This window comes from Micromonospora sp. NPDC049301, assembly GCF_040678715.1.
Classification (GTDB): Bacteria; Actinomycetota; Actinomycetes; order Mycobacteriales; family Micromonosporaceae; genus Micromonospora.
This window is the reverse complement of record NZ_JBFAQO010000009.1, coordinates 112700-224702: the sequence shown is the minus strand read 5'-3', so window position 1 is coordinate 224702 and position 112003 is coordinate 112700. Positions and strand designations below refer to the sequence as shown.

Sequence of the window (112003 nt, the reverse complement as noted above, 5' to 3'; positions counted from 1 at the left end):
ATCAGGTCCAGCGCGTCCTGTTCGGTGGCGATCGGCGGGCCGGCCGGGTCGCACACCAGCACCTGCACTCCGGCGCGTTCCTGGAGTTCGTCAGGCATCGTGGACCTCCTGGTCGAGTAGGCCGTTGTCGGCGTTGAGTACGGCGTCGAGCAGGTGCAGCAGCTCGGCGGTGGCGGCGGGGTCGCCGAGGATGATGATCTTCATGCGGTGGCGGTCCTCGTCGTGCACGGTCTGCACCCGCAGCGGGTTGGCCGGGTCGTGGCCGGTGTTGGCGCTGGCGAGCACGAGCGTCCCGAGTCGGTCGGCGGCGGCCCGGTCGACGCCGTCGATCTGCACGATGCTCGACACCTCCGCCGCCGCGGTGGTGGTCGTGGCGGCTCGGGTCTGCCCGGTGAGCGCGTCGAGGTCGCCGGCGGCGATCCGGTACTGCTTGCCGATCCGCACCGCCCGCAGCCGGCCGGAGCGGATGTAGCCGCGCACGGTGCGCACGTGCAGCCCGAGCCGTTCGGCAACCTGCTCAACCGAGTACATGTCATCCTTCATCGCTCCCTATCTTACGTGCATAGGGAAGGTTAGGGAATGATGGGGTAGGTGCCTGGCGTGAGTCGTTGACGACATCAGCTCCAAAGGGCCTGCGACATACTCTCGGCGGCGCCGCCCGCGTCGTCACAAGGCTTGGGCTGCCGGCCCGGAGAGCAGCGCCAAGGAGCCCCCCGGTGTCAGATGGGTCCAGTACCGTCTGGAAACCATGGACGCGCGGCTCGGCGACGCCATCATCGGGCGGGATCATCCCGCGGGCCTGCTGCGCGCCGAGTTGGACCGGGCCGCCACCAGCCACGGCGGCCTCGTCCTGGTCACCGGTGAGCCGGGCATCGGCAAGACGACGCTGGTCACCGCCGCGGCCCGGGAAGCCCGACAGCGCGGAGCGCTGGTGCTCGGCGCCGCCTGCTGGGATTCCGACAGCGCCCCCGGCTACTGGCCATGGGTGCAGGTGCTGCGCGGCCTGCAGCGCTCCACCGACGACTGGTCGGTGGCGCGTTCGACCGCGGAGCCGGCTCTCGCGGCGCTGCTGGGCGAGACCGACACCAGCGGCGAGCAGGCCGGTCGCACCGCCAGCTGGGCCGGCGTCGACACAGGCGGGGACGTCGCCGACCGCGAGGCGTTCGCCCTGTACGACGCGGTGACCGCCGCGCTGGTCGCGGTCTCCCAGCACCGGCCCGTCGTGGTCGTCCTCGACGACCTGCACTGGGCCGACCCGGCCTCCCTGCGGTTGCTGGGCTTCGCCGCCCAGCACACCTGGTTCGAACGGCTGCTGCTGATCGGCACCTACCGCGACGCGGAGGTCGAGTCGGGCGAGCACCCGTTGCGCCCACTGCTGATGCCGCTGGTCACCAAGGCGACCACGGTCACCCTCACCGGCCTGTCCCGGGACGAGGTGGCCGCGCTGATGGCGCGTACCGCCGGGCGGGAGCCCGACTCCGGCCTGGTCGACGAGGTGCATCGGCGTACCGGCGGCAACCCGTTCTTCATCGAGCAGACCGCCCGGCTGTGGCACGCCGACGGCACGGGCGGCACGATCGCACCCGGCGTACGGGAGGCGGTGCGCCGCCGGTTGGCCCAGTTGCCCGCACCGGTGGTCGAGGCGCTCACCGTCGCCGCCGTGCTGGGCCGGGAGTTCCACCGGCAGGTCCTGGCGGCCAGCGCGGCGGCCCCGGCGGCGCAGGTCGACCGGTTGCTCGACCGGGCGGTGACCGCCCGACTGGTCGTCAGCCGGGGAGGCGGCCGGTTCGCCTTCGCCCATGACCTGGTCCGGGAGACGCTCTACGACGGGCTCACCGACGAGGATCGGCATGCCCGGCACGCCGCGGTCGTCCGGGCGGTCGACCCACCGGCGGAGCTCAGCGGCCTGCTCATCCCGGCCGACCTGGCCCGCCACGCCTACCTGGCCGGCCCCGCCCTCGACCGGGCCCGGGTCACCGAACTGCTGGTCGCCGCCGGGCGGGACGCACACGCCCGGCTCGCCACCGACGAGGCCGGCGTGCACTTTCACCGGGCGCTGGAGGTCGTCGAGGACCAGGCGCAGCGGGTCCGGATCCTCGTCGAGTTCGGTGAGGTGCGCTACCACCACGCCGGCCGGGAAGAGGCGGGGCAGCTCCTCGCCGAGGCCGCGACGCTGGCCCGCACGCTCGACGACCCGGTGCTGCTGGCCCGCGTCGCGCTCACCGTCCACCGCTCCCGCCAGGTCGAGACCAGGCGCTCGGTGGAGCCGGCTGAGCTGGTACGGGAGGCGTACCGACGGCTGATCGGTGAGCCGGACGGCACCGCGTCGGTCGCCACGTTGATCGCCGACCTGATCACCGCCACCGAGACGATCGCCCGTCGGGGCCGCGACGACGAGACGCTGACCTTCAGCCTCTGGGCCCGCCATGACACCACCTGGGGTTTGGGGACGGCGGCGGCCCGGGCGGCGCTCACCTCCGAGATCCGGGACGTGGCCCGCCGCACCGGCGACCGGGAGACCGAGCTGTGGGCCACCTCGCTGCGCTGGGTGGCGCTGCTGGAGCTGGGCGACCCCCGCTTCATCGAGGAGTTCACCTCCTTCGTCACCGGCGGCGGGCAGGACGACCTCGCCCGACACCGGATGGCGGCCGCCGTCGACAGTGGGATCATCGCGGCGTTCCGGGGTGACTTCGCCGAGGCCGACGAGCGGTTCACCGTCCTTACCGACATCGCCGACCCGGGCCACGCCGAGTTCGCGTTCATGGGCCATCACCTGCTCTGGTCCCGGCTGCTGCTCCAGGGCCGGTTCGACGAGATCGACACGCTGCTCAACGGGTTGGCCCCGGCGGACTACCCCTACCGCGAGCTGCTGCGGGCGATCACGGCGGCGGAACGCGGCGACGACGAGACGGCGGTCCGGCTGACCGCCGGCATCGAGGCCACCGACATCCGGTACCCGCGCCCGGTGTCGCCGCTCTGGCTGCGGCTACGCGCGCAGGCCGCCGCGGCGTCCCGCGACCCGCAGCGCTGCGACAACGCACGAGCCGCACTGGCCCCCCACCGTGGAGAGTGGACGGTCGGGCTTTTCGGCTGCGACATCAGCGGTCCCGTCGACCACTGGCTGGCCGTGGTCGACGCCGCGCAGGAGCGCTGGGACGACGCCATCGCGGGCTTCGAGGCGGCCCGCGACGCCGCCCAGCGGATGGGCTCCCGACCCTGGTCACTCATCGCCTGCGCCGGACTGGCGAACGCCCTGGCCGGCCGTGGCCAGCCGGGCGACGCCGCGACGGCGGCCACGCTGCGCGCCGCCACCGCCCGGGAAGCCACCACCCTCGGCATGGCCCAGGTGCTCAACCGGCTGGCCAGCCCGGCACCCACGGCCGCCGTCGTGCCAAGCCAGGCCGTCGTGCCAGGCCACACCGCCGCGCCAGGCCAGGTCGCGCCGGCCGGAGCGCCGGTCGAGGAGTACGAGTTCCGTCGCGACGGGCCAGTCTGGCAACTCGCCTACGCCGGTGCCGTCGTCCACCTGCCCGACGCCAAGGGGCTGCACGACCTGCACCTGCTGCTCAGCCGGCCCGGCAGTGACATTCCGGCGGTGGAGCTGCTCGACCCGGCGGCCGGGCCGGAGCTGGTCGCCGCCCGCCGGATGGGTGGCGACCCGGTCCTCGACGACGAGGCCAGGGCTCGCTACCGGCGGCACCTGACGCGCCTGGACGAGGAGATCGACCGGGCTGCCGCGCGCGGCGACGATCGGAAGGTGGCCGCGCTGGACGTCGAGCGCGGTGCGCTGCTCGACGAGTTGCGTGCCGCGGCCGGGCTCGCCGGCCGGAGCCGCCGGCTGGGCGACGAGGCCGAGCGGGCCCGCAAGACGGTCACCGCGCGGATCCGGGACACGCTGCGCAAGCTCGACGGGCGGCACCCGGCGCTCGCCGGCCACCTGCGCGAGGCCGTCTCGACCGGCAGCACCTGCCGCTACCTGCCGCCCCAGCCGCTGCCCTGGCGGCTCTGAGACCAGCCGCGACCGGCAGGACCGCCACGACCGGCAAGGTCGCCGGGACCGGACAGCGCCGCCCCGCACGACGAACGGGCGCCGCCACGTCGGTGGCGGCGCCCGTTCGTCAGGGCAGGATCAGCGGCGGTTGTAGCGGTACATCGTGAGCGTGCCGAAGACGACCACGAACCCGGCGCTCCACACCAGCAACCACATCACGCTGGACGGATCCGACGAGCCGGACATCGCCGCCCGGACGGCGGCGACCAGCTGCGTCACCGGGTTGACGTTCACGAACGCCTGGAGCCAGCCGGGCATGGTGCTCGGCTCGACGAAGACGTTGCTCAGGAAGGTCAGCGGGAACAGCACCATCATGCTGACGCCCATCACCGACTTCTCGCTGCGCAGGATCAGCCCGAAGAACGTCCACACCCAGGAGAACGCGAACGAGAAGACCACCAGCAGCCCGATCCCGGCGGCGACGCCACCCACCCCGCCGTCGGGCCGGAACCCGAGCGCCAGCCCGACGCCGAGGATCACCAGGGCGGCGAGGATGTAGCGCAGCACGTCGCCGAAGATCATGCCGACCAGGGCGGCCGGCCGCCAGACCGGCAGCGTCCGGAAGCGGTCGAAGATGCCCTTCTCGATGTCGGTGTTCAGGCCGACGCCGGTGTACATGGTGATCATCACGACGCTGGTCACCATGATGCCGGGCAGGAAGAACTGCAGGTAGTCGCGCGGGCTGTCGGCGAGGGCGCCGCCGAACAGGTACGTGAACATCAGCACCATGATGATCGGGAACGCGGTCACGTCGAAGAGCTGCTCCGGCACGTGCTTGATCTTCAGCATGGCCCGCCAGCCGAACGTCAGCGAGGCGCCCAGCGCGCTGGGCCGGGGCGGTCGGGCACCGGGCGCGAGCACGGTCGCCAGCGCCTCGGCGGACGGGACGTAGACGGACGGGGCCCGTTCGGTCGTGGTGGTGGCGTTGCTCATCGGGCTGCCTCCAGCTGGTCGTCCCGCTCGTCGGCGGGTACGGCGGGGTGGTCGGTCAGGGCCAGGAAGACCTCGTCGAGGCTCGGCTGGCCGAGGGAGAAGTCGTCGACGACGATCCCGGCGCGGGCCAGGTCGCCGAGCGCGCGGGCGGCCTGGGCGCTGGCGTCGAGGTCGCTGCCCGCCTCGCCGACCCGGGCGAGCAGGGCGACCGGGTCCGGTTCGAGCTGCACCGGTACGCCCAGTGCCGCCTGGAGCACCTTCTCCGCCTCGGGTCGCTGCGCGGGGTCGCGCAGTCGCAGGTGCACGGTGCCGGAGCCGACCGACGACTTCAGCTCGCCCGGGGTGCCCTCCGCGATCACCCGGCCGTGGTCGACGACCGCGATCCGCCCGGCGAGCTGGTCGGCCTCGTCCAGGTACTGCGTGGTCAGCAGCACCGTCGTGCCGTGTGCCACCACGGCCCGGACGATCTCCCACACCTGGTTGCGGCTACGCGGGTCGAGACCCGTCGTCGGCTCGTCGAGGAAGAGCAGGTCGGGCGTGTTGAGGATGCTGGCCGCGATGTCGATGCGCCGCCGCATCCCGCCGGAGTACTTCTTCACCTGGCGGTCGCTCGCCTCGGTCAGGCCGAACGCGGCGAGCAGTGCCGCCGCGCGGTCGCGGGCGGCCGGCTTGCGCAGGCCGAGCAGGCGGGCCAGGAGCACCAGGTTCTCCGTACCGGTCAGGTCCTCGTCGACCGAGGCGTACTGGCCGGTGAGGCTCACCCGGGCGCGGACCGCGTCCGCCTCCCTGACCACGTCGTGCCCGAACACGCGCGCCGTGCCCCCGTCGGGCCGCAGCAGCGTCGCGAGCACCCGTACCGCGGTGGTCTTGCCCGCCCCGTTCGGGCCGAGCAGGCCGTAGACGGTGCCGGCGGGCACCTGCAGGTCGATGCCGGCCAGCGCCTTGGTGTCCCCGAACGAGCGGGTGAGCCCCTCGGCCTCGATGGCCAGGCCGGTGGTGCGTCTACTCATGATCCTTACCTTTCGTTGGTCGTGTTCAGGAGGCGTAGGGCCGGGCGGTGCGCCCGTCGCGCAACGCCAGCCCCCACCAGCGGAGCTGGTCGAGCAGGACGCAGGTGTCCCGGCGCAGCTCGTCGGTGCACTGCGGCGTCGGCTCGCCGGCGAGCAGGTCGATCCCGACGACGTCGCGCACCGTCATCGCGTGCAGTGCGGTGAAGACCGTGCGGAGCTGGTCGACCGCGTGCAGGCCGGTGGACCGGCAGCCGTACGACACGAAGCCGACCGGTTTGGCCTGCCACTCGTCGTACGCGTAGTCGATCGCCTGTTTCAACGGTGCCGGGAAGCTGTGGTTGTACTCGGGGGTGACCACGACGAACGCGTCCGCCCGGCCCACCTCGCGGACGAACGCCCGGATGGACGCGGTCGACTCGGCGGGGTAGCTGGACGGAAAGTCGTACTCGTTGAGGTCAACGACCGTCACGCTGAGGTCGTCGTGCCGCTCGGCCTGGTCGACGAACCAGCGGGCGACCCGGTCTCCGGCCCGCCCCTCCCGGGTGCTGCCGATGATCACGGCGATCCTGAGCGGCGTCATCGTTTCCCCCTCCCGGCGTCACGGTCTCACCCAGGAGGCGCGAGGGGGCGGCCGGAGGCCCGCTAGATCCGTCCTAGCGGGCGGTGTTTCGGGGACCGATGTCAGAGCCATCGGCTTGACTGGGGCCGAGGAACAGGGGGCGGGATGGCGCAGGTACGCATCGAGCCGTGGCGCGAGGACGACCTCGACCTGCTGCGGCAGCTCAACTCACCGGACACGCGCAGGCACACCGGCGGTCCGGAGACCGACGAGCAGGTCCTCGCCCGGCACGACCGGTACGTGCACTTCGCCGAGGGCGGGCAGGGCTGCATGTTCACCCTGGTGCTGCCCGACGGGGCTCGTGCAGGCAGCGTCGGCTACTGGGCCCGGGAGTGGCGCGACCAGCCGGTGTACGAGATGGGCTGGGCGGTGCTGCCCGCGTACCGGGGGCAGGGGCTGGCCACCGCCGCGGTGCTGGCGGTCGTCGACGTGGCCCGCGCCCGGCGGACCCGCCGCTACGCGCACGCCTACCCCTCGGTCGACAACCCCGCCTCGAACGCGGTCTGCCGCAAGGCCGGCTTCACACTGCTGGGCGAGACCGACTTCGAATACCCGCCGGGGCACATGATGCGCGCCAACGACTGGCAGCTCGACCTGACCGCCCCACCGGCGGGCTGACGCCGGCGGCGCGGTCAGCGCGCGGTCACCAGGTGGTGTCGAGGCGGTGCCGCTGCTCGGCGGTCAGCTCCAGGTCCACCGCCGCGAGGCTCTCGTCGAGTTGGGCCACCGAGGAGGCGCCCACCAGTGGGATCGACGGCAGGTCGCCGCCCAGCAACCAGGCGAGCACCACCTGGTTGACCGTCGCGCCGGTCTCCCCGGCCAGCTCGCGCAGCGCGGCCAGCCGGCGCGGCGCGCTCGGCAGGTCGTACGCCTCGCTGAGCGGCTTGTCCGCCCGGGTGAACGCCCCCTTGAGCAGCGGCGAGTACGCCACCAGGGTCAGCTCCGGCTCGGCGCGCAGGTAGCTGAGCAGATCCCCGCCCACGCCGCCCGGCTCGCCGTCCGGGTCCAGCGCGCTGGCCAGGTCGGTCCGATTCGGCAGGTAGCTGCGGTGGTACTGGAGCACCTCGTAGCCGGGCAGGCCGGCGGCGGCGGCCAGCGCGCGGGCCCGCTCGACCCGCCAGGCCCGGTGGTTGCTCGCCCCCAGCAGGCCCACCGTCCCCTCCGCGACCAGCTCGGCGAAGCCCTCCACGGTCTCCGACAGCGGCACCGTGCGGTCCTCAATGTGCGCGTAGAGCAGGTCCAGCCGCTCCACGCCGAGCCGGTCCCGGCTGCGCTCCGCGGACTCGCGGATCACCTTGGCGGACAGGCCCTCGGCGTTGTCCAGGTAGCTGGTCCCCGGGGCCAGCGGGCGCGCGCCCAGCTTGGTGGCGATGACGATCTCGGCGCCGACGCCCCGGCTGCGCCGCCACCGGCCGAGCAGCTCCTCGCTCTGCCCGCCCTGCCCGCCGTCCACCCAGAACGCGTAGTTGTCCGAGGTGTCGATGAACGTGCCGCCGGCCTCGACGTACCGGTCGAGGATCGCGTACGAGGTGGCCTCGTCGGTGGCGCTGCCGAACAGCATCGCGCCGAGGCTGAGCACGCTGACCTCGCGCCGGGTCGCCGGGTCGGTGCCGATGGTGCGGTACCGCATGGGGATCTCCTTTCGTGCGCCCGTACCGGTGGGCGCCCGCGTGTCACCCTGCCGGCTGGAGCGCACTCCAGGTCAAGCGAAGGGGCAGGCGCGGCAGCAGCGGCGCGCGCCCCGCGGCGGCGTTCAGACGGCCTTCTCGAAGGCGGCAACCGCCAGCGGCGCGATCTTCGCGATCAGCGCGGTGCCGGCCGCCAGGTCTCCGTTGCTCGCCGAGGCGTCCACCTCCATGACGAAGTTGCCGCGTACCAGGACCAGCGTGCACTGGTGCCGGGTGGTCTTCCCCTTCAGCCGCTCGCAGAAGGTGATCACGTCGGGGCCGTTCGGCACCGGCGGGGGCGACGGCCGCACGATCGTCGACGTGCGCCCGTCGTCGGGCACCTCGTACTCCTTGCACGTCGCGAGGACGGACCGCAGCTCGTCGGCGAGCTTGCGGCCGGGCACCTTCAGGTAGCCGACCACGTACTGCCGGATCCACACGTCCTCGCCGTCCCAGAGCCGCTCCCGGTAGGCGGTGCGTTTGATGTCCGACGGCAGGCTCGCCCTGCACAGGGAGATCAGTTTCCACGCCTCGGTGTTCTCGTCGGTGTACTGGGCGGTCTCCGGGTGGAACGTCGCGTCCAGGTTCAGCATCGCCCCGGTGACCCGGCTGCGGGCCTCGGCGGTGGAGGTCGGCGCCGGGCGCGGCTTCGGCGGGGTCGGGGAGGCCGACACCGTCGGCGCGGACCAGCGGGGAGCCTCGGCGGCCTTGCTCGGGGCGCAGGCCGACGAGCCGAGCAGGAGTAACGACAGCGGAACCAGGATGGTACGGCGGAGCGACATCGCCGGGGGCGGTCCTTTCGCGCGAAAAAGGGGGGCCCGACCGGGCCCCCCTTTTCGCTGGCGTCGTCGCCGGCCGTCGCGTTACGCCGGCAGGTAGGCGAAGGTGTCCGGGTTGGGGCCCTGCCGCCCGGCCTCGCCCTTGTCCAGGGCGGTGATCCGCTCCATCGCCGTGTCGTCCAGCTCGAAGTCGAAGATCCGGGTGTTCTCCTCGATCCGCTTCGGGGTGGTCGACTTCGGGAAGATGATGTCGCCGCGCTGCACGTGCCAGCGGAGCACCACCTGCGCCGGGGTCCGGCCGAGCTGCTCGGCGATGTCGATGACCGTCGGGTCGCCCAGCACGTTGCCCTGCGCGATCGGCGACCACGCCTCGGTGAGGATGTTGTGCTCCCGGCCGTAGGCGCGGACCTCCTCGTTACCGAAGTACGGGTGCACCTCGATCTGGTTCACCGCGGGCACCACGTCCGCCTCGGCGGCCAGGCGCTGCAGGTGCGACACCTGGAAGTTCGACACGCCGATCGAGCGGGCCCGGCCGTCGCGCTGGAACTCCTCCAGCACCTTCCAGGTGGAGACGAAGTCGCCGTCGTACAGGGTCGGCAGCGGCCAGTGGATCAGGAACAGGTCGATGTGGTCCATCTTCAGCGCCGCCAGGGTCGAGTCGAACGCCTTGCGGGCGTCGTCGGGGCGGTGGAAGGCGTTGTTCAGCTTGCTGGTCACGTAGACCGCGTCCCGGTCGAGGCCGGACACGCGTACGGCCTCACCGACCTCGGCCTCGTTGCCGTACATCTCCGCGGTGTCGATGTGCCGGTAGCCCACCTCCAGCGCCGTGGTCACCGCCTCGACGGTGTCCTTCGGCTCGATCTGGAACACCCCGAAGCCGAGCTGCGGGATGGTCGTGCCGTCGTTCAGGCTGATGTCGGGAATCGTGTTGGCCACTGCGGCTCCTTCGCGTCTTCGTCCGAGGCACCCGGGCGCGGAATCACGTCCACCGGTGCCACCTGTTATCCCTACCCGAGCGGGAGGTCGTTTCACCGCCGATCGCGAGGTGACGAGCGCAACGTGGCGTACGGGCGCTCACCCGGTCGTGTCGAAGAGCACCGGCCAGGGTCGCGCCGCCGGCACCGACGGCGGGGTGTTCGGTGCCGGCGTGGGCTCGGCGCCGGCCAGCACCGCGGCGGCGAGCTGCCCGAACATCGGCGCCGCCGGATGCGCGGACCGGTCCGGCCAGGCCGCCGAGGTCCGCTTCGCCAGCGGCGCGTCGGCGACCGGCCGCCAGGCGATCCGGGGTTCCCGGCGGGCCACCGTCGCCGGTTCCACGGCCACCGCGCCGCCGGCCAGCACCAGCCCGAAGAGGAACTCCGGGTTGCGCGCCGGCCGGACCCGCGCCGGCCGCCAGCCGTGCCGGCGGCACACCGCCAGCAGGTGGTCGTGCCAGCCGGGCGCGGTCGCCCGGGGCGCGGCCACCAGGTCCAGGCCGGCCAGGGCGGCGAGCGTCACCTCCCGGTCGCGGGCCAGCGGCGAGGTGCGCGGCAGCAGCACCCCGAGGGGTACGTCGACCGAGGCGCCGAAGCGCAGCCCGTCCGCCGCCACCGGGTGGTGCACCAGCCCCACGTCCAGGTTCCGCTCGGTGAGCATCCGCACCTGCTCGCTGCTGGTCAGCTCGTGCAACTCCACGTCCAGGTCGGGGGCCCGGTCGGTGAGCGCGTCCAGCAGCAGGCGCAGCGTCACCGCGGGCGTCTCCGGTGGTACCCCGGCCCGCAGGATGCCCAGCTCGCCGGCACGGACCTGCCCCATCAGGTTGCGCAGCCGTCCCTCGACGGCGAGCAGTTCCGCGGCCTCGCCGAGCAGCAGCTCACCGGCGGTGGTGAGCCGCACCTGGCGGCGGGACCGGTCGAACAGCTCGACCGTCAGTTCCCGCTCGAGCCGCTGGATCGACTGGCTCAGCGGCGGCTGGGCCATGCCGAGCAGCTCCGCCGCCCGCCCGAAGTGCAGCTCCTGGGCGACCACCACGAAGTGCCGCAGGTGTCGGAGCAGGTCCACGGCCCGGACCCTACGCCAGCGCCGGCAGCGTGCTGCTGGATACCGTGCCTGCGTGGACGTGGGGGAGCACATCGAGAGCATCTTCGCCGGTGCCGGGGCCACCGCCAGCCTGCACGCGGTCGACCTGGACGCCGTGGATCTGACCGTGGAGCCCGCCGACGACCCGGCGGGCGGCGGTCCGGGGGTCGGGGTGCGGGCCGACGAGCAGGTGGTGATCGCGTCGATCTTCAAGATCCTGCTGGTGCTGGAGTTCGCCCGGCAGGTCGTCGCCGGCCAGCTGGACCCGACCGAGCGGATCCTGGTCACCGCCGCCGACCGGCTGGGCGGGTGGGGGCTGGCCGGCTGCACCGACGATGCCGAGGTGTCGCTGCGCGACCTCGCGTACTTCGCCATGTCGGTCAGCGACAACACCGCCGCCGATCTGCTGCTGCGCCGGGTCGGCCCGGACCTGCTGCCGATGCTCGCCGCCGAGCTGGGGTTGACCCGCACCCGCGTCCTCGGCGGCCCCCGGGACCTGGTCGAGGCGATGCTCGCCGACGTGGGCGCGCGAACCGACGCGGAGTTCGCCCGGATCTTCCCCACCCTGCCGGCGGAGAGGGTCTGGGCCATGCGGGTCTTCGACCCGGCGCGCACCACGTCCAGCACGCCCCGGGAGATCACCCGGCTGCTCACGCTGATCTGGCGCGACGAGGCCGGGCCGCCCGAGGCGTGCGCCATGGTCCGCACCTGGATGGCCCGGCAGCTCTTCTGGACCCGGCTGGCCGCCGGGTTCCCGCCCGGCGTGCGGGTGTCCGGCAAGACCGGCACCCTGCCCGGCCTGCACCTGGAGGCCGGCGTCGCCGAGTACCCCGACGGCGGCCGGTACGCCATCGCCGTCTTCGCCCGTGCCGACCGGCTGGCGCCGCGCCGGATCGACGTGGACGTGGCGATGGGGCACGCGGCCCGGACGGCCGTGGAGGCGCTGCGCGGCGACTGATTTTCCGCCCCGCCGAGCCTCGTCACACCGTCGCTGGGCCGGCCCGATATGCGGGCGCGTATCGGAGCCGGCGGTGCTGGATCTTGGACCTGGGCCGGGTGGCGCTGATTGGCTTCTGTCGACCAGTCGCCCGACCACGGGGAGTAGATCCGTCATGCCCAGTCTCGACCGCCGGCGCTTCCTGCGCGACGCCGCCGCCACCACCGCCCTCGTCTCCGCCGGCGGCCTCGCCGCCACCTCCGCCACCCCAGCCCAGGCCGCGCCGTCGGCCGCCGCCCCCGCGCCGACCAGCCGCCGCAGCGGCGCGGTCAGCTTCCGCTGGTGGGGTACGGCCGGCTGGCGCATCGACATCGGGGACCGGACGGTGCTGGTCGACCCCTTCCTCAGCCGGATCGACACCGGGCTGTTCACCGGCCCGTTCAACACGGCCACCCCGTTGACCGTGCGCACCGACGTGATCGACCCGCGCGTCGACCGGGCCATGACCGTGCTGGTCACGCACACCCACTGGGACCACTTCATGGACGTGCCCTACATCGCCAAGCGCACCGGCGCGCGGGTGTTCGGCACGCTGACCGCCTACCACCTGGGGTTGGCCTACGGGGTGCCGTCGACGCAGCTCAGCGCCGTGAAGGGTGGTGAGGTGCTGGACTTCGGCGACCACAGCGTCGAGGTGGTCGGCTCGCTGCACAGCCGCAACGCGACGTACTCGGTGGCGTTTCCGGGGGTGCGGGTGAGCCAGCCGGCGCTGCCCGCGACCATCGGTGACCTGCCGGAGGGGGACACGCTGGGCTACCTGCTGCGGGTCGACGGCGGCCCGTCGGTCTACTTCACCGGGGCCAGCGACGTCGCCGAGCGGAACCTCACCGGCCTGGCACCGGACGTGGCCATGGTGGCCATGCAGAGCGCCACCACCACCGGCGACTACCTGCCCCGACTGCTGGCCGGCCTGGACTACCCGAAGGTCGTGGTGCCGGTGCACTGGGACAACTTCGAGACCCGGTTGCAGAACCCGCCGGTCGTCGCCCCGGCCGACCGCCTCCGGCTGGACGAGATGATCGCGGCGGTGCGCCGGATCTCGCCGCGCAGCCGGGTCCTGGTACCCGAGTACGAGACCGCGTACCACTTCTGACCGGTCCGGGTGGGGGTCGCGGCCCGGCCGGCGCGGCCCCCGCCGGCTCAGCCGGCGGCCAGCTCCGCGAGCGCGCGCACCGACTTCCAGTTCCGGGTGGTGGCCACCACGTCCAGCTTCTTCTCCAGGTACGCGTTGGTGAACTTCGACCGCCCGTAGCCACCCTCGGGGAAGTGCAGGTAGACCTCCCGGCCGGTCACCGTGAACGACACGTTCTCGCCGCCGGGCACGGTCAGCGCGTCCACCATGGACCGCTTCGGGGCGGTGGCGAGGAAGGCCACCAGCAACCTCGTCGGGTCGTCCTCCTGCTCGGCGTACGGATTGCCGCCGGCCACCGCCGCCAGCTCCCGGGCGCTGCGTACCAGCACCGGCACGCTCAGCCCCAACTCGTCGGCGAGCACCCGCTCGATCCCGCCGGCCAGCCGCTCGGCGTCCCGTACGGTGCTGCCGAACACCACGTTGCCGCTCTGCAGGTACGTCTTGACGTCCTCGTGCCCGAGGTCGGTGACGAGCCGACGCAGGTCGGCCATCGCGAGCCGGGTGGTGCCGACGTTGACCCCGCGCAGCAGGGCGACGTAACGGGTCATGGCTTCTCCTCGGGTGCGCGGCCGACTCGCTCAGCGTAGGTCGGTCGGCCTCGACCCGCCGAGACCTACCAGGCCCGTTTCGTAGGCGACGATGACCAGTTGCGCCCGGTCGCGCGCCGCCAGCTTCGTCAGCAACCGCCCGACGTGCGTCTTGACCGTTGCCGGGCTGAGACTGAGGTGCGCGGCCAACTCCGCATTGGACAGACCGCGGGCGATCAGCGCGGGCACTTCCCGTTCCCGATCGGTCACCCCGTCAAGGTGTCGGGGCAGCGGACGGGCCGGCTCTGGCCGGCGGGCGAACTCGTCGATCAGCCGGCGGGTCACCGTCGGCGCGAGCAGCCCCTCGCCCCCGGCGACCACCCGGATCCCGGCCAGCAGGTCCGCTGGTGGGGTGTCCTTGAGCAGGAACCCGCTGGCTCCGGCGCGCAGCGCCCCGTAGACGTACTCGTCCAGGTCGAACGTCGTCAGGATGATGACCCGGGTGCCGGCTGTCGCCGGGTCGACGCAGATTCGCCGGGTCGCCTCGATGCCGTCCATCTCCGGCATCCGTACGTCCATCAGCACCACATCCGGCCGGTGTTGTGCGGTCAACGCGACGGCCTCCACGCCGGTGCCCGCCTCGCCGACAGTGGTGAAGTCCGGAGTCAGATCGACCAGGAGTCGGAAGCTGCCGCGCAGCAGCGCCTGGTCGTCGGCGATCAGCACCCGGATCACGCGGCCACCCGGTAGGGCAGGTTGGCCGTCACCGCGAAGCCGCCGTCGGAGCGTGGTCCGGCGTGGAACTCTCCACCGTGCAACGCCACCCGTTCCCGCATGCCAATCAACCCGTGTCCCTCCCCGACCGCAGACACCGGTCGCCGGCCGTCGTCGGTCACCTCCACCCGCACCTCGGTGGGCAGGACGGTCACCGTCGCCCGGCAGGCGGCCGGGGCCGCATGCTTCACCACGTTGGTCACCGCCTCCTGCACGATCCGGTACACCGCGAGGCCCACGGATTCCGGCACCGCGCCGGCCTCCTCCCGCCGTACGTCGAGCCGTACGTCGACACCGCCGATCGCCGCCTGCTCGGCGAGCACCGGCAACTCGTCCAACCCGGGCGTCGGGGCGAACGGGGTGCCCTCCCGCAGTACGCCGAGCACCCGACGGACGTCGGTCAACGCGCTGCGGCCGGTCTCCTCGATCACCCGCAGGGCGGCGCCCGCCTCGCGCGGGTCGGCCTCGGCGACGTGGTTGGCGACGGCCGCCTTCACCACGATGAGGCTCAGCGTGTGCGCCACCACGTCGTGCAGCTCGCGCGCCACCCGCAGTCGCTCCTCGGTGGCGGCCTGACGGACCAGGTTCTCACTCTGACGGGCGGCCAGGGCGCGTCGCTCCCGGATCAGCCAGCCGATCAGCCAGGCTGGCGCGATCATGACGGCGGCGTAGGCGACCGCCCCGGTCCGCGACCAGAGGTCGCCCGCGGTCAGCACCAGCGCGACGCTCACCAGAGCGAGACAACCGGCGGCGCAGAGCATCGATCGGCGCGTGGTCGTCGACACGGCCACCGTGTAGAAGGACAGGCCGATGGCGAACGCCGGCGCGGCAGCCGCGAAGTTGGGAATCACGCCGGTGACCAGGGCAATGGTGCTGATCGAGCTGATCACGATGGCGACCGGAACCGGCCACCGTCGCCGGACGGCCAACGGCAGTCCGAGAGTCATTCCGACGAGCACGGACACCCAGAGCGGTTCGCGTACGCCACCGTGCAGCGGCGACTCGAGCGCCGCGTACGGGCAGAGCAGCCCGCCGACCGCCACGGCCAGGACGGCGTCCAGGATGTACAGATCCATCGGCCGCAGTCGCCGGGACAGCAGGAGAGCGATCACCCGACAAACGGTATCGGCCAGCCGCGGTGGGAACGTCCACCCATGGACCGTCATCCTCGGGTAGGACGCCTGGTCACTGGTCGCGCCCGGACTCCGCCCACGGGAGGGCAGGAAAGTGTCCGCGCTGGCACGACGCGCGACACCAGCCGGAGCCGGCACCGTGACGGCCATGACCACAGACACGGTGACCCTGACGGGGTTACGCGCGGTGTACGGCACCCCGAGTCGGCCGGTGACGGCGCTCGACGGTGTGACGACCAGCTTCGCGAGCCGCACGTTCACGGCGGTGATGGGCCCCTCCGGCTCGGGAAAGTCCACCCTGCTGCACTGCGCGGCCGGGCTGGACAGCCCGACCGAGGGGATCGTCACGATCGACGGCACCCGTTTGAACGACCTCGGCGAGGACGAGCTGACCCGACTGCGGCGTGACCGCATCGGCTTCGTGTTCCAGGCGTTCAACCTGGTGTCCACGCTGACCGCCGCGCAGAACGTCGAGTTGCCCTTGCGCCTGGCCGGCCGCCGCCCACCGGCCCGGGACGTCACCGCCGCGCTCGACGCCGTCGGACTGGCCGACCGGGCCGGACACCGGCCAAGTGAGCTGTCCGGTGGCGAGCAGCAGCGCGTCGCCGTGGCCCGAGCGTTGATCACCCGTCCGGTGGTGCTCTTCGCCGACGAGCCGACCGGGGCACTGGACAGCGCGGCGTCGCGGCAGGTGCTCCGGCTGCTGCGCGCGCTCGTCGACGACCACGGGCAGACCGTCGTGATGGTGACCCACGATCCCAGCGCCGCCGCGTACGCCGATCGGGTACTCCTGCTCGCCGACGGCCGCGTCGTCGACGAGTTGACCGGCGGGATCACCGCCGCTGCCGTCGCCGCCCGGATCGCCGAGCGTGAGGCGGATCCGGTGGGCGCGTCCCGGCACGCCGCGGAGACCGCCGGGGAGCTGTCTTGCTGAGCGTCCGGCGTTCGGCCAGCGCGTTCGTGGCCGTCGCCATCGGGGTCGCGCTGGTCGCGACGTCCACCCTGCTGCTCGCCTCCGGGCGTCCGCAGGTCCCGGCCCGGCTGGCACAGGCGGCGGTGGTGGTGCAGAGTCCGGAGGCGGGTGCGGAGGCTGACTCCTTCGTGCCGAGCCGACCCTGGTCCGCCACCGCGGCGGCGGAACTCACCACCAGGCTGGCCGGTCTGCCGGGCGTCGCGGCGGCAGTTCCGGACCGGACCTTCTACGCCCAGCCGCTCGTCGGCGGCCGCCCTTCGGCCGCTGATGCCCGGCGGGAGGACGCCCACCAGGGGCACGGCTGGTCCAGCGCCCGGCTGGGCGAACTGCGCCTCACGGCCGGCGAGCCGCCCCGCATGCCCGGCGAGGTGGTCGTCGACCGCGCGCTCGGGCTGCGGACCGGCGCGCCGGTCACCCTTCTCACGGCGGCGGGTCCGCAGCCATACACCGTCAGCGGCCTGGTCGACGCGCCCGGCGTCTACGTCGCGGACGAGGTCGCCGCCGCGCTCGCACCCGGTGTGCGGGCCATCGGGCTGGTGCTCGCGCCCGGCGCCGACCCGGAGCGGGTCGCGGCGGCCGCGAGCGGTGTCGTCGGTGGCGACGGACGGGTGCTGACCGGCGACGGGCGTAGCGCGCTGGAGCCGCGCGGTGACGCCCGTACCCGCTGGATCGGCATGCAGGTGCTCACCGCCACGGCGGCCCTCGCCGGCTTCGTCACGGTGTTCGTGGTCGCCTCCACCTTCGCGTTCACCATCGCGCAGCGCCGTCGCGAGCTGGGCCTGCTGCGCGCCGTGGGCGCCACCCCACGCCAGGTCCGCCGCATGGTGTACGCCGAGGCGCTCGCCGTCGGCGCCTCGGCCGGGCTCGTCGGCCTGTTGGTCGGCGCGGCACTCGCCCCGGCGTTGGGTCGACTGCTGGTCGACGTCGGCTTCGAGCCGGCGACCTTCGCGGTCCGCTACGCCTTCTGGCCGGTCGCGGTCTCGCTCGTCGCCGGGCCGGTGATCGCGCTGCTGGCCGTCTGGTCGGCGTCCCGCCGAGCGGCCCGGGTCCGCCCGTTGGAGGCGCTGCGCGAGGCCGCGGTGGAGCAGCGACCGATCGGGCGGCTGCGGGTCGCCACCGGGGCGTTTCTCGTCGCGGTGGGGGCCGCGCTCAGCGTCGGAACGGCGACCGCAGACGAAGCCCGGGTCGCCGCGCAGTACGCCCTCTACGCGGTGATGGCCCTGGTGGCCGGTGCCACCGTGCTCGCCCCGGCGGTGGTCGGGCCGGTCGTGCGGCTGCTGCGGTCTCCGGTGCGGGGGCCCGGTGGCGCGATCGGGATGCTGGTCCGGGGTGGAGCGTTGACCGCCACCCGGCGGACCGCGTCCATCGCCGCGCCGGTGCTGCTCACGGTCGCGTTCGCGGTGCTGGTGTCCGGGATGGTGCACACCACCACCGCCGCGTACGCGGCAGGTCGGGCGGACAATGTGAACGCCGGCTGGATCGTCGTGCCCGACGGGGGACCCGGTCTGTCGGACCAGGCCGTTGCCACGGCCGGTGGCACCGCCCTCCTGCCGACCACGGTCTTCCGCACCGACCCCGGAACGCTGCCGGAGAACCGGCCACTGACCGCGCTCGGTGTGGACCCGGCGGGCTTCGCCGCCGCGAACCGGGCGCTCACCGTCGTCGCCGGCTCCCTGAACGACCTACGTGGCGAGGACACGGTGGTGGTCACCGGCTCGACGAACCTGCTGCCATCCGAGGCGTACGAGCTGGTCTTCGCCGACGGGACGTTGGTGCCGCTGCGCGTCGTCGCCGTGGTCACCGACGACTCGCTCCCCGGCGACCTGCTCGTGCCCCGGGCCGTGGTGCGAACGCACGACCCGTCGGCGCTGACCTCCACGGTGTACGTCCGGGACCGGATCGATCCGCCGGTCGGCGCGCGGATCGTCGACGTCGCCACCTGGGCGGCCGAGGCGGACGCTGCCGAGGACCGCCTCGTCTGGCTGTTCACGCTGCTGTTGATCGGTGTGTCCGCCGGCTACGGGGCCATCGCGGTGGCCAACACGCTGTTGCTGGCTGCCGCCGGCCGGGCTGCGGACCTGCGGCTGATCCGGCTGGCCGGTGCGACCCGGCGCCAGGTCCTCTGGGTGGTCACGGCCGAGTCCGCCCTGGTGGTGCTGATCGGCGCACTGCTCGGCGGGACGGTCGCGTTCGTCGGTCTGCTGAGCATCCGCGCCGGTCTCGCCGAGCAGGTCGGCGCGCCGGTGGACCTCGTCGTGCCGTGGCCGGTGATCGGCGGGGTGGTGGGCCTCTGCCTGCTGCTCGCGGTGGTGGCGAGCGTGCTGCCGACGTGGCGGTTGCTGCGCCACCGTCCCGCCCGCTCGCCGGTCGGCGCCGTCGCCGGATGACCCCGCCCCGGCCCGGGGGCCGCCGAGGAGGCCTCCGGGCCGCTAACGTCCACGGATGCGATCCGCGCGCCCGGTCGGGCTGCTCCTCTCCGCCGCCGCCGTCGTGCTCTGGGCGATCGGCATGACGGTGCTGCAACCGCTCACCGAGCCGATCGGCCCGTGGTCCGAGCGGCTGCCTGGCAACAACGCCTACTGGGCACGGGACCTGCGGTTCACGGCGATCGTCGCCGTGGTGCTCGGGCTGGTGCTGGCCGGCCGCGGGCGCCCGCGGTGGGCCGGCCCGGCGGTGCTGCTCGGCGGTCTCTGGGTCGCCGCCGACGTCGCGATCGACCGGACCGACCCGATCGGCACCGGGTCGACGGTGCTGCTCGCCGCAGGCGGCTGCGCGGTGCTCGGTGCGGTGGCGGCGGTCCTGCGGTGGCGGGAGCGCGGCGCACCCCGCGCCGGTGCGGACCGGTGGACGCTGACCGGCGCCGCCTGCGTGACGGGAGTGCTGACGCTGGTGGCCGCCGGCATCGAGTCACCGACCGACCGGGAGCCCGAGCTGAACCCCTCGGCCTTCGCCACCGGCGTCCTGCTGGTCGCCCTGACCATCGGCGCCGCCCTGGCGGCGGCCCCGGCCCGGACCCGGGCCCGTTGCGTGCTGGCGGCCGGGCTCGGCGTGGCGGCCGTGTCCGGCGTCGGACTGATCCGGACGATTCCGCCCGGCCCGCGGGTCCTGCCGCTGGTCGCCCTCGGGGCGGTGCTGCTGACCGGGGTCACCCTGCTGGCCTGGGACTGGCCGGGCGGCCGGCCGGCCTGGCGGCACCACGCGGTGGCCGCCCTCGCCGCGCTGGTGGGTCCGATGGCGATGCTGCTGGTCACGGTGCTCGCCGGGATGGTGCTGCTGCCGATCGGCGCGATGTTCACGGCGCTGGCCGGCAACAGCCCGATCAACGCCGCCGACTCCGATGTGCTGCTCTCGCTGGCCGGGGTGCTCGCCGGGCTCGGGATGGGGCTGCTGCTGGCCTGGCCGCCCGCACTCGGTCACCGCGCCGATCCGCCGGCCCCGCCCGGGCCGGTCGGTCCGGAGGGCCCGGACGGGTCCGTCGGCGGGCGGCCGGCGAGCGCGGAGCGCCGGTAACCGTAGAAGGCGTAGATCATGATGCCGATCACGAACCAGACCGCGAAGCGCAGCCAGGTCTCCGGTGCGAGGTAGGTGATCAGCCAGACCGAGAAGAGCGCGCCGGCCGCCGGCACCACCGGCATCCCCGGCAGCCGGAAGGTACGCGGCGCGTCCGGGCGGCGGTAGCGCAGCACGATCACCGCGATGCAGACCACCACGAAGGCGAGCAGGATGCCGATGTTGGTCAGCTCCGCCGCCTCCCGGATCGGCAGGAAGCCGGCGATCAGCGCGGACGCCACCCCGACGATCCAGGTGACTCTGGTGGGCACCCGGCGGACCGGGTGCAGCTTGCCGAACCACGCCGGCAGCAGCCCGTCGCGGCTCATCGAGAACCAGACCCGGGTCACGCCCAGCATGAAGGTGAACATGACGGTCAGGATCCCGATGATGGCGCCGACCGCGATCACGCTGGCCAGCCCGGACAGGCCGACCGACCCGAACGCCGAGGAGAAGCCGCTCTCCGCGTCGATGTTCCGGTAGTTCTGCATCCCGGTCAGCACCAGGGTGGCCAGCACGTAGAGCACCATCGAGATGACCAGCGACCAGATGATGGCCTTCGGCATGTGCCGGCGGGCGTCCCGGGACTCCTCGGCGGCGGTGCTCATCGCGTCGTAGCCGAAGACGGCGAAGAAGACGGTGGCCGCGCCGGTGAACGCCCCGCTCAGCCCGAACGGGAAGAACGGTGAGTAGTTGGCCGTCCGGATGTGGAAGAAGCCGACCACGATCACCAGCAGGACGACGGCCACCTTCAGCCCGACCACGAAGGTCTCGAACCGGGCTGCGGTCTTGATGCCCTGGTTGAGCAGGAACGCGATGAGCAGGCAGAGCGCCACCGCGAAGAGGTCGACGACGTGGCCGTCCCCGGTGCCCGGGGCGCCGAGCATCCAGGCCGGCAGCTCCGCGCCCAGCTCGCCGACGAGGAAGCCGAAGTAGCCGGAGATGCCGATCGCCACCACCGCGACGATCGCGGTGTACTCCAGCAGCAGGTCCCAGCCGATGAACCAGCCGACCGCCTCGCCGAGCACCGCGTACCCGTAGGTGTAGGCCGAGCCGGCCTTGGGGATCATGCCGGCGAACTCGGCGTAGGACAGCGCGGCGGCGGCGCTGGCCAGGCCGGCGATCAGGAACGACACCAGCACCGCCGGGCCGGCCGTCTGGTTGGCCACCGCACCCGCCAGCGCGAAGATGCCGGCGCCGATGATGCCGCCCACCCCGATGGCGGTGAGCTGCCACAGCCCGAGCGAGCGGGACAGCCCCTCCCCGCTCTCGTCCGCGATCTCCTCGACCGGCTTGCGGCGGAACATCCCGCTGCCGCCGGGGCTGGCACCCGTGGAGGTCATCGTCGTCCCCGTTCCGACCGCGCCCCGCGCGCGGTGCCTGCCGCCACTGTCGTCCGCGCAGTGACAGAGGTCAATCCCTGTCGTCCGGCCCGCCTCACTCCACCACCGGTAGCACGACCTCGTTGCGGCGCAGGAACCACGGCTTCCACGGCGGGTCGAACCGGGCGTACCGGATGGCGCCGGTGGGTTGCAGCCCGGCGGCGGTGACCGACCGGCCGAGCATGGTGGCCCGCTGGCCGAACGCCCGCTCCGTCCAGCGTCCGGAGAAGCGCATCGCCGCCGCGAGCTGCGCCGGGATCTCCCGGGTCCGCACCCGGGGGTCCACCGGCTCGGGCAGGGTGGCGGTGGTGAAGCTGGCCGGCATGACGAACTGGATCAGGTACGCGCCCGGCTGCTCGCCCTCCTCCTGGACCACCGGAGCGGTCATCGCGATCTTCTCGGTCTCCGTGGCCTCCTGCACGACGGGCGCGGTCATCCCGATCGGGTGCCGGGCCCGGTTGGCGCCCCCGATGTAGGCGGCCAGCGGCCGGAACGCCTCGATCGGGGCCCGGGTGAACGAGGCCTGGATCTGCATCTCGGCGACCAGGTGGGCCGGGTACCGGCGCAGCTCGAAGCCGGGGTGTCGGGACACCACCCGGTACGGCTGCTGCTCGGTCATCGCGCGCTCCCAGGATCTCCTGGGACAGACGCTACCGCCCGTCCGGCCCCCGCTCGGCCGAAGTCGACTCCTCCGGCCCGGGGCTGACCGCCCGCCCGGTCAGCCGCCAGTACTGCCGTTTGCCCTCGTCGCGCAGCACCACCCCGATCCGGCCCAGCTCCCGCCGCAGTTCCCGGGCGTCGTCGCGGCGGTCGCGCTGCATCGCCCGGTCGCGGGCGCGCAGCAGGGCGTCCGCCCCGGCGGGCAGCCCGGGCAGGTCGGGCACCCACAGCCGGTACGCCGACCGGTGCGGATCGCCGTCCGCCCACGCCCAGCCGTGCGTGCGGAACGCCGCCGCCAGCCGGGTGGCCGGCAGATCCGTCGACTCCCGCACCAGCTCCGCGCCGTCGGCGTCGAGCAGCACCAGGTTCCCGTCGTCGAGGAAGACCACCCGGGTCTCGGCGCGCGCGACGTCCCGGTCCCGGCCGGCGCGGCGCAGCCGGACCTGCGCCGCGTCGACGGTGACGACCAGCCGTTCGACGGTGCCCACGCCGGCGATGACCAGACCGGCCACCGTGCCCACCGCCGCCGTGCCGGCGATGGCCTGCTGCTCGGGCAACCGGTCCAGCAGGTTGAACAGCCACTGCAGGGGCGCCCAGGGCAGCCCGGCGACCCAACCCGCCACCAGCGCGAGCAGACCGCCGGCGCCCGCACCGAGCAGCGGGAAGCCGGCCCACAGCACGACCAGCTCGACCGGTCCGCCGGTGACCACGCTGCGCGGGCCGTAGCCGTCGCCGGCCATGCTCAGGACACCTCGCGGCGCAGCGTCCGGACCAGGCCGGCGGCCAGCGGGACGACCATCCAGACCAGCAGGGACACCACCAGCCGCCCCCACTGCTCGCCTGTGACATGGCTGGTGAACAGCGGCTCCATCGTCCGGCCGGTGTCCAGCCAGCCGGCCGGGCCACGCAGCGGCCGGATCAGCTCGCCGAGCACCGACCAGAGGGTGGGCAGCAGCAGGTAGCCGACGATGGCCAGCGGCGGATTGAGCAGCAGCAGCCCGAAACCCGCGCCCAGCAGCACGTTGGCCACCTGGAAGATGACGGCGTGCCCGATCAGGGCCCCTTCGATCCGCCAGGTGCCCGCGCCGCCGGTAGCGCCGGCCACCAGCGTTCCGGCGGCGGCGATAGCCAGGCTGGCCAGCACCGAGGCGAGCGCGGTCAGCACCACGGCGATCAGCTTCGCGGCCACGACGCGTTCCCGGCGGGGCACCAGGGCGTACGTGCTGAGGGCGGTCCGTTGGGACCACTCGCTCGTGATCGACAGGATGCCGAGCACCGGCAGCAGCACCCCGAGCGGCAGCAGCGAGGGCATGAAGAAGTTCACGAAGGTCTGGTCGGCGTCCTTCGCGAAGATCAGCTGGGCGGTGACGATCACGGCGGTGATCAGGCCGATCGTGATCAGCAGCCAGCGGCCGGCCCGGGTGTCGACGAGCTTGCGCAGCTCCACGACGGTGAGCCGGAGCAGCGACGGGCGGCGTACCGGAGTGTGCTGCCGGGGCGCGACGGCGCCGGCGGCGGGCGCGGTGGTCGTGGTCATCGGACGGCCTCCTTGGTGGATTCGCCGGCAGTCAGGGTGAGGAAGAGCTGTTCCAGGCCACCGGCGCCGGCGGGGCGCAGCTCGGCGAGCGCGACACCGGCGTCCGCGGCGGCCTGGCCGACCGCCTCGGCGTCGGCCTGCACGAGCAGCCCGTCGGTGCCGTCGGCGGCGGTCAGGCCGGCCGCGTCCAGCGCCCGGCGCAACGCCGCGCCGTCGCGGGCCCGCACCAGCGTGCCGCCGCCGGCGAGCAACTCGCTCTTGTCGCCCTGGGCCACGATCCGGCCGCCCCCGATGACCACCAGCCGGTCCGCGACCGCCTCCACCTCGCGCAGCAGGTGCGAGGAGAGCAGCACGATGCCGCCCCGGTCGGCGAAGTCGCGCAGCAGGCCGCGCATCCAGAAGATCCCCTCCGGGTCCAGGCCGTTCGCCGGCTCGTCGAGGATCAGCACCCGGGGGTCGCCGAGCAGCGCCTGGGCCAGCCCGAGCCGCTGGCGCATTCCCAACGAGTACGCCCGTACCCGCCGCTTGGCGGCCACCGCGTTCAGCCCGACCAGGTCGAGCTTCGCGGCGACCTCCCGCCGGTCCAACCCCATGGTGTACGCGGACAGCGTCAGCGCCTCGCGGCCGGTCCGCCCGGCGTGCTGGGCGGAGGCGTCCAGCAGCACCCCGACCTCCCGCCCCGGGTTGGGCAGCTCCCGGTAGGGGCGCCCGGAGACGGTGGCGCGGCCGGCGGTCGGTGCGGTGAGCCCGCAGATCATCCGCATGGTGGTGGACTTGCCGGCGCCGTTGGGGCCGAGGAAGCCGGTGACCGTGCCCGGCTCGCACTGGAACGACACGTCGTCCACGGCCGGATGTGGCCCGTATCGTTTGGTGAGGTTCTCCACGGTGATCATGTCGTCGAGCCTGCCCGCGCCGCCCGGCCATCCGCTGCGGCCACCGGTCGGCGCCGCACCGACCTTGGTCGACTCCTGGGTCTCGACTTTGGTAGCTGGTCGCGGTGCCGGTCGGCTGCCTAGCATGGCGTCGTGACCAGCCTTGCCGTGCCGGAACACCCCTGGCTGCTGCCCGGGGCGCTGGCCGGCGCGGCCGACCCGGGCGCGGGGACCCGACGGCCGCGCCGCACCACCCGGGACTGGGCGGTCGACACGCTGGCCTTCCTGCTCTCCCTGCTGTGGGTGCTGTTCGTCACCGCGGACGCCCTCTCGCCCGACCCGGCGATCTCGACCCGGCTGCCGCACGACTGGATGATCGGCGTGGACGCGCTGCTCGGGCTGGCCTGCTGCGGGCTGCTCTGGCTGCGCCGGCGGTGGCCGCTGGGGCTGGCGGTGGCGACCGTGCCGCTGACGCTGTTCTCGATGGCCTCGGCCATCCCGCTGGTGATCCTCTATTTCACCGTGGTGGTGCACCGGCGGACCGCCGTCGCGCTGGCCCTGACCGGCGCGGGTCTGGTCACCAACATGGTCTTCAGTTGGCTGCGTCCGGACCCGAACATGTCGTACTGGGTCACCGCGTCCTGGGGCGTGGTGATCAGCTTCGCCGTGCTGGCCTGGGGCATGTTCGTGCGGGCCCGCCGGCAGTTGATCGTGTCGCTGCGGGACCGGGCCGAGCGGGCCGAGGCGGAGCAGCAGCTGCGGGTCGCCCAGGCACGTCACCTGGAACGCACCCGGATCGCTCGGGAGATGCACGACGTGCTGGCCCACCGGATCTCGCTGCTCAGCCTGCACGCGGGCGCGCTGGAGTTCCGCCCGGATGCGCCGGCGGACGAGGTGGCCCGGGCGGCCGGGGTGATCCGGGGCAGCGCGCACGCCGCCCTGCAGGACCTGCGCGAGGTGATCGGGGTGCTGCGGGCGGAGGGCGACGGCGACGCACCGGAACCCCCGCAGCCCACCCTCGCCGACCTGCCCGCCCTGATCGCCGAGTCGCGCTCGGCCGGGGTGCGGGTGAACGTGAGCGACAGCGTCGTCGCGGCGGGGGAGGTGCCGGCGGCGCTGGGACGGGCCGCGTACCGGATCGTGCAGGAGGGGCTGACCAACGCCCGCAAGCACGCGGCCGGCGCGGCGGTCACCGTGGATCTCGCCGGCGGACCGGGCACCGGGCTGAGCGTGGCGATCAGCAACCGGTGGCCGGTGGGCACAGCGACCGGAGGTGAGCTACCGGGCGCCGGCACCGGCCTGGTCGGCATCACCGAGCGGGTCACCCTGGCCGGCGGCCGGTTGGCGTACGGCCGCGACGACGCGGGCGACTTCCGGTTGGCCGCCTGGCTGCCGTGGCCGGCGTGACCGGGCCGTCCGGCGAGACCGGGGCGATCTCCCCGGTGCGGGTGCTGATCGTGGACGACGACGCCCTGGTCCGGGCCGGGCTCTCGATGATCCTCGGCGGCCTGCCGGACCTCATCGTGGTCGGTGAGGCGGCCGACGGCGGTGAGGTGCCGGCCGCGGTCGCCGCGCACGCCCCGGACGTGGTGCTGATGGACATCCGGATGCCACGGGTGGACGGGCTGACCGCCACCGAGACGCTGCGCGCCCAGCCGCACCCGCCGGAGGTGCTGGTGCTGACCACCTTCGACGCCGATGAACAGGTGCTGCGGGCACTGCGCGCCGGGGCGGCCGGTTTCCTGCTCAAGGACACCCCGCCGGCGGACATCGTGCACGCGGTGCGCCGGGTCGCGGCCGGCGAGGCAACGCTCTCCCCGACGGTGACCCGGACGCTGATCGCCCACGTGACCGCCGCCGCCCCGGGCCCGGCCGGCCCCGACCCGCGCCGGGAGCGGGCGCTGCGGCTGCTCTCCGGGCTCAGCGAGCGGGAGCGGCAGGTGGCGGTCGCCCTGGGTCGGGGCTGCACCAACGCGGAGATCGCGGGGGAGTTGTTCATGAGCGTGGCGACGGTGAAGGCGTACGTGTCCCGACTGCTGACCCGGCTCGACCTCAACAACCGGGTCCAGGTGGCCCTGCTGGTGCACGACGCCGGCCTGGTGTGAGCGCACCCCGTTAGGGGCACCGATTAGGGGCAAAGGGATTGAACCTTCGTCCGGTGCCGGCCGTACCACTGGCCGAGGATGTCGGTGCGGTGAGTCCGCCGTACCACTGCCGAGCTGCGGGAGGCCTGCCGTGCGAGTTGGTGAGCAGTCGACGGATCCCATCGATCAGGTACTGGGTGAGGTGCCAATGCCGGCACCGCTGACCCCCGAGGATGTCCGGCTCGCGGTCCGGGCGGTGGTCGTGCACACCGCCGAGGAGTGGCCCACCGGACCGCTGTGCCGCAACGACGGCGCCTCGTACCCGTGCCGGTTGCACCGCTGGGGCCGGCGGGTGCTTGAGACGCACGGGCTCAACGAGCGGCAGATCGAGGCGTTGATCCGGCACGGCAACCCGTTCGTGCACGTGCCCTTCCCGTTCACCGCGACCGGGCCGTCCTCCGCGCGTCCCGCCGGCTATTCGGCCCAGGTCGCGCGTACCAACGGGCTGTCGGCGCGACACCAGGCCGCGCGGGTCGCGCAGCCCGTACGGCCCACCGCTCCCGGCCGGCCGGTGACTCCCCCCGTCACCGCGCCGCGCTGGCCCCGGGCGAGCTGAGCGGCGCTACCCCCGCCCGCCCGTCCCGGGGCGACACGATGCCGGCCCGACGCGGAGATTCCCCATCCGCGCCGGGCCGGCGTCGTGCTGCCCGGACTCAGTCGTTGCCGGCCCCGATTCCGCAGTCCGGCGCGGACCAGCTCGTCGTGTTCGAGCTGTTGTCGCTGTTGTTCTCCCGCCGCGAGTCGACGTGCACGTGGTCGTCGTGGTCGGGGTAGCCCGGCCCGTAGAGGCCGCTGAAGCCGTTGTTGCGGGCGTTGCGGGCGACCTGGCACAGCGACGATGTCCGCGAGGTGACGTCGGCGGCGTTGCCGTACAGGTGCTGGCTGTCCGAGGCGCCGCCGACCTGGTCGTTGCAGGCGCGACTGCGGAATCCGCTGGACACGTAGAGCGGCTTGTCGCCGAGGCTGCGGCGCAGCGCCTCCAGCTTCCACATGGTGCGCAGCGCGTTCTGCTTGGTCTGGGCCGCCGACAGCGGGCCGCCGCTCCATCCGCTTCCGCCGCACCCGTTGTCCAGCTCGCTGTAGCTGAAGTGCGCGGGTGTGCAGTCGTTGTCCTGGAGTGCGTACAGCTTGGCGTAGGTCTGCGGGCCGGCTATTCCGTCGGCGTGCAGCCCGTACGCCTGCTGGAACCGCTTGACCGCGGCGGCGGTCTTCGGTCCGTAGCGGCCGTCGGTCTCCACGACGTCCCGGTTCCCGGCCCAGCCGGCGACCCGGATCTGCAACTGGCGGACGTCGTCGCCGGAGCGTCCCTGCGACAGCGTGCGGTTCCAGGTGTAGCAGGCGTCCGCGTGCGCCGCGGGCGCGGCGACCACCGCGGCGATCGCAGCCCCGGGCAGCGCCAGGGCGAATGCGACAGCAGCTCGCTTCAACGTGTTTACGCGCACAGAAGTCCTCCCGATAGGAGAGCGAATGGGGTGGCTTCAGGACATCGACCGAGACGTCCCGTGATTTCCACCCTCGCACTGATCAGTGCGGTTGGAGGCAATTAACGAGAATTGTCCTCACGATTGGCCGTCCCTGGGTCTTGGCTGTGAATTCGGCTGATTCACGAAAAGACCATTGACCGTCGATCGCCCCGTTGACGGCAATCCACACCGAACGTCGCAATCGACCACACCGAGGGTGATGTTCCTCGACCATTGGCGGCCGGTAACGTCAGCCTCGGGCGGCGGACTGGCGGAGGTGCACGTGGCACGCGGTGGCGTCTTCTGTGTCGAGGGCCAGTGGCACCGAGACCTCAACGAGCGGGGCTCCGTGCTGCCCACCCTCGAGTTGCTGGAACGGCTCGGCAAGATCCGGTTCATCCACAAGGACGCCGCCACCCGCGACGAACTCTTCTACTTCCTGGACCGCTGGCTGCTCAAGCAGTACGCCGACCACCGGGTCGGCTTTTTCGCCATGCACGGCGAGCCGAGCCGACTCTGCCTCACCGACTGGCAGTCGGTGGAGTTGAACGAGGTGGCCGACCTGATGGCCGGCCGCTGCGAGGGGCGGCGGCTCTATTTCGGCAGCTGCTCGGTGCTGCGCGCCTCGGACGCGGTGCTGCGCGAATTCCTGGAGGTCACCGGAGCCGCGCTGATCTGCGGTTTCACCCGGGAAGTCGACTGGGTGGAATCGGCCGCCTTCGAAACCGTCCTGCTCGACGTGCTGGCCAACGGCCAGCGGCACAATGCCGCCGAGCTGCGGATGGGCTCGGCGCACTGGGCGCCGCTCGCCTCGTACCTCGGCTTCCGGGTGATCTACGCCAACGGCCGGGCCTGGCGCCCCGCCGGGCGGCCCCGGGTGCCGGCCCAGGCCGTGCACCGCGCGGCCCGGCCGGGCTGACCCGCCGTCGCCGCGTCGCCGTCGCCCTGGTAGGAACGGATGATGGCGCGCAGCATCGCGAAGAACACCCGGGTCGACCGGGACACCCTGCTCGACTTTCTCCGGCCGCGACACCGCGTCGTGCTGATGACCACCCGTGCGGACGGTCGCCCGCAGTCCTCGCCGGTCTCCGCCGGCGTCGACGGCCAGGGCCGGCTGGTCGTCTCCACCTACCCCGAGCGGGCCAAGGTGACCAACATCCGCCGCGACCCCCGGGTCTCGGCCTGCGTGCTCTCCGAGGACTGGGACGGGCCCTGGGTGCAGCTCGACGGCACCGCCGAGGTGCTGGACCTGCCCGAGGCGCTGGAGCCGCTGGTCGAGTACTTCCGCAGCATCTCCGGCGAGCACCCGGACTGGGACGACTACCGGGCGGCGATGGTGAGCCAGGGCAAGTCGCTGATCCGGGTCACCATCGACGCCTGGGGCCCGATCGCCACCGGCGGCTTCCCGGCCCGGCTCGCCGACTGACGCGGCCGGCCCGCTCCCGGGTCAGTACGCGGCGGTGAAGCGGGTGTTCTGGTGCCGCGGCTGCTCGATCTCGTCGACGATCGCCACCGCCAGGTCCTCGTAGGTGAGCACGGAGCGTCCCTGGTCGTCGGTGACTGGCTGGTCGGTGCCGGTGCGGTAGTGCCCGGTGCGCTCGCCGGGGTGGAACTCCAGCGGGGGCGGCGAGACGTACGTCCAGCTCACCCCGTCGGCGGCGGTGCGGTAGTAGTCCAGGGCGTCCGCCTGGCCCAGCGCCGACTCCCGGTACTCCGCCGGGAAGTCCGGCTCGTCGAGGATGCGGGTGCCGCGCGGGGTGAGCAGGGTCGACCCGCCGCCCAGGTGGATGATCCGCGGTGCGGCCGGCATCTGACGCAGCGTGGTCACCAGGTTCTCCGCCGCGTTGCGCCACAGTTCGCGCCCGTCGCCGCCGATCGCGACGACCAGCGCGTCCGCGTCCGGCGCCAGCTCCCGGACGCTCCGTTCGCTGGTCGCGTCGCCGGTGACCGTCCGCACCCCGGCCGGCAGGTACGAGGTGGCCTCCGGGCGGCGGACCGCGGCGATCACCCGGTGCCCCCGGTCGACCGCCTCGGCGGTGACCCGCGAACCGGCGGTGCCGCCCGCGCCAAACACGACGATGGTGCTCACCAGCCCAGGCTAGGGACTGGGCCAGCCGCCCGTCGGTGGAACGGCGATCCCGTCAGTCGACCAGGGCGGCGTAGACGAGCTGGCGCAGCTGGGAGCGCAGCGGGTACGTGCTCGACGGCATCAGCTGGGTGAAGAGCAGTGCGGTGATCTCCTCGGCCGGGTCCACCCAGAAGGCGGTGCTGGCCACCCCGCCCCAGTAGTACTCGCCGACGCTGCTCGGCACCCGGCTGGGGATCGGGTCGTCGACGACCGCGAAGCCGAGGCCGAAGCCGATCCCGTCCAGGGTGGTCTCGGCGAAGCCGCCGGTGGACAGGGTGCCCAGGTCCTGACCCTCGGGCAGGTGGTTGCGGGTCATGAAACGCACCGTGCGCGGCCCGAGCAGGCGTACCCCGTCCAGCTCGCCACCGCGCAGCAGCAGCTGGGTGAAGCGGTGGTAGTCGGCGGCGCTGGAGATCAGGCCGCCGCCGCCGGAGAGCAGGGCGGGCTTGCGGTACGCGAGCGAGCCGAGGCTGTCGTAGCGGACCGCCCGGCCGCTGCGCGGCTCGGGGACGTAGAGCGCGGCCAGCCGCTCGGCCTCGTCGCCCTCGACCCACCACCGGGTGTCGGTCATGCCCAACGGGTCGAAGATCCGGTCGGCGAAGAACGCGTCGAGGCTCTGCCCGGCGACCACCTCGACCAGCCGGCCGAGCACGTCGGTGGCGACCGAGTAGCCCCAGGCGGAGCCGGGCTGGAACAGCAGCGGCAGCTCGCCGAAGGCCGCGCAGGCGCCGGCCAGGTCGACGTCCGCCGGCGGGTACAGGTCGTAGCCGGCCGCCCGGTAGAGCCCGTCGACCACCGAGGTCTGCATGAAGCCGTACGTCAGGCCGGCGGTGTGGGTGAGCAGGTGCCAGACGCGGATCGGTTCGATCGCCGGCACCGTGTACGGCTTGAGCGTCGATCCCTTCGAGTAGACCCGCAGGTCGGCGAACTCGGGCAGCCAGCGGCTGATCTCGTCGGTCAGCTCGAAGCGGCCCTCCTCCCACAGCATCATCGCCGCGACCGAGGTGACCGGCTTGGTCATCGAGTAGATCCGCCAGAGCGTGTCCGCCTCGACCGGGGCACCCGACTCCCGGTCCCGCAGGCCGTACGTCGAGGAGTGCGCCACCTCGCCGCGGCGGGTGACCACCACCTGCCAGCCGGCCAGCCGGCCGTCGTCGACGTACCGGCCGAAGTGCTCGTCGATCCGGGCCAGCCGCGCCGGGTCGAAGCCGATCTGATCCGGGTCCTTGCTCCGCGCCACACTCACGCCGCCGAACCTACTAGCCGGTACGCCACTACCGGAAGGGGTCGCCACCGGCCGGTCGGCCCCTTGTCGGTGGCCGGCACTAGCCTGGCCGGATGCCGGAGTTGACCGAGGACGTGACCTTCCGCCACGAGGACTGGTACGCCGAGGAGCTGACCGACCGGCATTTCGTGGGCTGCGAGTTCTTCCACGTGGACCTGACCGAGGCGGTGAGCCGTGGCGCGGTCTTCACCGGCTGCACGTTCGGCAACGTGCTGTTCAACGCCTCCCGGCACGTCGACTCCGCCTTCACCCGCTGCGTCTTCAAGCGGTGCAACTTCTTCGAGGCCGAGTTCGCCGGCTGCAAGCTGGTCGGCAGCACGTTCGCCCAGTGCGACCTGCGCCCGTTGACGGTGGCCGGCGGCGACTGGTCCTTCGCCGCGCTGCCCGGCGCGGACCTGCGCGGCGTCCGGCTGACCGACGTGCGGATGCGCGAGGTCGACCTGACCGGAGCCAACCTCACCGGCGCCACGGTGACCGGGGTCGACCTCTCCGGCGCGCAACTGCACAGCTCCCGGCTCGGCGGCGCCGACCTGCGCGGCAGCGACCTGACCGCGCTCGACCCGACGACCGTCGAGCGGGCCGGTGCCATCGTCGACGCCGAGCAGGCCGTGGTCATCGCGCAGGCGCTCGGCTTCCAGATCGGCTGACGCGAGGAGCGGCGGCGATTGACCGGAGTCTCCGTCCGAGGCGACGTGCCTGTCCGATACCGTCCGGTTCCGGACTGGACACGCGCGCCCGTCCGGATCTAGCGTGTCGTCCACGCCCGTGCTGGCGTGAAACGGCCCACAGTGGACGGTGCGATCCGCGACGCTCGATGGCGACCGGGCGGTGGAGTTGGAGGGGTCGGTGGCGGACGAGGACCGCACGCGGGCGGATTCGCTGGCCGGGGACGAGCCGCCCGACGGGCCGGCGCGGCACCGCTCGCGCGCCGGCATCACCGGGCACACCCGCAGCACACTTCGCCTGCTCACCAGCACCCGGAAGCGGCGCCGCCGGGCGGTGCAGGGGCTCGCCGTACTCGTCTGCCTGGCGGCGCTGGTCTCGTACCTGGGCACGCGGTCCGACCCGGAGCCCGGCGACGGCCAGGCGGGCCGGCCGGGAGGCGCGCCCGCCGGAGCCACCCGTCCCACCGGCTTACCGGGCGCGGAGGGGCGCACCGGCGAGGCCGGGCCGGCGACGCCCAATCTGCGTCCCCGGCAACGTCCGCCCTCGCCCGATCCGACGCCGTCGGTCAGTGCGCCCGCCCCGCCGCCGGCGTCCCCGGCGCCGCCGGTGCTGTCGGTCAGCCGGGCGGAGGTGCCCGCCGAGGTCGACCTCACCGCGGTGGGCACCCGGGACTGGATGCACTGGGGGCTGCACGGCGGCACGTCGACGGTCCGTAAGCGCGCCGGCTCCGGGGAGATCATCGACGGGGGAGGCGCCGGGAAACGGGTCGGTTGGGACGGCAACCAGGAGGTCGTCAGCTGGCGGGACGGCACGTCGGAGCGTTCGGTGAGCGGCAGCCCGAACGGCGTCTACACCTGCGGCGCCGGCAACGGGTTCCGCCTCTCCGTCGCCGGCAGCGGCGAGTCGCGCACCGTCCACCTCTACGTCGGGACGTGGATGGCCCGCGGCCGGCTGGACGCGCGGCTCTCCACCGGTGGGCCGGTGAGCACCATGCGGTTGGAAGACCCGTACACCAGCCAGAGTGCGCAGTTCACCATCCGGTTCCGGCTGCCGAAGGGTGCCCGGCTGGTGCTGGGCTGGACCGTCGAGAAGGTCTTCACCGAGCACTGCGGCAACGTCGGCCTCCAGGCCGTGGCCGTGCGCTGACCGGCCGCGCCGCCAACGGTGTTCGGTCTGCCCGCGACGGGTGGTGGCAGTAGCCTGGGCGCGAGGGCCGCCGATCTGTGAGGGGTGCCGATGACGTCCAGCGACCAGGTGGTGGACAGCCCCACGGGCTGGGTCGCCGAGCACATCCAGCGGTACGTCGAGACCGGCGGCGCCGACGGGCACGAGTGGCGGCCCGGGGTCTACACGCTCCTGCTGACCACGCGGGGGCGACGCAGCGGCAAGCGGCGGCGCACCGCGCTGATCTACGGCCGGGACGGCGACGACCACCTGGTGGTCGGCTCGGAGGGTGGCGCCCCGAAGCACCCGGCCTGGGTCCTCAACGTGCTGGCCGAGCCGGAGGTCGAGGTGCAGGTCGGGCCGGAGACGTTCACCGCGCGGGCGCGCATGGCGACGCCCGAGGAGAAGCCGCGGATGTGGGCCACGATGACCGCCATCTGGCCGGCGTACGACGACTACCAGGCCAGGACCGGCCGGGAGATCCCGGTGGTGGTGCTGGAGCGGATCTGACCCGGCGGCTGCCGTCGGGCCGCGGGACAGTTTGTCCGTCGCACGTCGTCGACGGCGACGTAACTTTCTGCTGTCCCCGTCTGACCGTCCAGTGTGGAGGCAGCGCAGATGAGCAGCAGTACCGCCCACCGCGTCCGTCCGGCCGTCTCGTCCGGTGCCGGTGAAGCCTCGGGGGAGGTGCTCCGCGACATCCCCCTGCCGCCGTACGTGACGGGGGAGGACGCCCAGTTCGCGGTGCGGGCGGTGGTGGTGCACGCGCCCCGCCGGTGGTCCGGTGGCGTGGTCTGCCGCAACGACGCCAGCCCGCACCCGTGCCGGCTGCATCGTTGGGGCACGCGGGTGCTGGCGCTGCGCGGGTTGCGGGCCGCCGAGATCGCCGCGCTCATCGAGCGCGGTGACCCGACCGCGGTGGTGCCCACACCGGACCGCCCGGCCTGATCCGGCCGGGGGCGCGCCGCACCCCCGGCCGTCGTGTCAGCAGGTAATCGGCTTGACCCAGGAGCACTCCACGCCCTCCGGCGTGCGCGGCATGTCCGGCACCGCCGGCGGTGCCATTCGCGCCGTGGCCGCGTCGCCCTCGCGGTAACCGGCCAGCGCCACGGCGATCTGGTCCTCCAGCGACTTGACCGACGCGGTCAGGTAGTTGTTCAGCAGGATGGAGAACGCCAGCAGGTGGCCGTCGGCGCTGGTGACGTAGCCGGACAGGCCGGAGACTCCGGTCAGGCTGCCGGTCTTGGCGTGCACGTTGCCCGCGGCCGGGGTGCCGGCCATCCGGCTGCGCAGGGTGCCGCCGACGAACCGCTCGGGTTGCCCGGCGATCGGCAGCGCCGCGTACCAGGTGGCGAACCACGGTTCGCCCCGGACGGTGGACAGCAGGTCGACGAACTCCGTGGCCGGGACCAGGTTGCGCCGGGACAGCCCGGAGCCGTCGCGCTGCCGCAGCGTGCCGGTGTCCATCCCGGTGTCGGCCACGTACTCGCTGATCGCGGTCAGCCCTGCCGACCAGGTGCCCGAACCCGAGAGCACGCGGCCGATCTCCTTGGTCAACACCTCGGCGTGCCCGTTGTTGGAGAGCTTGAGGAACGGCGTCATCAGCTCACCCAGGCTCATCGAGTCGTGCCGGGCCACCGGGTGGGCGGCCTCCGGGGTGGGCTGGCCGAGCACGGTCCGACCCAGCACCCGCACGCCGTGCCGGTGCAACGCCGCCCGGAACACGTCGGCCGCGTAGCCGGTGGGCTCCCAGACGGTCACCCAGTCGCTGGCCGGCTCGTCGCCGAGCGCGATCTGCCCGCTCACCACGATGGTGTTGCCGCCGTGCTCGCGTTCGATCGAGATCGAGGTCTCGCCCTCGGTGACCGTCTCGGCGCGGTTGTCGATCCGCACGTACCCGGTGGGTGGGGTGGTGGTGACCACCGGCGGGGCGCCGGCCCGGTTGCCCGGAGCGGCGTGCACGATCACGGTGCCGGCGTCGTAGTCGGTGTCCGGCGCGACGGTCAGCGCGGAGACCTGGGCGGCGTAGTAGTAGGGCTCGTCGTCCCAGGTCCAGTCGGGGCCGAGCCGGGTGCGGTCGAAACGGGTGTCGTCGGCGATCAGGTTGCCGGTCACCACCCGGATGCCGCCGGCTGCGACCTGCGCGGCGAGCGCGTCGTAGTCGGCCGCGAGCATGGTCGGGTCGCCGCCGCCCCGCAGGTAGAGATTGCCGGAGAGCAACCCGGCCCGACGCTTGCCGGTGGTGCGCACGTCGGTGCCGAAGCGGTGCCCCGCGCCGAGCAGTTCCAGGGCGGCGGTCGAGGTCAGCAGCTTCGTGTTGGAGGCCGGGATGAGCCGCCGGTCCCCGTTGCGGTCGTAGAGCGTCTGGCCCGTGCCGGTGTCGACCACGACGACCGACGCCTGCGCGCCGCTCAGCCGTGGGTCGGCGAGGATCGTGTCGATGGCGGCGCGCAGGCGGGTCGTCGCGGGGGTGGGCGACTCGGCGGTGGCGCCGGGCGCGCCGGCGGCGGCCGCGGTGGCGACCAGCGCGACCAACGCGAGGACCCGGGGAAAGAGACGGCGATGCATGCGCTGATGCTGCCACGAAGGTAATCGCCGGAGAAGACTCTCGGGCGAAAGTTATTGCCGAAACGTTCCGGCCTGTGATCGGCGCGACGGCCGGGACGGGCAGAGCGGCGGCACGTCCGGCGTTGCACCCCACGTGGACACCCACTCCGCCGACGTCGTGGTGATCGGGGCCGGCCAGGCCGGCCTGAGCGCCGGCTACCACCTGCGGCGCACCGGCTTCGCCCCGGGCACCGGGTTCGTCATCCTCGACGGCGACGACGGCCCGGGCGGAGCCTGGCAGCACCGCTGGCCGACGCTGCTGCTGGAGCGCGTGCACGGCTTCCACGACCTGCCCGGGCGACCCTTCCCTCCCGGCGACCCGCAGCGGCCCGCGGCCGAGCAGGTCAGCGCCTACTTCGCCGGGTACGAGCGGGCCTTCGACCTGCCGGTACGCCGACCGGTGCGGGTCCGCGCGGTGCACTCCCGCCCGGACGGCCGGCTGGACGTGCTCACCGACGGCGACCGGTGGACCGCGCGCGCCCTGATCAACGCGACCGGCACCTGGACCAGGCCGTTCTGGCCGCACTACCCGGGCCGGTCCTCCTTCCGCGGGCGGCAGCTGCACACCGCCGACTACCGGGGCCCGCAGGAGTTCGTCGGGCGCCGGGTGGTGGTGGTCGGCGGCGGCACCTCCGCGGTGCAACTGCTCGCCGAGGTCTCCACCGTCGCGGTCTCCACCACCTGGGTGACCCGCCGGCCGCCGGAGTTCCGCGACGAAGAGTTCGGCACCGAGCTGGGCCGCGCCGCGGTGGCCCGGGTGGACGAGGCGGTACGGGCCGGACGCCCGCCGGGCAGCGTGGTGGGCGTGACCGGCCTGCCGGTCACCCCGGAGATACGCCGGCTCCGTGAGCGTGGCGTCCTCGACCGGCTACCCGTCTTCGACCGGATCACGCCCGACGGGGTCGCCTGGACGGATGGGCCGTTCGTCCCGGCCGACGTGATTCTCTGGTGCACCGGCTTCCGCGCCGCGCTCGACCATCTCGCCCCGCTGGGGCTGCGCGGGCCGGGCGGCGGTATCACGATGGACGGCACCCGGGTGGTCGCCGACGAGCGGATTCACCTGATCGGGTACGGCCCGTCGGCGAGCACGATCGGAGCCAACCGGGCGGGCCGGGCGGCGGTCAACGAGATCCGTGCGTTGCTCGCCCCGGCCCATGCTCTCGACTGATCCGGCTCTATTTGACGGATGGCCCGGCAGCGGGCACCGTAGGCGATGACGGGGCCCGTCAGCTGCCCCGACGCGATGCGACGGCGACGACCGTTCGCCCCTCCTGTCGCCTCCCACGTGTGCTCGTACGCGGACCGACTGTCCGGTCTGTGCGGTAACCGACCGCGAGCCGAGAATCCACGAGGAGTTCCGCCAATGCTCACCATGACCGACAACGCCGTGCTCGTCATCCGTGACCTCGCCAATCAGCAGGACGTCGCCGAGGACGGCGGGGTGCGTATCGCCGCCGACGCCGAGGCCGGATCGCTCACCGTGGAACTGGTGCCCGAGCCGGCGCAGGGCGACCACGTGGTCGACAACCAGGGCGCCCGGATCTTCCTCGACGAGGACGCCGCCGAACTGCTCGGCGACGCCTCGGTGGACGCCACCGTCGACGACGAGGGCATCATCCAGTTCGGCTTCACCGAGAGGGCGTAGTCAGGCTCAGCCGGCCCGGTGGGTCTCGCCGGCGCGCGGCTGTCGTACCGGCCGCCCCCGCTGCGGCGGCTCCGGCCGGGGACGCCACCCCGTGGCGGCGTCGCTGCCCGGATGCAGCAGTGCGGTGAGCACGTGCGCCAGGTGGTGCGAGGTGCTCCACGCCGCCCAGTTGGCGGCCGAGCCCGCGCCGGCGCCCCTGCGGGCCCGGCGCAGCAGCTCGTGGTCGCCCCAGGAGAAGGCCGCGCCGGTGCTGGGCCAGTGCGGTGCCGAGACCAGGGTGCGGCACAGGTCGGCGAAGCGGTCGTCGCCCCGCCCGCCCCGCCGCGACCAGCGGTAGACCCACCAACCGCCGTCGGCCGTGTACCGCACCGTGGGCAACCGGTCACCGGGGTCACCGGTGCCGGGTACGGCCGGGCCGACGCCGTAGTCGCCGTAGTCGACCCCGGCGTCGGCCAACCGCTGCCAGAGCTGCCAGTCCCAGCGGTCCAGCCGGACCGGCTCGTCGGTGGGCAGCCGGGACAGCGTCGGTGGCATCCCGCCGGCCGCCACCGTCACCGAGCGCCAGGCATGTCGCCGGGCCCAGTCCAGCAGCCGGCGTACCCGCGGCTCGGCGAGCCGCACGTCCGCCGGGCAGCACACGTCCCCCGCGTCGACCAGCAGGTCGCACTCCTCGGGGGCGAGGCCGGTGAACCGCCAGATCCGCTCGACGGCGGCGGTGCTCGCGTCCGGTCCGGCCCGGTCCTGACCGGCCCGCAGCCGGACCAGCGCCCGCCGGGCGTACGCCCGGGCCGCCGCGCCGTGCGCGACCAGCCGGCGGTCGCTCTCCGCGAGCCCGATCACCGGCATCAGCGGTACGCCCCAGCGGGCCAGGTCCGTGTCGGGGGCATCGGGCAGGGCGGTGACGTCGACGGCCGGCAGCAGCTCGAACGGCAGTCGGCGCAGAACGTCCATTGTGGCGCGATCGACGACGCCGACCTCCAGGACCGGCGCGAGCATGCCGGCGGCCGCGGGATCGAGGTGGCTCAAGGCTTCCAGCTCACCGCGGCGGCTGGCGAGGATGGGGCGGTAGACCGGTTCCGCCGCCCGGCCTCCGTGGGCGGGCACCATACTTCAATCTAGTCAGGCATGCGCACTTATCCCAGGCCGTCGAGCCGGAATTCGGCTGCCCGGCTGTCGGCTCGGCGACTACGCTCGCCCGATGCCCGCGCCAGCTCACCGCTACCGGTCCGACGACGAGGACAGCGGCCGCTGGGCCGGTTTCCCGTTCCGGGACGGCGACATCGTGATCAGCACCCGGTCCAAGAGCGGCACCACCTGGATGCAGATGATCTGTGCGGTGCTGGTGCTGGGCACCCCGGAGCTGCCGGCGCCGCTGGCCGAGCTGTCACCGTGGCTGGACTGGCTGGTCGAGCCGCGCGACACGGTGTTCCGCCGGCTGGCCGCCCAGCCGCACCGGCGGTTCATCAAGACGCACACGCCGCTCGACGGCGTGCCGCTCGACCCCCGGGTGCACTACGTGGTGGTGGCCCGGCACCCGTTGGACATGGCGGTCTCCCTGTATCACCAGGCCGGCAACCTGGACCGGGCGCGGCTCCGCGAGCTGACCGGCCAGCCCGCCCCGGCGGGACCGCCGCGGGCCCGCACGCCGGTGGGGCAGTGGCTGGCGAGCTGGGTCGACCGGGAGGTGGACCCGCGGGCCGAACTGGACTCGCTGCCCGGGGTGCTCCTGCACCTGAACGACGCGTGGGCCCGCCGGCACGAGCCGAACGTCGAGCTGGTGCACTACGACGACCTCCGGGCCGACCTGGGCGGCCAGATGCGCCGGCTCGCCGACCGGTTTGGCCTCGCGGTGCCTCCCGGACGCTGGCCCGACCTGGTCGAGGCGGCGACCTTCGACCGGATGCGGGAGCGCGCCGACCGGCTCGCACCCGACACACTCGGCGTGCTGCGCGACCGCCGGGCGTTCTTCCGGCAGGGCGGCTCGGGGCAGGGACGGGACGTGTTGGACGCGGCGGCGCTCGCCCGCTACCGGGCGCGAACGGCCGCACTCGCGCCACCCGACCTGCTCGGCTGGCTGCACCGCGACGGCTGACCCGGGCGTGGGACGGCAGCGGGGTGCGCAGACGAGCGCACGGCGCCGCTTCGACCGTGGTCGGAACGTCGCCGCGCTCTGGCCGTCTCCCACCACCGCAGCCGTTCGGCGGTACGCCGGCAGGGACCTGGCTCGACCGGCCGTTGGCACCGGTCAGGCATGACGATCCCCGGCCTGCGCGGATCCAAACCCGCGGACCGTGGGGAATTCCACCATCTGCGAGTCCCGGCGTGACGCGCCGCCGAACGGGGTATGAGCCCGGCATGGAGCATTTCACTATCGCGACGGTCGCAGAGAAGAGCCCGGACTTCCGGCGGGTGCTGTGGACGGGTGAGCACACCCAACTGGTCATCATGACCATCCCGCCGGGCGGGGAGATCGGCGAAGAGGTGCACGAGGGCATCGACCAGATCCTGACCTTCGTCAGCGGCACCGGCGAGGCCCGGGTCGCGGGCGAGAAGCGGGAGGTCGTCTCGGGCGACCTGGTGGTGGTGCCGTCCGGCACCAGGCACAACTTCGTCAACACCGGGCCCAACCCGTTGGTGCTCTACACCGTCTACGGTCCGCCGGAGCACGCCGACCAGGCCGTACACCGGACCAAGGAGGAGGCCGACGCCGCCGAGGAGGCCGGCGAGGACGAGCCGCCCACCTCCTGACGCGGCCGGCCGCGGTCTGATCCGGCCCGATCGGGGTACCCGCGGCGGGTGGAGCAGCAGCCGGCGATCTCCGACTACGGATTCCTGTCCGACTCCCACTCCGGTGCGCTGGTCGGCAGGGACGGGTCGATTGACTGGTGGTGTCCGGACCGGTTCGACGGCGCTGCCGTGTTCGGACGGCTGCTCGACCCGCGCGGCGGGCACTTCCGGCTGGCGCCGGTCGGCGTGGGCGGGCAGGGGTACCGGGTGGAGCGCTCCTACCAGCCGGACACGCTGGTGCTGCGTACGGTGCACCACACCCCGCAGGGCAGCGTGGCGGTCACCGACGCGCTCGCCGCCGAATGCGGCGCCCGCGCCCACGAGCTCGGCCTGAACTCGCCCGCCGTGCTGCTGCGGGTGGTCGAGGGGCTGTCCGGGCGGGTCCGGATGGCGCTGGACTTCGCACCCCGGCCGGAGTACGGCCTGCTCACCCCGTACCTGCACGAACAGCCGGACGGTGGCGTCCTGGCCGGAGCGGGCCCGGTGACACTGGTGCTGCGCTCGGCGGAGCTTCCGCTGCGGGCCGGCCCGGACCGGGTGACCCACGAGTTCGAAATCTCGGCCGGCCAGGTGGTCGGGATGGACGTCGCGTACGGCGAGACGTACGGTCACCAGCCGGTCCGGCTGGACCCGGTGGCCGCGCTCGCCGAGACGGTACGGGCGTGGGAGGCGTACCGGGCGCCGCACCGGTACGCGGGCCGGTACCCCGAACTTGTCCGGCCCAGCGCCACCGTGCTGACCGGTCTCACGTACGCCCGCAGTGGCGCGATCACCGCCGCGCTGACCACGTCCCTGCCGGAGCAGATCGGCGGGGACCGCAACTACGACTACCGCTACGCCTGGCTGCGCGACTTCTCGATGACTGTGCGCGCGCTCTGGGTGGCGGCCTGCCCCCACGAGGCGTCCAAGCTGTTCGCCTGGGTGTCCCGGTCGATCGGCCGCATCGGCGACGAGCCGGTGCCGGTGCTGTTCGGGCTGGAGGGGGAGCGCGACCTCACCGAGCACGACTGCGGGCAGCTGAGCGGCTACGCCGGCGGCGGGCCGGTCCGGATCGGCAACGACGCCTGGCGGCAGCGGCAGCTCGACGTGCCGGGCGAGGTGATGTCGGCGGTCTGGCGGCTTCGCGATTATCTGGGAGTGACGTTCGACGCGGAGCTGCGCGACATGGTGCTCGGGCTGACCGAGCAGGTGGCGAGCACCTGGCACCTGCCCGACCGCGGCATGTGGGAGGCCCGCGACGGGGACAGGCACTACCTCTCCTCCAAGGTGCTCTGCTGGGTGACCATGGACCGGGCGGTGCGGCTCGCCGACCGGCTCGGCGAGCGGGCCGCCCCGGACCGCTGGGCCAGGATCCGCGACGAGATCCGCGGCGAGGTGCTCCGGCAGGGTTGGAACGACCGGATGGGCGCGTTCACGGGCGCGTTCGGCTCGGCCGAGCTGGACGCGTCGGCGCTCTTCCTGCCGGTGGTGCACTTCCTGCCGGCCACCGATCCGCGGATGCGCTCCACCATCGACGTGGTGGAGCGGGAGCTGGGCACCGATGAGGGGCTGGTCCGTCGCTGGTCGACGGACCCGGCCGGTTTCGTGCTCTGCTCGTTCTGGCTGGTGGAGTGCCTGGCGATGGCGGGCGAGCAGCGCCGGGCCGAGGAGCTGTTCGAGCGGGTGGTCGGGCAGGCCAACGACGTGGGCCTGTTCAGCGAGCAGATCGACCTGACCACCGGGGCGCAGCTCGGCAACACTCCGCAGGCGTTGTCGCACATCGGCCTGATCAACGCGGCCTGGCGACTGACCCAGCCGTACAGCTTCTGACCGTCGGCCGGGAAATCCTGCAACAGACCTGCAAGCGCCAGGCATTGACGCTGATGCGTACGCAGTCCTAGCCTCGAAGGAGCGGGAAAGCCCTTTCCCACGGCTTTGATCCCGCTTCACCCCGCTCCGGACACCGGGCATCCGACGGGGCGCACCGATCCCACCTCAGGGCAGCACGCCGTGCCCGCACGTCCCCGTACGGACGGCCGTGGGATCGCCACCACACGCGTCAAGGAGGACAACTGTGCAGAAGAGACGACTCCCCGGCCGACGACCACTGCTGCTGGCGGTGGGCGCCAGCGTGACCGTGGCGGCCCTCGCGGCCGGAATGACCTCGGCCTTCGCGGCCACCGTTTTCACCGACGACTTCAACGACGGCAACACCTCCGGCTGGTCCAAGTCCGGCGGCACCTGGACCGTCGACGGCTCGGGCGTGCTCAACCAGTCCAACGCCGGCAGCGAGCTGGCCCGGCAGTTCGCCGGCCAGACCAGCTGGACCAACTACTCGGTGCAGGCCCGGGTCAGGCCGGTCAGCTTCGGCTCGTCCAGCGCCCTGGTCGGGTTGGCGGCCCGGTCCAGCAGCAGCACCAAGATGTACCGGCTGGCCCTGCTCGGCAACGGCCGGGCCGAACTTCAGGCCGTCAACGGCAGCGCCATCACCGCGATCGGCTCCGCGTCGCTCGGCATCGACACCGGCAGCTGGTACACCGTGCGCATCGAGGCCAGCGGCAGCACCATCCGTGGCTTCGTCAACGGCACCCAGATCGCCTCCGGCAGCAACAGCCTGGTCGGTGCCGGCCGGATCGGCCTGGTCACCGCGTACGCCAGCGGCGGCTTCGACGACGTGATCGTGGACTCGTCCGGCGGCACCACGCCCCCGACGACTCCGCCGCCCACCACGCCGGGCCCGACCAATCCGCCGCCCGCGGGCTGGCCGACGCCCACCGGCAGCCAGAAGGTGGACGCGACGATCCCGGTGTCGGGCAGCTTCGACGGCGGGCTCAAGCGCTACTACGGCATCGGCGACGGCGGGCAGAGCGAGAGCCAGGACCCGATGTTCGAGCTGGCCGCCGGGGCCACCCTGCGCAATGTGATCATCGGTGCTCCGGCCGGCGACGGCGTGCACTGCGAGGGCAACTGCACCCTGATCAACGTCTGGTGGGAGGACGTGGGCGAGGACGCCGCCACCTTCCGCGGCGGCACCACGTACACCGTCGACGGTGGCGGCGCCCGGGCGGCCAGCGACAAGGTCTTCCAGCACAACGGCTCCGGCACCGTCCACATCAAGAACTTCCGGGTGGAGAACGCCGGCAAGCTTTACCGGGCCTGCGGCAACTGCTCCACCTCGTACCAGCGGCACGTCGTGATCGACAACGTGGTCGTCCGGGACACCGACGCGATCGCCGGCATCAACACCAACTGGGGCGACACCGCCCGGTTCAGCCGGATCACCATCCTGGGCGATCCCGACCGGGAGACCTCGATCTGCGTGAAGTACCAGGGTGTGCCGAAGGGCAGCGAGCCGGTCGAGATCGGGGAGGGCGCCGACGGCGTCAGCTGCCTCTACGCACCGTCCGACATCAGCTACCAGTAGGCCGGCACGACGGCACCCCGCGGATCGCACGGTCCGCGGGGCGCCCGCCGGCTCAGGCCAGCACGGGTACGCCGGAGACGTCGACGGTCTCCGGATACTTCAGCCCGGCGCCGGTGTTGAGCACCACCACCCGCTCACCGGCCCGGATCCAGCCGCCGGCGCGCAGCTGACGCGCCGCGGTCAGGCAGGCGGCCCCCTCCGGGCAGAGCAGCAGCCCCTCCCGGGTGGCGAAGTCCCGCAGGTCGGCGAGGATGTCCGCGTCGTCGACGGCGACGGCGGTGCCGGCGGAGGCCCGCAGCGCGGCCAGGATCAGCTCGTCGCCCAGCGGCGCCGGCACGGTGATGCCGAAGGCCACGGTGTGGGCGTCGGTCCACGGCTGCGCCCGCTCGTCGCCGGCGGCGAAGGCGCGCACGATCGGCGCGCAACCGGTCGACTGCACGGCCACCAGCCGGGGCAGCTTGTCGTCGATCCAGCCGAGGTCGCGCATTTCGTGCAGCGCCTTGTGGATGCCGATCAGCCCGACACCCCCGCCTGTCGGGTAGATGATCACGTCGGGCGCCTGCCAGCTGAGCTGCTCGACGATCTCGTATCCCATCGTCTTCTTGCCCTCGAGCCGGTAGGGCTCGCGCAGGGTGCCGGCGTCGAAGATCGTTCCGTTCGACTCGGCGATCAGCTCGGCCACCCGCCGGCCGGCGTCGCTGATCAGCCCGTCGATCAGGCGCAGGTCGGCACCGGCGGCCACGCACTCGCGCCGGCAGATGGTCGGCGCCGCCAGCGGCATGACGATGGTGGCGCCCATCCCGGCCCGGGCCGCGTACGTCGCCCAGGCCGATCCGGCGTTGCCGTTGGTGGGCATCGCGATCCGCTCGACGCCCAGCTCGCGGGCCCGGCTCACGCCGACCGCGGCGCCGCGCGCCTTGAACGAGCCGGTCGGGATCAACCCCTCGTCCTTGACCATCAGGTCCTCGATGCCGATCTCGGCGCCGTACGCCGGGGCGCGCAGCAGTGGCGTCCAGCCCTCGCCGAGCGTGGTGACGTGCCGGGGGTCGGCGACCGGGAGCAGCTCACGGTAGCGCCACAGGTCGGCCGGGCGCAGCGCGAAGCGCTCCGGGGTGACCGCCTTCGCCACCGCCGGCAGGTCGTAGCGGGCCAGCAGTGGTGAGCCGCACTCGCAGAGGTTCCGCAACCGGTCGGCGGGGAACTCCCGGCGGCAGCGCGGGCAGTCCAGGTGGGTCAGGTACACGTCGCTCCTCGCCGTCAGACCGCGTCGATGCTGAGCCAGCGCCGGCTGCGCCTGCCCGGCTCGTAGACCGAGTCCAGCCGCTTGGCGACGATGCCGGGCAGGCCCTGCTCCCGCCCAGTTCGCAGCGCGTCGTCGCCGGCGCCGGGGAACCACGGCGGAGTCTGCCAGTGCGTACCGGTCAGCGCCAGCCCGTCGAGCAGTTCCCGGCGTTGCGCGTACGGCACGTCCACGCTGCTCACGCCCTCCAGCCAGAGCAGGTCGACGAGCAGGTACTGGGCACCCGCCGGGACGCGGCCCCCGCTGGACGGGCGTGCCGGGCGGACCCGACCGGCACCGTCGATGCGGACGAGCACACCGTCGAGGACCGCCTCGGTCGGTGCCAGCGCCTCGGCCAGCGCGCGCAGCCACGGGTACCCGCCGGTGATCTCCTCGTCGGTCTCGGAGAGCAGCCGCAGCCGCCCCCCGGAGACGTACGCCATCGCCCGGACCCCGTCCCAGCGCAGCTCGTAGCCCCACTCGGCGCCGTCGCGGGGGAGCCCCGCGGCCGGCGTGGCGTGCATCGGGCGGACCAGCTCGGGCATCGGCGTCCAGCCGGTCGGGGCCGGGTCGGTGCGCCGGACCATCCAGTCCCGGCCGCCGGTGGCGAAGAGCACGTACCGCCCGGCGGTCCGCTCGCCGGCGAGGGTCACGATCACCTCGTCGTCGCGCCACTTCTCCGCGCGGTAGGTCCCCCGGTCGTGGATGACCATCCGGCCGCCGCCGTACTCGCCGGCGGGGATCTCACCCTGGAAGTCGAGGTACTCCATCGGGTGGTCCTCGGTGTGCACGGCGAGGTGGTTGCGGCCGGGATCGCGGGGCAGGCCGCGCGGCACCGCCCAGGACGCCAGCACCCCCTCGTGCTCCAGGCGCAGGTCCCAGTGCAGGCTGCGGGCGTGGTGCTGCTGGATGACGAAGCGCGCGGCGCCGTCGCCGGGGCCGGCCGCCGTGGGGCTCCGCGCCGGCAGCGGCTCGGGTGTGCGGGCCGCGTCCCGCCGACGCCGGTACTCCTCCAGCCGGTCCGCCACACCCGCATTCTCCGGCAAACCGGACCGTCGCGCTGGACACCCGAGTGTCCGGTTCGCTCGCCGGCCCGGTGCGGGGCGGGGTAGAACGGTGCATATGGACAACACGGACCAGCCCACCGTCCTGCTCCCCGGCGAGGTGCGGATGCCCCTGCTCGGCTTCGGCACCTGGAAGGCCACCGGGTCCGCCGCGTACGACGCCGTGCTGGCCGCGCTCGACACCGGCTACCGGCACCTCGACACCGCCACGCTGTACGGCAACGAGCGGGAGGTCGGCCGGGCGGTGCGGGAGAGCGGGCTGCGCCGGGAGGACCTCTTCATCACCACCAAGGTCCCGCCGGACCGGGTGGGCCGGGAGCGGGAGACGCTGGAGGCCAGTCTGGAGGCGCTCGGCGTCGACCAGGTGGACCTCTGGCTGATCCACTGGCCCCCGTCGGCCACCGACAGCATCCCGATGTGGCGTGAGTTGCTGGCGGCCCGGGACGAGAACCTGACCCGGGCGGTGGGGGTCAGCAACTACAGCACCTCGCAGATCGACGAGCTGATCCAGGCGACCGAGGAGAACCCGGCGGTCAACCAGATCCGGTGGGGCCCGATGCTGTACGACCGGCAGCGGCACGCCGAGCACCGCGACCGGGGCGTGGTGCTGGAGGGGTACAGCCCGTTCAAGACCACGGACCTCAGCGACCCGGTGCTCACCAGGATCGCCTCCGCGCACGGTGTCTCGCCGGCACAGGTGGTGCTGCGCTGGCACATCGACCACGAGATCGTGGTGATTCCGAAGTCGGTGACGCCGGAGCGGATCAGCGCCAACTTCGACGTCTTCCACTTCTCGCTGACCGCGGAGGAGATACGCGACATCGACGCGCTCGGCGGCGCCTGACGGGCGTTCGCCGCCAAATTCCTTCAGCGAGCAACGCTGGCGTGAAGGGTATCGACATAGACGCTCGTGACGGTATAGCGTGCCCGTCATCACGACCGCCGATTGATCGATCCCGATGCCGCCCGCTGGAGGAGCGCCATGGCCACGTCCCGATCCATCCGTCTGCGCCGCCGCGGGTTGCTCGCCCTCCCCGCCCTGGTGGCCGCAGCGCTGACCACCGTCGTCCGGCCCACCCCGGCGAGCGCCGCGCCGAAGCCCGAGTGCCTGGCCGACCTGCTCGGGGACTCCTGATGGCCACCATTCCCTGGCTCGTGGACGTGCTGCGCGCCGCCGGGGTCCAGGTCGTCGTCGAGGGGGACTGGCTCAACCGGATGCGGCCGGGTTCCTTCGACCCGATCGGGGTGCTCTGGCACCACACCGCCTCGACCTCCAGCGCCAGCAACCCGCACCCGGCGCTCGGCATCTGCATCAACGGCCGGCCGGATCTGGCCGGCCCGCTCTGCCAGGCGCTCGTCGACTACAACGGCGTCTTCCACGTCATCTCGGCCGGCCGGTGCAACCACGCCGGGGCCAGCGGCGGCAGCGGACCGATCCCGGCCGGCGACGGCAACACCCTCATGATCGGGTGGGAGATCGACTACAACGGCGTCAACCAGGAGATGACCGCCGCGCAGTACAACGCGTCGATCGCCGCCACCGCCGCCGTGCTCACCCGGCTGGGCAGGGACAGCAGCTACGCCCGGGGGCACCGGGAGACCAGCACCACCGGCAAGATCGACCCGTCCTTCATCGACCTGAACGTGATGCGCGCCGACGTGGCCGCGAAGATGGCCGGCGGTGGCACCGCCTGGTCCTCCACCGTGGACAACACCACCGCCGGTCGGTTCACGGCCAGCGCCAACTGGGGCGTGTCGTCGTACTCGGGGCAGCGGTACGGCGCCGACTACCGGTACGCGGACCCGGTCGCGGCCAGTGACGTCGCGTGGTACCGGTTCGCCGTCCCGGCCACCGCCAGTTACCGGGTCGAGGCCTGGTGGCCGGCGAACTCCGGCTACAACAGCGCAGCCCCGTACATCGTCGCCACCACCACCGGCAACCGGACGATCACCGTCGACCAGCGGGTCACCGGTGGGCAGTGGCGGATCCTCGGCACGTTCACACTGCCGGCCGGGGACGCCAACCGGGTGGGCGTGAGCCGGTGGAGCAACGCCACCGGGTTGGTCGTCGCCGACGCGGTGCGGCTCACCCGGGTCTGACGAGGGCTGTCCCGGCCCGGGCCGACCCGTCCGGTGGGGCGCGCTGCGGCGAGCGCCCCCACCGGACGTCGCACTCAGGTGCGGGAGCAGGCGGCGCCGTTCAGGGTGAAGCTGGTTGGTGACGAGTACGCCCCGCTCAGCGTCCCCTGGTATCCGAAGCTCGCGGTACCCCCAGGTGGAACCGAACCGTTGTGGCCCACGTTTCGGGCGGTCACCGCGGACCCGCTCTGCGTCACCGTGGCGTTCCAGGCGTTGGTGACCTGCTGCCCGCTGGGCAGGTTGTAGGTCAGCGTCCAGCCGTTCAGCGCGCTGGACCCGGTGTTGGTGATCTGCACGTCGGCGGTGAAGCCGTTGTTCCACGAGTTCGGCGTGTACTTCACCGCGCAGCCCGCCCCACCCGGCGGCGGGGTGGTCGGCGGCGGGGTGGTCGGGGGCGGGGTGCCGCCACCGTTGACCGCGGCCGAGAACGAGGTCACGGCCAGGCCCGCGCCGCCCTGCCAGGGCTCGAAGCCGGCCTGGATGCTGGTCAGGTACCAGGAGTTGGTGATCGCGCCCCGGTTGCGGACGTCGTTGATGAAGTCCAGCACGCTGAAGTTCAGGCTGGTGATGGCCGACGGCGCGACGTAGGAGATGACGTTGTTGGAGCCGTTGCTGCCCCGCCAGACCTCCCACGTCCGGCCGGCCAGGTTGGCGGTGCCGACCACCGAGCCGATGGGCTGGATCGAGCCCTGCCGGTTGAGCCAGATCATGATCTCCATCTGGTTCACCCCGTCGGTCTTCGGCGTCGGGTCCAGCCAGATGTCGTACGAGGCGTTGTAGGTGGCGCCGCTGACGTAGCGGTAGTTGATGCTGCTGGTGGCGCTGCTGATCTGGCTCACCTGGATCGGCAGGTTCGTGCCGGGGGAGCAGTTGGTGTAGTGGCAACCGAAGAACACCGAGGGGTACGCCGTCGGCGCGCCGTTGGTGGGGTTGCTGCCGTTCTGGGTGGTGATCTCGAAGCCGGTGCTGGTGACGTTGATGCACTGCTGGGCGGTGGTGCCCCAGCGGTTGTTCTGCACCACGTACCGGCTCTGGATGACGGTCGAGCCGTACTGCTCACAGATCTGGGTGTCGGCGGAGGCGGTGCCGCCGAGCGCTACGGCGACGATCGAGCCGCCGAGCAGCAGGCCGGTGGCGACCAGTGCCCGAAGTGGACGTTTCATGACGCTCCTTGACTGCGGCGCGTGCCCGGGCGCCGGGTGTGGGTCGGGGCAGGTGCGGGAGCGCTCCCACGCTCAACGACACATTTACATGCCTGAAACTCGCGCGCAACCGTACGCGTCAAACTGGTGAAATGTGAGGATTGCCACGCCCGCACCGGACGGCCGTCGGCGGAGGTCCAGCTAATCGACGCGGGTCGCCAAGGAGCGGGTCCGGGCGGGGCCGATCGGGCCCTGGTGTGCGCCGATCGCTCCGAGTAGCGTGTTGCCTCCAACGCGTGCCGCACCCCCCGGAGGCGTACACCACCATGGGTGGCTCCCCCCTGCGCATCCTCGTCGTCGGCGCGGGCATCGCCGGCCTGGCCGTGGCCCGGGCGCTGCGCCTGGCGGGCTTCCGGCCGGACGTCACCGACAGGCTGCCACCGGGGGAGTCCACCGAGACCGGTCTCTACCTGCCGGGCAACGCCGCGCGCGCACTGCACCGGCTGGGCCTGCACGATCCGGTCCGCCCGCTCGGGCAGGTGATCCATCGACAGCGCTTCTTCGACGCCGCCGGCGCGCCGCTCTGCGAGGTCGACCTCGACGCCCTCTGGGCCGGCGTCGGCGAATGCCGGGCACTGCCCCGGGCGGACCTGCACCGGGTGCTGCTCAGCGGAGCCGGTGGCGCCGTCCGCCACGGCGCCGAGGTCCGCACCCTGGACCTGCTCCCGGCCGGGGTCGGGGTCACCTTCACCGACGGCACCAGCACCGAGTACGACCTGGTCATCGGTGCCGACGGGCCGCGATCCTCGGTCCGCGCGCTGGCCGCACTCGGTGGGCCACCCAGCCCGGTCGGGCAGGTGGTCTACCGGGCCGTCCTGCGCGACGGCCCTCCGGTCACCGAGTGGACAGCCCTGCTCGGCCGGCGCTCCGGGCTGCTGCTGGTGCCGATCGGCGCCGGACGGCTGCACTGTTACGCCGACGAGGCCGGCACCGAGCCGCCCGCCGACCCGCTGGCCCGGCTGCGCGAACTCTTCGCCGACTACGGCGGCCCGGTGCCCGAGGTGCTGGCGACGCTCGACCGGGTGCACGTCGGGATCACCGACGAGGTGGAGCTGGGCCGCTGGCACCGGGGGCGGGTGCTGCTGGTCGGCGACGCCGCGCACGCCACCGCGCCGACGCTGTCCCAGGGCGCGGCGATGGCGCTGGAGGACGCCGTCGTGCTGGCCGAGTCGCTGCGCGCCGCCGGCAGCGTGGAGGCGGCGCTCGTGGCGTACGAGAGCCGCCGCCGTCCGCGTACCCGATGGGTGCGGGACCGGACACGGGACCGCAACCGGACCCGGGACGTGCCGCCGGCCCTGCGTGACCCGCTGCTGCGCGGACGCGGCGGCCGGATCTTCGGGGAGCACTACCGGCTGCTGGTCGGCCCGCTGTAGATCGTGTCACGCCACCCCACGCGGCGCTGCGACCTGCCGGGGACTATCCTCCTTGCGGATGACGGCCCGCAGATAACCAGCGTGTGCCGAGCGGGACAACCGAGAACCGGAGGCCACTCGTGACCACCGTCGCACCCAAGCCGGTCGTGACCCGGCCCTGGCCGGTCCGGGAGCCGGTCAAGGGGTCGGCCATCGCGCGGCTGCTGCGTACCACGGACGCGAAGCAGATCGGGATCATGTACATGGTCACCGCGTTCGTGTTCTTCATGGTCGGTGGCCTGATGGCCCTGATCATGCGGGCTGAGCTTGCCCGACCCGGGCTGCAGTTCCTGTCGCCCGAGCAGTACAACCAGCTCTTCACCATGCACGGCACGATCATGCTGCTGTTCTTCGCGACGCCGATCGTGTTCGCCTTCGCGAACTACGTCGTGCCGTTGCAGATCGGCGCACCCGACGTCTCCTTCCCGCGGCTGAACAGCTTCGCCTACTGGCTGTTCCTCTTCGGCGGGTCGATCGCGATCGGCGGGTTCATGACCCCCGGCGGCGCCGCCGACTTCGGCTGGACCGCCTACACCCCGCTGAGCACCGCGGAGCACTCGCCGGGTGTCGGCGGGAACATGTGGGTGGTGGGTCTGGCCGTCTCCGGCCTCGGCACCATCCTGGGTGCGGTCAACCTGATCACCACGATCCTCACCCTCCGCGCGCCGGGCATGACCATGTTCCGGATGCCGATCTTCACGTGGAACATGCTGGTCACCAGCCTCCTGGTGATCCTGGTCTTCCCACTGCTGGCCGCCGCGCTCTTCGCGCTGGCCGCGGACCGCATCATCGGGGCCCACGTGTACGACCCGGCCACCGGTGGGCCGATGCTCTGGCAGCACCTGTTCTGGTTCTTCGGGCACCCCGAGGTGTACATCATCGCGTTGCCGTTCTTCGGCATCATCAGCGAGATCATCCCGGTCTTCTCCCGCAAGCCGATCTTCGGCTACAAGGGTCTGGTGGCCGCGACCATCGCGATCGCCGCGCTCTCGATGAGCGTCTGGGCGCACCACATGTTCGCCACCGGCCAGGTGCTGCTGCCGTTCTTCAGCTTCCTGAGCTACCTGATCGCGGTGCCGACCGGTATGAAGTTCTTCAACTGGATCGGCACCATGTGGCGGGGCCAGATCAGCTTCGAGACGCCGATGCTCTGGGCGGTCGGCTTCCTGGTGACCTTCCTCTTCGGCGGTCTCACCGGCGTGCTGCTGGCCAGCCCGCCGCTGGACTTCCAGCTCCACGACTCGTACTTCGTGGTGGCGCACTTCCACTACGTGCTCTTCGGCACCATCGTGTTCGCCGTCTTCGGTGGCATCTACTTCTGGTTCCCGAAGATGTTCGGCCGGATGCTCGACGAGCGCCTGGGCAAGGTGCACTTCTGGCTCACCATGATCGGCTTCCACACCACGTTCCTGGTGCAGCACTGGCTGGGCGCTGAAGGGTTCCCGCGGCGCTACGTCGACTACCAGGCCGGCGATGGCTTCACCACGCTGAACATGATCTCCACGATCGGCGCGTTCGTCACCGGCATCTCCACGCTGCCGTTCATCTACAACTGCTGGAAGTCGTACAAGACCGGCCCGGTGGTCGAGGTGAACGACCCCTGGGGCCACGGCAACTCCCTCGAGTGGGCGACCAGCAGCCCGCCGCCGCTGCGCAACTTCGACGAGATGCCCCGGATCCGCTCCGAGCGGCCGGCGTTCGACGCGAAGTTCCCGGAGCTGGCCGCCGGTGGTCAGAGCCTGGCCGGCCCGCCGGAGGGTGGCGCCAAGCCGCTCACCAGCGAGTCGGACGGCGGCGCCAGCTACCGCGAGGACACCGCCAGCGACATCGACCGCTGACACCCGACCCTCCGTCGGACGGGCGCCGCACCCCTGTGGGGTGTGGCGCCCGTCCTTTTCGCAGGTGCGCCGCATCCGCTAGTCGTCGGCCACACCAGAACTGCCGCGCCGCTCCGACGAGTCGAGCCATCGGATCCCGCCGTAAATATCCGTTGCGACCTTTTTGCGAATGTTGCAGGTATTGAAGTTTCGACATTCCTTGATATGATCATCACGCTGCAGCACCCCTTCTTTGTCATCCTTACAAGGAGAAGAATGCGCGTGAGGACCCCACGAGTTCTGCGTATGTTCGCCGCCGCCACCATGGTGGCGGCTGCCGGGCTTGCGGTGACCCCGGCAGCTGCTGTGGCTGAGCCGGTGTCGACGCTTGCAGCGAAGTGTGTAACGGGATCCGGGTCAACCTGGTATGACCTCGGATCGCCGTATTCGGGCACTCTGCACGGCGTCCGAGTCACCCTTCAGACGGCGAGAGTGGGAGGGGCCGCGCGAGCTATTGTGCACCCGGGCGCCGGCTACACGTACCGGTCCGGTGACATTATTTCCATCGACCGTTCCATCAACTCGTTCCCGCAGTTCAGCCCGGACGGTAACGCCTGGACCACCAGTGAGGTCCAGGCACGAGGGGGCTGGGACTACTGCGAGTCGACCCTGCACAGCGTCGACTCGATCCGCACCGGCCCCGTGGAGGGGGTCAACAACGCGGTGCGCGTGTGCCTGCGCCGCAGTGGTGCGCTGCAGTGCACCAACAGTTGGTATGTCGACATTGATGGCTGACGTACCGACCCGGTGCGTAGCTGTGCGACGATGAATTTCAGACAGCGAACTGTTCGGCGCTGGTGATTCGCCAATAGCCGGGGGCGACCGGGCTGAGCCCGCGTCGCCCCTTTGGCTGTCATTCTGGCTTCCGAGCCAAGGGTGATCAGCTCCTGGGTCCCTGCTTTACCGGCTCGGTGGCATGGCCGTTGCTTCCCGTCAAGGAAGGAACCCACTCGCGGTCGGGGCGATTTTGGCAAGAATGGCGGCCAGGACCACGGCAGGGGCTCCCGCGGCGCTGCCGGCCAGTATCGTCGACCTCATCCGAGTTCGGGTGGTCGTCAGCCACAACACCAGCAGGCTGACGAGGAACGCGACAAATACGCCGGGCATCGCCGAATAAATTGCGAACAGCACCAGCCTGGACCGTTCCGAGTCGCAGCCCTCTCGACAACCCTGCGGGACAGCCGTCGACTGCATGCTGATGTATATGCCGAACAGGGCGATCAGAGCTGCGTACCAACCGGCCATGATCAGGAAGGCCGCGCTAGGGCTCGCCGTGCGCGGCGGGTCGTTCGTGGTAGGTCGCGGGTGACGGATGTTGTGCACAGCCTCCACCATATGAGGCTGTGCCTCTGCCGTCATGTACCAACTTGTGCCGTTTCGTTCCCGGTGGTGGCGAGCTCAGGCGAATCGATCCGCCGATCGTCGGTTCGGCGGCGACGCAGCTCGATCGGGAGCACCACCAGCGTGACCAGCGCACCCAGCGCGCCGGTCACGACGAAGCCCCAGAGCGGCGCGCTGGCGTCGATCACCGCACCGGCGAGCGGCGCGCCGACCGCGATACCCACGGTGACCGCCGATCCGTGCAGGCCCATCGCCTCACCGCGTACCGCGGCCGGGGCCAGCCGGCTGACCGCGTCGGAGGAGGCCGCGATCGACGGGGCGCAGAGCGCTCCGGCCGGGATCAGCGCCAGGGAGAGCAGCCACCAGTTCCCGCCGCCCAGCCCGACCGGGATGGTGCAGAGGCCGAGCGCCGCGGTGAGCGCCAGCGGGGAGAGCGAGCGGTGCACGGCACCGTAGGCGAAGCCGCCGACCAGTGAGGCGACCGCCCAGCTGGCCAGCACCGCGCCGGTCCAGCCGACCTCGCCGCTCTCCCGCAGCACGGCGACCACCGCCACGTCGGTCCCGCCGAGCACGAGGGTGGCGGCGGCGCTGACCGCCAGCACGGCGAGCAGCCGGGGAGTCAGCCACTCCCGGCGGGGCACCCGGCGCTGCGGGCCGGTTGGCTCGGCGGCGCTGCGGATCGGCGGGTTGAGCAGCCACAGGGCGATTCCGGCGGCGACGATCCCGCCACCGACCAGGTAGAGGGTGGTCCGCGCGGAGATCGCGGTGACCAGGGCCACCGCCAGCGCCGGGCCGATCATGAAGGACAGCTCCACCGACATCGAGTCCAGCGCGTACGCCGGCCGGCGCCGGTCCTCCGGGACCAGCGCGGCGATCGACTGTCGGACCACCGAGAAGATCGGCAGGGCGAGCGAGCCGGCGACGAAGGCGGCCGGCAGCAGAAGGGGGTACGGCAACGAGGGTGCGGTGGCCCAGAACACCGCCTCGGCGACGCCGGTGAGCACGAGGACCGGGCGCAGGCCACGGCGGTCCACCAGCCGGCCGAGCAGCGGGCCGCCGATCGCGGCGCCCACCGTGATGGCCGCGCCGACCAGGCCGGCCGCTCCGTAGCCCCGATCGAGGTCGAGCACCACGTGGAAGGTCAGCGTCACCCCGGTCGCGGTGAGCGGGATGCGAGCGAGGACGGCTACCAGCAGCAGCGACCGCAGGCCGGGCAGAGCGAGCGCTTCCCGGTAAGGCTTCATGTTCACGTGGGTCCGTACCTCCGGCGACATCTTCGACCGGTGGCGGCCCGATGACCAACCGATTACCGCCTCATGCGGCCCTGATCACAGGCGCACCGTGCAGGGTCACCCCGGCGCCGTCCATGGCCCGCAGTGCCACATCGGTGGTGTCCGGAGCGACCGCCGCGGTCAGCTCGAGCAGCACGGTGGTGGCAAACCCCTCCCGGGCGGCGTCCAGCGCGGTCGCCCGGACGCAGTGGTCGGTGGCGATGCCCACCACGTCGATGCGGTCCACGTCGTGCCGGCGCAGCCAGTCGGCCAGGCACTCGCCGTCGTCGGCGTGGCCGTCGAACCCGGAGTACGCCGCCGCGTGCTCGCCCTTGTGGAAGATCGCCTCGACCCGTTCGGTGTCCAGCTCCGGGTGGAACTCCGAGCCGCTGGTGCCGACCACGCAGTGCCGGGGCCAGGACTCCACGAAGTCCGGCGGATCACCGAAGTGCGCGCCCGGGTCGATGTGGTAATCCTTCGTGGCGACCACGTGCGCCCACCGGTCCGGCTCGGCGGCCAGCAACTGGGAGATGCCGGCGGCGACGCCCGCCCCACCCTCGACGGCCAGCGAGCCGCCCTCGCAGAAGTCGTTCTGCACGTCCACGATGATCAGCGCGTTCGCCATCGGGGTCTCCCTCTCACTCGGCGGTGGTCCTGGATCAGCTCAGTCGGCGGGTACGACGGTGACCGGCACGGCCGGGTCGCCGGCGGAGAGCTTCAGCCCCTCCCACGGGATCGAGATCAGGCACTCCCGCAGGTGCTCCCGCGACTCGTCGAGGGTGGGCAGCTCCACCGGCTCGCCGTCGACCACGAACGAGCGCTGGAGCATCCGGTCGTTGGGCTGCCGGTCCGGTACGCCCTGCGGCACGATGACCTCCTCCGTGGCGGTGCCGGTCGGCTTGTGCCGGCGGACCGCCACCTTCCGGCCGCCGATCGTCGCCTTGTGCTCGGAGCGCTTCACCACCGGGCGTCCCTCGACCTCGACGAGCTTGTAGACCAGCCCGGCGGTGGGCGCTCCGGAGCCGGTGACCACGGCCGTGCCGGCGCCGTACATGTCCACCGGCTCGGCGGCCAGTGCGGCGATCGCGTACTCGTCCAGGTCGCCGGAAACGATGATCTTGGTCTCGGTGGCGCCCAGCGAGTCCAGCAGCTCCCGGGACTGCTGGGCGATCACCGCCAGGTCGCCGGAGTCGATGCGTACCGCCCGCAGCTCCGGCCCGGCCACCGCGATCGCGTTGCGAATGCCCTGGCTGATGTCGTACGTGTCGACCAGCAGCGTGGTGTCCTTGCCCAGCGTGGCCACCTGCGAGGCGAACGCGGCCCGTTCGTCGTCGTGGAGCAGGGTGAACGCGTGCGCCGCGGTGCCCGCCGTGGGAATGCCGTAGCGCTCACCGGCGGCGAGGTTGGAGGTGAACCGGAAGCCGGCCAGGTACGCGGCCCGCGCGGCGGCCACCGCGGCCCCCTCGTGCGCTCGGCGCGAGCCCATCTCGATCAGCGCCCGGCCACGCGCCGCGGTCACCATCCGGGCCGCCGCGGCCGCCACCGCACTGTCGTGGTTGAGCACCGAGAGCGCCAGCGTCTCCAGCACCACGCACTCGGCGAAGCCGCCCGAGACGGTGAGGATCGGCGAACCGGGGAAGAACAGCTCACCCTCGGCGTACCCGTCGACGTCGCCGGTGAAGCGGTAGTCGGCGAGCCAGGCTGCCGCCGCCTCGTCGACCACCCCGGTCCGGCGCAGGAAGTCGATCTCCGCCGGGTCGAAGCGGAAGTCGCGGATCAGCTCGATCAGTCGGGCCGTGCCGGCCACCACGCCGTACCGGCGCCCGGTCGGCAGCCGGCGGCTGAACACCTCGAAGACGCAGCGGCGGTCGGCGGTGCCGTCCTTGAGGGCCGCGCTGACCATCGTCAGCTCGTAGTGGTCGGTCAGCAGCGCGGGGCGGAGGTTGCTCACCGCCCCAGCCTAAGGTTCAGCCCGAGTCGCCGCCCTCGTGGCCCGGGATGGATCGGAGCGCCGCCCACAGCTCGGCCCGGCCGGTCACGCCGAGCTTGGTGTAGATCCGCTGGAGATGGTTCTCGACCGTTCGCGCGGAGAGGTAGAGCCGCTCGGCGATGGCCCGGCTGGTCGCACCGTGCGCGGCGAGGCGGGCCACCTGCCACTCCCGTTCGGTGAGCACCGGCGCCCCGGCGTGCAGCGCCGGCGTACGGATGAGGTCGCAGCGGCCGAGCAGCCCGGCCAGGCGCTCGCGGGCGTCGCCGGCTGCCGCCGAGTGTTGCCGGCGCAGCCGTTGCAGGGCCTGGGCGGTGGCCTCGGCGGCGTACACGGTCAGCTCCAGCGCGGCGTAGTCGTCGGCGACCGCGAGCAGATCGGTGGTGGAGTCGGTCACCGCGGCCCGGGCGTGCCGGGCGAGCAGCGGCGGGAGCACGCCGTCGACCTGCTCGGAGAGCTCGGCGAGGCGCTGCGCGACCGTGCGCCGACCGCCGTCGGAGCAGGTGGGCCCGACCGGCGCGCCGGCCTGGTCCAGCCGGACCAGGTCGTGCAGGACGTGCACCTCGTGCCCGGCGAAGCCGTCCGCGCGCAGCCGGTCCACCAGTTCGGTGAGCTGTTTGATCGCGCCCGGCAGGTCGCCCGTCGCGGCGAGCACCGCGCCACGGGCCTGCTCCAGCCACGGGTAGAGCACCGCCATGCCGGGTGCGTGGGTGCGGTCCGCCTCGGCCATCGCCTCGGCGGCTTGCGCCGCGTCGCCGCGCAGCGCCGCCGACTGCGCCCGTTCGGCCTGGGCCAGACCGGCGTAGACCCGGCTGGTGGCCAGCACCGCGCAGGCGCCCAGCGACGTCCGCATCGCCGCGTCGCTCTGCCCGCGCAGCCGGGCCGCGTACGCCTGGAGGATGGCCAGGTATCCGGTGCCGAGCCGGAAGTCGCCCGCCCCCGCGAGGTCGGCGAACTCGTCGGCCACGATCGCGTCGATGCCGGCCAGGTCACCGGTGAGCATGAGCCGGGTGCCCCGGGCCAGCTCCAGGGCGAGTTGCAGGTACGGCATGTCGGTGCGCCAGCTGGCCGCCGCGGAGTGCACCTGGGCGATCGCCGTGCCACTGTGGCTCAGCTGGCCCTGCGCGGCCTGGACGTACGCGATGGTGCTGCGGGCCAGCTCGCGGGCGGCGACGCTGGCCGCCGGCCGGTCCAGCACCCGCTGGCTCAGCCGCACGGCCGTGCTCGTGTCCAGTTGGTGCAGTCGCATGATGGCCTCGAAGGCGTGCACCCGGGCCCGGTCGGCGGAGTCGCTGAGCTGCTCGACCCGGGCCGCGATCTCCTCCACCGTGGACTGCTGGCTCAGCCCCCAGTAGCTGACCATCCCCCGCACGGTCAGCCACCGGCAGAGCCGCCGTTCGTCGCCGGGCTCGGGGGTCACCGCGTCCAGGACCTCGATCGCCTCCTCCGGCCGGTCGGCGAACATCAGGATGGTGGCAAGCAGCTCCGCCGCGTCCGAACCGCCGTCGGCGTCGAGCGCGGCGCGGGCCAGCCGGGTCGCCAACGGCACGTCGTAGCGGGTGAACGCCTGCACCGCGGCGTCTACCAGCAGGGCCGGGTCCTGCGCGGTGCCCGAGTCGAGCCGCCACACCGCCACCCGCAACAGGTCGTCGCGGCGGCGCTTGCCGACGCGCTCGAGCAGCTCGGCGAGGTGCGCCTGCAGCCGCCGGGTGCGGCTGACCGGGCAGCGGCGGCGCATCACCTCGCCGTAGAGCGGGTGGGCCAACCGGACGTTGGTCCGCCGGTCGTGCTGCACCACGGTGATCAGCCCACGTTCCTCGGCGATCTCCACGTCGGTCGGGTCGGCGGCCTGGTTGAGCAGGTGCAGACCCAGGGGTTCACCGAAGGCGACCAGCTCGACGACCGCGCGGACACCGTCGGTGAGCTGACCGACCCGGGTGTCGATCAGGTCGGTCAGACTGGGTGCCAGCTCGAGTCGCCCGGTCCACTTCCAGATGCCGTAGGTGCGCTTCAGCTCGGAGCTGCCGTTGGCGGCGTGCACCAGCTCGCGCAGCAACAGGGGATTGCCGGCCGACAGCCGGCCGAGCCGGTCGGCGGAGCCGGCGTCGACCGGGCCGCCCAGGATCGCCGCCAGCAGGCCGGCGGTCTCCGCCGGGGGCATCGGGGTCAGCTCCACGTGCTCGACCAGGTCGTCGGTCCAGAGTGCACGGATCGGCAGCGGGATCTGCTCGCCGTCGCGCAGGGTGCCGACCACGGTGGCGTTCTCCGCGCGGGCCACGAGGTGCACCAGTGCCGCGGAGGGCGGGTCGAGCAGGTGGGCGTCGTCGATGGCGAGCACGATCCGCCGGCCGGCGGCCTGCTGTTGCAGCACGCCCAGCGCCCAGCGCAGGATGCCGGCGGGGGAGAGGCCCTGGGGCTGCTCGGCGGGTAGGACCTGCACCAGCCCGCCGAACGGCAGAGCGGCGGTGGTGGCGCTGGCGGCGATGGACCAGATCGCGTACCGGTCGGTGGGCAGGGTGCTCAGGCCCTCGCGCAGCAGCCGGCTCTTGCCGATGCCCGCACTGCCGCTGAAGAAGAGCCCACGGCCGGCCTCTCCGGTCACTGCCGCGAGCAGGCGGTTGAGCTCATCGGTGCGGCCGACGAACTGCCATCGACTCATCCGGGCAGCATATCCATCGAAACCTGTCCGCGCCCGCACCGTCACGCACCGAAGTTGAGTAATCTCGCGATTACTGGTGAGTATTCGAAGTGTTCCGTCCGGTCACCGGGCCGCCCGTAGTCTTCCGGCATCCGGGTACCACCACCGGAATTTCCACGCGACCGGACGCCCGGTCGCCCGCAACGGGAGGCCACCTGATGAAGCAGGGCCCTCTCCCCTCGGTCGACTCGCCGGACGACATGGCCGGCCCAGCTGACCTGCCGCGCTGCGGCCCGCTACCCACCCGCGTCGGGGTCACCGACCCTGCTCCGGAGGAGCCGCTCGGCGTGGTCGCCGTCGGCCCCGCCGGCGCCGAACGGCGTGGTGTGCTCGCCACCCTGCTCGGGCTCGACCCGGTCATGCTCACCGTGCCGGCCGGCAGTTGGCTGGTGGTGCGACACGCCAAGGTGCCCACCCGCGCGGCGTACGTGCCGGGCTACCGCCAGCCGCACTCCTACGGCGCGGACCGGGACGCCGCCGGCCCGGCGCTGGCCCGCCCGCCCCGGCGGGTCGAGCTGAGCGTGCCCGAGCCGCTGCTGCGGCATTTCACCCTGGTCGACACGCCGGACACCGGCACGCTCGGCGTCGCCGGCGGTCGGGTGCTGCTCGACGCGGTCGGCCGGGCCGGCGCGCTGCTGTTCGTGATCGCGGCCGATCAGGCCTTCACCGCCGCGGAGCTGAACCTGCTCGCCGAGGTGGCCTCGGCCCCGGTGCAGGTCGTCTTCGCGGTCACCCCCGGCGCGGCTGGCTGGGCCCCGCTGGCCGACGGCGCGGCGACGACGGAGGACGCGGGGGCGTCCGTCCCGCCGGCACGAGTCCCGGGAAGGGTGGACCCGGTCGCGGTGACCGTGGCGGCGCACCGTGCGGCGCTGCTGGCCGCGGTGCCGTCGCTGGCCGGCGCGCGATGGTTCCCGGTCGACGACGCCGAGTCCGCGGCCGACCTGCGCCGGGCGTTGGTGGGTTGGGCGGCGCACGAGGGGTTGCAGCGGGCCAGCGCCGATCCGCCGGTGCTGCCGGGCCAGCACGACCGGGTGTCCGTGGTCTCCGACCCGGGTGACTGGTCCGAGCAGCTCGACCGGCAGACGCGTTCCTGCGCCCAGCGGATCCGCCAGCACCTCGCGCTGGAGTTGGCGAACGCCCACCTGCGGGTGGTTCAGGAGATCGTCTTCGGGGTCGGCTGCGCCGGCCTGCCGGAGTTGCTCGACCGGGAGATGGCGGCGTTGTCGCTCTTGGCCACGGCGCAGTGCGACCACGCGGTGCGCGGCATCGTGGCGGACGCCGCGGCCCGGGTGCTCGGCGCGCCACCGGCCGAGGGTGTGCGCCGACGGATCGCCACCGCCGTGCAGTACGGCCTGGCCGATCACCGGCCCGGCCGCGACCTGGACCGGGTGCTGTTGATCACCAGCACGGCCGGGGTGGCCGGGCTGACCGGCCCAGAGGCGATCGACGCACTCGACGGCTATCCGAGAGCGTCCCGCGACGAGGTGCTCCCGCCGGTCGCGGTGGCGCTCTCCGGAGGCTGCTGGCAACAGTGGCGGACACCCGGCAACGACGACCACAACGCTGCCCGGGCCTGGTCCCAGCGGGCGTTGCGGGAGGTCGAGCTGGGGTTGTCCCGGGAGGTCTCCCGACGGTTCGAGGTGATCCGCCTCTCGCTGGGCGCGGTGCTCTCCGATGCAGTCGATCACGGCATCCTGCTCGCCTGACGGCGTGGCTTCCCCCTGCCCCGGCCTCCTGTGGCACCTCGCGTCCGCCGACGTTCGAGGGGAGGCCAGGGAGGCCGGGTCGGGTGATCCGCGCCCGGCCGGCGTTCCGGTTCCTCGGTTCCGGGAAACCGGTGGCACGATGGGGGGCATGGCGGCTCCGCAGGTTGCACCGGTCGAGACGCCGGACACTCGAGAGGTGCCGGCGTCGGACCGGCAATGGGTGACGATCGTGTGGGACGACCCGGTCAACCTCATGACGTACGTGACCTGGGTGTTCCAGAAGCTTTTCGGCTACAGCCGGGAGAGGGCCGAGCAGCTCATGCTGGACGTGCACCACAAGGGCCGGGCCGTGGTCTCCACCGGCGCCCGGGAGCGGATGGAGCACGACGCGTCCCAGCTGCACGCGTATGGGCTGTGGGCGACGGTGGACCGCTCGTGAGCATGTTCCGGCGCCAGGCGGGCCGCTACGTCGCCACCTTCGCCGTCGACGAGGTGCGGGTGCTGCGCAAGGTCGCCTCCGAGGTGGTCGGTCTGCTCACCGACGGCTTCGACCACACCGACCCGGTCGTCGGCCGGCTCTTCCCGGAGGTCTACCCCGAGGACGCGGCCGGCTCCGCCGAGTTCCGCCGCTACACCGAGGGCGACCTGAAGACGGCGAAGATCGATCAGGCGGGGGCCATCCTGGCCGCGCTGCCCGACGAGGCGGGCGGCGAGGTGCGGCTGGACGCCGAGGCGGCCGAGGCGTGGCTGCGGGCGCTCAACGACGCCCGGCTGGCGATGGGCGTCCGGCTGGAGATCAAGGACGGCACGGACCTGGGTGAGGAGCTGGACGACGCGGTCGCGGAGGATCCGGCCTCCAGCCGGGTGTTCCAGCTGTCGGTCTACGCGTACCTCGGATATCTACAGGAGTCGCTGCTCAACGCCTTGATCGACTAAGCGTGACCGGCACCACTTCAAGCCTGCGCCCGGCAGGCGTTAGGCTGGTGCACGTGCTGAGCATCGACCGGTCGATCATCGACGCGATCGTCGCCCACGCGCGCCGGGACCACCCAGACGAGGCGTGCGGCGTGGTCGCCGGTCCCGTCGGCAGTGACACCCCGACCCGGCACATCCCGATGGACAACGCCGCGCGGTCGATGACGTTCTACGAGTTCGACTCGATGGAGCACCTGCGGGTGTGGCGGGAGATGGACGACCGGGACGAGGAGCCCGTCGTCATCTACCACTCGCACACCGCCACCGAGGCGTACCCGTCGCGGACGGACATCTCCTTCGCCGGCGAGCCGGGCGCACATTACCTGCTGCTCTCCACCCGCGAGCCCGACTCCGAGGAGATCCGGTCGTTCCGGATCGTCGACGGCGTGGTGACCGAGGAGCCGGTTCGGATCGTGGAGGCCGGGGTCGACCCGCACGCCGTCCAGTCCTACATGTTCGGGCAGAGCCCGGCGACGGTCGACTACGAGTGTTCCGGCCGCTGATCCGTCAGCGTCCGCACCCGTTCCGTCCCGTCAGCCTTGGCACACCCGAATGAGGAGCACGACATCATGGCCATCGAGGTTCGCATCCCCACCATCCTGCGCAGCTACACCGGCGGCGCGAAGGTCGTCGAAGGTTCCGGCGACACCCTGACCGACCTGCTCGCCGACCTGGACTCCCGGCACGCCGGGCTGCGGGGCCGGCTGGTCACCGAGGCCGGCACGCTGCACCGTTTCGTCAACGTCTACGTCAACGACGAGGACGTCCGCTTCCTCGGCGCACTGGACGCCAAGCTGTCCGACGGCGACAGCATCACCATCCTGCCGGCCGTGGCCGGCGGCGCGTTCGGCTTCGCGGCGGCAGCCGCGATCAGCTCGCACAGCGCGGCGGCAGCCGCGATCAGCCAGCACAGCGCCGCGGCAGCGGCACGCTGAGGACGGCCGCCATGGCGCGGTACGACAGCCTGCTCGACGCCTGCGGGGGCACGCCGCTGGTCGGCCTGCCCCGGCTCTCCCCGACGGTGCCCGACGGCGCCCCGCCGGTGCGGCTCTGGGCCAAGCTGGAGGACCGGAACCCGACCGGCAGCATCAAGGACCGGGCCGCGCTGTTCATGGTGCGCGCGGCGGAGGAGGCCGGCCGGCTCCGGACGGGTGACACCATCCTGGAGCCGACCAGCGGCAACACCGGCATCTCGCTGGCCATGGTGGCCAAGCTGCGCGGCTACCGGCTGGTCTGCGTGATGCCCGAGAACGTCTCCACCGAGCGGGTCCAGCTGCTCCGGATGTACGGTGCCGAGATCATCTTCTCGCCGGCGGCGGGTGGCTCCAACCAGGCCGTCGCCACCGCCAAGCAGATCGCGGCCGAGCACCCGGACTGGGTGATGCTCTACCAGTACGGCAACGAGGCCAACGCGCGGGCGCACTACGAGACGACCGGGCCGGAGCTGCTGCACGACCTGCCCACCATCACGCACTTCGTGGCCGGGCTCGGCACCACCGGCACCCTGATGGGCACCGGGCGCTACCTGCGGGAGAAGGTCGACGGCATCCAGGTCGTGGCCGCCGAGCCACGCTACGGCGAGCTGGTCTACGGCCTGCGCAACATCGACGAGGGGTACGTGCCGGAGCTCTACGACGCCTCGGTGCTCTCCCGGCGTTTCTCGGTGGGCACCCGGGACGCCGTGTTGCGCACCCGGCAGCTCGTCGACGTGGAGGGCATCTTCGCCGGCTTCTCCACGGGAGCCATCCTGCACGCCGCGCTCGCGGTGGCGCACGAGGCGGTTCGCGACGGCCGCCGCGCCGACGTGGCCTTCGTGGTCTGCGACGGCGGCTGGAAGTACCTGTCCACCGGCGCGTACGGCGGCACGCTGGCCGACGCAGAGGACGCCCTGGAGGGCCAGCTCTGGGCGTGACCGATGTGGTTTGTGGGTAAGGGCCGTCGATGTGAATGTCGACGGCCCTTACGCTGCCCGCCCCACCGTGAGCGGGTGTCACGTTCGTGACAACTTCCATCGGATGATTCTTGCTGCCGCTTACCCCAGCGTAGGCTGCGCAGCGTGGCGTACGCGTCGGTAGAGATCATGGCCCGGGCGACGGCCGGCACGAGTGCTACTGACAGTGACAGCGAGACGACTCGATGCGACTGACTGTTCTGGGAAGCGCCGGCAGTTTCCCTGGCCCCGAGTCACCCTGCTCGGCGTACCTCGTCGAAGCCGACGGCTTCCGGCTCCTGGTCGACTTCGGTTCCGGGTCACTGTCCAGCCTCCAGCGGTACGCGGGGCTGCACGCCCCGGACGCGATCCTGCTGACCCACCTGCACTGCGACCACATGTTCGACGCCGTGTTGTACGTGGTGGTGCGCCGGTACGCCCCGGACGGCCCCTACCCGCCGCTGCCGGTGTACGCGCCCGCCGGCGCGCCGGACCGGCTCAGCGCCGCGTACGGCGACGACAGCTCGGTGGAGGACGTCTACCAGTTCTACGCGCTCCAGCCGGGCACCTTCCCGATCGGCCCGTTCACGGTCACCGTCGACCGGGTCAACCACCCCGTCGAGACGTACGGCGTGCGGCTGGAGCACGACGGCCGGTCGCTCTGCTACTCCTCGGACACCGCCCCCTGCGACGCGCTGCTGCGGCTCGCCCAGAACGCCGACGTCTTCCTCTGCGAGGCCAGCTACCTCGACGGCGAGGACAACCCACCGGACCTGCACCTCACCGGCCGGGAAGCGGGTGAGACGGCCACCAAGGCCGTCGTGGGCCGGTTGCTGCTCACCCACCTGGTGGCCGCCTGGGGCAGCGAGGCGCACACGCTGGAGTCGGCCGCCGCCGCGTACACCGGGCCGCTCGAGGTCGTCCGCGCCGGCGCCAGCTACGACGTCTGACCCGGCCCGTCCCGGTCGACCGGGACGGTCAGCGGTGTTGTGCCGTGATGTTCGCCAGCCGGTCAGCGGACGGTCGTCTGGCGCACCCGTGGCACCCGCACGGTGTGGGCATGCGGATCGCCATCGTGACCGAGTCGTTCCCGCCGGACGTCAACGGCGTCGCGCACTCCGTGGTGCGGACGGCGGAGCACCTGCTCGCCCGGGGCCACGAGCCGGTCGTCATCGCGCCCGCCCCACCCGGGGCCGGCGGGCAGGACACCGGCCGGCTGCCGTACCCGGTGGTGCGCATCCCCAGCGTGCCGTTGCCCCGCTACCAGGGCTTCCGGCTGGGCGTGCCGACGAGCACCCGGCTGGCCGGGGCGCTGCTGTCGGCCGAGCCGGACGTGGTCCACCTGGCCAGCCCGTTCATCCTGGGTGCCCGGGCGGCCACCCTGGCCAGCCGGCATCGCCTGCCCACGGTCGCGGTCTACCAGACCGACGTCGCGGCGTACGCCCGGGCGTACCGGGTGGGTTGGGGTGAGGCGGCGGCCTGGCGGCGGCTCCGGGAGATCCACAATTCGGCGCAGCGGACCCTTGCCCCCTCCACCCGGGCCGCCGCCGACCTGATCGCCAACGGGGTGCAGCGGATCTGGCTGTGGCGTCGGGGCGTCGACGCCGTCCGGTTCGACCCGGCCAAGCGGTGCGCGGCGCTGCGGCAGCGGCTGGCCCCCGGCGGCGAGCTGCTGATCGGGTACGTCGGACGGCTGGCCCCGGAGAAGCGGGTGGAGCTGCTGGCGGCGACCTCCCGGCTGCCCGGGGTGCGGGTCGTGGTGGCCGGCGACGGCCCCGCCCGCCGCCAGCTCGCGCGCGCGTTGCCCGGCGTGGACTTCCTGGGCGTGCAGCACGGCGAGGATCTGGCCCGGCTCTACGCCAGCCTGGACCTGTTCGTGCACACCGGACCGCACGAGACCTTCGGCCAGACCCTCCAGGAGGCGCTCGCCTCCGGGGTGCCGGTGGTGGCGCCGGCCAGTGGCGGCCCGGTGGATCTGGTCGACCCGGGGGTGACCGGGCTGCTGGTGCCGCCGAACGACGGTGACGCGCTGGCCGCCGGGGTGGCCGATCTGGCCGGCGACGCCGACCGGAGGCGGACGTACGGGCTGGCCGCCCGGGCCGCCGTCCGCCGGCGTACCTGGGCGGCGGTCGGCGACGAGCTGATCGGCCACTACCACGCGGTACGCGCCGGCTCCGCCGCCGTCGGCCTGCCGGCCGCGTCGTGACCGGGACGGCGGGCGGGCTGCGGATCGTGCGGCTCGCGAACTTCGTGACCGCGCGCTCCGGCGGCCTGCGTACCGCGCTGCGGCACCTCGGCGAGGGCTACCGGGCGGCCGGGCACGATCCGGTGCTGGTGGTGCCCGGCCGGCGGGCCGGCGACGAACGGCACCCGTGGGGTCGGGTGGTCACCCTGCCCGGGCCGGAGCTGCCCGGCAGCGGCGGCTACCGGGTGCTGGCCGGGCGGCGCCGGTTGGCCCGGGTGCTCGCCGAGCTGGCCCCGGACCGGTTGGAGGTCTCCGACCGGTCGTCGCTGCGCTGGACGGGGGGCTGGGCGCGGGCGCACGGGGTGCCGTCGGTGATGGTGTCGCACGAGTCGCTGACCGGGCTGCTCGGCCAGTGGCGCGTGCCGGACGCCCTGCGCCGGCCGACCGCCGACCGGCTCAACCGGGCCACCAGCCGGGCGTACGACCGGATCGTGTGCACCACCCGGTGGGCGGCCGAGGAGTTCGACCGGATCGGCGCCGGCAACGTGGACCTGGTGCCGCTCGGGGTTGACCTGGACACCTTCCGCCCCGACCGGGCCGACCCGATGCTGCGTGAGCGCTACGCCGACCCCACCGAGCTGTTGCTGGTGCACTGCGCCCGGCTGTCCCCGGAGAAGCGGCCGGAGTTGGCCGTGCAGGCACTGGCCGAGCTGCGTCGGGCCGGCGTGCCGGCGGTGCTGGTGATGGCCGGCGACGGTCCGCTGCGCGCCGCGCTGGCCCGCCGGGCCGCCGGCCTGCCGGTCAGCTTCACCGGCTTCCTACCCGACCGGAACGCGGTGGCCGCGCTCCTCGCCAGCGCGGACGTCGTGCTCGCACCCGGCCCGGTGGAGACCTTCGGGCTGGCCGGGTTGGAGGCGCTGGCCTGTGGCACCCCGGTGGTGGTGAACGCGGCCAGCGCACTGCCCGAGGTGGTCGGCGCGGCGGGACTGGCCGCGTACGGCTCGGCGGCGTCGATGGCCGCGGCGGTGACCGCGCTGGCGGCCCGGCCCGAGGCGGACCGGCGGCGGGCCGCGCGGGCCCGCGCCGAGGAGTTCGGGTGGCCCGCCGCGGTCGCCGGATTCCTCCGCGTGCACGCCGCGGGCTCCGCTCGGGACACCCCGGGGCAGGTGCAGCACCGCACCGCATAGGGTGCAGGCATGGCGCGACCTGACGGGCGAGGGCCCAATCAACTTCGACCGGTGACCCTGACCCGAGGCTGGAGCACCCACCCGGAGGGCTCGGTGCTCGTCGAGTTCGGCGGCACCCGGGTGCTCTGCACGGCGAGTGTCACCGAGGGGGTGCCCCGCTGGCGCAAGGGCTCCGGGCTCGGCTGGGTGACCGCCGAGTACGCGATGCTGCCCCGGGCCACCAACACCCGCTCCGACCGGGAGAGCGTCAAGGGTCGCGTCGGTGGCCGGACCCACGAGATCTCCCGGCTGATCGGCCGCAGCCTGCGCGCCTGCATCGACCTGAAGGCTCTCGGCGAGAACTCGGTGGTGCTCGACTGCGACGTGCTCCAGGCCGACGGCGGCACCCGGACCGCCGCGATCACCGGGGCGTACGTCGCGCTGCACGACGCGGTGGACTGGCTGGCCGCCCGCAAGGCGCTGGCCGGCAAGCCGGAGAAGGTGATGCACCGCTCGGTGGCCGCGGTCAGCGTGGGGATCATCGACGGCGAGGCGCGGCTCGACCTTTGCTACGAGGAGGACGTGGCCGCCGAGGTGGACATGAACGTGGTCTGCACGGGCGTGGGCGACTTCGTCGAGGTGCAGGGCACCGGTGAGGCGGGCGTGTTCGCCCGCGAGCAACTCGACGCCCTGCTCGACCTGGCCGTCGCCGGCTGCGCGGATCTGGCCGAAGCCCAGCGGAAGGCACTGTCATGAACAAGGTCCTGCTCGCCACCCGCAACCAGAAGAAGCTGGTGGAACTCCAGCGGATCCTGGACGGCGCGCTCGGCGCGCACCGGATCGCCCTGCTCGGGCTCGACGACGTCGAGCAGTACCCGGAGTTGCCGGAGACCGGCCTGACCTTCGGCGAGAACGCGTTGATCAAAGCGCGGGAGGGCTGCCGGCGTACCGGCCTGCCGACCATCGCCGACGACTCGGGGCTCGCGGTGGACGCGCTCAACGGGATGCCGGGGGTGTTCAGCGCCCGCTGGTCCGGCCAGCACGGCGACGACCGGGCCAACCTCCAGTTGGTGCTGAACCAGATCGCCGACGTGCCCGACGAGCAGCGGGCCGCCTCGTTCGTCTGCACCGTGGCGCTGGTGCTGCCCGGCGGCAAGGAGCACCTCGTCGACGGCCGGCAGTCCGGGCGGGTGCTGCGCGCGCCGCGCGGCGACGGGGGCTTCGGCTACGACCCGATCTTCCTGGGCGACGGGCAGGACCGGACCAACGCCGAGCTGACCCCGGCGGAGAAGGACGCGATCAGCCACCGCGGCAAGGCGCTGCGCGAGCTGGCCAAGCTGGTCGCCAAGGTGCTGCCGCCCACCGCAGCCTGAGACCGGGACCGTCCGGTCGTCACCAATGGGTGGCGGTGCGATCGGACGATGACATGTACTGATCTCGGGAGTCCGGGCATCCGGATCGGCAGGTTGTCGGGGAGACGGGATGGCGTGGGCCGGTAGGCGCGGCGTGCTGGCGGCACTGATGGGTCTTGCCCTGCTGGCCGCCAGCGGTGGTGTCCTGGCCTTCTCGACCAGAGCGCCGGAGGGTGAGGCGGCCGGCGCGTGGGTCGTGGAGCCCATTCCGCCGGCGCCACCGCTGACCGAGTCGCGCGACGCCCGCAGCGGTTTCGTCCACCCTGGCGTGCTCGTGCGCAGCGGGCAGTTGAACTTCGTAAGCCGTAAGGTCAGGGCCGGTGAGGAGCCGTGGCGTTCGGCGTGGCTCGCCATGCAGCGCAGCCCGTACGCCGAGCTGTCCTGGCGCCCCCGGCCGGTGTCCACTGTGAACTGCGGTTTCTACTCGCAGCCGGACAGCGGATGCACCGCGGAGGCCGAGGACGCGGTGGCCGCGTACACCCAGGCGTTGATGTGGAGCTTCACGCGTGACCGCAGGTACGCGGAGAAGGCCATCGACATCCTGGACGCGTGGTCCGGCGTTCTCAAGGAGCACACCAACTCCAACGCGCCGCTGCAGGCGGGGTGGGCCGGGGCGACGTTCGCGCGATCCGCGGAACTGATCAAGCACACCTACACCGGCTGGCATCCGGACTGGTTGGCGCGTACCGAGCGGATGCTCCGCACCGTCTACCTACCGACGGTGCTCGCCGGCACGAACGGCTCCAGGGCGGGGAACTGGGAGCTGATCATGCTCGACGCGGCGGTCGGCATCTCGGTCTTCCTCGACGATCGCGCGTCGTTCCTGAAGGCCGTCGAGAAGTGGCGGCTGCGGCTGCGGGCGTACGTCTATCTGACCGGCGACGGGCCCCTGCCGTACGCGCCGCCCGGTGATGCCCTCACGACGCCGCAGCTGGTCGAGTACTGGGGCGGGCAGAACCCGCTGGTTGACGGGCTCGCTCAGGAGACCTGCCGGGACTTTCTGCACACCGGGTGGGGTCTGGCGGCGGCGGCGCATGTCGCCGAGACGGCGTGGATCCAGGGGCGGGACCTGTACGCCGAGGCGCGGGAGCGGCTCACCCGTGCGCTGGAGTTCCACACCGGCTTCGAGCTGGGCAAGCCGGTGCCACCGTGGCTGTGCGGCGGCCGGCTCGTCACCGGGCTGGCGCCCTCACCCGAGATCGCCTTCAACCACTACGCCACCAGGATGGGGATCGACCTGCCGAACACCAGGCGTGTGGTGGAGGCCGACCGGCCCGCCGGGCCGGCGGCCTACTTCTTCGCATGGGAGACGCTGACCCACGCCGGAAACCCGGACTGAGCCCCCGGGCGGCTCTCCCGCCACCGCGAGCAGCTCGGTCGACGCGTCCTGGCCTGCTCCCAACGGCCAGCACCCCATGGCCCGTCGCAACCGGGGCCGTCTAGGCTACGCAGCTGCGAGCCACATGCCGGACGGCGACCGCCGTGCCGGCCAAGCCCGATCCGAAGGACCAGGACGCATGGTCGAGTTGGCCCCCCTCGCCAGTTCGCCGGAGGTGACCGCCGCGGAGGAGGCCCGCGCGGAGGCACGCCGTCCAACTCCACTGAAGGATCGACTGGCGCGCTGGTCGGTGCCGGTCGTACCTGCCCTCGCCGCGTTTCTCATCGCCCTCTACGGCATCGAGCGCCGGCAGCTCTGGCGCGACGAGATCGCCACCTGGGCGGCGTCGACGAAGTCCATGGAGGGGTTGCGGGGCCTGGTGGAGGTGACCGATGCGGTCATCGCTCCCTACTACGTCCTGATGCACGGCTGGATCGCCGTGTTCGGCGAATCGGAGGCGTCCCTGCGGATGCCGTCCATGATCGCGGTGGCGCTCGCCGCCGCGCTGACCGCGGTCGTCGGCCGCAAACTGTTCGACCCGGCGACCGGTCTGCTCGCCGGCCTGCTCGTCGCCGTCATGCCGACGGTCTCCCGGTACGCCCAGGAGGCGCGTCCGTACGCTCTCGCCGCCGCCGCGGTGGCGCTGGCGACCCTGCTGGTCCTGCGCGCGGCCGAGCGGCCGTCGTGGCTGCGATGGCTGGCGTACGCCCTCGTGGTGGCTGCGGCCGGGTTGCTGCACATGGTCGCGCTGCTGCTCCTGCCGGCGCACCTGGTGTACGTGCTGAGCCTTCGGCAGAAGAAGGTGATCCTGCGCTGGTTCCTGGCGGCGGTCGCGGCCGTCATCCCCGTGCTTCCCCTCGCCTGGATCGGGTCCGAGCAGGCCAAGCAGGTGTCGTGGATTCCCGAGGCGACCTGGGACAGCACCAACAACGAGATCGTGCGGGTGACGGGCAGTGTCACCGTCAGCGCGCTGATCGTCGGGCTGGCGCTCCTCGGTGCCGTGACGCTGGGCCGTCGTGGCGCTCTGCTCGGCACCTGGGCCGTCGCGCCGTTCTACCTGCTGCTGCTCATCTCACCGGTGGCGGCGCTGCTCATCCACCGGTACGTGCTGTTCACCCTGCCGGCGTGGTGCCTGCTGGCCGTCGCGACCGTGACCCGTGACCCGCGGCCGGCATCGGGTACGGCGACCTCGTCCTGGCGGCGCGTCGTCCTGCCCGCGATGCTGGTCGTGCTCTGCGCCGCTGTCGCGCTGCCTGCGCAAGCGACAAACCGGGGCACGGTCGCGCCGGGCGAGCCTGATCTGCGGGGCGCCGTCACGGTCCTCGCGGCGGAGGCCAGCGCTGGCGACGCGGTCGGCATCCACGCCGCGTACGCGAGTCGACTCCAGGACGGTGTGAACTACTACCAGCGCCGGGCTGAGGGGCCGGGGCTGGACATGGTCTTCACGGCCTGGCCCGGCGGCGTCCCGACGTACGGGCGGACCTGCCGGAACGGTGACTGCCTCCGCTCCGCAGAGCGGCTGTGGCTGGTCACAGGCTCGGCCGAGGCCGACCAGCGCACCGGCATGTCTCCGCCGCTGAAACAGCAGCTCGCCGGGTTCGAGCAGATCCGGGTGGTCCGGCTCACCGGGGTCACCGTGTCGCTGTGGCGGCCCACGGGACGGGCCTGACCAGGGAGCCAGGCGGCTCTCCGGCATGATCGGGGTCCACCACGAGCGCGTCGTGACCACCGTCCACTGTAGGGGCGACAGCGTCTCCGGAGCTGACACGCACCGCACGATCCGTCGACGGTCCCCGGATGGAGCACGGGCGTGACGGCCGTATAGCCTCGCCGTCGCCGCCAGTGCACGGCGGTGTGGGCCGGTACGCGCCACCCTTACCCCTACCGCCGTGGTGAGGCACAGTGAGCGACTCGAAGCAGACGAATCGTGGGCTTCTGCGGCCGGAGATCCAGGCACTGCGGGCACTCGCCGTACTCCTGGTGCTGCTGTTCCACTTCTGGCCGCACCGGATCCCGGGCGGATACGTCGGTGTCGACGTCTTCTTCGTGATCAGTGGCTTCCTCATCACCGCGCACCTGGTGCGGGAGGTGGAGCAGTCCGGCTCGGTCCGCCTCCGCGCCTTCTGGGCACGTCGGATCCGGCGCCTGTTGCCGGCCTCCCTGCTCGTGCTCGTCGCCACCGCGGCGGCCGTCTTCATCTGGGTGCCGCAGCTCTACTGGCCGCAGATCCTCCGCGAGATCGCGGCGGCGACCATCTACGTCGAGAACTGGCAACTGGCACACGACGCCGTGGACTACCTGGCCGCGGAGAACGTCCGGTCGCCGGTGCAGCACTACTGGTCGCTCTCGGTGGAGGAGCAGTTCTACCTGGTCTGGCCCCTGCTGATCGTGCTCGCGGTGGTGCTCGCCGGGCGGCTCCGGCGGATCGACCCGATCGGCGCGATCCGGGTCACGCTCGCCGTGATCGTCGTCGGCTCCTTCGCCTACTCGGTCTTCGAGACGTCCGCGAACAGCGCCGCCGCCTACTTCGTCACGCCGACCCGGGCGTGGGAGTTCGGGGCCGGCGCGATGCTCGCGACCCTGCCGGGGCTCGGCCGGTCAGCCGGCGAGCGGACCCGGGCGGCAGCGTCCTGGCTGGGGCTGCTCCTGATCGGCGTGGCCGCGTTCGCCCTCCATGCCGGGACCCCCTTCCCGGGCTACGCCGCGGCGCTGCCGGTCGTCGGCACGCTCGCCGCCATCTGGGCGGGTGCCCCCGGCCCGCGCTGGTCTCCGCTCGGGCCGATGTCGTGGGCGCCGGTGCAGAAGCTGGGCGACTGGTCGTACTCCGTCTACCTCTGGCACTGGCCGCCCATCGTGATCTTCGCGCTGGCGACCGGCGACACGATGACCTGGCCGGTGAAGCTCGTCGTCATCGCGGGCGTGGTGGTGCTGGCGGCTCTGACCAAACGCCTCGTCGAGGATCCGGTGCGGTTCGGCCTGTTCACCGGTGGGCGCCGGCTGTGGCCGCAGTACGCCGCCGCGGCGATGGCGATGGCACTGGTCCTGTCCGTCGTCGTCGGCGGAAACCGGGTGCTCGATCAGAGCAACCAGGCGAACACCTCGCGTCTCGAGCAACTGCTGGCCTCGGGCACCCCGTGCCTCGGCGCGGCTGCCCGGATCGAGGCCGAACGCTGCGAGAACGGCGCCCTCGGCCGGGAGATGTTCCCCGAGATGTCCATGCTCACCAAGGACACGGGCTCCGCGTACCGGTGCTACGACCAGGAGCCGGGCACCGCGCTCACGTCGTGTCGCATCGGGTCGCAACGGCCGGACGCGACCCGGGTCGCGCTCGTCGGAGACTCGCACGCGGCGATGCTCATCCCGGCCATCGAGGGTCAGCTCGAATCCCGCAACTGGGCGGTCGACACGTACGTGGCCCGGGGGTGCATCTGGGCGAAGGTGGACGCCGCGGACCAGTCCGATCCGTGCTACGCACGCCGGCAGGCGATGGCGCAGCGGCTCGGCGACGGCCCGAAGTACGACCTCGTCATCGTCACCGGAAAGCGGAACGCGAGCGCCGACCCCCGGGCGGCGGGCGGCCAGATCCGCAGGTACGTCGAGGCATGGCGTCCGGTGCTGGAGCGCGGCACCAGGATCGTCGTGGTGGTGGACAACCCGGGGCTCGGCGCTGCCGACCTCGGCTGTCTCGTCGACGACGCGGCGAACGGCGGGGATCCGATGCGGTGTGCCGTCGAGCGGCGGACCGCGCTTCGCACGCGGGACGCCCTGGAGGAGGCCGCGAAGCGAACGGACGGCAAGGTGCGGATGGTCGACCTCACCGACCTGTTCTGCACCGCGACCCGGTGTCCGCTGGTGATCGGCAACGTCATCGTCTACCGGGACACGCACCACATCACGGCGACCTACGCGCGCACCCTCGGGCCCCAGCTCGCCGAGCGCGTCGCGGCGGGCCTCGCGCTGTAGGGGCGAGCCGCGGCCGGTAAGGGCGGTTCCGGTGGAATACACCGGCGAACGAGGTGACCTCTATCGGTTATGTCGCTCGCGTATAGTGCCCCGAGGGATAGCGCTGAGAGGACCAGGAAATGGACATAATGCCTCGAAAGGCGGCCGTAGCCCCGACTGTGGGCAGTGGCCGGCGACTCGGGCGTTATCCGTGGGCCGCCGCCCAGATCATGGCGCTACTCGCCATGGTAATGATCGGCGTGAAATCGTTCTTCGACATTTTTGGTGAGAAGGTCGCGGCGGACACCGTGGACGCCGGCATGGTGGCGACGGTGATCGGCGCCCTTTTCATGGTGGGCTCCTTTGTCGCCGTCATCGTGGCGATGAAGCGTTTCCCGACGGATCTGGCACCCTCCATCGTCGCGCTGGTCATCCTCGGCCTGTTCTCCGTCATCGGTCTGCTGGCGATATCCGCCCGGGAGGACTTCGTCCAGGTCTTCGCCACAGCCGACGTGCGGGCGATCTTCGGGCCACACGTCGCGCCGAAGAGCGGGGTCATCACCCAGGGCGCGCAACTCGCGGTCGGGTTCGCGCCGATCGCGTTGCTGGCGGTCATGTTCGTCAAGCCGGACTGGTTCTCCCTGGAACGGCTGCGGTGGGTGCTGCTGCTCGTGGTCCTCGGCGCGGTCGCGCACTCCGTGATCGCCTGGCTGCAGGTCGCCGGCGTCGTTCCCTACACCTACTTCTTCAACCTGATGAGCGGCAAGGTCGGGCGGGCGTCGGGGGGCTACTTCCACCCCGCGTCCCTCGGTCGGCTCCTGATTTTCGCGGTGTTCATCCTCTACGCCGCCGGTGACCGGCTACGGCTCAGTGCGCTGGCCCGCTACGCCGCCGTCGCGTTCCTGGCCGCCACCGCGGTCGTCAGCACGCACCGGATAACCATCCTCTGTGTGGCGTTGGTGATCGTCGCGTTCGAGCTGCGCAGGCTCCCCGAGCTCCTCCGGCAGATCTCCGACCTGCCGTTCCGCACCGCCGTCTGGGGTGCCGCGGTCCTCGTCGTCCTGCTGGTCCTGGCGGCGATCCGCTGGGGCGCCTACCTGCTCGATCGCGCGCTCTTTCTCGTCACGCAGATCGGGTCGCTCAACCCGACCAACGACGAGTTCCTGCACGGTCGCGGGCAGATCTGGTTCCGGGTGGCGGAGGTGTGGCAGGGCGCGCCATGGGACATCTGGCTCATCGGGCTGGGCTACGAACCATGGAACACCCACGCCGACCCGTTGCGGATATTCGTGGTGTGGGGAGTCCTCGGTCTCATCCTCATGGCGGTGATCTTTGTCAACTTCTGGCGGGTGACGAGGCGTGCCATCGCGGTCGAGGCGAGATGGATGCTGACCATTCTCTACGTCCTGACGATCGTCTCCGCCCTGACGCAGAAGCCGACCTCCTATTCGTACTTCATGTGGTTGTTCTTTCTCTCCCTCATTCTGCTGGTCAGATTCTTTCCTCTCTCGACCCCGCCGGTCGGCCCGCCAATCGATGCTAGTGGTGATCACAAATGAGCTCCCCCCTGTTCATTTCGTGGAAGCGTTATCAGCGTCGTTCCGACGTGCTCGCGGAGGCGTTGGGCGCCGAGGTGGCCTGGCGGCCGTCGAAGGCGACGCCGAAGGCCCTGCGCCCCTTCGACTACATCGCCCACACCTGGAACGACCTGAAGCTGCTCCGCTCGCGTCGGCCATCGTTCGTGGTCGCGCAGGCACAGCCGCACCTGTCCGCCCTGGCGCCCTATCTCGGCCGTGTTCCCTACATCGTCGACGCGCACAACGGGCAGTTCCAGTCGTGGTGGCGCAAGGTTCCCAGCACGGCGTCGGTCCTGCGTGGGGCGAAACTGGTCCTCACCCACACCGAGGAGGCCGATGCCATCGCCCGGGCGGAGTTCCCGGGCCTGCGCACGCTCGTGGTGCACGACCCGCTGCGGGAGATCCCGCCGGCTGCACCTCGTGGCTGGGTGTTCGTGGTGGCCACCGTCGCCCCGGACGAGCCGATGGACGTCCTCATCGACGCCATCGAGGCGATGCCGGACGTCAGCTTCGCGACCACCGCACCACTGCACCGGTTGCCGCCGCCGCTTCGTGAGCGCGCGGAGCGCCTGCCCAACTTCACCACCCTGGGCTTCCTCGACCTCCCCGACTACGAGGCGGCCGTCGCCGCCGCGCGGGCGGTCGTCGTGCTGACCGACCGGGACGCCACGCAACCCAGTGGCGCCTGCGAGGCGCTGAGCGCGGGTCGGCCGCTGGTCCTGTCCCGCACCCGGACCACCGAGGCCCTGTTCGGCAGCTTCGCCACGCTCGTCGCCAACCAGAGCGACGCACTGGTCGCCGGCGTGCGGCAGGCCATCGGCGAGGACCCGGCCGCCGCCGGGCGGATCGCGGCGGCCCGCGAGGCGTGGATGCGCCGGACGGAGGCCGAGCTGGAGATGCTGCGGTCGCACGTGCCGGCCAGGGCGACCGCGTGACGGTCGGACGATGACCGGAGTCGAGGTGCGGACCGGTCCGGCGACAGCCGGCCGGTCCGGCGGCGGCATGGCCCGGCGGCTTCGCCAGCTGGGACTGCTCGGGATCAGCCAGGCCGGCGTCACCGTGATCGCGTTCCTCACCCAGGTGCTGCTCGCCCGCAGCCTGCCCAAGGCGGACTTCGGCGCCTTCATGTCGGTCATGTCCCTGGTGACGCTGGCCGGGCCGCTGGCCATCTTCGGGGTCGCCGAGTTCTGGCTGCAACGGTTCGGCCGCGAGGGGTCCCGGGCGTTCCGTTGGGTGCGGCCGTCCATCGCGCTGGTCGTCGTCACCTCGGGCCTGCTGGTCGTCGCGCTCGTCGGCTGGGGGCTGTTCGACCGGAGCGATCCCGGCACGGGCGACCTACGGATCGGGCTCGCCCCGATCATCCTGTCGCTCGTCGCGATGGCGCTGTCCGGGTCGGCTCTCCAACTGCGGGGTGCCTACGGCCAGCTCGCGGCCCTGCAACTGGCGCCGCAGGTGGGTCGACTCCTCGTGGCCGTCCTGACCCTGGCCTTCGGGCTGTCGGCGCTCATGGTGGCGCTGGGCTACGCCCTCGTGGCCGCCGTCACGGTGGCCATGAGCGTCCTGGTGATCGCGCCGTTCTGGTACGGGCGGGCGACGCTGGAGGGCCACTCCCCGATGCGCGGTCGGCCGCCGCGGCCACCCCGCGCCCGCCACCTCGTCGCCGCCACGTGGCTGTTCCTGCTGGGCAGCCTGTTCTACCAGCTCGGCATGCAACTGGGCATCGTCGTCTCCGCCGAGTTCCTGAGCCCGGAGTCCGCCGCGGTGCTCGCCGTCCCCATGACGTTGCTGACCGCGATCTACCTGCTGCCGCGCATCGTCTACCAGCAGTACTTCCTGGCGAAGCTGCACCGGTGGTCCCGCTCCAACCGCAACGCGGTCCTCATCGCGTACCGGGCCGGCACGGTCGGGATGATCGGTCTCGGGTTGCTCATCGGCGCCGCCGTCGCGCTGGTCGGCCGGTACGCCATTCCCCTGATCTTCGGCGCGGAGTACCGGACGTCCGTCCCGGTGATGGCGATCCTGGCGCTGGCGATCCCCCTGCGCTTCGGTGCGGCCAGTGTCGAGTCGCTGCTGATGAGCGGCGGCCTGGTGCGGCAGAAGGTGCTGTACCAGGGGCTGGGCTCGCTCGCCTACGTGGCCGCGCTGGCCACCGCCATCCCCCTGTTCGGCGTGGCGGGCGCGGCGTGGGCGACGGTGCTGTCCGAGGCGATCGTTCTCGTGCTGTTCTGGTCCCGAGCGAAGCGCGATGTCGTCGCCGGCGCCGACCTGCCCTCCTGGGCGGAGATCCGACGGACGGTCACCAGGAGCTGAGCCCGGTGCCCCGGCAGGCCCCGACGCCGGTCGTCGGGGCCGCCGGTGGCGGTCAGGCCAGCGGGCCGACCTCTCGCTCGATGGCGGTACGCAGGTCGCGGTCGGACACCGTACGGCGGGCCGCCTCCATCGCCGGGGCGAGGAAGATGTCCGGGCCGGGCTCGCCGGCGAACGCCCGTACCGCCTCGACCGCGGCCCGCCCGGCCGGTGACGGCACCAGCGGCGCGCGCAGTTGAAGGCCGCGCACCGCGGCCAGCAGCTCGACCGCGAGCACGCTGGACAGGTTGTCCAGGACGGTGCGCAGCTTCTTGGCCGCCGCCCAGCCCATCGAGACGTGGTCCTCCTGCATCCCGCTGGTGGGCAGCGAGTCCACCGACGCGGGGGCGGCCAGCCGGCGGTTCTCCGCGACGATCCCGGCCGCCGTGTACTGGGCGATCATCAGACCGGAGTTGACCCCGGCGTCGGGGGAGAGGAACGCCGGCAGCTCCCGGGACCGGGTGACGTCGAGGAGCCGGTCCACCCGCCGCTCGGCGATCGCCCCGACCTCCGCGGCGGCGATGGCCAGGAAGTCGGCGGCGAAACCGAGCGGGGCGCCGTGGAAGTTCCCGGTCGACTCGACCCGGCCGTCGGGCAGCACCACCGGGTTGTCCACGACCGAGATCAGCTCGCGGTCCGCCACGGTCCGGGCGAACTCCAGCGTGTCCCGGGCGGCGCCGGCCACCTGGGGCGCGCAGCGCATCGAGTACGCGTCCTGCACGGCGTGCGCCAGGTCGTCGCGGTGCGAGTCCATCACCCGGGAGTCCTGGAGCAGCCGGTGGATGTTCGCCGCCGAGGCCGCCTGCCCGGGATGCGGGCGGATGGCGTGCAGCTCGGGCAGGAAGGGCCGCTCGGAGCCGAGCATCGCCTCGATGCCCAGCGCCGCCGTGACGTCGGCCATGGTGAACAGGTGCGCGGCGTCGTGGATGGCCATCAGCAGCATGCCGAGCATGCCGTCGGTGCCGTTGATCAGCGCCAGCCCCTCCTTGGCGGCCAGCTCGATCGGCTTGATCCCGGCGGCGGTCAGCACGTCGGCCGCGTCCTGCCGCTCGCCGGCCGGGCCGAGCACCCAGCCCTCGCCGAGCAGCACCAGCGCGCAGTGCGCAAGCGGCGCCAGGTCGCCGGAGGCGCCCAGCGAACCGTGCTCCGGCACCCAGGGGGTGATGTCGTGGTTGAGCAGGTCGAGCAGCGCCTCGGCGACCAGCGGACGGACCCCGGAGTGGCCGAGCGCGAGCGAGCGGACCCGCAGCAGCATCATCGCCCGGACCACCTCGCGCGGCATCGGCGCGCCCACCCCGGCGGCGTGCGAACGGATCAGCGCGTGCTGGAGTTCGGCCCGGCGTTCCGGGGCGACGAAGGTGTTGGCGAGCGCCCCGAACCCGGTGGAGACCCCGTAGACGGGGCGGCCGGACGACTCGATGCCGTCCACGATGGCGCGGCTGGTCGCCATCGCGTCGATGGTGGCCGGGTCGAGGACGACCTTGGCGGTGCCGCGGGCCACGGCGAGCACGTCGGCGGGGGAGACCCCGGTGGGTTGGATGGTCACGGTCGTCATCGCGGCACTCCGTTGAGCAGGACCTGGCGGATCAGTGGAACACCGGGCCGGTAGGCCAGGTGCAGGTACGACGGCGCTTCCAGGACGATCAGGTCGGCCCGGGCGCCGGGGGTGAGGACACCGATGTCGTCGCGGCGCAGCGCCCGCGCGCCGCCCAGCGTCGCGGCCCGGACCGCCTCCGCCGGCGTCATCCGCATCTCGCGGACGGCGAGGGCCACGCAGAACGGCATCGACGAGGTGTACGACGATCCGGGGTTGCAGTCGGTGGCGAGCGCGACGGTGACACCGGCGTCGAGCAGGCGGCGGGCGTCCGGGTAGGGCGATCGGGTGGAGAACTCGGCGCCGGGCAGCAGGGTCGCCACGGTTCGGGTCCCCGACCCGTCGGTGTGGGCCGTGCCGGCCAGCGCGGCGACGTCGGCGTCGCTCAGGTGGGTGCAGTGGTCGACGCTGGCCGCGTCCAGCTCGACGCCGAGCCGCACACCGGGGCCGGGGCCGAGCTGGTTGGCGTGCACCCGCACGCCCAGCCCGGCGGCCTGACCGCAGGCCAGGATGGCCCGGGCGTGGTCGACGTCGAAGGCGCCCCGCTCGCAGAACACGTCGATCCACTTCGCGTGCGGTGCGGCGGCGGCCAGCATCGGCCCGCAGACCAGTCCGACGTAGTCGTCGGGGCGGTCGGCGTACTCGGCGGGGACCACGTGCGCGCCGAGGAAGGTGGTCTCGGCGCTGGTCTCGGCGGCGATCCGCAGCGAGCGGGCCTCGTCGGCGACGGTCAGCCCGTACCCGCTTTTGATTTCCATGGTGGTGGTGCCCTGCCGCAGCGCCTCTCCGCGCAGCCGGCGCACCGTGGCGCGCAGCTCGCCGTCGGAGGCCGCCCGGGTCGCGCCGACCGTGGTCCGGATGCCGCCGCCGGTGTACGGCTGGCCGGCCATCCGGGCGGCGAACTCGGCGGCCCGGTCACCGGCGAAGACCAGGTGCGCGTGGCTGTCCACGAAGCCGGGCAGGACGGCCGCCCCACCGGCGTCGACCCGCCGGTCGGCGGCCGGGGCGTACGCCGCCGGCCCGACCCAGGCCACCCGGCCCTCCTCGACGAGCACTGCCGCGTTGCGGCGGATGCCGAGCGGGCCCTCGCCGGCGCCGTTCGTCACCAGCTCCCCGATGTTGTCCACCAGCAGGCTGCTCATGCGGTGCCTTCTTTCGTTCGCGACTGCGGGGCTCGCAAACCCGGCTCACTCCTCGCGCTCACGCGGGAGTCACCGCCTCGATCGAGGCCGACAGTTCGGCCGGCACGTCCACCGTCAGGTGCCGGCCCTTGGCCACCACCACCCGACCGTCCACGACAACCTGTACGACGTCCGCCGCCCCGGCCGCGAAGAACGCGCCCACCGGCGGCACGCCGGCGGTGCGGGCGCTGTCCAGGCGTACCGTGACCAGGTCGGCTCGGGCGCCGGTGGTGATCCGCCCGGCGTCGGCCCAGCCCAGCGCGGCGTGTCCGTCCGAGGTGGCGGCGATCAGCAGCTCGGCCGGGTTGAAGTGGCCGCGGCGCCGGGTGCGCAGCCGTTCGTCCAACTCCACCGCCCGCGCCTCCTCGAAGAGGTCGATCACCGCGTGGCTGTCGCTGCCCAGGCTCAGCCGGATCCCCGCGTCGGCCATCGGCCGGGCCGGGCCGATGCCGTCGGCGAGCTCCCGTTCGGTCGTCGGGCAGAGGCACACCCCGGTCCGGCTCTCCCCGAGCAGCGCCATGTCGCCGCTGGTCGGGTGGGTGGCGTGCACGGCGGTGGTGTCCGGCCCGAGCACGCCGTGCTCGGCGAGCAGCGCGGTCGGCGTACGCCCGTGCACGGCGCGGCACTCGTCGTTCTCGGCGGGCTGCTCGGAGAGGTGCACGTGCAGCGGCGCCTGCCGGTCCCGGGCCCACTCGGCCACCGTGCCGAGCTGGTCGGCGGGGACCGCCCGCACCGAGTGCACGGCCGCGCCGACCCGGGCGTGGGGGTCGGTCGGCTGGAACGCGGACGCCCGCCGGGCCCACCGGGCCGCGTCGCCGTCGCCGAAGCGTCGCTGCGGTCCGGTCAGGGCCTGGCCGTCGACGCCGGCGGTCAGGTAGCAGGTGTCCAGCAGGGTGAGCCGGATACCGGCGTGCGCGGCGGCCTCGACCAGCGCCGCGCCCATCGCGTTCGGGTCGTCGTAGGCGCCGCCGTCGGGCCGGTGGTGCAGGTAGTGGAACTCGCCGACACAGGTGATCCCCGCGAGGGCCATCTCGGCGTAGACCGCCCGGGCCAGGGCGAGGTAGGTGTCCGGGTCCAGGCGGTCCGCGACGGCGTACATCCGGTCCCGCCAGCTCCAGAAGTCGCCCCGGCCGCCGTGGGTGCGCCCGCGCAGCGCCCGGTGGAACGCGTGCGAGTGCACATTGGCCAGGCCGGGCAGGGTCAGCCCGGGCAGCCGGGTCGCGTCCCGCAGCACCTCGACACCGGCGGGCGGTCGACTCCCGGCGGTCAGCGGGGTCACGCCGGTGATCCGCCCCCCGTCGGTCTCGATCAGCACGTCCGGCGTGGGTTCGGCGTAGTTGGGCAGCCACGCGTACTCGGCGAGCCAGCGGGTCGGGGTCACCGGCATGTCAGCTCCTCCAGCACCCGGGCCAGCGCCCGTACGCCGGCGGCGCAGTCGGTGTCGGTGGCCGCTTCGGCGGGGGAGTGCGACACCCCCGTCGGGTTGCGCACGAAGAGCATCGCGGTGGGCAGGTGCGCGGCGAGCACCCCCGCGTCGTGTCCCGCGCCGGTGGGCAGCACCGGCGCCCCGAGCAGCGTGGCCAGCCGGCCGGCCAGCCCGCCGTCGAAGGCGACCAGCGGGGTCACCGACTCCTCGGTCACGGTCACCTCCGTACCGTCGCGGCGGGCCCGCTCGGCGAGCTTGCCGCGCACCGCGTCGACCAGCCCGGCCAGCGTGTCCGGGTCGGCGGCGCGGGCGTCCAGCCAGCCGGTCACCTTCGACGGGATGGCGTTGGTGGCGTTCGGCTCGACGGCGACCCGGCCCACGGTCGCGTGCGCGCCGCGCAGCCGGGCCTCCTTGTTGGCCGCCAGCACGGTGAACGCGTAGGTGAGCATCGGGTCGCGGCGGTCGGCCATCCGGGTCGTACCCGCGTGGTTGCCCTCGCCGACGACGTCGAAGCGCCACCGGCCGTGCGGCCAGATCGCGCTGGCCACCCCGACCGGCGCGTCGGTCTCGACCAGCGCGCGGCCCTGCTCCACGTGCAGCTCCACGAAGGCGCCGAACCGGCCCAGCAGGTCCGGGCGGGCGCCCGCGGGCTGGTCGCCGAGCGCCTCGGCGAAGCTCACCCCGGCCGCGTCGCGCAGCCCGGCCGCGCGGTCGGCCGGCAGCGCGCCGGTCAGCAGCCGCGACCCCAGGCACGGTACGCCGAAGCGCGCACCCTCCTCCTCGACGAACGCGGACAGCACCAGCGGCCGGGTCGGCGTGACCCCGGCGGCCCGCAGTTCGTCCACGGCGAGGAGCGCGCTGACGATGCCGAGCGGCCCGTCGTACGCCCCGCCGTGCGGCACCGAATCGAAGTGGCTACCGGTCAGCACGGCGTCCCCGGCCTCCGGGTCGCCCCAGTGGGCGAACAGGTTGCCGTTGCCGTCCTCGCTGACCGGCAGGCCGCGCTCGTCGGCCTGCGCCCGGAACCAGTGCCGCAGCTCGAACTCGGGTTCGGTCAGCGCGTACCGCAGATAGCCGCCGCTGCCCGCGTCCCGCCCGACCGGCGCGATCTCGTCCCACAGCTTCCGGAACCGGGCGGCAAGGTCGTCGGTCACGCGGCACTCCTGTTGTTCGCGACTGCGGTGCTCCGCTGCGCTGCACTCCTCGCGCTCACGGCACTCCTGTTGTTCGCGACTGCGGTGCTCCGCTGCGCTGCACTCCTCGCGCTCACGGCACTCCTGTTGTTCGCGACTGCGGGGCTCCGCTGCGCTGCACTCCTCGCGCTCACGCGGCACCCTCCGCCATCGGCACCCGTACCCCGGTCTCCGCCGCGACCTCGCGGGCCCGGTCGTAGCCGGCGTCGACGTGCCGGATGACGCCCATCGCCGGGTCGTTGGTGAGCACCCGCTCGATCTTCTGCCCGGCCAGTGCGGTGCCGTCGGCCACGCAGACCTGGCCGGCGTGGATCGACCGGCCGATGCCCACGCCGCCGCCGTGGTGGATGGACACCCAGGAGGCGCCGCTGGCCGTGTTGACCAGCGCGTTGAGCAGCGGCCAGTCGGCGATCGCGTCGGAGCCGTCGGCCATCGCCTCGGTCTCCCGGTACGGGCTGGCGACGCTGCCGGCGTCCAGGTGGTCGCGACCGATGACGACCGGGGCGGAAAGCTCGCCGGAGGCGACCATCTCGTTGAACCGCACGCCCGCCCTGTCCCGCTCGCCGTAACCGAGCCAGCAGATCCGGGCCGGCAGGCCCTGGAACGCGACCCGCTCGCCGGCCAGCCGGATCCACCGGGCCAGCGACTCGTTCTCCGGGAACAACTCCAGGATGGCCCGGTCGGTGGCGGCGATGTCGGCCGGGTCACCGGAGAGCGCCGCCCACCGGAACGGGCCCCTGCCCTCGCAGAACAGCGGCCGGATGTACGCCGGCACGAAGCCGGGGAAGTCGAAGGCGCGCTGGTAGCCGGCGAGCCGCGCCTCACCGCGGATCGAGTTGCCGTAGTCGAAGACCTCGGCGCCGGCGTCGAGGAAGCCGACCATCGCCTCCACGTGCCGCGCCATCGACGCCCGGGCGCGGTCGGTGAACTCGGCCGGCTTCGCCGCGGCGTACTCCCGGGCGTCGGCCAGCTCCACCCCCTCCGGCAGGTACGACAGCGGGTCGTGCGCGCTGGTCTGGTCGGTCACGATGTCGATCTCGACGCCGCGGCTCAGCAGCTCCGAGAAGATCTCGGCGGCGTTGCCGACCACGCCGACGGAGAGCGCCCGCCGGTCCCGCTTCGCGGCCAGCACCCGCTGGACGGCGTCGTCCAGCGAGTCGGCCACCTCGTCGAGGTAGCGGTCGTGCACCCGGCGGTCGAGGCGGGTCCGGTCCACGTCGACGATCAGGCAGACGCCGCCGTTCATGGTGACCGCGAGCGGCTGCGCGCCGCCCATCCCGCCGCAGCCGGCGGTCAGCGTCACCGTGCCGGCGAGGGTGTCCCCGAACCTCTTCGCGGCGACCGCGGCGAACGTCTCGTAGGTGCCCTGGAGGATGCCCTGGGTGCCGATGTAGATCCACGAGCCGGCGGTCATCTGCCCGTACATCGTCAGACCGAGCTGCTCCAGCCGGCGGAACTCCGGCCACGTCGCCCAGTCGCCGACCAGGTTGGAGTTGGCCAGCAGCACCCGGGGCGCCCACTCGTGGGTGCGCAGCACGCCGACCGGTCGGCCGGACTGCACCAGCATCGTCTCGTCCTCACGCAGGTCGGTCAGCGTGCGGACCAGCGCGTGGTACGACGGCCAGTCCCGCGCCGCCTTGCCGGTGCCCCCGTAGACGACCAGGTCGTCGGGGCGTTCGGCCACCTCGGGGTCGAGGTTGTTCATGAGCATCCGCAGGGCGGCCTCCTGGGGCCAACCGCGGGCGGTGAGCTCGCTGCCCCGTGCGGCACGGACGTGCTGGGTCATCTCGGGTCTCCTCCGGTCATCCCAGGAACAACTGACGGCGGGCCGCGGAGGCTTCGAACGCCTCCAGCCGGCGCTGGGTGTCGGCCGGCGCGGCGTCGCAGATCGCCTGCAACAGCACCATGGCCAGGGTCATCGGGGCGGTGTGCAGGTCGAAGACGAGCTGGGCGCCGACCGCGGCGGGCAGCACCACGTCGGCGTGCTCGGTGGCCGGACTGACCGGCGAGTCGGTGATCGCCACCACGGTCAACCCGGTGGCACGCGCGTCGCGCAGCGCGTCCAGGGTCTCCCGGGGGTAGCGGGGCAGCACGAAGGCGAGCAGCGCGCCCGCCCCCGCCTCGGCGGCCTGCTCCAGGCGGTCGGTGAGCAGGCTGCCGCCGTCGTCGAGCACCCGCACGTCGGGGTGCACCTTGGCGGCGAAGTAGGCGAAGTACGCCGCCAGCGGCGCGGCGGCGCGCAGGCCGAGCACCGGCAGCGGACGGCTGGCGGCGAGCAGCCGGCCGGTCTCGGCGATCCGGTCCCGGTCGGCGAGCTGACCGGCGAGCCGGTCCAGGTTGCCCATCTCGGCGCGTACCGCCTGCTGGAGCTCGTTGCCGGCGTCCGCCGGCCCGCCCGGCGCGGCGGTGGTGAGGTCGCGCAGTCGGCGGCGCAGCGCCGGGTAGCCGTCGTGGCCGAGCGCGACGGCGAACCGGGTGACCGACGGCTGGCTGACCCCGGCCAGCTCGGCGACCTCGGCCGCGGACAGGTACGCCACGGACGGGGCGTGCTGCACGAGGCAGTGCGCGATCCGCCGTTGGGTGGGCGTGAGCCGCACCCCCTGGAACAGGTCGAGCACCCGCTCGGTGGGCGCGGCGACAGCTCCTTCATTCACGCCGTGACTCTATGCATGAAAACTTTCAGACGGCAAGCGTCCCCCCGTGGGCCACACGTTCCACCGACCTGTCGGTGGGCCGACCGGTGGGCGACCGGGCGAGCGTCCCCTCTGTAGGATCCGCACGGCGGTCGAGCAGAGGAGTGCGCATGCAGTCGGTTGGCCCGTACCGGTTCACCCACATGTTGGGCACCTGCCCTGTGGGCAAGGCCTGGGCTGCCATCGACGAGCAGGGCCGGTTCGTGACGGTGGCGGTGCTGGACGCCGCGGCCGCGAGCACGCCGGGCTGGCGGGAAGCCTTCGCCGGGACCGCCAATGCCATGTCGCAGCGGCCGGGCGGCCAGGCCTTCGCGTACGCCGACTTCTTCGCCACCGAACCGTGGGCGGCCTACCCCGCCGAGGCCGGCCAGGGCGCCGAGAAGTTGTTCCGCGCGCTGGGGCAGGAGTACGACCCGGTGCCGACGGAGAAGGCCGGCTCGACCGAGAAGGACGGTTCGCCGGAGCCGGTCACGGGGGTGCCGCGGCAGGTCTCCGGGCCGCCGGAGTCGGTGTCCAGCCCTCCGCAGCAGGTCTCCGCGCCGCCGCAACCCGTCTCCGGTGCCCCGCTGCCGACGTCCGGAGCGCCGTTCGCGCCGTGGGCGCTGCACGCCGGCGGGCTGCCGACCGTGCCGCCCGCGCCGGCCCCGGCATCCGCCGCCGACGCGCCCCAGTCGCCCGCGCCGGTGTCCGCCGCTCCGGCGGATCCGCCGCCCTACGACGCGTTCAACGCCCCGGTTCGGCGCATCAAGCCGTCGGAGCCGCCCCCGCGGCGTACCGGTCTCTGGGCGGGGCTTGCGGCGTTGGTGCTGGTGGCGGCCGTGGGCAGCGGCGTGGCCATCTGGTCGATCGCCGGCGACGACGAGCCCGACCCGTACACGCCCCCGACGGCCATCGCCACGGGGACCTCCGGTAACGCGCCGGCTGAGCCGGGGCTGAAGCCGTGGGCGCAGGCCACCCTGTACAGCCCGGAGGAGCGTGCCCTCGCGGTCGCCGCGCCGTCGCTTGTCTTCATCGAGGCGGTCTTCACCGGATACGTCCGGGACACCAGGACGAACGCGCTGGTGCACCCCCAACCCGTCTCCTTCATCCGTCGGTGCAGTGGCTTCGTGGTGACTTCGGACGGCCACGCCGTCACCAACGGGTCCTGCGTCAAGCCGACCGAGGATCACGCCCGTTGGCTGGCCGTCGACGCGTTGGCCAGGTTGCTCGTGCAGGAGAAGAAGCTTCCCGCCGGGCAGGTCTCCACCTACATCGCGGCCAACCTCGGCAAGGTGCGGTTCACCGGCGTGGAGCCGGGCACCGCGCCGACCAGTGCGGTGTACGGCCAGCTCAACACCGCGCGGGGTAACGTGACGGAGGCACCGGCCATCCCGGCCGAGGTCGTCCGGAGCCTGCCCGAGGACAGCGGCAACACCGCACTGATCAAGCTCGCCCAGGGCGGTCTGCCCGCGGTCGAACTCAACCCGTCCGCCAGCCTCGCCGAGAACGCCTCGGTACGCATCCTCGCCTTCACGACCACCGACGTCGTCTTCCGCAACGCCACCTACCGGCCCCAGTCGAAGCTGGTGACGATCACCGGTACGAGCCAGCGCGGACCTGTCTCGTTCTACCTCGTCAACGAGGACCTCGGCACGGTGTCACACGGTGGTATCGCCCTCGATCCCGCTGGCCGGGTGGCCGGCCTGATCTACGCCGATCAGGCGCGACCGGACCGCGCGAACCGCGCGGTGCTGCCGGCGTCGACGATCGCCGCACTGCTGGCCGAGGCCGGTGTCGGCAACGCACTCGGCGACTCCGACAAGCTCTACCGCGGAGGGCTGGACGCGTACTTCGGCGGCGACTCGTCGGGCGCCATCGCGCAGCTCGACAAGGCCGCCGCCGCGTCACCGGCCAACGTGCTCGCGCAGGCCTACCGGCAGAACGCCGCCGAGCGACAGCGACTGGAGAGCGGGTCGCGGGCGCAGTCGGACACTCTCGTCTTCGTGCTGATCGGCTCCGCGGTCGCCTTGCTCCTCGCCCTCGTTCTGGCCGTGATGCTCGTCCGTCGTCGCGCCCGCTGATCGCTGATTGCTCGCCGGTGCTGGCCGGCGGATGCGCTGGTGCTGGCCGGACAATTTCGCCGGATCGGGCAGATGGGATTATAAGCGTCGATGATACGTCTCGGCGTTTCGCCCTCAATGGTCATTCACCCGCAGTGATAAATCCGTGCCGCCCTAAAAGATCAGATGTTCGGTTGAACTCCTTTCCACCGGACGGCGCTCGGTGGTCCGCCGGCTTCGACGGGGGTGTTCAACCCGTGCGGATCCGAGTGTTGGCCAGCGAATCCCTTGCTGGGTCAGGGGTTTCCTGTCTCCAGTTCGACGCTTGATAGGTGATGGTGTGCCGGTGCGGCGATGGCTATACTCCGTCTTGTCGCGCGATGGATCTTCATTGTCGTCGATCAAGGGAACGGTCCCTGCGGACGCGTCGCTGAAAATCGCTGCGAATGGTGGCATTTCATGGGGGTGGCGAAGGTGGGCGTGTCGGATCGACGTGCCACGTGGACAGTTGGGGCTGGCCCGCCGTGCGGCCCAGGTAGTTCCGGCGGGCTGCGAAACGGCATCCGCCCATGACGAACCACCCCGCATACTCGTCCCCCTCCGTGCGGGACTCCGCTGGCAGCACGCTCTCGTCCGGACACGGGACTCCGCCGCCGATGGTCGACGCGCCTACGGTGCCGTCGATGCCGGCCGTCGACGCCGCGACCCTCCCGACGATGCGGGCAGCAGGCCAGGTGACCCCGGTGATCTCGGTCTGCATCGCCGTCCGGGACCGGCCCGAGCTCCTGGTGAAGTCCATCCAGAGCGTGCTCACCGGCAGCTTCGATGATTTCGAGCTCATCGTGGTCGACGACGGCTCGGCCGTACCCGTACGGGACGGGTTGGCCGAGGCCGGCCTGCTTGCCGACCGGCGGATCCGCCTCGTCCGGCAACAGCCGACGGGAATCAGCGCCGCACGCAACGCTGCCCTGCGCATCGCCCGTGGCAGGGTCGTCACCGTGCTCGACTCGGACGACGAGCTGGCCCCCGACGGTCTGGCCCGGATGCACGACTTCCTCACTCGGACGGGTGCGCGCTGGGTCTACACCGATTACGAGGAGATCGTCGGCGACTCGGTGAAGGTGATCAGGCTCCCCTCCTATCCCGATCCGCGCCGGATGCTGCGGTCGGTGCTGACCCGACCCCGACTGCCCTTCAAGCATTCCGGCATGACCATGGATCGTTCGTTGCTGCTGGAGCTCGGCGGGTACGACGAACAGATGTCCATCAAGGTGGATGTCGAGCTGGTCCTACGCGCACTCAGCAACGGGGTGCACCTGCAGCGACTGGACGAGCCGATCGTTCGGTTCCAGCGGCACAGCGGCAGCATCAGCCGGCGACGCCTCGCCGGCCTCGTCGCCTGGCGCAAGATGATCAAGATGTACAGCCGTCCACGCGTTCCGGGCCTCGCCCTCTGTATCGTGTCGGTGCGTGCGGTGAGTGAGATCGGTAAATGGTTGGTCACCGCTGTCGGGCGGTGATCCGCCGTCGGACGAGATGGGCCGCCGACCGTACGCGTCGAATCTGCCGTCGTAGCGCGATGCCTCGATGCCGGGCGAGCGGTACCGGGTAGAGCTGGCTCATGACGCGCTGCTGCCGTCGTGACGTTTCGAAGGACTGATCGGGCCACCGCAGGAGCGCCCGAACCACCACTAGGCAGGACGCCTTTCTGCCGCATAGGGTGCACGTCGCGATCTCCTGACGGGGGCGATGTGGGAAAGGAAGGTCGTGTCCGCGCACACTCAGTTCCTCACGGCTGTCACGCCACACCAGACGCCGACGTTCGACCCTGATCTGGGGGTGATCACGCCCCCCTCCAACGGCATGGCCCGGTCGGTGTTCGCGCGTCCGGTCGCTCCACGGGGCAACTGGCGCCGGCACTACGTGGCCTGGCTGGTCCTGCTCGACACGCTCGCGGCACTGGCCGCCAGCCAGACGGTCGTCGCCCTGCTGGCCGACGCCGACGCCGGCTTCTGGGACCAGCGGGTGCTCGGGAACGTCAGCTCCTTCACCCTCGTGGCGAACGTCGGCGTCCCCCTCGGTTGGCTGCTCCTGCTCGTCGCCGCCGGGGCGTACGACCAGCGCGCGCTCGGGCTGGGCACCGAGGAACTCAAGCGGGTGGCCCGCGCCAACCTCGCGATGGCCGCCATGGTCTCGTTCCTGGCGCTCGGCTTCAAGAAGGACCTGTCCCGGGCGACGGTCGCCGCCATCATCATCTGCCTGCTCCTCTACACCCTGGTGGTGCGGTTCGCCGCGCGGGTGGTGCTGCGCCGCGTCCGGCGCACCGGGCGGGCGTCGCAGAAGGTGCTGCTGGTCGGCCGGCTCTCCGACGCGCTCGCGCTGCACGAGGTGGTGACCCGCAACTACGGGGCCGGGCTGCACCCGATCGCCATCCACCTGCCACACCACCCGCGGCCGGGCGAGCGGGTGAACGCCCCGGTGCCGGTCTACGTCGGCTGGGACCTGGTGCCGCTGGTCCAGCAGCTCGGCGCGGACACCATCGCGGTCTGCGGCCCGGCCAGCCTGGAGTCGTACGAGCTGCGCAAGCTCGCCTGGCAACTGGAGGGCACCGGCTTGAACCTGGTGGTCGTCCCCCAGGTCACCGACGTCACCGGCCCGCGCATCCACGTCCGGCCGATCGAGGGCCTTCCCCTGCTCAATGTGGACGAGCCCACCATCTCCGGTCTGTCGCTGCTGGCCAAGACCGTGCTCGACAAGGTCACCGCGCTGGTCGGGCTGGTGCTGCTGAGCCCGGTGCTGCTCGGGATCGCGGTGGCCATCAAGGCCAGCGGCCCGGGCCCGGTGATGTTCCGGCAGACCCGGATCGGCCACGAGGGTCGGGCGTTCAAGGTGTGGAAGTTCCGGACCATGTACATCGACGCCGAGGAACGTCTGGCGGCCCTGCGGCACCAGAACGAGAGCGACGGCCTGCTCTTCAAAATCAAGGATGACCCTCGGGTCACCCCGGTCGGCCGGCACCTGCGGGCGCTCTCCCTGGACGAGCTGCCGCAGCTGATCAACGTGCTGCGCGGGCAGATGTCGCTGGTCGGCCCGCGCCCGCTGCCCACCGAGGACGACGACTACCGCGGTGACGTCCGCCGGCGGCTGCTGGTGCGCCCGGGCATCACCGGCCTCTGGCAGATCTCCGGCCGCTCCGACCTCACCTGGGACGACGCGGTCCGGCTGGACCTGCACTACGTCGACAACTGGTCGCTCGTGTACGACCTCGCCATCCTGTGGAAGACGGCCAGCGTCGTGCTGGCCCGGCGCGGGGCGTACTGACCGGCACGGAGACACGGACAACGACGGGCGGTGGCCTCGCGGCCGCCGCCCGTCGCTGTGTCGGGATGGATCGCCGGCGTCCTCGCCGGCTCAGGTCATTTCTTGCCGAGGGCGACGATCTCGCCGACCGAGTCCCGGCGGACCGCGTCGTAGAACGTCTTGACCCGCCCGTTGTCGGCGAGCACCACACTCTCCGAGCCGACCCGCCCGGTGCCCTTGGTGGGGCTGGTCACGAACGTCATGTTCCCGCCGCGGACGCCGCGCATCTGCGTCGCCATGTCGAGCAGTGACAGGTCCTTGTCCACCGAGACCGCGCTCGAGGTGGCCTTGAGGAAGCTGTTCAGCTTGCCGGGGTTGGTGATGATGCCGCCGGACGACGCCTTGTCGATGATCGCCCGGATCACCTGCTGCTGGTGGCGGATCCGCGCGAAGTCGCCGTCCGCGAACTGCTTGCGCTGGCGGGAGTAGTCGAGTGCCGCCTCACCGTCCATCCGTTGCATGCCCTTGTTGAAGGTCCGGAACGGCGGGTGGATCGAGGTGAAGGTCTTCTCCGAGTTGATGTCGACACCGCCCAGGGCGTCAATGATCTCCTTGAAACCGGCGAAGTCGATCAGGGCGACGTGGTCCACCCGGACTTTGGTGAAGGACTCCACCGTCTGCACCATGAGCGGCACGCCACCCCAGGCGTACGCGGCATTGATCTTGGCGTCCCGGCCGCCGTTGTTGCCGTCGGCGGACCTGGGCACCGATACCCAGGTGTCCCGGGGGATCGAGATCAGCTGGGCGCTCTTCCGGTCCTTCGGCAGGTGGGCGAGGATGATCGTGTCGGTCCGCGAGCCGGAGGTCTTCTCCGGGTCACGCGAGTCGCTGCCCAGGATCATGATGTTCATCGCGCCCTCGGCTGCCGCCTGCGGGCGACCCTCCTCCGGCACGCCCTGGAACGCGTCCACGCGGTCGATGTCCCCCTCGACGGAGCGCAGGTAGAGGCCACCGGCGACCACCGCTCCGCCCCCCACCAGCGTCAGCACCAGCAGGCTGATCAGGAGGATCCGTCGCCATCGGCGTCGTCGGGGTGGCGGCGAGCCGACCGGCTCGCCGTCGTCCACCCGCTGTGGCTGGCCGGCGGTCCCGGTCGAGTAGTACTCGCCGGGTTGCGCGGTCTCATTGTGACGTGGCATGGCGCGATGCTACTGACTCGGCTTTCGGCCCGAGTACCCTCGTCCGGCCGACCCCGTCCGCCGACGGGCTGATCCGTCGACGGAAATCACTGGCAACTTCCCCTCCCGTAAGGCGCGTCGGCCTGATAAGAAGCTCCCGTGGACGCAACGAAGCTCCGACGGGCCATCGCCCGTACCCGGCTCGCGCCCGTCGCAGCCTTCCCGAAACGGCTCGCCCGGGTCGCCCGGCACGACGCCAAGGTGATCCGCACCTCGGCCCGCTGGTTGGTCACCTCCCGGGAGCACCACAACTACACGTACGAGCTCACCAAGCTCAGCCGCCACCACCTGGCCTGGTTCGTCAGCGTCGTCTGCGACCTGCCCGTCAAGCAGGTCCGCGGCTACTTCGCCGAGATCGAGTCCGACGATGTGCTGCGCCGGCACATCGAGCAGGCCACCGCCGGCGCCGCCCGCCGCGGCCTGGCCGACAAGCAGGTCCGCTACGCCCGCCGGATCGGCTGGTACGCGATCGTCCGCGCCACCCGCCCCGCGCACGTGGTGGAGACCGGTGTCGACAAGGGGCTGGGCAGCTGCGTTCTGGCCGCCGCCCTGCTGCGCAACGCCGCCGAGGGGCACCCGGGCCGGGTCACCTCCCTGGACATCAACCCCGAAGCCGGCTACCTGGCCCGCACCGCCCCCTGGTCGGAGGTGGTCGACCTGGTGATCGGCGACTCCATCGCCTCGATCGACGCCCTGGACCGCCTCGTCGACCTGTTCCTGCACGACAGCGACCACAGCCGGGCACACGAGAAGCGCGAGTTCGACGCGGTGGAGCCGAAGCTCGCCCCCGGCGCCATCCTGCTCACCGACAACGTCACCAGCACCAACGTGCTCGCCGAGCACGCCGAGCGCACCGGCCGGCGGTTCCTCGCCTACCGGGAGAGCCCCGCCAACCACTGGTACCCCGGCGACGGCATCGGCGTGGCATGGTAGCCGGGTGCGGCTGACCTCGATCCACACGTACCCCGTCAAGGGTTGTCACCGGCTCGACCACGACGACGCCCTCGTGCAGCCGTGGGGCCTGGCGGGCGACCGGCGCTGGATGGTGGTCGACGCCGACGGCGTCGGCGTCACCCAGCGGGAGACCACCCGGCTCGTCGGTCTGCGCGCCACCGTTCACCCCGGGGGCCTGTCGCTGCGCGCCGACGGGCAGCCCGACCTCGACGTGCCCGAGCCGGTCGGCGGGGCTCCGGTCGCCGTCCGCACCTTCCGCAACCGCAAGGTCCCGGTGCCCGCGCTACCCGCCGGGCCGGCGGCCGACGCCTGGCTCGGCGCGCTGCTCGGTCGGCCGGTCCGGCTGGTCTGGCTCGCCCGGCCGACCCGTCACCTCGCCGCCGGGGATCGTGAGCACGACACCGGCGAGCAGGTCAGCTTCGCGGACGCCTACCCGCTGCTGCTGGCAAACACCGCCTCCCTCGACGCGCTGAACGGATGGCTCGCCGAGGCCGGAAAGGAGCCGGTGCCGATGACCCGGTTCCGGCCCAACCTGGTGGTCGACGGCGCGGCGGCCTGGGCGGAGGACGACTGGGCCGGTCGGTCGCTGCGCATCGGCGACCGACGCTTCCGCGCCGCCGGGCCGTGCGACCGCTGCGTGGTGACCACGACCGACCAGGAGACCGGGGTACGCACCAAGGAGCCGCTGCGCACGCTCGGCCGGTACCGCAACGTCCAGCAGAAACTCCTCTTCGGGCTGCACCTCGTACCCGTCGACAGTGGACCGTTGGCCGTGGGCGCGCCGGTCGTCCCCGAGTGACCGACCGGCCCTGACCGGGGTACCGCGTTTTCTGACGCGGGCCGGTCACCGTCCGTCGACACTGTCTTAGCTTTGGCTTAGCCGGCTTGTCCCGCCGGCGGCGGCTCGGGCAGCATCGCGACGTGACGGACGGAAGCGCTCCCGGCGGTGTCGACATCGACATCGAACTCGACCTGGACCGGGCTCCGGACGACCCGCCCACACCCTCGTCCGGCCCCATCCCCTGGCTCGTCGCCAGCGGCGTCGTCGTCCTCGCCGCGGTGCTCGGGCTCACCCTGGCGCTGCGTTCCGGCTCCACCCCGGCCTGTGCCGCCGGCCGCGCGCTCGCCGCACCACCCACCGGCACCGCCACCCACAGCGGCAAGGCCACCTTCTACGACTCGAACGGGGCCGGCGGCAACTGCTCGAACCCGGCCGCCCCGCCCAACCGGCTCTACGTCGCGCTCGGCCCCACGGAATACGCCGCCGGTGCCGCCTGCGGCGGATTCCTCGACGTGACCGGCCCGAAGGGCAGCGTCCGCGTCCTGATCATGGACCAGTGCCCGGAGTGCGCGCCCGGACACCTCGACCTGTCCCGCGAGGCGTTCGCCCGGATCGCCGACCCCGTCCAGGGCCTCGTCCCGGTCACCTACCGCGCGGCGGTCAACCCGCCGCTGCCCGGCCCGCTCACCTTCCGGATCAAGGAGGGCGCGTCGCAGTTCTGGTTCGCCGTCCGGGTGGGCAACCACGGCAACCCGCTGCGCGCCGTCGAGGTCCGGCAGGGTGACAGCGGCCCGTGGCAGTCGACCGCCCGGCAGGACTACAACTACTGGCTGATCCCCTCCGGCGCCGGTGCCGGCCCGTTCACGATCCGGGTCAGCGACGTGTACGGCAACCGGGCCACCGTCGCCGGCATCCGGATGGCGCCCGGCCAGGTGCAGACCAGCACGGTCCGCATGTACGGGCGCGGCGCGGTAGCCACCACCTCGCGTCCGTCCGCGTCGGCACGTCCGTCCGCCAACCGACCCGCCGGCACGCCCACACCGGTCCGCCGCCCGGCCGAGGTGGCGAAGGCGAGTGCGCCCGTCACGGCGGTGGCCAACCCGCCGGCCACCCGACCGGCCGGGGCGACCGCCCGCTGGTGCGCGAGCTGACCACTCAGTCGGTCGGCGTCAGGTCCAGCCACATCAGGATCTCGTCCCGGTCGTCACCGGGCGCCACCCGCAGCGCGCCCGGCAGGCGGCCGATCTCCCGGTACCCCAGGCGGCGGTAGAACCCGTCCAACCCCAAGCCGTCCCGCACCGTCACGTGCAACGCCTCGTGGCCCAGCTCCCGGCCCAGCCGGGCGGCCTCGCGCATCAGCGCCGAGCCGTGGCCGGTGCCCTGGGTGTCCGGGTGGATCATCACCCGCTTCAGCACACACCAGTGCGCCTTGAGTGGGAACCGGTTGTCGCAGAAGATCAGTACGCCCACCAGCCGGTCGCCGTCGTACGCGACCAGCAGCCGGTCCGGTCCGTCAGCGATGCCGGCGAAGGTCGGGTCGGCGATCGTCCGGACGTCGGTGGCGGTGACCGGCGGTACGAAACCCACCGCGCCGCCAGCGTTGCTGACATCCATCCAGAGGGTGACGATCTCGGCGCGCAGCTGCGGGGTCAGGTCAGGATCGAGGACGAAGCGCAGACTCACGGCGCCCATCCTGACCGCTGGAGAAGCCGGCGGACCCGAGGTGTGACCCGACCGACAGCGCGTACACCGGCTGAGCAGTGCGGGAGAGGGGATTCGAACCCCCACATCCTTCCGGATACAGGTTCCTAAGACCTGCGCGGCTGCCGAGTTACGCCACTCCCGCGTACATCGGAGAGTCTAGAACGTCTGGCTTCGGCGGTGTTGAGCCCGGCCTCCTTGAGGATGGTCGAGATCGTACCGTGACTCACCTTGCGCTCCCCGTCCGGCAAGTTGCGGAGTATCGCCGACAGCCGCTTCGGTCCGACATCCGGATTCGCCAGCGCCTGCTCTATCACCGCGTCGCGATGGGCCCTCGAACGCCAACTGCGGTCGGGGCGTGGGGTCAGGAGGCATTCCTGCTCGAGTCGTCGTCGAACCTTGTGCAGGTATGCCGGGTGACAGCCCAGGTGCCGTGCCGCCTCCAAGGCCGTCATCTGCTGTGCGTCGACCCGGCCGAACAGGTCGACGAGTTCCTCCCGCGTTGCTGGGCGGCGATCGGCACCAGCTGTCTCGTGCGCGCGTTCCTCGTCATCGGCTGTCTTCCGTGCGGGGATGGTGAGATCGCGCGCCCGGTTCCGCCGGCCGGCGTAGGTCGCGGTCTGGCTGTGACAGTTGGGGCAGAGGAGCCGCAAATTCGGTGGCCGGTTGTCGAGGAAGTCGCCGTTGATGTGGTCGACGTGCAGGATGAGTGAGGCACCGCGCCAGACTGGTCCGGTCCCGCACCCTTCGCACTCCTCCGGCACGCCGAGCGTGGCCAGGGCCCACTTCAACCGCACGCCTGGCGTCCGGCGGGATCCTTCGGGCAGCACAACCAGAAGTTGTGATGACGTGGTGCGCCGCACGCCTCGGCATCCCTTGTTGTGCGCCTGACCGGTGAAGTGGGAGGTGTCGATGCCGAAGCGTTTGAGCTGGCGACTGATGTGCGCGTGGGAGCCGCCGCTGACCCGGACGCCGAGAATCCGCATCACCTCGGTGATATTGCGAGCGGCGGCGGCTGCCGTGGCCAGCGCCTCCGGCGTGTACTTGTATCGGACCACTGACGGACCGTAGCGGCCCGGTACGACAGGTCAGTCGAGGTCGAGGTCGCGGCGGAGCTTGGCGACGTGCCCGGTGGCCTTGACGTTGTAGAGGGCCCGTTCGATCTTGCCGTCCACGTCGATGACGAAGGTGGAGCGGATCACGCCGGTCACGGTCTTTCCGTACAGCTGCTTCTCGCCGTACGCGCCGTACGCGGTCAGCACCGCCTTGTCCACGTCCGACACCAGCGGGAACGTGATGGCGTCGCGGTCGCGGAACTTCGCCAGCTTCTCCGGCTTGTCGGGGGAGATGCCGACCACCTCGTAGCCGGCGGCCTGGAGGGAGGCGAGCGAGTCGCGGAAGTCGCAGGCCTGCTTGGTGCAGCCGGGGGTCATCGCCGCCGGGTAGGCGTAGAGGACCACCTTGCGGCCTCGCAGGTCGGCCAGGGCGAGCTGGTCACCGGTGTCGGTGGGGAGGGTGAACTCGGGTGCGGGGTCACCGGGGGAGAGGCGGTCGGGCGCGGTCATGGCCCGACGATACCGCCGGGCCGGCCGGTGCCGCCGACGGCGACGCGCCGCCGGTGGCCGGTGCGCGGCCCGGAATGGTGATCAAGACCATGCGCTGTTGCCAAGGTATGGCAACAGCGAGGCTCGGGAAATAGGCTGACTGCGCCGGCCCGGACGGGTCCGCTGACGCGTGGGAGGTCGCGTGGAAACCCTGGCGATGCACATCTCGAACGGGATCATCGATGGTCCCGTCGCGGCGGTCTTCGCGGCGCTCGCTCTCGCCGCGCTCACCGGCTGCGTCCTGCGCGGCCGGCGCGATCTGGACGACCGCCTGGCACCGATGGCCGGCCTGGTGGCCGCGTTCATCTTCGCCGTCCAGATGCTCAACTTTCCGATCTTCACGGCCGGGGTGAGTGGCCACCTGCTCGGTGGTGCGCTCGCCGCCATGCTGGTCGGCCCGTGGGTCGGCGCGCTCTGCGTGTCGGTGGTCCTGGTCGTGCAGGCGCTGGTCTTCGGTGACGGGGGCGTCGCGATGCTCGGCCTCAACATCACCAACATGGCGCTGCTCGGCACGGCTGCGGCGTACGTGCTGATCGCGGTGCTGCTGCGGGTGCTGCCCCGCACGCCCGCCGGCCTGGCGGTGACCGGGTTCGTCGCCGCGATGCTCAGCGTGGTGGTCGCGTCGCAGGGCTTCGTCCTGCAGTACTGGCTGGGTGGCACCACCGACCTGGGCGGCAACCTGGCGGGCCTGGCCGGCACGATGGCCGGGGTCCACCTGCTGATCGGCATCGGCGAGGGCTTGATCACAGCCACCACCGTGGTCACCGTGGCGAAGGTCCGCCCCGACCTCGTCTACGCGCTGCGCGGGTTGCGTCCCGCGACCGTCCCCACCGTTCCCGCCGTCGGAGGTGTCCGATGAAGAACCGCTCCTGGGCCTTCCTCGCCGGTGGCCTGCTGGTCGCCCTGCTGCTGGCGGGTGTGGTGAGCAACTACGCCTCGTCGCACCCGGACGGGCTGGACTCGTCGCTGCTGAAGGGGTGCACCGTCGACGCCGATGACAACATCGTCGGCGGAAGCTGCCCGGCCCAGCAGACCCGCGATCACGAGCTGGGGGACAGCCCACTCGCCGACTACGGGGTGCGGGGCGTGGAGAACGGCTTCCTCTCCACCGGCCTGTCCGGGGTGCTCGGGGTGCTGCTCACCTTCGCGGTCGGCGCGGGCGGCTTCTGGCTGCTGCGCCGTCGTGGCACCACGTCGACCGACGGTGACGCGCCGACGACCGCCGAGGGTGACGCCGCGACGTCCACCGACGACCGGCGCCACGCCGAAGCCAACGGCTGAGCGAGGGGTACGCGGATGGGTGCCGGTCACGGGCACGTGCTGTACCGGGAGTCCGACTCGCCGGTGCACCGGCTCCCGCCCGAGGTCAAGATCGTCGCGATGGTGGTCTTCACGCTCGCCGTGGTGGCCACCCCGCGCGCCGCGTTCTGGGCGTTCGGCGCGTACGCCCTGCTGGTGGCGGTGGTGGCGGCGCTGGCCCGGGTGGGGCCGCGGTGGCTGCTCAGCCGGGCGCTGATCGAGCTGCCGTTCGTGCTGTTCGCCGTCGCGCTGCCGTTCCTCGGTGCCGGCGAGCGGGTCGACGTGCTGGGCCTGCGGCTGTCCGAGGACGGGCTGCACGGCGCGTGGAACATCGTGGCCAAGGGCACCCTGGGTGTCCTCGCCTCGCTGCTGCTCGCCGCGACCACCACCACCCGGGACCTGCTGGTCGGGCTGGACCGGCTGCACTGCCCGCAGGTGCTCACCCAGATCGCCACGTTCATGCTGCGCTACCTCGACGTGCTGGTCGGCGAGGCGCGGCGGATGCGGGTGGCCCGGATCTCCCGAGGTGACGACCCGCGCTTCCTGTGGCAGTTGCGGGGCTTCGCCGCCGGGATCGGGGCGCTGTTCCTGCGCGCCTTCGAACGCGGCGAGCGGGTCTACCTGGCGATGCTGTCCCGGGGTTACTCGGGGCGGATGCCCGCGGTGTGGCAGGGCGACGGCGCGGCGACCGCCGGCCAGTGGTTGGTGGCGGCGACCGTGCCGGTGGTGGCGGCCTCCATCGCCGCCACGGCCGTCGTACTGACATGATCGGTGTCGTGCAGACCGCTGTCTCGCTGGACGTACGTGGTGTTCGGTACGCGTACCCGGACGGGCATGTCGCCCTGCACGGGGTGGACCTGACCGTGCCGCGCGGGGACCGGGTGGCGCTGCTCGGGCCCAATGGCGCCGGGAAGACCACGCTGGTGCTGCACCTCAACGGCATCCTCACCCCGACCGAGGGCAGCGTGAGCGTGGGCGGTCTGACCGTGACGCCGGACCGGGCCACCCTGTCCGAGGTGCGCCGCCGGGTGGGCATCGTCTTCCAGGACCCGGACGACCAGCTGTTCCTGCCCACCGTGGCGGAGGACGTGGCGTTCGGGCCGGCGAACCTGGGCCTGCGCGGGGCGGAGCTGGCCGCCCGGGTGGACGAGGCGCTCGCCGCGGTGGGCATGAGCGAGCACCGGGACCGGGCGCCGCAGCATCTGTCCTTCGGGCAGCGCCGCCGGGTGGCGGTGGCCACCGTGCTCGCCATGCACCCGGAGATCCTGGTGCTGGACGAGCCGTCGTCGAACCTCGACCCGGCGGCACGGCGTGAGCTGGCCGAGATCCTGCGTGAACTGCCCGTGACGCTGCTGATGGTGACCCACGACCTGCCGTACGCGGCGGAGCTGTGCCAGCGCTCGGTGATTCTGGACGGTGGCCGGATCGTCGCCGACGCCCCGACGCTGGACCTGCTGACCGACTCGACCCTGCTCGCCCGGCACCGCCTGGAGCTCCCGTACGGCTTCGCGCCGCGCCCCTGAGCGGCGGCGGGTCAGGTCTGCGCGGGGGCGGGGGTGCGGGAGGCGGCGTGCAGGCGGAGCACGCCGGCGGCGGTCGCGCCGGCGCCGACGATCAGGACCAGGGCCACCATCACCCGGGCGGCCTCGGGTGCCCAGGGCACCGGGGCGACGGACCGGGCGAACACCGCGGCGTTGGCGACCCCGGCGAAGAGCGCCAGGCAGGCCCCGGCCAGCGCCACCGCGAAGTCGGCGGCCGGGCGGCGGGCCAGCGCGTAGCACCCGGCGGCGATCGCGCCGAGGCCGGTGAGCAGCGACCAGACCTGACCGGCCAGCAGCCCGACCAGCACGCCGCCGACGCCCTCGGCGCCGGCGTCCAGTTCCCGGCCCACCGGGTACAGCACGGCGACGCCGCCGCCGGCTACCAGCAGCACGCCCAGGGCGGACAGCGCCCGGGCGCCGGCCGGCGTGGCGGCGGCGAGCAGGCCGAGCGCGCCCACCGCGAGCAGCCCCACGATGGTCACCGCCCACCAGGTGTACGCGTCCGGCGGCGGCAGCCAGTCCAGCGTGCCGCGGATCTGCGCGGCGTCGGCGCCGTCGCGCAGCGGGATCGTCCAGTCCCGGACCCGGTGCTCGCGGTCCGGCGCGGCGCGTACCGCGTCCGGTGGTGCCGACTCCCGCCACAGCGCGCGCTGGTCGTGCCAGCGCACCGTGGGCCCGTCGGCGATCCGTCGCCAGGAGGGGGTGGCCGCCGGGTCCGCCTCGGCGGGGAGCGTGGTCTCCCCGGTGAGGGTGCGGTTCAGGTAGGTGGCGGGGGAGCGGGTGTTCTCGAAGACCCCGTCCGGGCCGACCCGCAGGTACGGCTCGCCGGAGTAGCCGATCACCTCGATCGGGCGGCCGGTGCGGTTGGTCAGCTCCAGCCGGGCGCCCGCCTCGATCACCCGTACCTCCAGCCCGGGTCGGGCCGGGGCGACGCCGGTGGTCCGGGTGCGGTAGTCGGTGCCGTCCGGGGCGTCGGCGCCGTGCGCGGCGGCGGGTGCCGCGGTGAGCAGCGTGGCCGCGCAGACGGCGGTGGCGACCAGGCCGGCGCGGGCCAGCAGGGTACGGATCACTTGCCGGCCGCCGCCACGGCCGCGGTGAGACCGTCCGGGCTGCGGTCGGCGAGCGGCTGACCGTTGACCAGGATGGTCGGTGTGCCGGTGACGTCGCTCCGGCTGGCCTCGTCGGTGACGTGCTCGGTCCACGTCTGGTACGTCCGGTCCTTGACGCAGCCGCCGAACGAGGCCCGGTCGAGCCCCACGCCGGCGCCGACGTCGATCAACTGGTCGTCGGTGAGCCCGGCGCTGCCTTCCGGCGGCTGCTGGTCGAAGAGCGCCTTGGCGTACTCCCGGAACTTGCCGCCGGCGGCCGCGCAGCCGGAGGCGGCCGAGGAGCGGGTGGAGTACTCGGTGGTGGAGAACCGGTTGAGGTACGCCACCGGGTGGTAGACGATCTTCGCCTTGTTCTCGGTCACCAACTGATCCAGGGTCGCCCCGGTGGTCTGCTCGAACTGCTTGCAGGCCGGGCAGATGAAGTCCTCGTAGACGTCGACGGTGACCGGTCCGCCGCCGGTGACGATGCCGGTGCCGTCGGCGTTGGCGCCGGGCGGGGTGGTGAAGTCGTCCGAGCGCTGGCTGGACCAGACGCTCCAGCCGATCAGACCGGCGATGACCAGCACGGCGACGGCGGCGGCGGAGACCCAGATGGTGCGGCGTCGGCGCCGTTCGCGGGCGAGCTGCTGGCGGACCACCCGGGCCGCGTCCCGCTGCCCCTTGCGACTACTCATCCTCGTCCTCCACGGCGGGTTCACCGGCCAGCCACCCGTCCACCGAGACGGGCGTACGTGGCCAGATCAGCAGAAATCCGGCCAGCACCAAGAATCCCAGGTCGCGCAGGATCTCCGGGAGGTAACTGGGTGCCTGCCCCTCGGCGAGCTGCCCTCCGCTGCCGAAGCAGCCGCAGTCGATGGCCAGGCCACGCGCCCACGCCGAGGCGATCCCCGCGATGAAGACCACCAGCAGCGCGGCCGAGACCGCCGCGCTGAGCCGGGCGGCTAGCCCGAGCAGCAGCAGCACGCCCAGCGCCAGCTCGACGAAGGGCAGCGCGGCGCCGACCACGGTCGCCACGTCGTACGGCAGCACCTGGTAGGCGTTCACGGCCCGGCCGGAGGCGGCCAGGTCGCCGACCTTCGACGCGCCGGCGACCAGCCAGACGGCGGCGAGGCCGAGCCGGGCGGCGATGCCGAGCCAGGGCCGGACGGCGGGCCAGCGGCCGGCGCGGGTGGGAGGTGCTGTCACGCTCATTTGTCGTTCCGTCTCCGCCGGAAGTTCCGGGCTCAGCCGGTCAGGGCGTCGCCGACCGCCTCGACCAGCTCGTCTCGGGCCCGGGCGACCCGGGAGCGGATGGTGCCCACCGGCACCCCCTCGACGGCGGCGGCCTCGGCGTACGACAGGCCGAGCAGCTGGGTGAGCACGAACGCGGCGCGTCGCTCGGCGCTCAACCGGCGGACCAGGTCGGCGGCGCCGAGCTGCCCGGCCGGGTCCGGATGGGGTCGGTCGGTGTACGCGTTCGCGGCCAGCCGCTCGTCGAGGCGGCGGCGGCGGATCACGGTGCGCAGGTGGTCGGCGCAGGCCCGCCGGGCGATGCCGAGCAGCCAGGTGCGGGCGCTGGAGCGACCCTCGAACGCCGGCAGTGCCCGGAACGCCCGCAGGTACGTCTCCTGGGTCAGGTCGTCGGCGCTGTCCGGGTCGACCAGGGCGGCGGCGAAGCGCCAGACCTCGACCTGGGTCAGCCGGACGAACGCGGCCTGGGCGGTCGGGTCGCCGTCGCGTGCGGTCAACGCCCACTCGGTCGCCGGATCCCGCGCGACGCCACCGGCCGGGTCAGCCGGATCGGCGGCACCGGTGTCACGCGGGACGGGGATCACGACAAACCAGGTTACGCGGAGCTCGGCGCACCGACAGAGCCCTTTGCCCCTTGGATGTCCTGCGCCACGTCGGGAACTTTTCCCCGCCCTGGGCCGACTACCCCGTCATGACTTGCGACCACGTACGCGCGGCGCTGTCGGCGCGGCTGGACGGGGAGGACCCGCAGGCGTCCCCGGCGGCGCTGGACGCCCACACCGCCACCTGCGCCGGCTGTCGGGCCTGGCTGGCCCGGGCCGAGGAGGTGACCCGGCTGGCCCGGGTGCGGCCGGTGGAGGTGCCCGACCTCACCGCGGCGGTGCTGGCCGCGGTCGCCGCCGATTCCGCCCACCGGAGCCCGGTCGCGATCCGGCGGGCCCGCCGGCAGGTGCTGCGGGTCGCGGTGGCGGTGGCCGCGGTGGCCCAGCTGGCCATCGCGCTGCCGATCCTGCTCGCCGGGCTGGGCGTGTCGGTGGACCCGCACACCAGCCGGGAGATGGCCTCGTTCGACGTGGCGCTGGCGGTGGGCTTCGCGCTGGCCGCCTGGCGACCCGAGCGGGCCCGGGCCTTCCTGCCGGTGGCGCTGGTGCTGGCGGTCTGCCTGGCCGGCACCAGCGTGGTGGACATCGCCAACTCGACCACAGCGCTGGTGCACGAGGTCGGCCACCTGGCCGCCGTGGTCCAGGCGGGGCTGCTCTGGGCGCTGGGCCGCAGCGGCGGGGAGGATCGGCCGCTCACGCCGGCGCTGGCGGCAGGGCGCGGGTGAGCCGCCCAACCGGCTCGGGTCGCCGAGACCCACGCCGGTCGGCGAGCATGGCGGGCATGACTGTCGCCCCCCGCCGCTGGCTCGCCCGGCTGGCCGCCACCGCCGGCCTCCTGGTCACCGTCGTCGCCCTGCTGATCGCCCCGGCCACTCCGGCCAGCGCCCACGCCGTGCTGCAGAGCAGCAGCCCGGCCGCCTCGTCGGTGGTGCCGAGCGGCCCGGCTGAGGTGGTCCTGACGTTCAGCGAGTCGGTCCGCAAGGTCCCCGGCAAGATCCGGGTCATCGCGCCGGACGGCTCCCGCGCCGACCGGGGTGAACCGTCCTTCAACGGCGCCGTGGTGACCATCCCGGTCGACCCGGCCGGGGAACGGGGTACCTACCTGGTCAGCTTCCGGGTGATCTCCGCCGACAGCCACCCGGTCTCCGGCGCGTTCACCTACTCCGTCGGCGCGCCCTCGACGCCGCCGGTCGACTCCGGCGCCGACAGCCGGGCCAACCCGGTGGTGGGCAACGCGGTGAAGGTGGCCCGTTTCCTCGGGTACGCCGGCCTGGTGCTGCTGGTCGGTCCGGCGCTGGTGCTCGCCGCGCTGTGGCCCCGACGGCTGTCCCGGCGGGGGCCGGCCCGGCTGGCGTGGACCGGTCTCGGCCTGGTGGCCGTCGCCACCCTCGCCGACCTGTGGTTGCAGGTGCCCTACACCGCCGGTGGTGGCCTCTTCGAGGTGACCGGCGAGGGGTTCGGCAGCGTGTTCGGCAGTGCCTTCGGCGCCGCCCACCTGGTCCGGCTCGGCCTGCTGGCGGCATCGGCGTTCCTGCTCCGGCCGCTGCTGGCCCGGCCGTCCGGGCGCGCGGACGCCGTCATCCTGGCCGTGCTCGGCGGGGCCACCCTGCTGACCTGGCCGCTGGCCGGGCACCCGGCCGCCTCCCCGGCCCCGGCGGTCTCGGTCGTGGTCGACGCGGTGCACCTGGGCAGCATGGCCGTCTGGTTGGGCGGCCTGTTGATGCTCGCGGTCTTCCTGCTGCGCCAGGCCGACGAGCGTGAGTTGGGCGCGATCCTGCCGATCTGGTCACGCTGGGCGGCGCTCGCCGTCTCGGCGTTGCTGCTGGCCGGCACCGTCCAGGCGCTGATCGAGGTGGCCACCGTCGACGCCCTGGTCAACACCACGTACGGGCGGCTGCTGCTGGCCAAGATCGGGCTGTTCGCGCTGGTGATCGCCGTGGCCGCGTACTCCCGGCAGCTGGTGCGCCGGCGCACCGCGGCGCAGCGACCCGTGCCGGTGCGCCGGGCGGTCCTGGTGGAGCTGGCGGTCACCGTGGTGGTGCTGGGCCTGTCCGCGACGCTGGTGCAGACCACGCCCGCGCGGACCGCCGTGGCCGAGCCGTCCGGCACCCAGGCCGGCCTGTTCTCCACCACCCTGTCCAGCCCGCTCTTCTCCCTCCAGGTCGAACTGGACCCGGCCGAGCGGGGCAACAACTCGATGCACCTGTACGCGTACACCAAGGACAACCAGCCGCAGCCGGTGGCGGAGTGGCGGGCGACCGCCGCGCTGCCCTCGGCCGGGATCGAGCCGATCGAGGTCCCGTTGCTGCCGCTGACGGACAACCACGCCTACGGGGACGTCAGCCTGCCGGCCGCCGGCGACTGGCAACTGAAGATCACCGTTCGCACGTCCGACATCGACCAGGCCACGGTGACCGCCACCGTGCCCATCCGTTAGAGAGGCTCCCGAAACCCATGACCCGTCTCCGGCGTACCGCAACCGCCGCTACCGCCCTGGCGTTCACCGCCGTCGCCACCGCCGTGCTCGGCTTCGCCGGGCCGGCGTCCGCCCACGTCTCGGTGAACCCGAAGGAGGCGACCCAGGGCGGCTACGCCCGGGTGGCGTTCCGCGTGCCGAACGAGAGCGACACCGCGTCGACCACGAAGCTGGAGGTGGTGCTGCCGGAGAACGCCCCGGTCGGCTCGGTGTCGACCATGCCGGTGCCCGGGTGGACGGTGGCCGTGGAGAAGCGCAAGGTCGACCCGCCGATCGAGGTGCACGGCAGCCCGATCACCGAGGCGGTGGCCAAGATCACCTGGACGGCCACCGGGGACGCGGCGGTGAAGCCCGGCCAGTTCCAGGAGTTCCCCGTCTCCATGGGCCCGTTGCCGAAGGTCGACTCGATGGTCTTCAAGACCCTGCAGACCTACTCCGACGGCAACGTGGTGCGCTGGATCGACGAGCCGACCTCGGGCGGCGAGGAGCCGGAGCACCCGGCGCCGGTGCTCGCCCTGACCGCCGAGGCGCCGTCGGCGTCCCCCACTCCGGCCGCGGCGGCCGTCGCGACGACCGACGACGATGACGACGACGAAGGCGACGGCACCGCGGTTGGCCTCGGCGTCGCCGGTCTTGTCGCCGGCCTCGCCGGCCTGACGCTGGGCGGGCTGGCGTTCGCCCGGACCCGTCGGGAGCCGGTCGCCAAGTCCTGAGCCGCACCGTCACACCCGCTGGCCCGCCGGACGATCCGGCGGGCCAGCGTGCTTTCCAGAGCCGGAACCGACCGTGCTGCGGATATCCCCTGATCAGACGGAGTACGTCGGTAAGGTCGGCCGGGTATCTGGCTACGGAGGGGGACGGTGCGAATGCGTTTCGTGCGGGCGATCGCCGGAGTGCTGCTGTTGGTCATCGGGATTCCGGCGCTGTTCGCCGGTGGCGCGCTCTGGCTGGTGACCCGGCACGCCGATCCCGGCGGGACCTTCGCCGCCCGGTTCGAGACGGTCCGCACACCCGGGCGCGCGGTCGTGGTCACCGACCTCGACCGGCTGCTGCGCCAGGAGGCGCCGTTCGCGCGTACCGCGCAGACCCGGCTTCGGGTCGACGCCCGCACGCCGGACGGCCCGGCCTTCGTGGGGCTGGCACCCACCGCCGAGGTGCGCCGCTGGCTGGAGCCGGTGCCACACGCCGCGGTCCGGCGGGTGGCGCTGGCGCGGGGTCCGCTGCCGGTCCGGCTCGACCCCGCCGGCCCGGCCGCCGACGCCCCGACCGCCGCCGGGGCGGTCACCCCGCTCGGTCGCCCGTTCTGGGTACGCGAGGGGATCGGCTCGCTGGAGTGGAGTGCCGACGACCTGGCCGGCGAGCCGATGAGCCTGGTGATGATGCGGCCGGACGGCGGTGCCGACCTGGCCCTGGACCTGCGCGCCGAGCTGCGGGCGGGCTGGACCACGCCGACCACCTGGGGGCTGCTGGCGGTGGGGGTGCTGCTCGTGGTGGGCGCGGCGGTGCTCCTGCTGCGCCCACCGCGTCCGCGCGAGGTGGTCTTCGTGGTCGAACCGGACCAGGTGCCGGTGCTCGCCGGCCGGCTCGGGGTCAGTTCGTTGAGTGGCCTGGGCGCCCCGCCCGCCCCGGACGCCGGAGTGGCGCGGTCGCTGCCGGCCGGGCGGCAGCTCACGCCGGTCGGGTCCGGCGTGGGTGAGCGACCCCGGTCGGCGATCGGCGCCGAACCGGCCCGGCCGAGCACCCTCGCGGACGTGGAGGCGCCGGCCCGGCTGCCCCGTCCGCCGGAGGTGACGCTGAGTCTGGCCTGGCCACCGGTCGCTCCGGAGCCGACGGCCCGGCCGGTGACGGTGGAGAAAACGGCGAGTGGCCCTCCGCGCTGCCGACGCGGAGGGCCACCCTCACCGGGGGATCGGTGCTACCCGAGCGACGCTTGAGGTAGGTGAGACCAGATTAGCGCCGATGGTGGCTACTGGGGAGGTCTGTCCATTTGGTGCGACTTTTCCACCGAGCGGTCCGTCCGGACCGGCAGGGTCACCAGCAGCAGCAGGCTGAGCAGCACATAGCCGTTGCGCAGCACGAAGTCCACCGGATCGTCGGTGCGGACCGGGGCCACGCCCCAGTCGTGGAACGACACCACGCCGTAGATGATCAGGGCGGTGGTGCCCACCGCGAGCCCGGCCAGCCACCGTCGCCGGCGCACCTCGTCCGGCCGGTCCGCGCGCAGCGCCGCGTCCGCGAGCAGCACCACCGCCGGCACGAACCAGTAGATGTGGTGGGTCCAGGTGATCGGGCTGACCAGGGCGCCGACCAGGCCGGTCAGGGTAAGGCCGGTCAACGCGTCGCCCGCCCGGGCGGCGCGGACCGCCCGCCACAGCCCGTAGCCGGCCACCACGGCGACCACCAGCAGCCAGAGCAGCCGGTCCGGCTTCTCCGGCGCGCTGAACCGGCTCAGCAGGCCGAACAGCGACTGGTTGCCGGTGTAGTCGGTGCGGCCGACCCGGTCGTTGTCCCACAACTCCTGCGTCCAGAACCGCCACGAGTCGCCGGGCGCGACCGCCGCCGCCAGCAGGGTCGCCGCCGCCGCGGTCGCGCTCGCCACCACCGCGGCCCGCCACCGCCGGGTGGCCAGCAGGTACACGATGAAGATGCCCGGGAAGAGCTTGAGCGCCGTCGCCAGGCCGATGCCGACGCCGGCCCAGCGCCGCGCCTGCGGCACGGCGAACAGCAGGTCGGCCAGGATCAGCACGACCAGCAGCATGTTGATCTGCCCGAAGGTGATCGTCTCGCGGGTGCTCTCCACCGCCAGCACCAGCAGCACGCCGATGGTCAGGGTGAACGCCCGAGGCAGGTGGTGCCGGGCGATCACCGGCGTCAGCAGCCACCGGGTGGTCACCACCACGGCCAGCACGGTGAGCACCGTGAAGATCGTCACGGTGGCGCCGAGCCGGATCAGCCCGAACGGCCAGAGCAGCAGCGCGCTGAACGGCGGGTAGGTGAAGTACAGCTCGCCCTGCACCCGGTCCGGCTGGACGTAGTCGTAGAGCGGGTTGCCCGCCGTCCACCAGTCCATGGCGGACATGTAGATCTTCAGGTCGAAGAAGTTGTGCACCAGGCCGGGCAGGTAGAGCGCCGGCAGTACGGCGATCAGCGCCACCACCGCGACGAGTCGACGGACCGTACGGCCGCCGGGGTCGTCGTCGGTGACGGCGGGCGGTGCGACGGGTTCGGCTGGCACTCCGAAACCCTAGCGGGCTGCTCCGTGGAGAGCGCGCAGCCGCGGGTCGTGGCCGGCGCGTAGGCTGTCCCGGTGGCTGATCTCCTCGTCTGGATCGACTGTGAGATGACCGGTTTGGACCTCGGCAGGGACAAGCTGATCGAGGTTGCGGCACTGGTCACCGATCCTGACCTCAACGTGCTGGGTGACGGCGTCGACGTGGTGATCCACGCCGATGAGGCCGCGCTGGAGGCGATGCCGGAGATCGTCCGGACGATGCATGCCAAGTCCGGCCTCACCGAGGAGGTGCGCCGCTCGCCGGTGACCCTGGCCGAGGCCGAGGACCGGGTGCTGGAGTACGTCAGCAGCTTCGTCAAGGACCCGCGTACGGCGCCGCTGTGTGGCAACTCGATCGCCACCGACCGGGGCTTCATCGCCCGGGACATGCCCCGCCTCGACGCGCACCTGCACTACCGCATGATCGACGTCTCGTCGATCAAGGAGCTGTGCCGCCGCTGGTATCCCCGGGTGTACTTCGGTCAGCCGCAGAAGGGCCTGGCGCACCGCGCGCTGGCCGACATCCGGGAGAGCATCCGCGAGTTGGAGTACTACCGGCGGACCGTCTTCGTCCCGCTGCCCGGCCCGGACGTGGAGACCGCCAAGAGCATCGCCGCCGACCTCTGACGGGGGCCTCCCGGACACCGGGCGCGGCGTTGGCAGGTGTGTCGGCCGCGGGGAGCCGGGAACCCGCTGGACGGGGTCGGCCGGGGTGTGGCTATTATTGGTCCGCACCCCGCCCGGGGCGATCGACCGGGCGTCGGAGGCATGGTGGCTGTAGCTCAGTTGGCAGAGCACCGGGTTGTGGTCCCGGTTGTCGTGGGTTCAATTCCCATCAGTCACCCAGCTGGTGAACCTCAGGCCCCCTCCAACGAGGGGGCCTGAGTCGTTGTGGGGCCTCAACCTCATACGAAAGCCCCCTCCGCGTGGAGGGGGCTTTCGTCGTTGTGGCTACTCAGGCGGTCGGCGTGGGGGTCGGGGTGCCGGCGTCCGGCGTCGGCGTGACGTCCGGGTCCGCCGGCGGCTCGTACGGCACGGCGCTGCCCTTGACGTACTCGTCCCAGCTCATGTTCCAGTCGGTCCAGCCGTTGCCGTTCTGGAGCTTGCGTTCGGTGCCCTTGACGGTGATCGGGTCGCCGATCTGGGTGTTCTTGAACAGCCAGTCGCCGTTGGCCATCGACACGTTCACGCAGCCGTGCGAGACGTTCGTGGTGCCCTGCTGCCCCTCGGACCAGGGCGCGGCGTGGATGAACTCCCCGCCCCAGGTGAGCCGCTGGGCAAAGTCAATCTTGGTGCGGTAGCCCTCCTCCGGGCCCAGCTCCTCCATGGTGTCGAAGACCGTCTTGCGCAGCTTCTCGATCACCACCATGGTGCCGCTGGACGACGGGGTGCTCTTCTTGCCCAGGCTGACGGGGATGGTCTTCACCACGGCGCCGTTGCGGGTCACCGTCATCCGCTTGGTCTTGTTGTCCACCGTCATGACCACCGCTGCGCCGATCTTGATGTCCACGGTGAGGTCGGCGCGGCCGTACCAGCCGTCACCCATCGGCAGGCCGCCGGCCTGCACCCGGTAGGAGACCTTGGTGTTGGCCTTCCAGAACTCCTTCGGCCGGTACCGGATCTCGGTGGGGCTCACCCAGTGCCAGATTCCCTCCTGGGCCGGCGTCGAGGTCACCGTCATCCGGCGCTGCACGTCGTCGCGGTAGTCCTCCGGAACGGCCTGGCTGAACTTCACGATCAGCGGCATCCCGACCCCGACCACCTGGTTGTCGCCGAGGAAGCTGCTCACCCGAATCTGCTTGCCCGGCTTCGCCATGGTGGTGAAGGTGCTGGTGGCGGTGGCCGGACGGCCGTCGTCACCGGTCGCGGTCACCGTGGCGGTGTAGCTCGTGCCGTACTCCAGTGCCCCGGCCGGCAGCCAGGTCTTGCCGTCGGCGGC

Annotated in this window: 105 protein-coding genes, 2 tRNA genes and 1 pseudogene (2 of these 108 cut by a window edge); 61 read left to right on the top strand and 47 right to left on the bottom strand. The window is 72.7% G+C overall.

All coding sequences use genetic code 11. From position 1 onward, the window contains the following. A protein-coding gene (locus tag AB0K07_RS25725; protein ID WP_363758394.1) for a DUF4180 domain-containing protein crosses the window boundary here: on the bottom strand, nucleotides 1-98 show its beginning. It extends 271 nt beyond the left edge of the window; only the first 98 of its 369 coding nucleotides appear in the window; its start codon is at nucleotides 96-98; the stop codon falls past the left edge of the window. Further along, nucleotides 91-543: a helix-turn-helix domain-containing protein gene (locus tag AB0K07_RS25720; protein WP_363758392.1), complete on the bottom strand. Its 453-nt coding sequence runs from the start codon at nucleotides 541-543 to the stop codon at nucleotides 91-93. Before AB0K07_RS25720 ends, AB0K07_RS25725 begins: the two co-directional genes overlap by 8 nt. Nucleotides 544-748: 205 nt before the next feature. Between AB0K07_RS25720 and AB0K07_RS25715 the strand changes: the two genes are divergently transcribed. Beyond that, nucleotides 749-4009, top strand: coding sequence for an AAA family ATPase (locus AB0K07_RS25715; RefSeq protein ID WP_363758390.1), 3261 nt, complete (start codon nucleotides 749-751; stop codon nucleotides 4007-4009). A 120-nt stretch (nucleotides 4010-4129) separates the two neighbouring features. Here the strand turns inward: AB0K07_RS25715 and AB0K07_RS25710 are convergent, their stop codons facing one another. Genes AB0K07_RS25710 through AB0K07_RS25700 form a run of 3 tightly spaced genes read right to left on the bottom strand, consistent with a single transcriptional unit; the run spans nucleotide 4130 to nucleotide 6574 of the window. Beyond that, nucleotides 4130-4984: an ABC transporter permease gene (locus AB0K07_RS25710; RefSeq protein ID WP_363758388.1), complete on the bottom strand. Its 855-nt coding sequence runs from the start codon at nucleotides 4982-4984 to the stop codon at nucleotides 4130-4132. Beyond that, nucleotides 4981-5994 (bottom strand): ATP-binding cassette domain-containing protein, encoded by a 1014-nt coding sequence (locus AB0K07_RS25705; RefSeq protein ID WP_363758386.1) that lies wholly within the window; start codon nucleotides 5992-5994, stop codon nucleotides 4981-4983. Before AB0K07_RS25705 ends, AB0K07_RS25710 begins: the two co-directional genes overlap by 4 nt. Before the next feature lie 25 nt (nucleotides 5995-6019). Further along, on the bottom strand, nucleotides 6020-6574 hold the full coding sequence (locus tag AB0K07_RS25700; RefSeq protein WP_363758384.1) for an NAD(P)H-dependent oxidoreductase: 555 nt from the start codon (nucleotides 6572-6574) through the stop codon (nucleotides 6020-6022). Nucleotides 6575-6718: 144 nt separating this feature from the next. Between AB0K07_RS25700 and AB0K07_RS25695 the strand changes: the two genes are divergently transcribed. Then, nucleotides 6719-7231, top strand: coding sequence for a GNAT family N-acetyltransferase (locus AB0K07_RS25695; RefSeq protein ID WP_363758382.1), 513 nt, complete (start codon nucleotides 6719-6721; stop codon nucleotides 7229-7231). Between the two features lie 25 nt (nucleotides 7232-7256). Here the strand turns inward: AB0K07_RS25695 and AB0K07_RS25690 are convergent, their stop codons facing one another. The 4 genes from AB0K07_RS25690 to AB0K07_RS25675 all read right to left on the bottom strand — a co-directional run bounded on the left by AB0K07_RS25690 (nucleotide 7257) and on the right by AB0K07_RS25675 (nucleotide 11099). Next, nucleotides 7257-8243, bottom strand: a complete 987-nt coding sequence (locus AB0K07_RS25690) for an aldo/keto reductase (protein WP_363758380.1) — start codon at nucleotides 8241-8243, stop codon at nucleotides 7257-7259. A gap of 123 nt (nucleotides 8244-8366) precedes the next feature. Next, on the bottom strand, nucleotides 8367-9062 hold the full coding sequence (locus tag AB0K07_RS25685; RefSeq protein ID WP_363758378.1) for a hypothetical protein: 696 nt from the start codon (nucleotides 9060-9062) through the stop codon (nucleotides 8367-8369). Between the two features lie 81 nt (nucleotides 9063-9143). Further along, on the bottom strand, nucleotides 9144-9995 hold the full coding sequence (locus tag AB0K07_RS25680) for an aldo/keto reductase (protein WP_363758376.1): 852 nt from the start codon (nucleotides 9993-9995) through the stop codon (nucleotides 9144-9146). A 138-nt stretch (nucleotides 9996-10133) separates the two neighbouring features. Beyond that, nucleotides 10134-11099 carry a LysR family transcriptional regulator gene (locus tag AB0K07_RS25675; protein ID WP_363758374.1) on the bottom strand — a complete coding sequence of 322 codons (966 nt, stop codon included), beginning with the start codon at nucleotides 11097-11099 and terminating at the stop codon, nucleotides 10134-10136. A 52-nt stretch (nucleotides 11100-11151) separates the two neighbouring features. Here AB0K07_RS25675 and AB0K07_RS25670 point away from each other — a divergent pair, with 52 nt between their 5' ends. Then, a complete protein-coding gene (locus AB0K07_RS25670) occupies nucleotides 11152-12075 on the top strand; it encodes a serine hydrolase (protein WP_363758372.1) in 924 nt (307 codons plus the stop codon). A gap of 154 nt (nucleotides 12076-12229) precedes the next feature. Continuing rightward, entirely contained in the window at nucleotides 12230-13207 is a 978-nt protein-coding gene (locus AB0K07_RS25665) for an MBL fold metallo-hydrolase (RefSeq protein ID WP_363758370.1), read from the top strand. A 47-nt stretch (nucleotides 13208-13254) separates the two neighbouring features. Here the strand turns inward: AB0K07_RS25665 and AB0K07_RS25660 are convergent, their stop codons facing one another. From AB0K07_RS25660 to AB0K07_RS25650, 3 genes are read right to left on the bottom strand one after another with little or no spacing between them, the layout of a single operon-like run. Next, nucleotides 13255-13794 (bottom strand): DUF1697 domain-containing protein, encoded by a 540-nt coding sequence (locus AB0K07_RS25660; protein WP_363758368.1) that lies wholly within the window; start codon nucleotides 13792-13794, stop codon nucleotides 13255-13257. A gap of 30 nt (nucleotides 13795-13824) precedes the next feature. Next, the gene (locus AB0K07_RS25655) at nucleotides 13825-14508 is read right to left on the bottom strand and encodes a response regulator transcription factor (protein ID WP_363758366.1); all 684 of its coding nucleotides are present in this window, start codon (nucleotides 14506-14508) and stop codon (nucleotides 13825-13827) included. Beyond that, nucleotides 14505-15659 carry a sensor histidine kinase gene (locus AB0K07_RS25650; protein WP_363758364.1) on the bottom strand — a complete coding sequence of 385 codons (1155 nt, stop codon included), beginning with the start codon at nucleotides 15657-15659 and terminating at the stop codon, nucleotides 14505-14507. Before AB0K07_RS25650 ends, AB0K07_RS25655 begins: the two co-directional genes overlap by 4 nt. Nucleotides 15660-15828: 169 nt before the next feature. Between AB0K07_RS25650 and AB0K07_RS25645 the strand changes: the two genes are divergently transcribed. The 3 genes from AB0K07_RS25645 to AB0K07_RS25635 are packed head-to-tail and all read left to right on the top strand — an operon-like array spanning nucleotide 15829 to nucleotide 20163. Beyond that, nucleotides 15829-16614, top strand: coding sequence for an ABC transporter ATP-binding protein (locus AB0K07_RS25645; RefSeq protein ID WP_363758362.1), 786 nt, complete (start codon nucleotides 15829-15831; stop codon nucleotides 16612-16614). Then, nucleotides 16608-19040, top strand: a complete 2433-nt coding sequence (locus AB0K07_RS25640) for an ABC transporter permease (protein ID WP_363758360.1) — start codon at nucleotides 16608-16610, stop codon at nucleotides 19038-19040. The genes AB0K07_RS25645 and AB0K07_RS25640 overlap by 7 nt, the downstream gene beginning before the upstream one ends. Before the next feature lie 55 nt (nucleotides 19041-19095). Further along, nucleotides 19096-20163 (top strand): hypothetical protein, encoded by a 1068-nt coding sequence (locus AB0K07_RS25635; protein ID WP_363758358.1) that lies wholly within the window; start codon nucleotides 19096-19098, stop codon nucleotides 20161-20163. On the opposite strand, the gene AB0K07_RS25630 is transcribed toward AB0K07_RS25635, so the two are convergent. From AB0K07_RS25630 to AB0K07_RS25610, 5 genes are all read right to left on the bottom strand, one after another. Further along, nucleotides 20067-21545, bottom strand: coding sequence for an amino acid permease (locus AB0K07_RS25630; protein WP_363758356.1), 1479 nt, complete (start codon nucleotides 21543-21545; stop codon nucleotides 20067-20069). The genes AB0K07_RS25635 and AB0K07_RS25630 overlap by 97 nt on opposite strands. 94 nt (nucleotides 21546-21639) lie before the next feature. Continuing rightward, nucleotides 21640-22203, bottom strand: coding sequence for a heme-binding protein (locus AB0K07_RS25625; RefSeq protein WP_363758354.1), 564 nt, complete (start codon nucleotides 22201-22203; stop codon nucleotides 21640-21642). Between the two features lie 31 nt (nucleotides 22204-22234). Beyond that, nucleotides 22235-22984 carry a hypothetical protein gene (locus tag AB0K07_RS25620; RefSeq protein ID WP_363758352.1) on the bottom strand — a complete coding sequence of 250 codons (750 nt, stop codon included), beginning with the start codon at nucleotides 22982-22984 and terminating at the stop codon, nucleotides 22235-22237. A gap of 2 nt (nucleotides 22985-22986) precedes the next feature. After that, nucleotides 22987-23781: an ABC transporter permease gene (locus AB0K07_RS25615; protein ID WP_363758350.1), complete on the bottom strand. Its 795-nt coding sequence runs from the start codon at nucleotides 23779-23781 to the stop codon at nucleotides 22987-22989. After that, on the bottom strand, nucleotides 23778-24674 hold the full coding sequence (locus tag AB0K07_RS25610; RefSeq protein ID WP_363758348.1) for an ATP-binding cassette domain-containing protein: 897 nt from the start codon (nucleotides 24672-24674) through the stop codon (nucleotides 23778-23780). Before AB0K07_RS25610 ends, AB0K07_RS25615 begins: the two co-directional genes overlap by 4 nt. A 132-nt stretch (nucleotides 24675-24806) precedes the next feature. Here AB0K07_RS25610 and AB0K07_RS25605 point away from each other — a divergent pair, with 132 nt between their 5' ends. The 3 genes from AB0K07_RS25605 (at nucleotide 24807) to AB0K07_RS25595 (ending at nucleotide 27353) form a co-directional block, all read left to right on the top strand. Continuing rightward, nucleotides 24807-26060, top strand: coding sequence for a histidine kinase (locus tag AB0K07_RS25605; RefSeq protein ID WP_363758346.1), 1254 nt, complete (start codon nucleotides 24807-24809; stop codon nucleotides 26058-26060). Next, complete coding sequence (locus AB0K07_RS25600; RefSeq protein WP_363758427.1) at nucleotides 26039-26758, top strand: response regulator transcription factor; 720 nt, start codon at nucleotides 26039-26041, stop codon at nucleotides 26756-26758. The genes AB0K07_RS25605 and AB0K07_RS25600 overlap by 22 nt, the downstream gene beginning before the upstream one ends. A gap of 187 nt (nucleotides 26759-26945) precedes the next feature. Further along, the gene (locus AB0K07_RS25595) at nucleotides 26946-27353 is read left to right on the top strand and encodes a hypothetical protein (protein WP_363758344.1); all 408 of its coding nucleotides are present in this window, start codon (nucleotides 26946-26948) and stop codon (nucleotides 27351-27353) included. Nucleotides 27354-27450: 97 nt separating this feature from the next. Here AB0K07_RS25595 and AB0K07_RS25590 read toward each other — a convergent pair whose 3' ends face one another. Next, nucleotides 27451-28239: a D-Ala-D-Ala carboxypeptidase family metallohydrolase gene (locus AB0K07_RS25590; protein ID WP_363758342.1), complete on the bottom strand. Its 789-nt coding sequence runs from the start codon at nucleotides 28237-28239 to the stop codon at nucleotides 27451-27453. A gap of 304 nt (nucleotides 28240-28543) precedes the next feature. Here AB0K07_RS25590 and AB0K07_RS25585 point away from each other — a divergent pair, with 304 nt between their 5' ends. Next, the gene (locus tag AB0K07_RS25585) at nucleotides 28544-29179 is read left to right on the top strand and encodes a hypothetical protein (protein WP_363758340.1); all 636 of its coding nucleotides are present in this window, start codon (nucleotides 28544-28546) and stop codon (nucleotides 29177-29179) included. Between the two features lie 42 nt (nucleotides 29180-29221). Beyond that, the gene (locus AB0K07_RS25580) at nucleotides 29222-29686 is read left to right on the top strand and encodes a PPOX class F420-dependent oxidoreductase (RefSeq protein ID WP_363758339.1); all 465 of its coding nucleotides are present in this window, start codon (nucleotides 29222-29224) and stop codon (nucleotides 29684-29686) included. Between the two features lie 21 nt (nucleotides 29687-29707). Here AB0K07_RS25580 and AB0K07_RS25575 read toward each other — a convergent pair whose 3' ends face one another. Together AB0K07_RS25575 and AB0K07_RS25570 are read right to left on the bottom strand one after the other, a co-directional pair. After that, on the bottom strand, nucleotides 29708-30349 hold the full coding sequence (locus tag AB0K07_RS25575) for an NAD(P)H-binding protein (protein WP_363758337.1): 642 nt from the start codon (nucleotides 30347-30349) through the stop codon (nucleotides 29708-29710). 52 nt (nucleotides 30350-30401) lie between these two features. Further along, nucleotides 30402-31634: a serine hydrolase domain-containing protein gene (locus AB0K07_RS25570; protein ID WP_363758335.1), complete on the bottom strand. Its 1233-nt coding sequence runs from the start codon at nucleotides 31632-31634 to the stop codon at nucleotides 30402-30404. Between the two features lie 92 nt (nucleotides 31635-31726). On the opposite strand from AB0K07_RS25570, the gene AB0K07_RS25565 reads away from it, so the two are divergent. The 4 genes from AB0K07_RS25565 to AB0K07_RS25550 all read left to right on the top strand — a co-directional run bounded on the left by AB0K07_RS25565 (nucleotide 31727) and on the right by AB0K07_RS25550 (nucleotide 34451). Then, nucleotides 31727-32320 (top strand): pentapeptide repeat-containing protein, encoded by a 594-nt coding sequence (locus AB0K07_RS25565; protein WP_363758333.1) that lies wholly within the window; start codon nucleotides 31727-31729, stop codon nucleotides 32318-32320. Nucleotides 32321-32468: 148 nt separating this feature from the next. Next, nucleotides 32469-33485, top strand: a complete 1017-nt coding sequence (locus AB0K07_RS25560; RefSeq protein WP_363758331.1) for a hypothetical protein — start codon at nucleotides 32469-32471, stop codon at nucleotides 33483-33485. Between the two features lie 90 nt (nucleotides 33486-33575). Continuing rightward, nucleotides 33576-34013: a nitroreductase family deazaflavin-dependent oxidoreductase gene (locus AB0K07_RS25555; RefSeq protein ID WP_363758330.1), complete on the top strand. Its 438-nt coding sequence runs from the start codon at nucleotides 33576-33578 to the stop codon at nucleotides 34011-34013. A gap of 108 nt (nucleotides 34014-34121) precedes the next feature. Then, nucleotides 34122-34451 (top strand): hypothetical protein, encoded by a 330-nt coding sequence (locus AB0K07_RS25550; protein ID WP_363758328.1) that lies wholly within the window; start codon nucleotides 34122-34124, stop codon nucleotides 34449-34451. A gap of 36 nt (nucleotides 34452-34487) precedes the next feature. Here AB0K07_RS25550 and dacB read toward each other — a convergent pair whose 3' ends face one another. Then, nucleotides 34488-36071: a D-alanyl-D-alanine carboxypeptidase/D-alanyl-D-alanine-endopeptidase gene (dacB, locus tag AB0K07_RS25545; RefSeq protein WP_363758326.1), complete on the bottom strand. Its 1584-nt coding sequence runs from the start codon at nucleotides 36069-36071 to the stop codon at nucleotides 34488-34490. A gap of 133 nt (nucleotides 36072-36204) precedes the next feature. Between dacB and AB0K07_RS25540 the strand changes: the two genes are divergently transcribed. Both AB0K07_RS25540 and AB0K07_RS25535 read left to right on the top strand, forming a co-directional pair. Continuing rightward, on the top strand, nucleotides 36205-37278 hold the full coding sequence (locus tag AB0K07_RS25540) for an NAD(P)-binding domain-containing protein (RefSeq protein WP_363758324.1): 1074 nt from the start codon (nucleotides 36205-36207) through the stop codon (nucleotides 37276-37278). 195 nt (nucleotides 37279-37473) lie between these two features. Beyond that, nucleotides 37474-37755: an adhesin gene (locus tag AB0K07_RS25535; RefSeq protein ID WP_363758322.1), complete on the top strand. Its 282-nt coding sequence runs from the start codon at nucleotides 37474-37476 to the stop codon at nucleotides 37753-37755. Nucleotides 37756-37761: 6 nt separating this feature from the next. On the opposite strand, the gene AB0K07_RS25530 is transcribed toward AB0K07_RS25535, so the two are convergent. Continuing rightward, complete coding sequence (locus AB0K07_RS25530; protein WP_363758320.1) at nucleotides 37762-38862, bottom strand: hypothetical protein; 1101 nt, start codon at nucleotides 38860-38862, stop codon at nucleotides 37762-37764. A 91-nt stretch (nucleotides 38863-38953) separates the two neighbouring features. Here AB0K07_RS25530 and AB0K07_RS25525 point away from each other — a divergent pair, with 91 nt between their 5' ends. From AB0K07_RS25525 to AB0K07_RS25510, 4 genes are all read left to right on the top strand, one after another. Further along, the gene (locus AB0K07_RS25525; RefSeq protein WP_363758318.1) at nucleotides 38954-39847 is read left to right on the top strand and encodes a sulfotransferase domain-containing protein; all 894 of its coding nucleotides are present in this window, start codon (nucleotides 38954-38956) and stop codon (nucleotides 39845-39847) included. 263 nt (nucleotides 39848-40110) lie between these two features. Then, nucleotides 40111-40503 (top strand): cupin domain-containing protein, encoded by a 393-nt coding sequence (locus AB0K07_RS25520; protein ID WP_363758316.1) that lies wholly within the window; start codon nucleotides 40111-40113, stop codon nucleotides 40501-40503. Between the two features lie 48 nt (nucleotides 40504-40551). Beyond that, the gene (locus AB0K07_RS25515; RefSeq protein ID WP_363758314.1) at nucleotides 40552-42351 is read left to right on the top strand and encodes a glycoside hydrolase family 15 protein; all 1800 of its coding nucleotides are present in this window, start codon (nucleotides 40552-40554) and stop codon (nucleotides 42349-42351) included. Nucleotides 42352-42595: 244 nt separating this feature from the next. Further along, nucleotides 42596-43945 (top strand): pectate lyase, encoded by a 1350-nt coding sequence (locus AB0K07_RS25510; protein ID WP_363758312.1) that lies wholly within the window; start codon nucleotides 42596-42598, stop codon nucleotides 43943-43945. Nucleotides 43946-43997: 52 nt separating this feature from the next. On the opposite strand, the gene AB0K07_RS25505 is transcribed toward AB0K07_RS25510, so the two are convergent. Together AB0K07_RS25505 and AB0K07_RS25500 are read right to left on the bottom strand one after the other, a co-directional pair. Continuing rightward, a complete protein-coding gene (locus AB0K07_RS25505; RefSeq protein ID WP_363758310.1) occupies nucleotides 43998-45188 on the bottom strand; it encodes a threonine synthase in 1191 nt (396 codons plus the stop codon). Nucleotides 45189-45202: 14 nt separating this feature from the next. After that, complete coding sequence (locus AB0K07_RS25500) at nucleotides 45203-46252, bottom strand: DNA polymerase ligase N-terminal domain-containing protein (protein ID WP_363758308.1); 1050 nt, start codon at nucleotides 46250-46252, stop codon at nucleotides 45203-45205. A gap of 94 nt (nucleotides 46253-46346) precedes the next feature. On the opposite strand from AB0K07_RS25500, the gene AB0K07_RS25495 reads away from it, so the two are divergent. The 3 genes from AB0K07_RS25495 (at nucleotide 46347) to AB0K07_RS25485 (ending at nucleotide 48388) form a co-directional block, all read left to right on the top strand. Beyond that, nucleotides 46347-47132, top strand: a complete 786-nt coding sequence (locus tag AB0K07_RS25495) for an aldo/keto reductase (protein ID WP_363758306.1) — start codon at nucleotides 46347-46349, stop codon at nucleotides 47130-47132. A gap of 138 nt (nucleotides 47133-47270) precedes the next feature. Then, on the top strand, nucleotides 47271-47423 hold the full coding sequence (locus AB0K07_RS25490) for a hypothetical protein (protein WP_363758304.1): 153 nt from the start codon (nucleotides 47271-47273) through the stop codon (nucleotides 47421-47423). Beyond that, nucleotides 47423-48388 carry an N-acetylmuramoyl-L-alanine amidase gene (locus AB0K07_RS25485; RefSeq protein ID WP_363758302.1) on the top strand — a complete coding sequence of 322 codons (966 nt, stop codon included), beginning with the start codon at nucleotides 47423-47425 and terminating at the stop codon, nucleotides 48386-48388. The genes AB0K07_RS25490 and AB0K07_RS25485 overlap by 1 nt, the downstream gene beginning before the upstream one ends. Nucleotides 48389-48462: 74 nt before the next feature. Here AB0K07_RS25485 and AB0K07_RS25480 read toward each other — a convergent pair whose 3' ends face one another. Beyond that, complete coding sequence (locus AB0K07_RS25480) at nucleotides 48463-49590, bottom strand: cellulose binding domain-containing protein (RefSeq protein WP_363758300.1); 1128 nt, start codon at nucleotides 49588-49590, stop codon at nucleotides 48463-48465. Nucleotides 49591-49895: 305 nt separating this feature from the next. On the opposite strand from AB0K07_RS25480, the gene AB0K07_RS25475 reads away from it, so the two are divergent. From AB0K07_RS25475 to AB0K07_RS25465, 3 genes are all read left to right on the top strand, one after another. After that, nucleotides 49896-51002, top strand: a complete 1107-nt coding sequence (locus AB0K07_RS25475) for an FAD-dependent monooxygenase (RefSeq protein ID WP_363758425.1) — start codon at nucleotides 49896-49898, stop codon at nucleotides 51000-51002. Nucleotides 51003-51121: 119 nt separating this feature from the next. Beyond that, nucleotides 51122-52879, top strand: a complete 1758-nt coding sequence (ctaD, locus tag AB0K07_RS25470; protein WP_363758298.1) for a cytochrome c oxidase subunit I — start codon at nucleotides 51122-51124, stop codon at nucleotides 52877-52879. A 204-nt stretch (nucleotides 52880-53083) separates the two neighbouring features. Beyond that, nucleotides 53084-53653, top strand: coding sequence for a hypothetical protein (locus tag AB0K07_RS25465; protein ID WP_363758296.1), 570 nt, complete (start codon nucleotides 53084-53086; stop codon nucleotides 53651-53653). Nucleotides 53654-53851: 198 nt separating this feature from the next. Here AB0K07_RS25465 and AB0K07_RS25460 read toward each other — a convergent pair whose 3' ends face one another. From AB0K07_RS25460 to AB0K07_RS25440, 5 genes are read right to left on the bottom strand one after another with little or no spacing between them, the layout of a single operon-like run. Then, nucleotides 53852-54241, bottom strand: a complete 390-nt coding sequence (locus AB0K07_RS25460) for a hypothetical protein (protein ID WP_363758294.1) — start codon at nucleotides 54239-54241, stop codon at nucleotides 53852-53854. A 32-nt stretch (nucleotides 54242-54273) separates the two neighbouring features. Next, complete coding sequence (locus tag AB0K07_RS25455) at nucleotides 54274-55533, bottom strand: MFS transporter (RefSeq protein ID WP_363758292.1); 1260 nt, start codon at nucleotides 55531-55533, stop codon at nucleotides 54274-54276. 40 nt (nucleotides 55534-55573) lie between these two features. Continuing rightward, nucleotides 55574-56155, bottom strand: coding sequence for an isochorismatase family protein (locus tag AB0K07_RS25450; protein ID WP_363758290.1), 582 nt, complete (start codon nucleotides 56153-56155; stop codon nucleotides 55574-55576). Nucleotides 56156-56194: 39 nt separating this feature from the next. Beyond that, on the bottom strand, nucleotides 56195-57481 hold the full coding sequence (locus AB0K07_RS25445) for a nicotinate phosphoribosyltransferase (RefSeq protein ID WP_363758288.1): 1287 nt from the start codon (nucleotides 57479-57481) through the stop codon (nucleotides 56195-56197). 16 nt (nucleotides 57482-57497) lie between these two features. After that, nucleotides 57498-60176 (bottom strand): LuxR C-terminal-related transcriptional regulator, encoded by a 2679-nt coding sequence (locus AB0K07_RS25440; protein WP_363758286.1) that lies wholly within the window; start codon nucleotides 60174-60176, stop codon nucleotides 57498-57500. A 197-nt stretch (nucleotides 60177-60373) separates the two neighbouring features. Between AB0K07_RS25440 and AB0K07_RS25435 the strand changes: the two genes are divergently transcribed. The 17 genes from AB0K07_RS25435 (at nucleotide 60374) to AB0K07_RS25355 (ending at nucleotide 78796) form a co-directional block, all read left to right on the top strand. Next, entirely contained in the window at nucleotides 60374-61921 is a 1548-nt protein-coding gene (locus AB0K07_RS25435; RefSeq protein ID WP_363758284.1) for a hypothetical protein, read from the top strand. Nucleotides 61922-62069: 148 nt separating this feature from the next. Beyond that, entirely contained in the window at nucleotides 62070-62360 is a 291-nt protein-coding gene (gene clpS / locus AB0K07_RS25430) for an ATP-dependent Clp protease adapter ClpS (RefSeq protein ID WP_363758282.1), read from the top strand. Nucleotides 62361-62362: 2 nt separating this feature from the next. Then, a complete protein-coding gene (locus AB0K07_RS25425) occupies nucleotides 62363-62857 on the top strand; it encodes a DUF2017 domain-containing protein (RefSeq protein WP_363758423.1) in 495 nt (164 codons plus the stop codon). Nucleotides 62858-62910: 53 nt separating this feature from the next. Then, nucleotides 62911-63399: a M67 family metallopeptidase gene (locus tag AB0K07_RS25420; RefSeq protein WP_363758280.1), complete on the top strand. Its 489-nt coding sequence runs from the start codon at nucleotides 62911-62913 to the stop codon at nucleotides 63397-63399. A gap of 66 nt (nucleotides 63400-63465) precedes the next feature. Continuing rightward, the gene (locus AB0K07_RS25415; protein WP_363758278.1) at nucleotides 63466-63831 is read left to right on the top strand and encodes a MoaD/ThiS family protein; all 366 of its coding nucleotides are present in this window, start codon (nucleotides 63466-63468) and stop codon (nucleotides 63829-63831) included. An 11-nt stretch (nucleotides 63832-63842) separates the two neighbouring features. Then, a complete protein-coding gene (locus AB0K07_RS25410; protein WP_363758276.1) occupies nucleotides 63843-64808 on the top strand; it encodes a pyridoxal-phosphate dependent enzyme in 966 nt (321 codons plus the stop codon). 224 nt (nucleotides 64809-65032) lie between these two features. Further along, the gene (locus AB0K07_RS25405) at nucleotides 65033-65776 is read left to right on the top strand and encodes an MBL fold metallo-hydrolase (RefSeq protein WP_363758274.1); all 744 of its coding nucleotides are present in this window, start codon (nucleotides 65033-65035) and stop codon (nucleotides 65774-65776) included. Nucleotides 65777-65886: 110 nt separating this feature from the next. Beyond that, complete coding sequence (locus AB0K07_RS25400) at nucleotides 65887-67032, top strand: glycosyltransferase family 1 protein (protein ID WP_363758272.1); 1146 nt, start codon at nucleotides 65887-65889, stop codon at nucleotides 67030-67032. Then, a complete protein-coding gene (locus AB0K07_RS25395) occupies nucleotides 67029-68198 on the top strand; it encodes a glycosyltransferase (protein WP_363758270.1) in 1170 nt (389 codons plus the stop codon). The genes AB0K07_RS25400 and AB0K07_RS25395 overlap by 4 nt, the downstream gene beginning before the upstream one ends. A 9-nt stretch (nucleotides 68199-68207) precedes the next feature. Further along, the gene (gene rph, locus AB0K07_RS25390) at nucleotides 68208-68933 is read left to right on the top strand and encodes a ribonuclease PH (protein WP_363758268.1); all 726 of its coding nucleotides are present in this window, start codon (nucleotides 68208-68210) and stop codon (nucleotides 68931-68933) included. Next, on the top strand, nucleotides 68930-69550 hold the full coding sequence (rdgB, locus tag AB0K07_RS25385) for an RdgB/HAM1 family non-canonical purine NTP pyrophosphatase (RefSeq protein WP_363758266.1): 621 nt from the start codon (nucleotides 68930-68932) through the stop codon (nucleotides 69548-69550). The genes rph and rdgB overlap by 4 nt, the downstream gene beginning before the upstream one ends. 109 nt (nucleotides 69551-69659) lie before the next feature. Then, entirely contained in the window at nucleotides 69660-70928 is a 1269-nt protein-coding gene (locus AB0K07_RS25380; RefSeq protein ID WP_363758245.1) for an alginate lyase family protein, read from the top strand. Between the two features lie 178 nt (nucleotides 70929-71106). Beyond that, nucleotides 71107-72636 (top strand): glycosyltransferase family 39 protein, encoded by a 1530-nt coding sequence (locus AB0K07_RS25375; RefSeq protein ID WP_363758243.1) that lies wholly within the window; start codon nucleotides 71107-71109, stop codon nucleotides 72634-72636. A 233-nt stretch (nucleotides 72637-72869) separates the two neighbouring features. After that, entirely contained in the window at nucleotides 72870-74930 is a 2061-nt protein-coding gene (locus AB0K07_RS25370) for an acyltransferase family protein (protein WP_363758241.1), read from the top strand. 239 nt (nucleotides 74931-75169) lie between these two features. Continuing rightward, nucleotides 75170-76468 carry a hypothetical protein gene (locus AB0K07_RS25365; RefSeq protein WP_363758239.1) on the top strand — a complete coding sequence of 433 codons (1299 nt, stop codon included), beginning with the start codon at nucleotides 75170-75172 and terminating at the stop codon, nucleotides 76466-76468. After that, the gene (locus tag AB0K07_RS25360; RefSeq protein WP_363758237.1) at nucleotides 76465-77421 is read left to right on the top strand and encodes a glycosyltransferase; all 957 of its coding nucleotides are present in this window, start codon (nucleotides 76465-76467) and stop codon (nucleotides 77419-77421) included. Before AB0K07_RS25365 ends, AB0K07_RS25360 begins: the two co-directional genes overlap by 4 nt. Before the next feature lie 10 nt (nucleotides 77422-77431). Continuing rightward, nucleotides 77432-78796: a polysaccharide biosynthesis C-terminal domain-containing protein gene (locus tag AB0K07_RS25355; RefSeq protein WP_363758235.1), complete on the top strand. Its 1365-nt coding sequence runs from the start codon at nucleotides 77432-77434 to the stop codon at nucleotides 78794-78796. Between the two features lie 52 nt (nucleotides 78797-78848). On the opposite strand, the gene hutH is transcribed toward AB0K07_RS25355, so the two are convergent. From hutH to AB0K07_RS25325, 6 genes are all read right to left on the bottom strand, one after another. Beyond that, the gene (gene hutH / locus AB0K07_RS25350) at nucleotides 78849-80387 is read right to left on the bottom strand and encodes a histidine ammonia-lyase (protein WP_363758233.1); all 1539 of its coding nucleotides are present in this window, start codon (nucleotides 80385-80387) and stop codon (nucleotides 78849-78851) included. Continuing rightward, entirely contained in the window at nucleotides 80384-81568 is a 1185-nt protein-coding gene (gene hutI / locus AB0K07_RS25345; protein ID WP_363758231.1) for an imidazolonepropionase, read from the bottom strand. The genes hutH and hutI overlap by 4 nt, the downstream gene beginning before the upstream one ends. Before the next feature lie 58 nt (nucleotides 81569-81626). After that, complete coding sequence (locus AB0K07_RS25340) at nucleotides 81627-82994, bottom strand: formimidoylglutamate deiminase (RefSeq protein ID WP_363758229.1); 1368 nt, start codon at nucleotides 82992-82994, stop codon at nucleotides 81627-81629. Then, the gene (locus AB0K07_RS25335; protein ID WP_363758227.1) at nucleotides 82985-84187 is read right to left on the bottom strand and encodes an allantoate amidohydrolase; all 1203 of its coding nucleotides are present in this window, start codon (nucleotides 84185-84187) and stop codon (nucleotides 82985-82987) included. Before AB0K07_RS25335 ends, AB0K07_RS25340 begins: the two co-directional genes overlap by 10 nt. A gap of 169 nt (nucleotides 84188-84356) precedes the next feature. Next, nucleotides 84357-86012 carry a urocanate hydratase gene (gene hutU / locus AB0K07_RS25330; protein WP_363758225.1) on the bottom strand — a complete coding sequence of 552 codons (1656 nt, stop codon included), beginning with the start codon at nucleotides 86010-86012 and terminating at the stop codon, nucleotides 84357-84359. 16 nt (nucleotides 86013-86028) lie between these two features. Beyond that, on the bottom strand, nucleotides 86029-86880 hold the full coding sequence (locus AB0K07_RS25325; protein WP_363758223.1) for a MurR/RpiR family transcriptional regulator: 852 nt from the start codon (nucleotides 86878-86880) through the stop codon (nucleotides 86029-86031). Nucleotides 86881-87029: 149 nt separating this feature from the next. Here AB0K07_RS25325 and AB0K07_RS25320 point away from each other — a divergent pair, with 149 nt between their 5' ends. The 3 genes from AB0K07_RS25320 to AB0K07_RS25310 all read left to right on the top strand — a co-directional run bounded on the left by AB0K07_RS25320 (nucleotide 87030) and on the right by AB0K07_RS25310 (nucleotide 92279). After that, on the top strand, nucleotides 87030-88979 hold the full coding sequence (locus tag AB0K07_RS25320) for a hypothetical protein (RefSeq protein ID WP_363758221.1): 1950 nt from the start codon (nucleotides 87030-87032) through the stop codon (nucleotides 88977-88979). A gap of 662 nt (nucleotides 88980-89641) precedes the next feature. After that, on the top strand, nucleotides 89642-90478 hold the full coding sequence (locus AB0K07_RS25315) for a glycosyltransferase (RefSeq protein WP_363758219.1): 837 nt from the start codon (nucleotides 89642-89644) through the stop codon (nucleotides 90476-90478). 343 nt (nucleotides 90479-90821) lie between these two features. Continuing rightward, entirely contained in the window at nucleotides 90822-92279 is a 1458-nt protein-coding gene (locus AB0K07_RS25310; protein ID WP_363758421.1) for a sugar transferase, read from the top strand. Between the two features lie 95 nt (nucleotides 92280-92374). On the opposite strand, the gene AB0K07_RS25305 is transcribed toward AB0K07_RS25310, so the two are convergent. Then, nucleotides 92375-93457: an LCP family protein gene (locus AB0K07_RS25305; RefSeq protein WP_363758217.1), complete on the bottom strand. Its 1083-nt coding sequence runs from the start codon at nucleotides 93455-93457 to the stop codon at nucleotides 92375-92377. A gap of 138 nt (nucleotides 93458-93595) precedes the next feature. Between AB0K07_RS25305 and AB0K07_RS25300 the strand changes: the two genes are divergently transcribed. From AB0K07_RS25300 to AB0K07_RS25290, 3 genes are all read left to right on the top strand, one after another. Continuing rightward, nucleotides 93596-94429: a class I SAM-dependent methyltransferase gene (locus AB0K07_RS25300; RefSeq protein WP_363758215.1), complete on the top strand. Its 834-nt coding sequence runs from the start codon at nucleotides 93596-93598 to the stop codon at nucleotides 94427-94429. A 4-nt stretch (nucleotides 94430-94433) separates the two neighbouring features. Further along, nucleotides 94434-95249, top strand: a complete 816-nt coding sequence (locus AB0K07_RS25295; RefSeq protein WP_363758213.1) for an MOSC N-terminal beta barrel domain-containing protein — start codon at nucleotides 94434-94436, stop codon at nucleotides 95247-95249. A gap of 122 nt (nucleotides 95250-95371) precedes the next feature. Continuing rightward, on the top strand, nucleotides 95372-96382 hold the full coding sequence (locus AB0K07_RS25290; RefSeq protein ID WP_363758211.1) for an expansin EXLX1 family cellulose-binding protein: 1011 nt from the start codon (nucleotides 95372-95374) through the stop codon (nucleotides 96380-96382). Nucleotides 96383-96386: 4 nt separating this feature from the next. On the opposite strand, the gene AB0K07_RS25285 is transcribed toward AB0K07_RS25290, so the two are convergent. From AB0K07_RS25285 to bcp, 4 genes are all read right to left on the bottom strand, one after another. Next, nucleotides 96387-96914, bottom strand: coding sequence for a GNAT family N-acetyltransferase (locus AB0K07_RS25285; RefSeq protein ID WP_363758209.1), 528 nt, complete (start codon nucleotides 96912-96914; stop codon nucleotides 96387-96389). Nucleotides 96915-96992: 78 nt separating this feature from the next. Further along, nucleotides 96993-97077, bottom strand: a tRNA-Leu gene (locus AB0K07_RS25280). Continuing rightward, entirely contained in the window at nucleotides 97040-97990 is a 951-nt protein-coding gene (locus AB0K07_RS25275) for an HNH endonuclease (protein ID WP_363758207.1), read from the bottom strand. Before AB0K07_RS25275 ends, AB0K07_RS25280 begins: the two co-directional genes overlap by 38 nt. A gap of 30 nt (nucleotides 97991-98020) precedes the next feature. Next, entirely contained in the window at nucleotides 98021-98497 is a 477-nt protein-coding gene (bcp, locus tag AB0K07_RS25270) for a thioredoxin-dependent thiol peroxidase (protein WP_363758206.1), read from the bottom strand. A gap of 181 nt (nucleotides 98498-98678) precedes the next feature. Between bcp and AB0K07_RS25265 the strand changes: the two genes are divergently transcribed. The 4 genes from AB0K07_RS25265 to AB0K07_RS25250 are packed head-to-tail and all read left to right on the top strand — an operon-like array spanning nucleotide 98679 to nucleotide 101358. After that, nucleotides 98679-99395 carry an energy-coupling factor ABC transporter permease gene (locus AB0K07_RS25265; protein WP_210906707.1) on the top strand — a complete coding sequence of 239 codons (717 nt, stop codon included), beginning with the start codon at nucleotides 98679-98681 and terminating at the stop codon, nucleotides 99393-99395. After that, nucleotides 99392-99817 carry a PDGLE domain-containing protein gene (locus tag AB0K07_RS25260; RefSeq protein WP_363758203.1) on the top strand — a complete coding sequence of 142 codons (426 nt, stop codon included), beginning with the start codon at nucleotides 99392-99394 and terminating at the stop codon, nucleotides 99815-99817. Before AB0K07_RS25265 ends, AB0K07_RS25260 begins: the two co-directional genes overlap by 4 nt. Nucleotides 99818-99832: 15 nt before the next feature. After that, a complete protein-coding gene (gene cbiQ, locus AB0K07_RS25255; protein ID WP_363758201.1) occupies nucleotides 99833-100603 on the top strand; it encodes a cobalt ECF transporter T component CbiQ in 771 nt (256 codons plus the stop codon). Further along, nucleotides 100600-101358, top strand: coding sequence for an ABC transporter ATP-binding protein (locus AB0K07_RS25250; RefSeq protein ID WP_363758199.1), 759 nt, complete (start codon nucleotides 100600-100602; stop codon nucleotides 101356-101358). The genes cbiQ and AB0K07_RS25250 overlap by 4 nt, the downstream gene beginning before the upstream one ends. A gap of 11 nt (nucleotides 101359-101369) precedes the next feature. Here AB0K07_RS25250 and AB0K07_RS25245 read toward each other — a convergent pair whose 3' ends face one another. From AB0K07_RS25245 to AB0K07_RS25230, 4 genes are read right to left on the bottom strand one after another with little or no spacing between them, the layout of a single operon-like run. Beyond that, nucleotides 101370-102446, bottom strand: a complete 1077-nt coding sequence (locus AB0K07_RS25245; protein WP_363758197.1) for a hypothetical protein — start codon at nucleotides 102444-102446, stop codon at nucleotides 101370-101372. After that, on the bottom strand, nucleotides 102443-103159 hold the full coding sequence (locus AB0K07_RS25240) for a thioredoxin domain-containing protein (protein ID WP_363758195.1): 717 nt from the start codon (nucleotides 103157-103159) through the stop codon (nucleotides 102443-102445). Before AB0K07_RS25240 ends, AB0K07_RS25245 begins: the two co-directional genes overlap by 4 nt. Continuing rightward, nucleotides 103152-103676, bottom strand: coding sequence for a MauE/DoxX family redox-associated membrane protein (locus tag AB0K07_RS25235; protein WP_363758193.1), 525 nt, complete (start codon nucleotides 103674-103676; stop codon nucleotides 103152-103154). The genes AB0K07_RS25240 and AB0K07_RS25235 overlap by 8 nt, the downstream gene beginning before the upstream one ends. A gap of 32 nt (nucleotides 103677-103708) precedes the next feature. Further along, nucleotides 103709-104299, bottom strand: a complete 591-nt coding sequence (locus AB0K07_RS25230) for a sigma-70 family RNA polymerase sigma factor (RefSeq protein WP_363758191.1) — start codon at nucleotides 104297-104299, stop codon at nucleotides 103709-103711. 107 nt (nucleotides 104300-104406) lie between these two features. Here AB0K07_RS25230 and AB0K07_RS25225 point away from each other — a divergent pair, with 107 nt between their 5' ends. The 4 genes and pseudogenes from AB0K07_RS25225 to AB0K07_RS25210 all read left to right on the top strand — a co-directional run. Beyond that, nucleotides 104407-105042 (top strand): zf-HC2 domain-containing protein, encoded by a 636-nt coding sequence (locus tag AB0K07_RS25225; RefSeq protein WP_363758189.1) that lies wholly within the window; start codon nucleotides 104407-104409, stop codon nucleotides 105040-105042. Nucleotides 105043-105089: 47 nt separating this feature from the next. Then, complete coding sequence (locus AB0K07_RS25220; protein WP_363758187.1) at nucleotides 105090-106754, top strand: copper resistance protein CopC; 1665 nt, start codon at nucleotides 105090-105092, stop codon at nucleotides 106752-106754. Between the two features lie 17 nt (nucleotides 106755-106771). After that, the gene (locus tag AB0K07_RS25215; protein WP_363758185.1) at nucleotides 106772-107506 is read left to right on the top strand and encodes a YcnI family protein; all 735 of its coding nucleotides are present in this window, start codon (nucleotides 106772-106774) and stop codon (nucleotides 107504-107506) included. A gap of 681 nt (nucleotides 107507-108187) precedes the next feature. Beyond that, a pseudogene (locus AB0K07_RS25210) lies at nucleotides 108188-108499 on the top strand (hypothetical protein); the annotation flags it as partial. A gap of 260 nt (nucleotides 108500-108759) precedes the next feature. On the opposite strand, the gene AB0K07_RS25205 reads toward AB0K07_RS25210, so the two are convergent. Next, entirely contained in the window at nucleotides 108760-110028 is a 1269-nt protein-coding gene (locus AB0K07_RS25205) for a glycosyltransferase 87 family protein (RefSeq protein WP_363758183.1), read from the bottom strand. A 72-nt stretch (nucleotides 110029-110100) separates the two neighbouring features. Between AB0K07_RS25205 and orn the strand changes: the two genes are divergently transcribed. Together orn and AB0K07_RS25195 are read left to right on the top strand one after the other, a co-directional pair. Further along, the gene (gene orn, locus AB0K07_RS25200; RefSeq protein WP_363758181.1) at nucleotides 110101-110691 is read left to right on the top strand and encodes an oligoribonuclease; all 591 of its coding nucleotides are present in this window, start codon (nucleotides 110101-110103) and stop codon (nucleotides 110689-110691) included. A gap of 144 nt (nucleotides 110692-110835) precedes the next feature. Continuing rightward, a tRNA-His gene (locus AB0K07_RS25195) sits at nucleotides 110836-110908 on the top strand. Nucleotides 110909-111019: 111 nt separating this feature from the next. Here the strand turns inward: AB0K07_RS25195 and AB0K07_RS25190 are convergent. Next, a protein-coding gene (locus AB0K07_RS25190) for an Ig-like domain-containing protein (RefSeq protein WP_363758179.1) crosses the window boundary here: on the bottom strand, nucleotides 111020-112003 show its 3' portion. The gene runs 300 nt beyond the window's last position; 984 of the gene's 1284 nt are visible here — the last part of the coding sequence; the start codon falls outside the window, past its right edge; the stop codon is at nucleotides 111020-111022.

What these genes read in the sequence shown, in the direction of transcription:
- AB0K07_RS25720 (WP_363758392.1), bottom strand. Translation starts at nt 543, where the DNA reads ATGAAGGATGACATGTACTCGGTTGAGCAGGTTGCCGAACGGCTCGGG.
- AB0K07_RS25715 (WP_363758390.1), top strand. Translation starts at nt 749, where the DNA reads ATGGACGCGCGGCTCGGCGACGCCATCATCGGGCGGGATCATCCCGCG.
- AB0K07_RS25710 (WP_363758388.1), bottom strand. Translation starts at nt 4,984, where the DNA reads ATGAGCAACGCCACCACCACGACCGAACGGGCCCCGTCCGTCTACGTC.
- AB0K07_RS25705 (WP_363758386.1), bottom strand. Translation starts at nt 5,994, where the DNA reads ATGAGTAGACGCACCACCGGCCTGGCCATCGAGGCCGAGGGGCTCACC.
- AB0K07_RS25700 (WP_363758384.1), bottom strand. Translation starts at nt 6,574, where the DNA reads ATGACGCCGCTCAGGATCGCCGTGATCATCGGCAGCACCCGGGAGGGG.
- AB0K07_RS25695 (WP_363758382.1), top strand. Translation starts at nt 6,719, where the DNA reads ATGGCGCAGGTACGCATCGAGCCGTGGCGCGAGGACGACCTCGACCTG.
- AB0K07_RS25690 (WP_363758380.1), bottom strand. Translation starts at nt 8,243, where the DNA reads ATGCGGTACCGCACCATCGGCACCGACCCGGCGACCCGGCGCGAGGTC.
- AB0K07_RS25685 (WP_363758378.1), bottom strand. Translation starts at nt 9,062, where the DNA reads ATGTCGCTCCGCCGTACCATCCTGGTTCCGCTGTCGTTACTCCTGCTC.
- AB0K07_RS25665 (WP_363758370.1), top strand. Translation starts at nt 12,230, where the DNA reads ATGCCCAGTCTCGACCGCCGGCGCTTCCTGCGCGACGCCGCCGCCACC.
- AB0K07_RS25660 (WP_363758368.1), bottom strand. Translation starts at nt 13,794, where the DNA reads ATGACCCGTTACGTCGCCCTGCTGCGCGGGGTCAACGTCGGCACCACC.
- AB0K07_RS25645 (WP_363758362.1), top strand. Translation starts at nt 15,829, where the DNA reads ATGACCACAGACACGGTGACCCTGACGGGGTTACGCGCGGTGTACGGC.
- AB0K07_RS25635 (WP_363758358.1), top strand. Translation starts at nt 19,096, where the DNA reads ATGCGATCCGCGCGCCCGGTCGGGCTGCTCCTCTCCGCCGCCGCCGTC.
- AB0K07_RS25630 (WP_363758356.1), bottom strand. Translation starts at nt 21,545, where the DNA reads ATGACCTCCACGGGTGCCAGCCCCGGCGGCAGCGGGATGTTCCGCCGC.
- AB0K07_RS25625 (WP_363758354.1), bottom strand. Translation starts at nt 22,203, where the DNA reads ATGACCGAGCAGCAGCCGTACCGGGTGGTGTCCCGACACCCCGGCTTC.
- AB0K07_RS25620 (WP_363758352.1), bottom strand. Translation starts at nt 22,984, where the DNA reads ATGGCCGGCGACGGCTACGGCCCGCGCAGCGTGGTCACCGGCGGACCG.
- AB0K07_RS25615 (WP_363758350.1), bottom strand. Translation starts at nt 23,781, where the DNA reads ATGACCACGACCACCGCGCCCGCCGCCGGCGCCGTCGCGCCCCGGCAG.
- AB0K07_RS25610 (WP_363758348.1), bottom strand. Translation starts at nt 24,674, where the DNA reads ATGATCACCGTGGAGAACCTCACCAAACGATACGGGCCACATCCGGCC.
- AB0K07_RS25595 (WP_363758344.1), top strand. Translation starts at nt 26,946, where the DNA reads ATGCCGGCACCGCTGACCCCCGAGGATGTCCGGCTCGCGGTCCGGGCG.
- AB0K07_RS25580 (WP_363758339.1), top strand. Translation starts at nt 29,222, where the DNA reads ATGGCGCGCAGCATCGCGAAGAACACCCGGGTCGACCGGGACACCCTG.
- AB0K07_RS25565 (WP_363758333.1), top strand. Translation starts at nt 31,727, where the DNA reads ATGCCGGAGTTGACCGAGGACGTGACCTTCCGCCACGAGGACTGGTAC.
- AB0K07_RS25555 (WP_363758330.1), top strand. Translation starts at nt 33,576, where the DNA reads ATGACGTCCAGCGACCAGGTGGTGGACAGCCCCACGGGCTGGGTCGCC.
- AB0K07_RS25550 (WP_363758328.1), top strand. Translation starts at nt 34,122, where the DNA reads ATGAGCAGCAGTACCGCCCACCGCGTCCGTCCGGCCGTCTCGTCCGGT.
- dacB (WP_363758326.1), bottom strand. Translation starts at nt 36,071, where the DNA reads ATGCATCGCCGTCTCTTTCCCCGGGTCCTCGCGTTGGTCGCGCTGGTC.
- AB0K07_RS25535 (WP_363758322.1), top strand. Translation starts at nt 37,474, where the DNA reads ATGCTCACCATGACCGACAACGCCGTGCTCGTCATCCGTGACCTCGCC.
- AB0K07_RS25530 (WP_363758320.1), bottom strand. Translation starts at nt 38,862, where the DNA reads ATGGTGCCCGCCCACGGAGGCCGGGCGGCGGAACCGGTCTACCGCCCC.
- AB0K07_RS25525 (WP_363758318.1), top strand. Translation starts at nt 38,954, where the DNA reads ATGCCCGCGCCAGCTCACCGCTACCGGTCCGACGACGAGGACAGCGGC.
- AB0K07_RS25520 (WP_363758316.1), top strand. Translation starts at nt 40,111, where the DNA reads ATGGAGCATTTCACTATCGCGACGGTCGCAGAGAAGAGCCCGGACTTC.
- AB0K07_RS25495 (WP_363758306.1), top strand. Translation starts at nt 46,347, where the DNA reads ATGGACAACACGGACCAGCCCACCGTCCTGCTCCCCGGCGAGGTGCGG.
- AB0K07_RS25490 (WP_363758304.1), top strand. Translation starts at nt 47,271, where the DNA reads ATGGCCACGTCCCGATCCATCCGTCTGCGCCGCCGCGGGTTGCTCGCC.
- AB0K07_RS25485 (WP_363758302.1), top strand. Translation starts at nt 47,423, where the DNA reads ATGGCCACCATTCCCTGGCTCGTGGACGTGCTGCGCGCCGCCGGGGTC.
- AB0K07_RS25480 (WP_363758300.1), bottom strand. Translation starts at nt 49,590, where the DNA reads ATGAAACGTCCACTTCGGGCACTGGTCGCCACCGGCCTGCTGCTCGGC.
- AB0K07_RS25475 (WP_363758425.1), top strand. Translation starts at nt 49,896, where the DNA reads ATGGGTGGCTCCCCCCTGCGCATCCTCGTCGTCGGCGCGGGCATCGCC.
- AB0K07_RS25465 (WP_363758296.1), top strand. Translation starts at nt 53,084, where the DNA reads ATGATCATCACGCTGCAGCACCCCTTCTTTGTCATCCTTACAAGGAGA.
- AB0K07_RS25455 (WP_363758292.1), bottom strand. Translation starts at nt 55,533, where the DNA reads ATGTCGCCGGAGGTACGGACCCACGTGAACATGAAGCCTTACCGGGAA.
- AB0K07_RS25450 (WP_363758290.1), bottom strand. Translation starts at nt 56,155, where the DNA reads ATGGCGAACGCGCTGATCATCGTGGACGTGCAGAACGACTTCTGCGAG.
- AB0K07_RS25440 (WP_363758286.1), bottom strand. Translation starts at nt 60,176, where the DNA reads ATGAGTCGATGGCAGTTCGTCGGCCGCACCGATGAGCTCAACCGCCTG.
- AB0K07_RS25435 (WP_363758284.1), top strand. Translation starts at nt 60,374, where the DNA reads ATGAAGCAGGGCCCTCTCCCCTCGGTCGACTCGCCGGACGACATGGCC.
- clpS (WP_363758282.1), top strand. Translation starts at nt 62,070, where the DNA reads ATGGCGGCTCCGCAGGTTGCACCGGTCGAGACGCCGGACACTCGAGAG.
- AB0K07_RS25425 (WP_363758423.1), top strand. Translation starts at nt 62,363, where the DNA reads ATGTTCCGGCGCCAGGCGGGCCGCTACGTCGCCACCTTCGCCGTCGAC.
- AB0K07_RS25415 (WP_363758278.1), top strand. Translation starts at nt 63,466, where the DNA reads ATGGCCATCGAGGTTCGCATCCCCACCATCCTGCGCAGCTACACCGGC.
- AB0K07_RS25410 (WP_363758276.1), top strand. Translation starts at nt 63,843, where the DNA reads ATGGCGCGGTACGACAGCCTGCTCGACGCCTGCGGGGGCACGCCGCTG.
- AB0K07_RS25405 (WP_363758274.1), top strand. Translation starts at nt 65,033, where the DNA reads ATGCGACTGACTGTTCTGGGAAGCGCCGGCAGTTTCCCTGGCCCCGAG.
- AB0K07_RS25400 (WP_363758272.1), top strand. Translation starts at nt 65,887, where the DNA reads ATGCGGATCGCCATCGTGACCGAGTCGTTCCCGCCGGACGTCAACGGC.
- rph (WP_363758268.1), top strand. Translation starts at nt 68,208, where the DNA reads ATGGCGCGACCTGACGGGCGAGGGCCCAATCAACTTCGACCGGTGACC.
- rdgB (WP_363758266.1), top strand. Translation starts at nt 68,930, where the DNA reads ATGAACAAGGTCCTGCTCGCCACCCGCAACCAGAAGAAGCTGGTGGAA.
- AB0K07_RS25380 (WP_363758245.1), top strand. Translation starts at nt 69,660, where the DNA reads ATGGCGTGGGCCGGTAGGCGCGGCGTGCTGGCGGCACTGATGGGTCTT.
- AB0K07_RS25375 (WP_363758243.1), top strand. Translation starts at nt 71,107, where the DNA reads ATGGTCGAGTTGGCCCCCCTCGCCAGTTCGCCGGAGGTGACCGCCGCG.
- AB0K07_RS25360 (WP_363758237.1), top strand. Translation starts at nt 76,465, where the DNA reads ATGAGCTCCCCCCTGTTCATTTCGTGGAAGCGTTATCAGCGTCGTTCC.
- AB0K07_RS25355 (WP_363758235.1), top strand. Translation starts at nt 77,432, where the DNA reads ATGACCGGAGTCGAGGTGCGGACCGGTCCGGCGACAGCCGGCCGGTCC.
- hutH (WP_363758233.1), bottom strand. Translation starts at nt 80,387, where the DNA reads ATGACGACCGTGACCATCCAACCCACCGGGGTCTCCCCCGCCGACGTG.
- hutI (WP_363758231.1), bottom strand. Translation starts at nt 81,568, where the DNA reads ATGAGCAGCCTGCTGGTGGACAACATCGGGGAGCTGGTGACGAACGGC.
- AB0K07_RS25340 (WP_363758229.1), bottom strand. Translation starts at nt 82,994, where the DNA reads ATGCCGGTGACCCCGACCCGCTGGCTCGCCGAGTACGCGTGGCTGCCC.
- hutU (WP_363758225.1), bottom strand. Translation starts at nt 86,012, where the DNA reads ATGACCCAGCACGTCCGTGCCGCACGGGGCAGCGAGCTCACCGCCCGC.
- AB0K07_RS25320 (WP_363758221.1), top strand. Translation starts at nt 87,030, where the DNA reads ATGCAGTCGGTTGGCCCGTACCGGTTCACCCACATGTTGGGCACCTGC.
- AB0K07_RS25315 (WP_363758219.1), top strand. Translation starts at nt 89,642, where the DNA reads ATGCCGGCCGTCGACGCCGCGACCCTCCCGACGATGCGGGCAGCAGGC.
- AB0K07_RS25310 (WP_363758421.1), top strand. Translation starts at nt 90,822, where the DNA reads ATGGCCCGGTCGGTGTTCGCGCGTCCGGTCGCTCCACGGGGCAACTGG.
- AB0K07_RS25305 (WP_363758217.1), bottom strand. Translation starts at nt 93,457, where the DNA reads ATGCCACGTCACAATGAGACCGCGCAACCCGGCGAGTACTACTCGACC.
- bcp (WP_363758206.1), bottom strand. Translation starts at nt 98,497, where the DNA reads ATGACCGCGCCCGACCGCCTCTCCCCCGGTGACCCCGCACCCGAGTTC.
- AB0K07_RS25260 (WP_363758203.1), top strand. Translation starts at nt 99,392, where the DNA reads ATGAAGAACCGCTCCTGGGCCTTCCTCGCCGGTGGCCTGCTGGTCGCC.
- cbiQ (WP_363758201.1), top strand. Translation starts at nt 99,833, where the DNA reads ATGGGTGCCGGTCACGGGCACGTGCTGTACCGGGAGTCCGACTCGCCG.
- AB0K07_RS25250 (WP_363758199.1), top strand. Translation starts at nt 100,600, where the DNA reads ATGATCGGTGTCGTGCAGACCGCTGTCTCGCTGGACGTACGTGGTGTT.
- AB0K07_RS25240 (WP_363758195.1), bottom strand. Translation starts at nt 103,159, where the DNA reads ATGAGTAGTCGCAAGGGGCAGCGGGACGCGGCCCGGGTGGTCCGCCAG.
- AB0K07_RS25235 (WP_363758193.1), bottom strand. Translation starts at nt 103,676, where the DNA reads ATGAGCGTGACAGCACCTCCCACCCGCGCCGGCCGCTGGCCCGCCGTC.
- AB0K07_RS25225 (WP_363758189.1), top strand. Translation starts at nt 104,407, where the DNA reads ATGACTTGCGACCACGTACGCGCGGCGCTGTCGGCGCGGCTGGACGGG.
- AB0K07_RS25220 (WP_363758187.1), top strand. Translation starts at nt 105,090, where the DNA reads ATGGCGGGCATGACTGTCGCCCCCCGCCGCTGGCTCGCCCGGCTGGCC.
- AB0K07_RS25215 (WP_363758185.1), top strand. Translation starts at nt 106,772, where the DNA reads ATGACCCGTCTCCGGCGTACCGCAACCGCCGCTACCGCCCTGGCGTTC.